Raw genomic sequence first — 111760 nt, 5'->3', positions numbered from 1 at the left:
CTGATCGCCGCCGGCGCCTACCTGCGCGAGGAAAGCCGCGGCGGACATTTCCGTGCCGATTTCCCCGAACAGCGCGCCACCTGGCGGCACCGCACCTACATGACGCTCGAAGACGCCGACCGTCTGGTCGCCGAACTCTCCGAGACGAAAGCGGCGTAAAGTGCGCAACGACGGGGTGTTTGGATCAGGGATTGTCAAAAATTGACAACGGTTCGCGCAAGCGTAGAATTGATGGCAAGGAGACAGAAGCCATGCCGACTCTGAATGTGAGCCTGACCCCGGAATTCTCGGATTTCATTGAGGAATCCGTCGCGAGCGGTTCCTATGTCTCCGCCAGCGAGGTCGTGCGCGAAGCCCTGCGGATCATGCGCGACGACCGCGACAGCGAGGCGGTGAAGATCGCCGTCCTGCGCAATGCCGTGGAGACGGGCTTGGCCCAGTCGCGCCGCGGCGAGCTTTCAGACCGCTCCGTTCGCGATATCTTTTCCGCCATCGCTGATGGTGAGTGATGGCGTGGCGGCTGACGAAGGAGGCAGAGCGGGACCTGGTGGAGATAGCCCGCTACACCATCACGGCCTTCGGACCAGATCAGGCGATGCGATATGCCGCCCTCATCGAGAAAGGGCTTGATATGCTTGCCGAGAACCCGTTGCGAGCAGCCTCGCGCCCGCGCGGCGAACTGGCCCCGGATGTCCGATCCTTCCATCTTGCGCAGGCCGCAGCGTCGCGGCATGCCGCCGCCCACATCGTCTATTATCACCTCGCCCGCGGCAGCCGGGATCTGGTCGTGCTCCGTATCCTCCATGAACGGATGGAACCGAAGACGCGGCTTTCCGATGCCAAGCGGCGAGACAAAACGCAGGAATGACCGTCATGACCAAGGCCCATCTTCCCGTCCTCTCGCCGCTTCTCGTCGAAGACCAGGTGCGGGCCGCGCTCAATGAGGATCTCGGGCGCGCCGGCGACATCACCAGCCAGGCGACGATAGCGCCCGAACTCTCTGCGACCGCGGAACTGAATGTCCGCGAGGACGGCGTGATCGCCGGGATGGCGCTCGCCGCCACCGCCTTCCGGCTGATGGATCCGGCGATCGTCTTCGAGGCCTTCGTTGCCGACGGCGACCGGGTCGTGCCCGGCACGGTGCTGGCGCGGGTGAGCGGACCGGCGCGGGCCATGCTGTCGGCCGAGCGCGTCGGTCTCAATTTCCTCATGCATCTGTCGGGGGTCGCGACCTACACCGCCACCTTCGCCGACGAGATCGCCCACACGGCGGCAAAGGTCTGCTGCACCCGCAAGACCATCCCCGGCCTGCGGGCGCTGGAGAAATATGCCGTGCGCATGGGCGGCGGTTCCTCGCACCGCTACGGCCTGGACGACGCGATCCTGATCAAGGACAACCATATCGCCGTCTCCGGCGGCGTCGCCGGCGCGGTGCACGCAGCACGCGCCTTTGCCGGCCACCTGGTCAGGGTCGAGGTCGAGGTGGCGACGCTGGAGGAACTGGAGGAGGCGCTGGAAGCGTCGCCCGACGTGATCCTGCTCGACAATATGGGACCGGAACTCCTGCGCCGCGCCGTCGAGATCAACCGCGACTGCGCCGGCCTGTCCGACGAGGCCTACCCGGCCGACCCGCGGCGGGTGAAGCTCGAGGCATCCGGCAATGTCAACATCAAGACGATCCGCGCGATCGCCGAGACGGGCGTCGACTATATCTCGACCTCGAAGATCACCATGGCCGCTCCCACACTCGACATCGGCCTCGACATCGCGGTCGGCTGAACGGCAATTTCTGCCCCGCCATGCGGAACACGCGGCGGACGGGTGAGTTGATATCCTGACACTATGTCCGAAGCACGTCGCGATCGTCCGGATCAGCGCCCGTGCCTTGGACGTTGTTTCTGCCCCGTCGTCGCAGGACCACGGTACGGTCTTGCGCGACATGCATTCGATGGAAGGACCGTCATGACCCGACTTGCCACCGCAACGTTCGCCGCCGCACTGTTTGCCGCCACCGCCGCCACCGCCCAGGACAGCAATACCGCTCAGGCGAACTTCCTCGGCCTCGGCGGGACGGAAAGCGGCCGCGCCACGCTGACCGAGAGCAATGGCGGCGTGCTGTTCGAGATCGAGCTGACCGGCCTGCCGCCGCGCAAGTGGGTGGCACTGCATATTCATGAGACCGGCGCCTGCGACCCGACCTCGTCGCACAAGTCCGCCGGCGGGCACTTCAATCCCGGTGAAAAGGAACACGGCTTCCTCGCCGCCGACGGCCCCCATGCCGGCGACATGCCGAACCAGTATGTCGGCGACGACGGCGTCATGCGCGCGCAGGTCTTCAACGGCATGGTGACGCTGAAGGAAGGCGACAACGGCATCCGCGGCCGCGCCATCGTCATCCATGCCGGCTTCGACGACTACCGCACCGCCCCCGCCGGCGGCGCCGGCGACCGCCTGGCCTGCGCGGTGATCCAGTAGGTTTTCAACGCGCCCTGAGACATCGCTGGAAATCGGCGCTGGCGGGTTCCTGCCCGTGCCATTTTGGGCGTGGCGATGCGCAGCGAATTTCTCGACTTTGAGCCTCGAAGGCTGCGCACAATCGGCAGGGCCGATGGTTGCTGTCTAGTTGAATTTGGCTGCTCTGTCCGCCGTTGACGGCGAACGCGGATAATCTCATAAAGGTTGCGTTGGCGGCGCAACGTGCAATTGCAGGGGGAATGGGGGCTATGGCGATCATGGGTACGAACGGCGCAGATTCACTGACGGGGACGAAGGGCAGCGACAGGATCGATGGTCGTCGCGGAAATGACGTGCTGAACGGCGGCGACGGCGCCGATAGCCTTCTTGGTGATGCCGGCGATGACATCTTGAACGGTGGGAATGGCGGCGATCGCCTTAATGGTGGTGCCGGCAATGACATCCTGAATGGCGGGAATGGCGACGATTACCTTGATGGTGGTGCCGGCATCGGTGACGATACGCTCAGGGGCGGGGCCGGTGACGACACTTACTCCTACTATACCGGCCGAGGCAAAGACAGAATCGTCGACACCGGCGGTATCGATACGCTCTTCATAAGCCTGGCGGAAAGCCTGACGGTCTTGTCTCCGTGGACCACGACCACGCTGGCAAACGGCACGTCCTTCAGGGGCATCGAGCATCTGGATGTGCAGGTGGATGGCACGGCCGATCGCGTAATCGTCATGAATTCCGGCGATGATTTCGTCCGTTTCGGCGCACGGCATCCAATGGGTGAAGACGCCTCCTACCGGGATGTCAATGAGTCCCAGTCGGTCGCATACAGCGTCGATCTCGGCGCGGGCGACGACAATTTCTTCAGTTCGTACAGTCATGCTGCCCATGTCATTGATGGGGGAGCGGGGCTCGATCATGCCGCGTTTGATTTTTTCCATGCCGAATCCGGTGTTGCCGTCTCGCTTGCAGCAACGGATTCTGGTGTCCCGTCATTGATACGATTGACGAATATCGAAAGCCTCGAGGTGGTCGGCGGTTCCGGCGATGACAGCTTCATCGGCGGTGCGTTGTCGGACAGTCTGTTCGGTGGTGGAGGCGACGACAGGCTGGAAGGCGGTGACGGGGAGGATCTGCTTGTCGGCCACGCGGGTGGCGACACGATCCTTGGCGGCGCCGGGGACGACGAAATCTATGGCGGCCGGAGACCAATCACCAACGATGAATCGGGCGATGGGCCCGACCTGCTGTATGGCGACAGCGGAAACGACTTCATATACACCACCAGTGGCGATAGTGCCGACGGGGGAGCGGACATCGATCGCTTGTATTTCGCCTCGAAAAGAGACACGACTTTCGTTTTCACGGATGGTGCCGGCTCCATAGATTCCGACACGACCGTTGCCAACTTCGAGGAACTCTCCTGGAGGGGCGGTGCGGAAAAGGACGTGGTGACGGGCGGCGCGCGCCGCGATTTCCTTGAAGGCAACGACGGCAACGATACGCTGAAGGGTGCTGGCGGCGACGACATGCTGGCAGACGGTCGCGGCGACGATCACCTCTTCGGCAATTCCGGAGACGACATCCTGGTTCGAGGAACGGAATTCCATTACCGGGACGGGAGTTGGACCGGCACCGATGTGTTCGATGGCGGCGCCGGCACCGACACGGTGCGTTTCGGCACCTTCGGTTTCTACTATCATTATTACGGGCATCCCATCGGACCGGTCGATCCAGACACGGACATCCTGGACTTTTATCTCTTCCGCGACGTTGCCGGTTCGGTCACCATCGATCTAGTCGACCAGAGCAAGAACGCCGGCCTCGCCGAAGGGCTTACGCTGAAGAGCGTCGAGGTCATCTATGGGGCGGCAGGCGAGGATGATCTTCGTGGAGCCGATGGCGCCGATGCGCTTCACGGCCATGGCAGTGACGACACGCTCTACGGGCGTGCTGGCAAGGACAGGCTTGACGGAGGCGGCGGAAGCGACAGGCTAGATGGAGGCAGTGGAAACGACCGGCTGGATGGCGGCAAGGGCAATGATAGGCTGACGGGCGGGCTCGGCGCCGACGATCTCCGCGGTGGCACGGGTGCAGACGTATTCGTCTTCAGGTCGATCGAGGAAACGACTCCTGGGAAATCCGGCCGGGACACGATCCTCGATTTCCGGGGCGCGGACAGAATCGACCTGTCGGCCATCGACGCCAGCACCAAGACAAAGGGCAACCAGGCGTTCACGTTCGTCGGAACGGATGCGTTCTCTAAGCAGGCCGGCGAACTGCGCTACGACAAGGGCAAGTCCGGCAGCTATATCCGTGCGGATGTGGACGGGGACGGCAAGTCGGATTTCGCGATCGAACTCGACGAGGTTCGTTCTCTTACGAAGGGCGACTTCATCCTCTGAGGGGTGGCGCTCACCGGGCCGCGCTACGCACCGGCGCCTGGTAATTAGCCCCTCTATCGCCCGCCGACCTTGAGCCCGGGCGCCGGGCGTTCTTCCAGGATCTGCTTGCGGAAGCGGAAGAGGGCGGCGGGGCGGCCGCCGGTGGCGGAACTCGTCGCGCCCGTCGGCTCCACCAGTTCGGCGCCCTCGACGAGGCGGCGGAAGTTCTGCTTGTGCAGGTGGCGGCCGGAGATCGCCTCCACGGTCGCCTGCAGGTCCGTCAGGGTGAACTCCGCCGGCATCAGTTCGAAGACGACCGGGCGGTACTTGATCTTGCCGCGCAGGCGCGCGACCGCGGTCGCAAGGATCCGGCGATGGTCGTGGCGCATGGCGACGCCGACGCCGGGCCTGCCGGGGGGCGCCCAGCCGTCCGTCACCGCTTCCGCCGCAAGGCCGCCCTCGTAGAGCAGTTCGTAGCGCTCCAGCACCCGTTCCTCGTCCCAGGGGAAGTCGTCGAGCCCGAAGGCGAGCCGCAGGCGCGCCTTGCGGCCGGGCAGCGCCTTGCTGTCATGGGCAGCGCTTTCCGCCGCCCAGGCGGTCAGCGCCGGGAGGATCGTCTGATCGAGGATCGCCGGCCGGCCGGAGCGCCAGTCCTCCCAGGGCAGGAAGGCATACCAGTCGCGCCAGCGGGCGCCTGCCGCCTCCAGCCGCTCCGTGGCTTCGGCGTCCATGCGCGTCAGCGCCAGGTAGCCGACGGAGACCATGTGCGTGCCGGCCTCGTCCGGCGCCTTCTGCCGGCCGCGGTCGCCGAAGGTGTAGAGTTGCTCGATATAGCCGAGCTTCAGCGCCGTCTGCGCCTCCACGCTGGCGCGAAGGCTGGTCTCGAAGGTGCGGTGGCGTGTCGGTTCGAATGGGCCGAAGGGCAGGGCGTCGCGCGCGCCCTGTTCGCCCGCGATCACAAGGATCGCCGGCGCGCGCGTGTCGATCGCCACCACCGCCGCGTTCAGGCCGATCTCGACGGGAGGCGAGGCCGGGATGCTCACGGGCCCGTTCCTTCACCAACAGGCGCGTCGGCGGCGGGCGGTTCGACCGGTAGGGAGAAGGGCTGGTCGCCCGCATAGTCCGCACCGCGGCCGATCTTCGCCACCGCGGCGACGAGCCGTCCCTGCCGCTGAAGCAGCGCGTCGCCGATCGCAACGATCCGGGCATTGGGCGTCGCCTGCCGGGAGACCGCACGCAGGCGCTGTGCCAGCGCTGCGTCGTCCTGGTCGGGCGCGACTGCGAGCGCTGCGATCAGGGCGGCCGCCGGCGAGCGCGAGACGCCCATCATGCAATGGATCAAAAGCGGCGCTGTCCGGTCCCAGCCGCGGGCGAAGGCGATCACCGCCTCGACATGGGCTTCCTGCGGGGCGACCAGCGCACCGGTGCCGGCAAAGGCGATGTCGTTCAGGGACAGGAGCAGGTGGCGGGCCGGGTCGATCACCGCCGGACGATGGAATTGCTGCTTCGGCGCCACCAGGCTGATCATCTCGCGGCAGCGGTTGCGGACTGCCATTTCGGCAACCTTCGGCAGCGGCGCGACAACGATACGGCTCGTGGCGCGATCGAGATTTGCACCGGCGCTCATGCCTGCCGTTCCCCGGTCGCGCCCGGGCGCTGCGCCTCCAGCGCCTCGAAGCGCTCGACGAAAAGCCGCTGCGCCTGCAGCGCCGGCAGCGGGGCCACCGGCAGCGTCTCGACCGCAATTCCGCGCGGTTCGCCGAAGAATTTCGCCGCCTCCGTGCGCGAGAAGCCGGCAAGCTCGGTCGCCTCGAAGAAGGCGGCGATGCGGTCGGCCTTCTTGATCTTGTCCTTCAGGGCGCGCGGTGTCTCGGCCGGCAGGCCGAAGCGCAGGTGCACGGCCGCCTCCAGCCGCTTCTCCACGGTCTTGTAGCCGCCGCCGACCACCGCCTTGAACGGCGAGATCATGTCGCCGATGACATATTCCGGCGCGTCGTGCAGCAGCGCCATCAGGCACTCGTCGGGTCCGCAGCGGTTCTGCTCGCGGAAGATCGCCTCGACCACAAGTGAATGCTGGGCGACCGAAAAGGCGTGGTCGCCGGCAGTCTGGCCGTTCCAGCGGGCGACGCGGGCAAGGCCGTGCGCGATGTCGGAAAGCTCCACGTCCAGCGGCGAAGGGTTCAGGAGATCGAGCCTGCGGCCGGACAGCATGCGCTGCCAGGCGCGCGGCTCGGTCCTCGTCCGTCCCGTTCCGCTCATTGCGCGGGCGCCCCGGCGCTCTCTTCGGGAAAGGAAAGCCCCGTCCATTCCGGCAGCCGCACGGTCACGTCCACCGCGCCGGCAAGGATCGGCGCCCCGGCCCGCTGCGCCTCGGCGACGCGGTCGATCCGGACGATTGCAAGCCCTCTTTCGCCGGCAACGGTGCCGAGCGTGCCGATCGTCTTGCCCTCCGCCACGATCTCGGTGCCGGAGGGCGGCAGTGCAGCCCGCGCCTCGACGATCACCGGCCGGCGGCGGGCGGTGCTGCGGTGCTGCATGCGCGAGACCACCTCCTGGCCGACATAGCAGCCCTTGCGGAAGGAGAGCCCCCCGGAAAGGTCGAGCAGCACGTCATGCGGAAACGCCTCCGACAGCGCATAGTCGGCGCCCGATTCGACGATGCCGCAATCGACCCGCAGCGCGTCGTAGGCCGAAGCCGCAGCGTTGCCGCCGCCGCCCGGCCGGCGCAGCACCTTTCGTCCGGCCCTGGCGAAGCGGTCGTCGGTGATTGCCTCGCCATCGTCGTCCCCTTCGCCATCCCAGGAGACGGTCGCCTCGGTTTCGCCGGTCGTCGCGATCGTCACCTGCGCGCGCAGCTTGTACATGGTCAGCCGCTTGACGAGCGCATCGCTCTGGGAGCCGGTGGTTTCCAGGCAAAGCCCGCCGCCGGGGAGGCGGAAGACGAGAAAGTCGAACAGGATCTTGCCCTGCGGGGTCAGAAGCGCCCCGGCCCGAGCCTCGCGCTGCGGCAGCGCGGCAAGGTCGGTGGTGATCAGCCCCTGCAGGAAGTCTTCGGCATCGGGGCCGGTGATCGTCACGAAGGCGCGTCCGGAAAGGGTAGTGGCGGGCATGGTTCAATCCAGTCCTGGCCAGTCCCGGCCAGCCTTGTCCAGTCTTGAGCGAACGCCGTGGCCAGCGCCCGAAATCAGGTTCGTGATCAGAGGTAGAATGCCGGTCGAGCCAGCGCAAGCCCTGCAAGCGCCCGGCGCAATCGGTCAATATCAGTGCAGGTTGGTATCAGTCGCCGGCGACGAAGAATTTCCACTGTCCGTCGGGGGAGATGCCGACGCGATAGAAGTTGTAGCCGCCGAATTCCTGCATGTCGGCGAAATCGCCGGCCGTGACGATTCGCAGCAGCTCCACCTTTTCGGGCGGAGACAGCGTATCGAGCGATTTGGCGGCGAAATAGGGCCAGACATAGGTCTCGTTCGGCGTGCCCGCGTCGACCTTGACGAAGCCGGTCGCCAGGACGTCGAGCAGAATCGCCAGGATTTCGATGCCGTCCGGGTCGCCGGACAGGCCCTTCAGCATCGTGACCGGATCGTCGGCGCCTTCGACGACGGAGACCTGCGTCTGCGTCGGTCCCTTGCCGAGCAGCGGGCGCAGCCGCTCGATGTCGCCGGACGCGGCCGCCTCGACAATCAGCTCGCGCATGCGACGGACCGGCTCGGGTGCCTTGGTGATGTCGTAGAGAACCTCGACCGGCGGTTCGGGCTCGGTGACCGCCGTGTCGTCCGCAGGCTCAGTCACGGCTTCGTCGCCGGCGCCTCTGCGAATCAGCGGATCGGGCAGGGGCAGCTGCAGCCCTTCGCCCGCATCGGGCTCGGCCTCTTCGGACGGCGGCGTCTGAGCGGTCGGCCCGCCGTCGCGTTCCGGCTGTTCCTGCGTCGTCTGTCCGGGAATCTGTTTCAGTTCGCTGAGGGCGAAGGCGGGAGTGCCGGTGCCGGGGCTTGCCGTGATCGCCAGCACGAACGAGACGGCGAACACGCTGCCGCGAAGCAGCCTGATGCGGTCGTACAAGCTCAGCATCCTTCTGGCCTTTTCGCCTATTGAAGCGTGCGTTCCGGAGAAAACTCGCCCGCGAGCATGCGCTCGCGCAGGGAAGTCAACATGGCCTCGGCGCCGTCTTCACCGAGCAGGCGGATCGTCTCGCGCATGGCAAGCGCAATCGCGGCGTCGGCGATGATTTCCGGCTCGATGCCGTCGGCCATCCCGTCCGCCCAAGCCTCGTTCTGGTGTTCCAGCGCGGCCTGCATCTTCTCGTGTACGATCATCTCGTCGATATCGTTCAGGCTTGGTTCCATCATGTGATCCATGCGAGGCATCTACTTCTTTACCAGACTGTTAATGAGCTTAGCAGCCTTTTATCAAAACGACACGGGTGCGGCGAAAAAGAGGTTAATTATCCGCTAATTTCCAAACCGGGCGGTAATTTCGGTGGCAAGTGTTGCACCTTCGTTACGGTAGCGTTGTTCTGCGACAACGGCCTGTTCGGTGCAAGAGGCATAGACGGAGGCGAACGAACGATATCCCCGGTTGAAGGCCGCGGTGAGCCGTTCCTTGCGCGCCTGCTCGCTGCCGGCCTCCATCGCGATCAGGTCTTCCATCGCCGTGCGCCAGGTGTCTTCCTTCGCCTTCAGGCAGAGATTGCGCAGGTAGTGGACGCCGCCCAGGATCTCCGAAAGCCGTTCCAGCCGCCCGTCATAGGGCGCGGGCTTGCTCTCGGCCGCCGGTGCGGTGGCGGGAGCCGGCTGCCCGGATGCGGCAGGGGCGGTTGCCTCCTGTGCCGCGGCGGCATGCGGGGCCACGGACAGGACGAGCGCCAGAACCGCTGCAAGCGCCGGAGACAAGAGGGCGGGGCGGGGGCTGTGCATCATCGCTTCACCGGAGGCCGCCTGGCTGCGGCGGGGCGGCATCGGTCCGGCCGCGATCGGCCTCCAGCCGCCGGATGCAGTCGCGCACGCTTTCCGGCGCCGGCAGGGAAGAGATCTCTTCGGCGGTGAACCAGCCGAGATCGGCCGCATCGTCGGCGGCAACGGCGACCGCGTCCGCATCGGCCTCGACGCGAAACACCGACAGGAAGAAGTGGCTGGCGGTCGACCGGCTGTTCAGGTCGTAGGTCGCATAGAGCCGGGGATCGCGGGCGGAAATGCCGGTCTCCTCCCGGAATTCGCGCAGCGCCGTCTCCGCCGGGCTCTCACCCGGCTCCGCCCGCCCGCCGGGAAAGGCATACATGTCCGCTGCCGGGGGATTGCGCCGCAGCACGAGCAGATAGCGCCCGTCGCGCTCGAGAATGGCAGAGGAGGCTGGTTTTGCGGTCATCGGCGGTTCCGACTCTTCATCTTCCCCCTTATAGGGGCCGCCGCCCGATTGTTCCAGACGTGCCGCGACCGCGGTCCGCAAACGTCGCATCGGCGTTGAAAACGGTCCGCACGCCGTCTATCTCGGGGATTGGTTGCAAAACAGGCGGGCGGTCATCATGTGCGGACGATTTGCTTTGACGGAACCGACCGCGAGATTGAAGGAGTTCCTCGACGTCGTCGACGTGGAAGAGTTTCCCGAGCGCTACAACATCGCGCCGACCCAGCCGATCCTGGTGGTGATCGCCGGCGACCGGCAGGAGCCCGGAAGCAATCTTCCCGATCGCAGGGCGCTGCTGGTGCGCTGGGGGTTCACGCCCTCCTGGGTGAAGGATCCGCGCGAGTTTCCCCTTCTCATCAATGCCCGGGCGGAGACGGCGATCGGCAAGGCGTCCTTCCGCGCCGCCATGCGCCATCGGCGCATCCTCGTTCCGGCGAGCGGCTTCTACGAGTGGCACCGTCCGCCCAAAGGGTCCAAGGAGAAGTCTCAGGCCTATTGGATCCGCCCGAGGAACGGCGGGATCGTCGCCTTCGCCGGGCTGATGGAAACGTGGTCTTCCGCCGACGGTTCCGAGGTGGATACGGGCGCGATCCTGACGACCGCCGCCAACAGGGCGATCGGCGGCATCCATGACCGGATGCCGGTCGTGATCGAGCCGCAGGACTTCGCCCGCTGGCTGGATTGCAAGACGCAGGAGCCGCGCGAGGTCGAGGACCTGCTGCGGCCGATCGACGATGCGTTCTTCGAGGCGGTCCCCGTCTCCGACAGGGTCAACAAGGTCGCCAATGTCGGCCCGGAGATCCAGGAGCCGGTTGCCCCGGCGCTCGCCGGGGCCGCAGCATCCCCTGCGGAAAGGCAGCAGGGTGCACGTCGGAAACCCGGCAAGGCCGGTTCCGGAAATGACGACGGCGGGCCGGACGATGGCGGCCAGCTGTCGTTGCTCTGAAGGCTGCGGCGCCGTCAAGGCGACAAGGCCGCGCCCGCCGGCGATCGGCGCCGGTCAGGCTTCCGCCGCGTCCTTCAGGCAGGCCGGCAGCTCTCCCTTGGCCGGCTTGTCGCCCTTCGGCTTGCGCTGGCTGGCTGCCGCCAGCACCGCCTTCAGCCGCAGCGGCTTGTATTGTTCCTCGAGCTTCTCCGACTTTCGCCCGCGCGGCGAAGTTGATCGCTTCGCACCTTCAGTAAACATTCTTTACTCCCATTAATAATTCCGGAACACCAAGATACGCTTATGTACTACCCGGTGCGCCATCGGAATATAGAGGCCGATTTTGGTGAAATTCTGCCGAAATGTCGAATTATGTTGGACCTGTCTGGCTTGATATTTGTTAACAATTATTAACATGCGCACAATATAAATGTGCGCTAGGCGTGCGCCGGAAGCCGCTTCCCGGCTGCCTGGTCAGGCGTTCGGAACGGATTTCTCCTGTCGCCGGGCGTTCAGGTGCAATGCCGCGGCGATGACCGCCCGCAGCCCTGCCGGTCGGACCCGTTTGCCTGTGCCGTTGGCCGGCGTCAGTCTGGCGGCAATCTTCGTGCTCATCGTCGTTGTCCTCCGTGGCTCTGGTGGATGGGCTGTGACGTCTTTTTGCCAGTGCCGGGATGCCTGCGGTGTTTCCGAAGGAACAGGGCGGATGCCAGTCCTCTTGCCGCTGGGCGGCGGAGCGCCTGGCGGGCGTCTCGCACTTCCACCGAAGCGGGCGACGATTTTGTCGATCGCGGGCGCGCGGCGGCCTTGACCGCCGCGGATTCCGGCGCGATAAAGCGAGCCATGAAAACGGAACTCTGCATTATTTGCCGGAGCATTATTCGCTAGCCTCACCGCTGGCTTGGCCGTTTTCGTCTCCTGAAATCCCCAGATGACAAACGGACCGGGCCGGCCGGACGCTTGCACTTGGGAGAATTTCGATGGCCGAGAAGCCGGTCCTGACCCTCTACAACACGCTGACGCGGTCGAAGGCGCCGTTTGCGCCGATCGATCCTGACAACGCGCGCCTGTATGTCTGCGGCCCGACCGTCTACGACTTCGCCCATATCGGCAATGCGCGGCCCGTCATCGTCTTCGACGTGCTCTTCCGGCTGCTGCGGCATGTCTATGGCGAGAGCCGCGTCACCTATGTCCGCAACATCACCGACGTCGACGACAAGATCAACGCCCGGGCGCTGCGCGATTTCGGCCGTGACATCGAGGCCGGCACCGTCAGCCTCAACGAGGCGATCCGCCGGGTGACGGAGAAGACCGCCGACCAGTTCCACGCCGATGTCGCGGCCCTCGGCACGCTGCCGCCGACGCACGAGCCGCGTGCCACCGAGTTCGTGCAGAAGCGCCAGGACGGCCGCGCCGACATGGTCACCCTGATCGAGCGGCTGATCGCGCGCGGTCATGCCTATGAGGCCGGTGGCGAGGTGTTGTTCGACACCTCCTGGGCGGAATATGGCGAACTGTCGAAGCGCAATCTCGACGAGCAGCAGGCCGGCGCCCGCGTCGCCGTCGACAGCCACAAGAAGAACCCCGGCGATTTCGTGCTGTGGAAGCAATCTTCGCCGGAAGAGCCCGGCTGGGACAGCCCCTGGGGCCGGGGGCGCCCGGGCTGGCATATCGAGTGCTCGGCGATGTCGGCCGCCTATCTCGGCGAGACCTTCGACATCCACGGCGGCGGGCTGGACCTGATCTTCCCCCACCACGAGAACGAGATCGCCCAGTCGCGCTGCGCCCACGGCACGAAGGTGATGGCCAACGTCTGGATGCACAACGGCTTCGTCCAGGTCGAGGGCCGCAAGATGTCGAAGTCGGAAGGCAACTTCGTCACCATCCACGACCTGCTCGAAACCGACACCTTCGGCGGCCGCACATGGCCGGGCGAGGTGCTGCGGCTTGCCATGCTGATGACGCACTACCGCGAGCCGATCGACTTCTCGGTCAAGCGGCTGGAGGAGGCCGAGCGCCTGCTTGCCAAGTGGCCGGTGGCCGAGGCGGGAGAGGGCAGCGTCGATCCGGCCATTCTCGCGGCATTGGCCGACGACCTGAACACGGTCGCCGCGGTGCAGGCGCTGCATGCGCTGGCCCACAGGGCCTCGACCGACCCGGCTGCGGCCGCCTCCTTCCAGGCCAGCGCGGCGCTGCTCGGGGTGAAGCCGAAAAAGGTCGAGATTTCAGAGGCCTTGGAGGCGGGCGTTGAATCGATCATTCAACTACGCCTCGAAATGCTGAAGGCGAAGAACTTCACGGAAGCCGACAGGATCCGCGACGATCTTCTCTCCAAGGGCATCCAGCTCAAGGACGGCAAGGACCCGGCCACCGGCGAGCGGGTGACGACATGGGAGGTCAGGCGGTGAGGTTTGCCACCGCATGGTGATTGGCATATGCTTTGGCATATGCCATTTCGGATGGAGGCTGCGATGAATGTCGTCCGCGTTGAGAAGGACACCGGCAGGGAGACCGGCGAAAGGGTCGTCAAGCTGTTCCGCAACGGCCGCAATCAGGCTGTGCGCATTCCCGTGGAATTCGAGCTGCCGGGTGACGAGGCGGTGATGCGCAAGGAAGGCGACCGGCTGATCATCGAGCCGAAAAAGAAGAAGAGCGATCTTCTGGAGTGGCTCGCGACGCTGGAGCCGATCGATGAGGACTTTCCCGATCTCGATGAGAGCCTGCTGCCAAACCGGGAAATCGATCTGTGACCGAGGCACGTTACATGCTTGATACCAACACGGTCGCACACCTTTTCAGACACCCCCAAGGAACTGTGGCCGCGCGCATTGGCGAGATTGGAAGGGATAGCATTTGCGTCAGCGTCATTGTCGCTGCGGAGATGCGCTATGGCAGCCGCAAGAAGAACTCGGCTCGCCTCTCGGCAGCGGTCGAGGAGTATCTGGCGCGTGTCGAGGTTGTCCCCTTTGATGCGCCGGCAGACGAAACCTATGCGGACATCCGCCTGTCGCTGGAGGGACGCGGCAAGCCGATCAGCCCCAACGACATGCTGATCGCCGCCCACGCACTTTCTCTCGGCATGACATTGGTGACAGACAACATGCGCGAGTTTACCCGCATCGAAGGATTGGCAATCGAGAATTGGATCCAACGCGACGAGACCGCCCCATGACCGCCCCCCTCTACACCGGTGGCTGCCAGTGCGGTGCGGTCCGGTTCCGGGTCCGCGGAGTGCTGGCCGACAGTTCGATCTGCCATTGCCGCATGTGCCAGAAGGCCTTCGGCGCCTATTATGCGCCGCTGGTCTCCACCCGCGGCGCCGAACTCGTCTGGACGCGGGGGGAGCCCAAGAAATTCCGCTCCTCGAATTTCGCCTCCCGCGGCTTCTGCGCCGATTGCGGCACGCCGCTGACCTACGAGGCCCCCGACGGGGTCGCGCTGGCGGCCGGCGCCTTCGACGATCCCTCGGCGCTGCCGCCGGTCGTGCAGTTCGGCACCGAGGCGAAGATCGGCTTCGTCGATGCGCTGCACATGCTGCCGGGGCATACGACCGAGGAGGATGCCGAAGAGGCGCCTTTCGTGCTCGATGTCGTTTCCTTCCAGCATCCTGACCACGACACGACCGTCTGGCCGCCAGAGGCAGGCGAAGCGCAGGGCCAAGATGACGGGGCGGGGGAAGGGGCATCCACCCCGCCGGAGGGGCGCCGATGAGCATTGCGCGGATCTATACCGGCGGCTGCCAGTGCGGCGCCGTGCGCTACCGCGCCGAGGGCGTGCTGGAAGATCCGCACCTGTGCCACTGCCGCATGTGCCAGAAGGCGGCCGGCAACTATTTCCTGCCGCTCGCCAATGTCGCGCGCGGCAGTTTCAGCGTGACGCGGGGCGAACCGGGCTGGTTCCGCTCGTCCGAGCACGTTCGCCGCGGCTTCTGCCGCGATTGCGGCACGCCGCTGTTCTACGACATGCCCGCCGAAGGCTTCATCAACGTCGTGCTCGGCTCGCTCGACGATCCCGAGGACGTCCGCCCGCATGCGCAGTCGGGCGTCGAATCGCGCATGTTCTGGTTTGCCCAGCTTGCCCGCCTGCCGGAGAAGGAAACGGACGCGGCCGGACCCGCCGGCCGTGAACACCACCTCGCCATCCTGGAATCGAACCGCCAGCACCCGGACTACGACACCGATCACTGGCCACCGGAGGACTGACATGACAGACACCCCCCGCACCGGAGGCTGCCAGTGCGGCGCCGTCCGCTTCCGCATCCACGGCACGCTCGGCCGCCCGTCGATCTGCCATTGCCGCATGTGCCAGAAGCAGTTCGGCGGCCTGTTTTCCGCTCTCGTCACCGCGCCGAAGGACGGCGTGGAGTGGACGCGCGAGGAGCCGAGCTACTTCCAGTCCTCGGTCAATATCGACCGCGGCTTCTGCGGCAATTGCGGCACGCCGATGACCTACCGGCATCCGGACGGGCTGGAGATCGCCATCGGCACCTTCGACGACCGCACCGACCTGGCGCCGCAGATCCAGGTCAACCGCGCCGCCCGCCTGCCCTGGGTCGAGACCATCTTCGACCAGCCGGGGCTGGACGACCCGGACTATTATTCGCGCCAGGAGAAGATCATCTCCTTCCAGCACCCCGACCACGAGACCGACAACTGGCCGGCGCACGGGCTGAAGATTTGAGAAGCGTTCGACCGGACGGCTGAGAATTGCCCCTCACCCTGACCCTCTCCCCGCAGGCGGGGAGAGGGGACGCGGACGGCGCGGCGAGTATCCTTCTCCCTGCTTGCGGGGAGAAGGTGGCCGGCAGGCCGGATGAGGGGCGGCAGGACTGAAGACGCATGACATCGTTCCCAGGGAGGGAACACGCAATGACCAAGGAACGCATCTATCTCTTCGACACGACGCTGCGCGACGGCCAGCAGACGCCGGGCGTCGATTTTTCGGTCGAGGACAAGATCGCGATCGCCGCGATGCTGGACGATCTCGGCATCGACTATGTCGAGGGCGGCTACCCGGGCGCCAACCCGACCGATACGGCGTTCTTCGAGAGCAGGCGCACGACCGCCGCCCGCTTCGTCGCCTTCGGCATGACCAAGCGCGCCGGCGTCTCGGCTTCCAACGACCCCGGCCTTGCCGCGCTGATCGAGGCGTCGGGCGATGCGGTCTGTCTCGTCGCCAAGAGCTGGGACTACCACGTCCGCGTGGCGCTCGGCTGCACGAACGAGGAGAACCTGGAGTCGATTTCGGCCTCGGTGAAGGCCGTCGTCGCCGCCGGCAAGGAGGCGATGGTCGATTGCGAGCACTTCTTCGACGGCTACAAGGCCAATCCCCAATATGCGCTCGCCTGCGCGAAGACCGCCTATGACGCCGGCGCGCGCTGGGTGGTGCTCTGCGACACCAATGGCGGCACGCAGCCGCCGGAGATCCGCGATATCGTCGCAGCCGTCATCGCCGCCGGCATTCCGGGGGCGAGCCTCGGCATCCACGCCCACAACGATACCGGACAGGCGGTCGCCAATTCGCTGGCCGCCGTCGAGGCCGGCGTGCGCCAGATCCAGGGCACGTTGAACGGCATCGGCGAGCGCTGCGGCAATGCCAACCTCGTCGCCATCATCCCGACGCTGGTGCTGAAGGAGGCCTATAACACCCGTTTCGAGGTTTCGATCGACCGCGAGCGGCTGGAGGGGCTGACGCAGCTGTCGCACCGCTTCGACGAACTGCTGAACCGTTCGCCCGACCACCAGATGCCCTATGTCGGCGCCTCCGCCTTCGCCACCAAGGCCGGCATCCATGCGTCTGCGCTCCTGAAGGACCCGCGCACCTACGAGCATGTGCCGCCGGAAAGCGTCGGCAACCTGCGCAAGGTCATGGTCTCCGACCAGGGTGGCAAGGCCAATTTCATCAACGCGCTGAAGCTGCGCGGCATCTCGGTCTCCAAGGACGATCCGAAGCTCGACCGGCTGATCGAGATCGTCAAGGAGCGCGAGGCGACCGGCTATGCCTATGAGGGGGCGGATGCGAGTTTTGCGCTTCTGGCTCATCGCACGCTCGGCGCGATCCCGGATTTCTTCCACGTCGACAGCTTCCGCGTCATGGTCGAGCGCCGCTACGATGCCAATGGCAACCTCAAGACAGTCTCCGAGGCGGTGGTCAAGGTGGTGGTCGACGGCGAGACGATGATGTCGGTCGCCGAGGGCCACGGTCCCGTCAACGCGCTCGACCTGGCACTGCGCAAGGACCTCGGCAAGTACCAGGCCGAGATCGCCGATCTCGAACTGGCCGACTACAAGGTCCGCATCCTCAACGGCGGCACCGAGGCGATCACCCGCGTGCTGATCGAATCGGCCGACGCGACGGGCGCCAGATGGTGGACGGTCGGGGTGTCGGACAATATCATCGACGCCTCCTTCCAGGCGCTGATGGACAGCATCGTCTACAAGCTCCTGAAGAACCGCGGCGAGGCCGGCCGGGTGGCGGCGGAATGACGGGCGGCGACAGGCAAGGACGAGGGATGACATCCATGCGCATCGTGATGAAACTCCTGCTGGTGCTGGCCGCGGTCGGGCTCGCGGCCCTGCTGTTCGTGGTCACCGCCAAGCTCTCGACCCCGGTCGAGGACATCCTCTACGGCAAGCCGCTGCGCCTCGACCCCGACGACGGGCTGGCGCTCCTGATGCTGGCGATCATCCTGGCGCCGGGCGCGCTGACGGCGTGGCTCGCCGAACTCGTCGCCGCCCGCAAGGCCGGCCGCGTCGCCCGTGCCGTCCTGGTGCTCGCCTGCAATGGTCTCGTGACCGGCTTCCTGTTCGGCCTCTTCGCCACGCTCGACGACTATTTCACGGCACCCGGGCTGGAGCCCGCCTATGCCGCGATCGGGGCCGTTGCCGGCGGGCTCTGCGGCCTGCTCCAGTGGTCGATCGCCGCGCGCCTCGAGGCGCGCGGGCATTGTGAGCGCCGCTGATCCTTCCTTCACCGAAATGAATTGGTACATTCTGCGCCGTTGCAGTAGGAACGCGGCCAGAGGTGCGGCGTGGGGTTGGCCCCGCCAGTCCACCGGTGAGCAACAGGAACCAGCGCCATGGCCGAAGTCAAGAACGCTCCCGCAGCGACGAACGGCGATTCCCTGCAAGGCTTTCTCTTCGCGCTGACGGCCTATCTGCTCTGGGGCTTCCTGCCGTTCTTCATGAAGGCGGTCGCCCACATCCCGGCATCCGAGGTGGTGGCGCACCGGATCCTCTGGTCGGTGCCGCTGGCGGGCCTCGTGCTCGTCATCCTCGGCCGCACCGCCGATATCCGCACAGCATTGCGTTCGCCGCGCATGCTCGCCATGGCGACGCTGACGGCGGTGCTGATCACCGTCAACTGGGGCATCTATGTCTGGGCGATCGGCGCGGGCAGGGCGATCGAGACGGCGCTCGGCTACTATATCAACCCGCTGTTTTCGATCTTCCTCGGCGCGGTGCTGCTGAAGGAAAAGCTGACGCGGGCGCAGATCGTCGCGATCGTGCTGGCCGCGGCCGCCGTCCTGGTGCTGGCGCTCGAGGCGGGCGGGTTGCCCTGGGTGTCGCTGGCGCTCTGCGTCTCCTGGGGCTTCTACGCCTTCTTCCGCAAGACGCTGCCGATCGGGCCGAACCAGGGCTTCTTCCTGGAGGTGCTGCTGCTCAGCGTTCCCGCGCTCGGCTACATCGTCTACCTGGAGACGACCGGCCGCGGCCATTTCGGCGATACCGGCACCGCCGACGTGCTGTGGCTGCTCGCCTGCGGCCTGGTCACCGCGGTGCCGCTGATGATCTATGCCAACGGCGCCAAGCTCCTGAAGCTCTCGACCATCGGCATCATGCAGTACATCGCGCCGACGATGATCTTCGTCATCGCCGTCTTCTTCTTCCACGAGCCCTTCGGCCACGCGCAGATGCTGGCCTTCGGGCTGATCTGGCTGGCGCTGTTCGTCTATTCGGGATCGATGCTGACCTCGGCCCGCGCCCAGCGCGCCGCAGCGGCGAGCCTCAAGCCGGCCGAATAGGGGCCGGCGGAGCAGGGCAGGTCGCAACAGGGCAAAGTGGTCTCAGAGCCGGGCGATGATGCCGGCCTCCCCCTCGCGGTCGATGGTGCCGGCCCAGTGTTCGATCAGCGCCGGCACGATCTGCTCCGGTTCGTCGATCACGAGCGGCTGCACCAGATGGGCGGCATGCACGAAGCCGGCATCGGCCATGTGACGGATCAGCTTCAGCATCGGGTCCCAGAAGCCGCCGATATTGGCGAAGACGATCGGCTTGCGATGCCGGCCGAGCTGCGCCCAGGTCATGATCTCGACGATCTCCTCCAGCGTGCCGATGCCGCCCGGCAGCGCCACGAAGGCGTCGGCCCGCTCGAACATCTTGTGCTTGCGCTCGTGCATGTCGGCGGTGACGATCAGTTCGGAGAGCTGGCCGAGCGAGTGGCGCGTGGCCTCCATGTCCATCAGGAATTGCGGTATAATGCCGGTAACGCGGCCGCCAGCGGCCAGGACCCCGCTCGCGACGGCACCCATGATGCCCTTCGTGCCGCCGCCATAGACCAGCCGCAGGTGATTCGTTGCGATCGATCGGCCGAGCGCGCGGCCGGCATTGATATATGAGGAATCGCGGCCCGGCTGGGAACCGCAATAGACACAGATGGACCGAATGGGCATGGATTCGTCGTTCATGGGACGATTGAGCCATCCGATGCGGCCCTTGGTCAAGAAAAATGACGAAAAAGGCCGGGCCAAACCTTGAGCAAGGGTTGCGCAAGCTTGTGGAAACCCTTGGAAATCGCTAGCAATTCAAGGGTAACGGCGGGTGCTGCTGGGAGAATTCGCGACATGAAATACAAGACCGGCCTGATCGCTTTGGGCGTGCTGGCAGCGGCAACGGCGCTGATGGTGTTCTTCGTCCTCCCGAACATCGACAAGGACAAGGCCGTCGAAGGCACGCAGCAGTCGGCGCAGAACGACGCGCCGGCCACGGCAGGGGCGCCCGCAGCAACCACGTCCGAGGCCGGTACGGCTGAGGCAGGTTCGGCCGGCGGCAAGACCGCACGTTCCGAAGCCCCGGCAGCGGAAGGCACGGCTGACGCCGGTACGGCCGCGCAGGGGACGCCGTCAGGCGATGCCAGCGCCTGGCAGGCTCCGTCCTTCGATGTCCTGCGCGTCGAGCCCGATGGTTCCACCGTCGTCGCCGGCAGGGCCGAGCCCAACAAGACCGTGCAGATCCTCAACGGCGAGACCGTGGTCGCGACGACCGGCGTCAACCCGTCCGGCGAATTCGCCGCCGTCTTCGACAAGCCGCTCGCCGCCGGCGACCACGAGCTCACCCTGCGCGTCCTCGGCGAGGGCGGCTCCGCCAGGACCTCCGAAGAGGTCGCGACCGTCTCCATCCCGAAGGACAAGGGCGGGGAACTGCTGGCCATGGTCTCCAAGCCCGGTGCCGCCAGCCGGATGATCACCGTGCCCGAAGCCGGGTCCGGGGCTGCCGCCCCGGCGGGCTCGGCGACCGGGCAGGACGCTCCTTCCTCCGCCGCGCAACCCTCGGCCACGGGTGCCGCCGAGACCGCAGCCGTCGCGCCGCAAACCGATGCCCAGGCTCAGGCCGGCGAAGCGGCGTCCGCGGGGACTGACGCGACCCCGGCACCGGCCGGCGATCTGCCGGCTGCAGAGGGCGCCGCCCCGAACGTGCGCATTTCGGCCGTCGAGCTGGAGGGCGACCATATGTTCGTCGCCGGCAGCACCAGGCCGGGCGCGCTGGTGCGCATCTATGCCAACGACAAGCTGCTCGGCGAGATGAAGGCCGATCCGGACGGGCGTTACGTGGTCGACGGCGTGATGCCGCTGGCCGTCGGCCGCCACGTGATCCGCGCCGACGTCATGAGCGCCGATGCGGCCACCGTCGAGCTCCGCGCCTCCGTCCCCTTCGACCGGCCCGAGGGCGAGCAGGTGGCGGTCGTCGCCCAGGAGCCCGCCGCTCCCAGCGACGCCCCGACGCTCGGCCTGATCGACAACGGCAGCTTCGACAAGCTGCGCGCCGAGGCCAACAAGGCCGTCGGCCTGCTCGGCGGCCTCTACGACGAGGGTCGCCAGCCGACCGCGGAAGAACTGGCCGCGGCGCGCTCGGCGACCGAAATCGCCTTGCAGTCGCTGGCCGAGTACAAGGCGCCGCCCGGCAGCGCCGGCGAGCCGATCGCGGCAAAGACCGCAGCCGTCGCCGCCGATGCGCTCGCCAAGCTGAAGGCGCTGCCGAAGGATGCCGCAAGCGTCGGCCAGTCCGTCGGCGAGATCTCGGCCGCCGTGAAGGATGCGCTGACGCCGGCGACCAATGGCGATCCCCCGCCGAAGGTGGCCGTTCCCGTCGTCGACATCACCGCCCTCGAAGCGCGCGCGCTGGAACTCGGCCGGCAGTTCACCGGCCTGTTCGACGCCGGCCGCAATGCGACGCCGGCAGACATCGCGACGGCCCGTGGAGGCCTGCAGCAGGCGCTCGACGGGATCGCGGCCTATGCCGCGCCGACCGGCACCGATGCGGCCCGCCTGGCGCTGGTCGACCGGCTGAAGCTCTGGGCGCGGACGGCCGCAGCGGCCCTTTCCGGCGTGCCCGCGGATGCGGCGAAGGAAGGCTATGCGGACGCGGTGGCGGCGCTGAAGGCGGCGCCGGAAGCGCTGCTGTCGCAGGCACAGGTTGCCGCAGCCGGCAACGAGCCGGCCCCGGCCCCTGGCACCGCCTCGGACGGCGGCGCACCGGTGGCGGGCGATGTCCGTCCGGCCGCAAGCGAGACGCAGGCCGCGGCCGGCCAGCCGCAGACCGTGGAGCAGGAGCCGCTGCAGCAGAGCAAGAACTCCGTGATCATCCGCCGCGGCGACACGCTGTGGCAGATCGCCCGCCGGGTCTACGGCCAGGGCGTGCGCTACACCACGATCTATCTCGCCAACGAGGGCCAGATCAACAATCCGGACCGGATCCTGCCCGGCCAGGTCTTCGGCGTTCCGGACGAGGCGATGCCGGAGGCCGAGGCCGAGCAGATCCACCGCAAGCACGTCAAGGGCGATTGAGGCGGCGAAAGGCTTTTCCCGCGCCGGCCCGTTGTTTCGGGCGGCAATCGGTCCTATCTCTCCCATGCGGCGTCCTCGGGGCGCCGCATTTTTTCTTGAACGCATGAGCCGGCGCCGGTCGGCACCCGGAGGCGCGCGTGGCGGCCACAACGAAGAAGACGGTTTCTGCCGACAGCAGCAATCCGTTCGGAACCATCGTCAATCTCTGGCCCTATATGTGGCCCTCCGACCGGCCGGACCTGAAGATGCGGGTGGTCTGGGCGACGCTGTTCCTGCTCGCCTCCAAGATCGTGCTGCTGCTCGTTCCCTATTTCTTCAAATGGGCGACCGACGCCTTGAACGGCCGGATGGACGCGGTCGACCTGCTGCCGGCCTTCCTGCTCGGTGCGGTCATGCTGGTGATCGCCTACAATTTCGCCCGCATCCTGCAGGCGGGGCTGAACCAACTGCGCGACGCGCTCTTTGCCAGTGTCGGCCAGTATGCGGTGCGCCAGCTCGCCTACCGCACCTTCGTCCACCTGCACCGCCTGTCGCTGCGCTTTCATCTGGAGCGGCGTACCGGCGGCCTGTCGCGGGTCATCGAGCGCGGCACCAAGGGCATCGAGACGATCGTCCGCTTCACCATCCTCAACTCGATCCCGACCATCATCGAATTCGTGCTGACGGCGATCGTCTTCTGGGCGGGCTACGGCTTCAGCTACCTCGCGGTGACCGCCGCCACCGTCGCGCTCTACATCTGGTTCACCGTGCGGGCCAGCGACTGGCGCATCGCCATCCGCCGCTCGATGAACGACAGCGACACGGAAGCCAATACCAAGGCGATCGACTCGCTCCTGAATTTCGAGACGGTGAAATACTTCGGCAATGAGGAGATGGAGGCGAAGCGCTTCGACCAGTCGATGGAGCGCTACGAGCGCGCGGCGACGCAGGTCTGGACCTCGCTCGGCTGGCTGAACTTCGGCCAGGCGCTGATCTTCGGCGTCGGCACCGCGATCATGATGGTCATGTCGGCCATGGCCGTCCAGCGCGGCGAGCAGACGATCGGCGATTTTGTCTTCGTCAACGCCATGCTGATCCAGCTGTCGATCCCGCTGAATTTCATCGGTTTCGTCTACCGCGAGATCCGCCAGGGGCTGACCGACATCGAGCAGATGTTCGATCTCCTGGAGGTCGAGGCCGAGGTCGAGGACCGGCCGGACGCGCGGCCGCTTGCGATCGGCAGCGGCGCGATCGCCTTCCGCGACGTCCACTTCGCCTATGATCCGGCGCGGCCGATCCTGAAGGGCGTCTCCTTCGAGGTCCCGGCCGGCAAGACGGTCGCCGTCGTCGGCCCGTCGGGGGCAGGAAAGTCGACGTTGTCGCGCCTGCTCTACCGCTTCTACGACATCCAGCAGGGTTCGATCACCATCGACGGCCAGGACGTGCGCGACGTTACCCAGAAGTCGCTGCGCGCGGAGATCGGCATGGTGCCGCAGGATACCGTGCTCTTCAACGACACGATCGCCTACAACATCCGCTACGGCCGCCCGTCTGCCACCGACGAGGAGGTAAAGGCGGCTGCAGACATCGCCCAGATCTCCGGCTTCATCGATCACCTGCCGGGCGGCTTCAAGGCGATGGTCGGCGAGCGCGGGCTGAAGCTTTCCGGTGGCGAGAAGCAGCGCGTGGCGATCGCCCGGACGATCCTGAAGAGCCCGCCGATCCTGATCCTCGACGAGGCCACCTCGGCGCTCGACACCCGCACCGAGCAGGAGATCCAGGCGGCCCTCGATCTCGTGTCGAAGAACCGCACGACGCTCGTGATTGCCCACCGTCTGTCGACGGTGGTGGATGCCGACGAGATCATCGTTTTGAAGGACGGCCTGATCGCCGAGCGGGGAACGCATGCCGGCCTGCTCCGGCAGGGCGGCCTCTACGCCTCGATGTGGAACCGCCAGCGCGAGGCCACCGAGGCCGAGGAACACCTGCAGCAGGTCCGCGCCGCCGACGAACTGGGCGTCGTCGTGCGCCAGCCGGCCGCCGGCGAGTGACGAACTTTATGCGTTACGGCCGCAGCGCAAAGGTGCGGTCGGCAAGCGTCGGCAGCATCCATCGGAAGGCGACGCTCCGGGCGCCCTGGAACGTCAGCAGCGCCAGCCACAGCCCGGTATTGCCGAACAGCGGCTGCAGCACCGCCCAGGTGGCGAAGTAGACAGCGAGCGAGGCGAGCATCAGGTTGCGCATCTGCCGCGACCAGGTCGCGCCGATATAGATGCCGTCCATCTGGAAGGCGACGAGGCCGACGAGCGGCAGCACCACCACATAGGGCAGGTAGTCGTGCGCAAGCGCCACGATCTCCGGCGAAGGCGCGATCATGTCGATCACCCAGCCGCCTGAGAGCAAAAAGGCCAGCGCGACGAGGCCGGCGAAGACGAACCCCCACAGCGTCGTCAGCGACAGCATCCGGTCGAAGGCCGGGCGGTAGCGCGCGCCGATCGCCCGTCCCGCCATCTGCTCGGCGGCGGTGGCGATGCCGTCGAGGAAGGCGACGCCGAAGAAATAGAACCGCAGCAGGATGGTGTTGGCGGCAAGGATGTCGATGCCGAGGACGCCGCTCTGCCGGGTGAAGAAGGACAGCCCGATCAGCAGCGACAGCGAGCGGATCATCATGTCGCCGTTGACGGAGAACATCCGCTTCAGCGCCGCCAAATCCGGTCGGTTCCAGGCGTGACGGTCGGTCCGGGCGAAGACGAGGGCGATGCCCGCGATCGCGGTCACCGCTTCAGCCACGAGCGAGGCGGCGGCGACGCCGGCCAGCCCCCAGCCGAGGTCCAGCACCCAGTAGAGGCTGAGGACGATGTTGAGGCCGTTCAGCAGCGTCTGCAGCAGCATCGCCGTCAGCGCCTCGCCGCGGCCGATGATCCAGCCGAAGATGACGAAATTGACGAGCACGAACGGTGCCGACCAGACGCGCCAGGAAAAATAGACCTGCGCCGCCTCGGCGACAGCGCCGTCGGCGCCGAGCAGCGCGAGGCCGAGCGTGCCGATCGGGCCCTGCAGGACGAGGATCGCAAGCCCCGAGACGATCGCCACGACGAGGCCGCCGAGCAGCATGCGCTGTTCGAAGAGGCGGTCGTCCGCTCCGATCGCCTGCGCGGTGAAGCCAGTCGTGGCCCCTCTGAGGAAATTGAAGGAGACGAAGATCACGTCGAAGATCACCGCCGCCAGCGCCACGCCGCCGACGAGGGCCTCGTCGCGCAACTGCCCGATGACGCCGGTGGCGACGAGGCTCACCAGCGGCGTCGAGAGATAGGCGATCATCATCGGAATGGCGATGCGCAGCACGTCGCCATGCGAAATCGTGAAGGGCCTGGCCGCGCCGGTGGCACTTTCGGAGGAAGCGGTCACTCAGTCTTTCCGATGCGGTTCGCCGAGCGTATGCATCAGCCGGTTGGCCCAGCCGAAGATGGCGACGGAGTGGATCAGGTCGAGGATCTCGAGATCGTCGAGCCCCTTCTCGCGCAGGTGGTAGAACTGGTAGACGCCGACATTGTCGGGATGGGCGGTCAGGTCCACGCCGAAGTTGAACAGCGCCTGGTCGTATTCCGGAAGGTCGGCATCGAGCCCGCTCCGGTAGATCTCGTCCACCACCTCCGGCCGCTTCTCCAGCTGGATGTAGCGGTTGGCGTGCACGGCCGCACAGTAGATACAGTGGTTGACGAAGGAGGCGGCGAGCGCGCCGAGTTCCCGTCCGCCGCGCGACAGTCCGCCCTCGCTGTACATGATGTCGTTGAACAGCGGCGTGCGCTCGGCGAGCGTCTCGGCCTCCTGGGCGAGCACCAGCACATAGGCCGAGACCTTCGTGTTGGACGGCGTGACCTTCAGCGCGTCGAGCTGTTCCGGCGTCGCTTCCGAAAGGTCCACCGGCTTCACGTAAGGATGCCAGTCGAGCGGTTCGAGGGTGAAATCATGTACGACGGTCATGTCAGTTGTCCCTCAGCATCTTGAGCCCGGCGACCACGAGGATCTGGTAGTTGACGAAGGCGATCAGCCCGGCGAGCGTGACGATGTCGCGCTCATCCAGGTCGGCGGCATGGAGAGCCTCGATATTGGCACGCGTCGCAGCCTTCGGGTTCAGCGTGACGAGATCGACGTGGCGCAGGATGGCGGCGAGGCGCGATTGTCCGTCCTCGGGCGTCCAGCCGCCGTCGGCGACGTTCAGAAGTTCCGGTGTCGAACCCTCCTGTTCGAGCAGCCCGCGATAGTGCGCAGCGAGTTCGCCGGCCTTCCAGAGGGCGGACATGCGGGCGGCGATCGCGGCGCGGAGGGGGTAGGGGAAATTGCGCGGCTCCTTCGGGCGCAGGGCCGCCAGATAGCTCGACTGGGTCAGCGCCTTCAGCTTCTCGCGCTTCTCGCGCAGCGCCTTGAGTTCGGAGCCCGCTTCGAGCCCGAGCACGCTGTCGATGACGTCGCCGGTGGTTTGCTCGCTCATTGCCTCATCCTTCCGCAAGCGCTTCGTCGAGGAAGCTCAACCGGTCCTGTCCCCAGTAGAGCACGTCCTTGTAGATCCAGGTCGGCGTGCCGAACACGCCCCGCCGTTTTGCTTCCTCGTGGCTGTCGTGCCAGGCCTTCACGGTCTCCGGATCCTCCTCCATCGCCTGCAGCCTGCGGCCGTCGAGGCCGAGCCGGTCGGCAACGGCGATCCGCACCTCGGGCACGGTCACGTCCTGCTCCTCGCTCCACAGCGCCCGCAGCAGCGCGTGGCTCAATTCCAGCGCCGGCAGTCCCAGCCGGTCGGCGGCGATCACCAGGCGGGCGGAGAACTCGTTGTTGGTGGGATAGTATTTCGGCTTCAGCACCAGCGGCATGTCCAGCCGCTTGCGCCAGCGGTCGAGCTCGACGGCATGGTAGTCCTGCCGCGGCTGCGGCCGCGAGCGCAGCGGCACCCCGCCATTGTCCGGAACGATCCGCGTCGGCCGGACCACGACGTCAAGATCGTGCTTCTCGATCAGCGCCTTGAACTGCGGCCAGCCGAGATAGGCCCAGGGCGAACTGAGCGCATGATAATAGTAGACGGTCTTTTTCATGGGCTGGCCTCAGGCTGTCTTCTGTTCCCGAACGGCATCGGCATCCGTCCACTCCGAGCCGTCCAGTTCCGGCTTCTCGTAGGCGAGCAGTTCCTGCCAGTGATGGTCGATGTCGCGGATGAACAGCGAGGCGGAGACGCCGCGGGCGAGCCATAGCGCACCCTCGCTGATCGCTGGAATGTCGCCGCTGACCTTGCCGAGGCTCATCGAGGAACCGTAGTTGAAGCAATGGATGTCCTTCAGCCACGGCGCGGTGCCGGGTTCCTTTTCGGTGAAGGAGAAGTCCTCCTCCAGCCAGGGGAAGCGGCCGAGCGGGGCGTTCTCCTCGCCTTCGGGCGGGGTGTAGCGGTCTTCCCAGCAGGCGATCCTGTCCTGGAACGGCGCAAGTTCGGGGCGCGCCAGCGGATCGACATTGAAGCCGGTGCCGAGGATGACGAAATCTGTGCGGAAGATCCGGCCCTTGTTCGTGGTGATGACGACCTCGCCGTCCTCCTCGCGCATCGACCGGATGCCGCAGTCGAAATGGAAATAGGCGTTCGGATGGCGGCTGACGCGCAGCGTCGAATTGTGCGGTGCCGGCGTCTGCTGCTTGGTGGCGTAGTCCATCAGCCGCCAGCGCCAGGCCGGCTCGATCTTGGGAAAGCCCGCCGTGACGCCGTAGGAGCCGATACCCATCAGCTTGTTGATGGTCGGCATCGATTTGCGCCGCGCCAGCAGGCGGACCTCGCCGGCGCCGGCCTCCAGCGCTTCGGCTGCGTTGTCCACCGCCGAGGCGCCGACGCCGATCACCACCACCCGCTTGCCCTTCAGCGCGGCGAAATCGATCATGTCGGCGGAATGGCCCCAGGTCTTCAGCCGGGTGAGGGGGGCGACGAAATCCGGGATGGTGGGCTCGCCGAGCCCGTCGCGGCCGGTCGCCATGATGAGCTTGCGGGTGAGGATCGAAGGGCGCTCGCCGCCGGCGATCTCAAGCTCCAGCAACCCGTCGTCGCGGGGGATGACGCGCGTGACGTCGATGCCGTTCTCGACCGGTACCGACAGGACGTCGCGATACCAGTTGAGATAGTCCATCCACATCGGGCGCGGGATCCGGAAGAGTTCCTCCCAGGCGGCGACCCCGAAGAGCGCCGTATACCAGGCGCGGAAGGTGAGCGAGGCCATGCCGAGCGCCGGGCCGAGCAGGTTCTTCGGCGAGCGCAGCGTCTCCATGCGGGCATAGGTTACCCAAGGTCCCTCCGCGCCCTTCTGCGCCCGGTCGACGATGCGCAGGTTGCGGATGCCGGCCCGCGTCAGCGCCAACCAGGCGACCAGCCCGCACATGCCGCCGCCGATGATGACGGCGTCGCAGACCGCCTGGCCCGCCTCCGTTCCGACCGGCTTGCTCCAGTTGGCCGGCGGGAAGTTCAGGTATTCGAGATCCTGCTTCACCCTTGCATTGAGCTCGGCGAGCCTCGGGTCCTGTGCGCTTGTCATCGTCTGTCCTGTCCTTGTCGAATGCGGGTCGGTCCGGCGGTTTACGGACGTCCGGCGTTGTTCTGTCTGCCTGCGGACGGCCCTCAGTCGCGCAGAAGCACGGCGTCCTGTTCGCGCCAGCCGATCCAGACGTCGTCCGAATGAAGCTGCGACAGCGCCACCGGGTCGATCTGCACCACGAGTTCCTTGCCGTTCGTGAGCTGCACGGTGAGCGCGCTGTGGGCGCCCTTGAAGACGCGGCGCACGATCCGGCCTTCGAGCGCCAGCCTGTCTCCGGGCTTGTCGGGGAGGCAGTAGAGCGATTCCGGCCGCAGCGCGACCGTCGTCCGGTCGCCCGCGGCGACCCGGTTGCCGTTCACGTCGGCATGGATGACGTGCCCGTCCCAGTCGAGCGTGGCGACATTGCCGTGCACGGCGGTGACGCCCGCCTCGAGGAAGTTGCTCTCGCCGATGAAATTGGCGACGAAACGGCTCTGCGGGCGCGAATAGAGTGTGTCGGGCGCGCCCATCTGCTCGATGCGACCCTTGTTCATGACGACGACCACGTCCGACATGGTCAGGGCTTCCTCCTGGTCGTGGGTCACGAAGATGAAGGTCTTGCCGGTGGTCTGCTGGATCGACTTGAGCTCGATCTGCATCTGCTGGCGCAGCTTCGCATCGAGCGCCGAGAGCGGTTCGTCGAGCAGGAGCACATGCGGATTGGGGGCGAGCGCCCGCATCAGCGCCACGCGCTGGCGCTGGCCGCCGGAGAGCTGGTCGGGCATGCGCTCGGCGAAATCCTCCAGCTTGACGAGCGACAAGAGCTCGCTGGTCCGCTTGTGGATCGCATCTGACGCCAGCCCCTTGAGCTCCAGCCCGAAGGCGATGTTGCGCCCGACCGAAAGGTGCGGGAACAGCGCATAGTCCTGGAACACGATGTTGACGTTGCGCTTGTTCGGCGGGAGCTTGGTGATCGGCTTGCCGTCGAGGAAGATCTCGCCGGAAGACGGCGTCTCGAAACCGCCCAGCATCCTGAGCGTGGTCGACTTGCCGCAGCCGGACGGGCCGAGCAGGGTGACGAACTGGCCGGGCTCGACGGACAGGTCGAGGTTTTCGACGGCGAGCGCAGCGCCATAGTACTTGTTGACGTTCTTGAAGTGCACGACAGGCTGCATCGTCATTTCCTTGCGCGGCGGGTGAGATATTCGGCGTAGAGGCCGATGAGGGCGGTGGCGATGAGGACGATCGTCGCCATGGCGTTGATCTGGGGCGACATGCCGCCCTGCACCTTGGCGAAGATCAGCATCGGCAGCGTCGGCTTGTAGCCGCCGAGGAAGAAGGTGCGCACGAAGTCGTCGATGCTGGTCAGCACGCAGAAGATCATGCCGCCGAGCAGCGCCGGCATCAGATAGGGGATGGTCACCCGGACGAAGGCGATGAAGGGGTCGGCGCCGAGATCGCGGGCGGCATCGGTCAGGTTCTTCGGCATCGAGCGCAGCCGGGTCAGCGCCATGATGACCACGAACGGCACGGCATGCACGGTGTGGGCGAGGATGATCGCCGCCGTGCCGGTCGGCAGGTCGATGACGCGGATGAAGATGCGCATCGAGATGGCGTTGATCAGGCCCGGCACGACCGCCGGCAGGCAGGCGAGCGCGAAGATCGCCGCCCGCCCGAAGATGCCTTCGGTGGCGACCACCAGCGCGATCCAGACGCCGATGACGGTAGCGCAGACGGTGGTGGCAAAGGCGATGAAGGCGGAATAGGCGATGGCGTCGAGGAACTGCCGGTCCTGCAGCACTTCTGCGTACCACCGCAGCGTCCAGTCCTGGATCGGGAAGGCGATGAAGTTGGCGTCCTTGAAGCTCATCGACATCATCAGCGTCAGCGGCAGCAGCAGGTAGGCGACGAACAGCCAGTAGCCCGCCGTCAGCGCGGTCTTGGGGAGATCGTTGAAATAATGGCGCATCGGCGCTGCCCTCACATCAGCCGGACGGAGCGGCCGCCGACGATCTTCATGAACAGTCCGACGGTCGAAAGCGAGACCACGAGCATGATGATCGAGAACGCGGCCCCTTCCGGCCACTTGTCGTTGGAACCGTGGAAGAGCGTCGCGATCACTTCCGGGAAGATGACGGTCTCCGGGCCGCCGAGCAGCAGGGGGGCCGCGAACACGCCGACGGTGGTGAGATAGACCAGGCTGCAGCCGGAGACGATTCCGTCCTTCGACAGCGGCAGGATCACCCGGCGGAAGCGCTGCCAGGGCCCGGCGCCGAGGTCGTCGGCGGCATCGACCAGTTGCGGCGGGATCTTCTCGATCGCCGAGTAGAGCGGCAGCAGCATGTAGAGCGCGATCAGGTACACGACGCCGAAGCCCAGCGAGAAATAGGTGTAGAGCATCGGGATCGGCCGATCGATCAGGCCGAGTTCGCGCAGGAGCACGTTCACCGCGCCGCGGTTGGCGAGCAGCATGATGACGGAGAAGGTCCGGATGAGCTCGCCGGCCCAGAACGGAAGCAGTAGCAGCAGCAGCGCCCGCATCCGGTTCCTGGGCTTGACCACCTTGGCGACGTAGTAGGCGACCGGATAGACGATCAGGAGCGTACAGAGCGTCACCAGCGCGGCGAAGATCAGCGTGCGGATGAAGGGGACGAAATAGAGCGGTTCCTGGAAGAACAGCCGGTAGTTCGAGAGCGTGTAGGCGTTCTGGCCGTCCACCGCTTCGGGGTAGTTCTCCAGCAGGCTGATGCGGAGCATCTGGTAGATCGGGCCGATATGCAGGGCCGCGATCCAGACGAGCGGCACCCCGAGCAGGATGGTCAGGCGCACGGCCCGGCTATTGGCGATGAGGCCGATCGTTCCCGCATAGATCGGGGAGGCGGCAAGGCGCCCGATCCATCCCGAATAGCGGAGCGCGGAGGCGGGCGGCGTCTTTCCGCTCGGTGTCATGATGCTTTCTGCCATTCTCTGTTCCCGGCTCTGGACAAGCTCTGGTTCGAACCGGCCCGAGCGGGCCGGTCCTTTTCGCGGTCGGTGTCGGGACGCGCCGGTCAGGCGGCCTTGATCTCGGCCGCAGCCTTGTCGATCATGTCGTTCTTCATGTCGCGGTTGACGGAAGAGAAGAACTTGATGCGCTCCATCTGCTCGGGGGGAAGCGCATTGGCCGCCCGCTCGCGCTCGTTCAGGACGTTCTCGACGCCGGCGAAGGCGGAGGAGAAGCCGGATTGGCGGGTCATCGCCGCACCGATTTCCGGCGAGGAGAGGATCGCGTCGAGGAAGGTGTAGGCGGCCTCGGCGTTCGGCGCGTTGTTGACGACGTTGAACGAGTAGAGGAAGCCGTAGGTGCCTTCCTTCGGCACGGTCAGTTCGACCGGGTGGCCGTCCATGATCAGCTTCGCTGCCGGGCCGGACCAGGCCTGGGCGACGTAGGCGTCCTCGTTGACCAGCATCTGCTGCACTTCGGAGCCGGCGTCGTAGTACTTGCGCACCTGGCCCTTCTTCTCGATCAGGAAGTCGCGTGCCTTGTCGGTGGCGGCCTGCGCCTCCTCCGGCTTGCCTTCGTAGATGACGTAGTCGCCGTCATTGCCCTGGTAGAGCATGGCGATGGAGAGGAAGTCGGAGATGATGTAGGTCGTCAGCCCCTTGTATTCCTCGTCGAACATGATCGACCAGCTGTCGGAGGCCTTGGTGTACTCGGTGTTGCGGACCAGCCCCTCGAAGCCGGCGAGCAGCGGCAGGCCATAGGTCGAGCCATCGATGGTCAGCTGCGGCGCGCCCTTGTAGGCCGACGCCAGGTTGCCCCAGTTCTTCAGCCGGGCGGTGTCGAGCGGGGCAAGCAGCTTGCCCTTGATGAACTGCGACAGGCGGTGGCCGGTCACGGTGACGATGTCGGTGGAGGGGGCGCTGCCTTCCGCCGACAGGAGGTTGTACTGCTTGCCCTGGTCGTCGGTCAGGCGGATGCGGACCTCGATGCCGGTGTCCTTCTGGAACTGGTCGATGAACTCCTGCGGGACGAACTTGTCGTAGGTGGTGATGTTGACCACCTTCTCCTGGGCGAAGGCCGGGCGGATGATCGAGGGCGCGGCCAGGATGCCGGTGCCGGCGGCCAAGAGCTTGAGGGTGGAGCGGCGGGTCTGCGTGAAGTCTGTCATGTCTCTCTCCTGTTGAAAATTTCCCGGTCGCCCTCTGTCCTGGGCATAACCCGCGGCCTGTTTGCTGCGCTAGTGCACCCCGGCAGGTTGGCCAGCCGGCCTGGCCCTGGCCATGCCTGTCGTGAGCGAAAGGTCGACGGCCGCATCCGCGTGCAGCAGCGTGGAATCGAACGTCGGGATGTCGAAGTCATCAGGGCCGACCAGCAGGCCGATCTCCGTGCATCCGAGGACGACGCTGTCGGCGCCGGCCGCCTTGCCCGCCTCGACGACCTGGAGGTAGCGTTCCTTGGAGTTCGGCCTGACGATCCCGCAGCAGAGTTCCGAGAAGATGATGTCGTGGACGTCCTGCCGGTCGGCCGCGTCCGGAACGAGGGCGTCGATGTCGAACGCCTGCTTCAGCCGCTGGCGGTAGAATTCCTGCTCCATGGTGTAGCGGGTGGCGAGCAGCAGCGGGCGCCTGCAGCCGGCGGCGACCACCGCCTCGCCGGTGACGTCGGCGATGTGGACCAGCGGGATGCCGACACTGGCCTGGACCTCGTCGGCGAGCAGATGCATCGTATTGGTGCAGATCAGGATCATGTCCGCGCCTGCGCCCTCCAGTTCCCTTGCGACCTGGCCGAGCGCGTCGGCTGCCTTGTCCCACGCCCCGGCCTTCTGGAGCGCCACGATACCCTCAAAATTTAGGGATCGCAAAACCACATCGGCGGAATTCAGTCCACCAAGCCTGTCGCGAACCTGCTCGTTGACGCGGCGATAGTAGACCGCGGTGCTCTCCCAGCTCATGCCGCCTATCAAGCCTATCCTTTTCATGCGCTTCTTCCGTCTCATTGTTACTGACTGGAGAAACGATAGGACAGGGCGGATGCGGTGAAATTGCGTTTTTTCAGATCTCCGCCGAAACCTCGGCAATGTCATCCTGTGGTTTTCCCGTTTCGGTAGGATGAAATTACCAGAAATTGGCGATGCGTAAATTTTCACTCTACTGCCTGCTTTTTTGACACTTTACAGCGCCGTCGTTTTTCCTGATCAATGAAGGAGACAGCCGACCCGGTGTTGCGTCGTTCGGCGGCGAATTTCGTCGAGGATCGGGCGCAAGGGAAGAACCAATTTGGCGCGAGAAGCGCCTGTTGGGGAAAACCTCTTCGCGGAACGAAGGTCGGGCGCAATGAACGGAGACGGCATGTTCGACCAGATCGACCGAAAGATCATCGATATTCTCCAGCAGGACGCCAACAGGTCCGTCGTCGACATTGCAAACGAGGTCGGCCTGTCGCATACGCCCTGCTGGCGCCGCATCAAGCGCATGGAAGACATGGGCCTGATCCGCAACCGCGTGGCGCTGGTCGACCGGCGCATGGCGAACGTCGGGATGACGATCTTCATCGCCATCAAGGTGCCGCGCCACAATTCCGTCTGGCTGGATGCTTTCCGCAAGGAGATCCGCGACATTCCGGAAATCATGGAGGCCTATCGGCTGACGGGCGAGACCGACTACCTGCTGCGGGTCGTCGTTCCCGACATCGAGGTCTACGACCAGGTGTACCAGAACCTCATCAACCGGCTGGAGTTCTCCGACCTTTCCTCCTCCATCGCCATGGAGGAGATGAAATTCACCACCGCGCTGCCGACCAAATACATGTAGCCCCGGCCGGCAGTTTCCACAGACCGAAAAGACAGGAAGAAACGTCATGCGCATCGCAATTCTCGGATCCGGATCGATCGCCTTCGGCATGGCCGCATATTTGGCCAAGGCGGGGCATGAGCCCGTCCTGTGGTCGCCTTCGGGCAAGCGGACGGAAAAGCTCGCCGCCGGCGCCCCGCTGGTCGCAACCGGCGCGGTCGAATTCGAGGGCAGGGTGGCGGTCGCGAAAGACTGCGCGGAAGCAGTATCGGGCGCGGACGCCGTCGTCATCGCGCTGCCGACCAACGGCCACCGCCTGGCCTTCGACCAGGCGCTGCCGCACCTGCGCCCGGGACAGCCGGTCATCGTCAGTTCGCACAGCTCGTTCGGCGCGCTCTATCTGTCGAAGCGCTGTGCCGAGCGCGGCCTGAAGCTGCCGATCATCGTGTGGGGAACGACGCTTCTGACCGGCCGTCAGCAGCCTGACCTCGTCAGCGTGGCCGTCAGCACGGTGCGCGAGAAGATCGACTTCGCCACCTTGCCGAAGAGCGAGGCGGCCCTCGGCAAGTCGCTCTGCACGACCCTGTTCGGCGACCGTTTCGTCGAGCGCGACGGCATGCTGGCGATCGCGCTTTCCAACCTGAACCCGCAGAACCATCTCGCGATCGCCCTGCTCAACCTGACCCGCATGGAGAAGGGCGAGAAATGGGGGCAGGGCGAGCATGTGACGCCGCGCGTCGGCGCGCTGATCGAGGCGCTGGACGCCGAGCGGCTGGCCATTGCCGAGAGCTTCGGCCTGTCGGTGCGCACGGTCAGGGAGCACTTCTCGCTGTCCTTCCATGTCCCCATGGCCTCGGTCGCCGAGATGAACCAGCAGATGCACCAGGAGGGGCGGGGCGGCTTCGGTCCGGCGACCGTCGACAGCCGCTACATCCACGAGGACGTGCCCTTCGGCCTCGTGCCGACGAGCCTGCTCGGCCAGATTTCCGGCCGTCCGACGCCGCTGCACGACGCCGGCATCGCGCTCTTCTCCGGCACGATGGAGCAGGACCTCGCCGCGCAGAACGATCTCCTGCCTGACCTGGGGCTCGACCGGCTGGCGCCCGCCGACCTGAAGGCCCTGTGCGAGAAAGGCTTCGGCTGAAGGCCGAAGCCTCGGGGGATCCAGGCTTCGTTCGCTGCACCAGTGCGCGATGCAGGGCATTTGCATGTGGAGCAGCCCTCTGGCCTGCCGCCCATTTCCCCCTTGTGAGGGCGGGCCGGAGAGGGCGCTCCATTTGCGATTGCCCGCCGTATCATGCCGCGCACATTGCCCCGGCCGCGGTTTCGCGCTAGTTGCAGGGCACTTGAAACGGAGAGATGGCATGAGTCTGGTCGATACGGTGCGCAACACGCTGGTTCCCGTCCATCGCGACGGCTGGAAATTCGTTGCCATCTTCTTCGTGGTGTCCGTCATCCTCGGCTTCCTGTGGGAGCCGCTGATGTGGCTGGGCTTCGTGCTGACCGCCTGGTGCGCCTATTTCTTCCGCGATCCCGAGCGCGTCACGCCGCAGGATCCCGATCTCGTCATCAGCCCGGCCGATGGGCGCGTCTCGGCCATCGCCATGGTGACGCCGCCGCTCGAACTCGAGCTCGGCTCCGAGCCGATGCTGCGCATCTCGGTGTTCATGAACGTCTTCAACTGCCACGTGAACCGGTCGCCGATGCGCGGCAGCGTGCGCCGCATCGCCTATCGCGCCGGCAGCTTCCTCAATGCCGAACTCGACAAGGCGAGCCAGGAGAACGAGCGCAACGGCCTCGTCATCGACACCGCCCATGGCGAGATCGGCGTGGTCCAGATCGCCGGCCTCGTCGCCCGCCGCATCGTCTGCTGGACCTCGACCTTCGACCATCTGGAGGCCGGCGAGCGCTTCGGCCTGATCCGCTTCGGCTCGCGCCTCGACGTCTTCCTGCCGGCGGGTGCGGAAGCGCGCGTCGCCGTCGGCCAGACGGCGATCGCCGGCGAGACGGTGCTGGCCGAATTCGGTTCCGCCAAGGGTCCGCTTCTGGGACGCCGGGGTTGACAGGCGGCACGGATCGCACGATTCCGGGGCCGGTGTTCCGCCAGAACGGGATTCCGCGCGCCCTGACCTGCGGGCGCCGGTCCTGCCAGCAAAGCGAGCCGAGATGAAAACGCCGTTTCACCCCTACGAGCCGAACGGCCCCAACGACGAGGCGCGCGGGCCGCGCCTGCGGCAGATACCGCTCCGGGTGATCATTCCGAACATGATCACGATCCTGGCGATCTGCGCGGGGCTGACCGGCATCCGCCTCGCCTTCGAGAACCGCTACGAGCTCGCCGTCGGCATGGTCCTGCTCGCCGCCTTCCTCGACGGCATCGACGGCCGGGTCGCAAGGCTCCTGAAGGCCACCTCGAAATTCGGCGTGCAGATGGATTCGCTGGCCGACATCGTCAATTTCGGCGTTGCACCCGCGCTGGTGCTCTATGTGTTCATCCTCGACCAGGCGCGCTCGGTCGGCTGGATCGCCGCCCTGATCTTCGCGATCGCCGCCGGCCTGCGGCTTGCCCGCTTCAACGTCATGTCGGAGCGTGAGACCAAGGCATCCTGGCAGTCGGAATATTTCGTCGGCGTGCCGGCGCCGGCAGGCGCCATGCTGGTGCTGCTGCCGGTCTATGTCGGCTTCCTCGGCCTCGCCCCCAGCCTGCCCTTCGCGCTCGTCTCGTCCGCCTATACCGTGCTGATCGCCTTCCTCCTCGTCAGCCGCGTGCCGGTCTGGTCGGGCAAGTCCGAGGGCAGCCGCATCCGCCGGGATTTCGTCCTGCCGGTGATGCTGGTCGTCGTCATCTACGTCGCCACCCTGATGAGCTTCACCTGGGAGACCATGGTGGTGACGGTTGCGATCTATCTCGTCTCGCTCCCCTTCGGCGCCCGCGCCTGGTACCGCAAGTACGGCGGCTGGCCTTCGGCCGATACCGCGGTGGAAAACCACTTCCCCGGCGAGGTGGAAGAGGATCCCGAGACCCGCGACGGCCGCTAGGGCCCACCTCGCTTCACGCCTTTCTGTACTGACCGCATCCGGTGCGCACGCCTGCGCGCCGGATCGCGTGCGGCATGCGCTCGTCGCGCCTCAGCCTTGCGTAAACGCAACTCTCGCCGGCTTGCGATCCTCGTTCATCGATGATATTTAACTCGCTAATTACTAGTGTGCTAATTATGGTTGGGCTAAGCAATGTCACCCTCGATCCCCCGGGATATCGTCCTTGAAGAACTCTCCCGTGCCGGCAGGAAGATGCGGGCGCTGTTCGATGCCCGCGTGCGGGCGAGGGGAGTGACGCTGTCGCGGGCGCGCACGCTTCTGATCCTGCGCCGGACGCCGGGCCTCAACCAGCGCGAACTGGCCGAGGAACTCGACATCGAGACGCCGACGCTGGTGCGCCTGCTCGACGGCATGGAGAAGCAGGGCTTCATCCAGCGCCGCAATGTCGAGGGTGACCGCCGCGCCAAGCAGATCGTGATGACGCCCGAGGGCGAAAGGGCCGCCGACGAGATGGTGGCGCTCGCCCAGGACCTGCGCCACGACCTGCTGGCCGATGTCAGCGAAAAGGATATCGCCACCGCCGTGCGCGTCCTGCAGCGGATCTCCAGTTCCGCCACGACCTCCTGCCGGGAGGGCGTGTAGCGATGCGCACCGCGATCCGGAACGACGGGGAGAGCCGCACCGTCGGCGCCCCGTCCGGCGCGACCCCGTCCGCCGGGCCCATCGTCGCTCCCGTCGCCGCGAATGACGACCCGCCGGCAGGGCTTGCCGCGCGCACGGAGGCCCCGGCCGCCGATGCCATCGCCGAGCCGCCGCCCGCGTCTGTCGCCAACCCGTCGCCGAACCTTCCGTCCTGGCCCTATTTCGTCGCGTCTGCGCTGCTGCTTCTGACGCAGGGCTTCGGCATGAACATGATCGCCGGCAACCTGCCGCAGTTGCAGGGCGCCTACAGCGCCACGCAGAACGAGGCCGCCTGGCTGATCGCCGCCTACCTGGCTCCGAACGTCAGCCTGTCGATCGCCCTCGTCAAGGTGCGCAACCAGTATGGCCTGCGCAGGTTCGCCGAATGCAGCATCCTCTTCTTCATGCTCGTCTGCATCCTGCACCTGTTCGTCACCGACCTTGCCGGTGCGATCGCCGTGCGCTTCTTCGCAGGTTTCGCCGCAGCGCCGCTTTCGAGCCTCGGCTTCCTCTACATGATCGAGAAGCTGGTCCCGGAGAAGAAGCTGCAATACGGCATCCCCGCGGCGCTGACGCTGATCGCGGTGATGCCCTCGCTCACCCGCATCACCTTCCCCACGCTTTTCGAGCTCGGCGGCGTTCACGGGCTCTATATCTTCGAGCTCGGCCTCGCTATGGCGAGCTTCGGCGCGATCTACCTGCTGCCGCTGACCTCGCCGCCGCGGATCCGCGCCATCGAGCGGCTGGATTTCCTCTGCTATCCACTGATTGCCGTGGGCCTCGGCTCCATGGCGATCGTGCTGTCGACCGGCCGCCTTTACTGGTGGTTCGAGGCCCCGTGGCTCGGCGCGTTGCTGGTCCTGTCCATCGTCTGCCTGACGCTTGCGATCGTGATCGACCTGAACCGCGAAAAGCCCTTCATCGACTACCGCTGGCTGATGAGCCCGTCGATGCTGCATTTCACCGCCGTGCTGCTGCTGTTCAGGCTGCTTCTGACGGAACAGACGGCCGCGGCCACCAACTTCTTCCTCGTGCTCGGCCTCCAGAGCGACCAGTTGACCGGGCTCTATGTCGTCATCGCGATCGCGGCCATCGTCGGCGGCGTCACCTGCGCGCTTTTGAGCCGGCCGGGACGCCAGCCCTACATCCACCTGGTCTGCCTGCTGCTGATCGCCGCCGGTGCCTACATGGATAGCCACGCCACCAACCTGACCCGCCCGCACGACATCTATGTCAGCCAGGCGCTGATGGCCCTTGCCAGCGCCATGTTCCTGCCGCCGGCGATGGCGAAGGGCATCGGCGAGGCGTTCAAGCGGGGACCGAACCACTTCCTCACCTTCATCCTCGTCTTTCTGGCGACGCAGAACCTCGGCGGGCAGCTCGGTTCGGCGGCGTTCGGAACGATGATCACGCTGCGCGAGAAGTTTCATTCCAACGTGCTCGCCCAGTCGATCACGCTCACCGACCCGGTCGTCGCCAACCGCGTCAGCCAGCTTTCGGCGACCTACGGCCACACGCTGACCGACAGGGCTCTGCTCAACGCCGAGGGCACCAGCCTGCTCGGCCAGCGGATCACGCGCGAGGCCAACGTGCTGGCCTATAACGACGTGTTCGTGCTGATCGCCGCACTCTCGCTGTTCGCCGCCATCTGCCTGGTGCTGCACTTGGCCTTCGACACCATCAGGATCCGCGCGCAGCGCGATCCCGCGACGGCCTGAGGCCGGTCGCGACCACGCACAAACTTCGAGTAACGACCATGAAGAACATCCTCACCAAACTTGCCTCCGCCGCCGCAGTCGCCATCGGCCTCGCCGGCGTCACCCTCGTGCTCTATGCCTGGGACCTGCCGCCGTTCCGGAGCGCGGTGCAGACGACCGACAACGCCTATGTCCGCGGCTCCGTCACCCTGATCAGCCCGCAGCTGTCCGGCTACATCGTCGAGGTTCCGGTCAAGGACTTCGAGCACGTCAGCGCCGGGCAGCTGCTTGCGAGACTCGACGACCGCATCTTCAATCAGAAGGTAGAGCAGGCGAAGGCGACGCAGGCCGCGCAGGAGGCGGCGCTGACCAATTCGATCCAGCAGGAGAAGTCGGCCAACGCCAAGATCGGCGCCAGCGAGGCGGCCGTCGACAGCGCCACCTACGCCCTGCGCCGCGCCAGGGAAAACTCCGATCGCGTGGAGAACCTCGCCGCCAAGGGCATCATGGCCGAGAGCGACCGCGAGCAGAGCCGCACCACGCTCGACCAGGCGCAGGCCGCCGTCGACCAGGCAAAGGCGCAGCTCGAGGTCTCGCGGCAGGACCTGCAGTCGATCATCGTCAATCGCGCTTCGCTGAAGGCGGCCGTCGACGGCGCGAAGGCGGCCGTCGAGCTCGCCGGGATCGATCTCGCCAACACCCGCATCATCGCCCCGCAGGACGGCACCGTCGGCGAGGTCGGCGTCAAGCTCGGCCAGTACGTCTCGGCCGGCACGCAACTGATGGCGGTCGTGCCGAGCGGCACCTGGATCATCGCCAATTTCAAGGAGACGCAGCTGAGCCGCATCCGGCCCGGCCAGGAGGTGACCTTCACCGTCGACGCGCTCGACCACCTGCAACTGCGCGGCCATGTCGAGCGCTTCTCGCCCGCCGCGGGCTCAGAGTTCAGCGTCATCAAGCCCGACAACGCCACCGGCAACTTTACCAAGGTCGCCCAGCGCGTCCCCGTCCGCATCTCGATCGACCCCGGCCAGGACCAGGTCTCCCGCCTGGCGCCAGGCCTGTCGGTGGTCGTGCGTACGGTGGTGGATGGCGACGGAGCTGCCACGGCTCAGGCCGCTGCGCCGACGAACGGCTGAAATCCATGGACGCCGGAGCCGGGCGCCGGCCATGTAATCCGATCCGCATGCCGGATGCTTTGACCGCCCGTCATGTCGGAGATGATCCGGCATTCGGCACGCGCAAGTCTTTGTGCGATAAAGCATTTTCTCACGCCGCGGCGTGGCTGGATGCCGGATCAAGTCCGGCATGACGGGGAATGGGTGGATGCGGGCCTATCTTCATGGCATGGATCTAACCGAAAGAGATGACGCGCGAAGCGATCACAGCCCGTGCAGGTAATATGCGATGTCCTACCAGTCGGGGTTCATGGCCTCTATTAGGTCGAGCTTCCATTTCCGCGGCCAGTTATTGATGGCTTTTTCACGAGCGATGGCATCGGTGACGAGGTCGTGCTCCTCAAACCAGACGAGCGTCTTGATGCCGTAGCGAGTTGTGAATCCGGGCGTGAGATCGTTTTGGTGCTCATAGAGCCGCCGTGGCAGGTTAGTCGTCACTCCCGTGTAGAGTGTGCCGTTGCGCTGTGAGGCGAGGATGTAGACGTATCCCTTCATGGCATCATGATGGGCGCGGTAATATCAAAATTCAAGCTTGGGTTGTATTTGGTGTCACTCACCCTCCGTCATGCCGGCCCCCGAGCCGGCATCCAGCCGCGCAAGTCCTTGCGCGATAAAGCATCATGTCGTCGCAGGCAGGGCGCTGCCGGATACCGGATCGAGTCCTGCATGGCGGGTGGGAGGGCGTTTCCGCTCCGTGTTGGCGGATGGGCGGACGTCTGTGGCGCCTCAAGGGAGAGGGCCCAAGGCCCCGTGCCTATTCCGGCAGCCGGTAGTCGACCAGCTTCTTCTCGCGGACGATGAAGAGCTTGCCGGTCTCGGTCATGTCGGGGCCGACGAGCGGCATCATCGTCTCGGCGACCTCGGAAGGATGCGGGACAGTCGTCGGATCTTCGCCCGGGATCGCCTGCGCGCGCATCGCCGTGCGCGTGCCGCCGGGATCGACCGAGACGATGCGCAGCGGCGTGCGCTGCGTCTCGCCGGCCCAGGTGCGCGCCAGGGCCTCGACGGCCGCCTTGGAGGCGGAGTAGGGGCCCCAGAAGGGCTTGCACTTGTGGGCGGCGGACGAGGACAGGATCAGCGCCCGGCCGGCGTCGGACTTTAAAAGCAGCGGCTCGACCGAGCGGATCAGCCGCCAGGTGGCGGTGACGTTGATGGTCATCACCTTTTCGAACACCTTCGCCTCGACATGGCCGATCGGCGAGATCGTGCCGAGCACGCCGGCATTGGCGACGAGGATGTCGAGCTTGCCCCAGCGCTCGAAGATCGAGCCGCCGAGCTTGTCGATCGCCGCCATGTCGGCGAGGTCGAAGGGCACCAGCGTCGCCGTGCCGCCGACCGCCTTGATCGCGTCGTCGAGTTCTTCCAGCCCGCCGACGGTGCGCGCGCAGGCGATCACGTGGGCGCCGCGCTTGGCCAGCGAAAGTGCGGTGAAATAACCGATGCCGCGCGAGGCGCCGGTAACCAGCGCGATCCTGCCCTTCAGGTCGATATCCATCATTCTCTTCCCATCTGTTGCCGCCAAAAAAGAAGGCCGCGTTTCCGCAGCCTTCTAGAGCGTTTGTCGGCGAATGAAAACCGCCCGGCCGGCTCAGCCGTTGCTGGCGAGCACGGAAACCTTGCGACCCATCGTCTCGCCGTCCTTGTCGAGCAGGCGGGTCGGGTAGTCGCCGGTGAAGTAGTGGTCGGTGAACTGCGGCCGGGCGTCGTTGCGGTCCTCGCCGCCGACGGCGCGGTAAAGGCCGTTGATCGACAGGAACTGCAGCGAATCGGCGCCGATATACTTCGCCATCGCCTCGACGTCGGCATACTGGTTGGCGAGCAGCTTGTCCTTGTCGGGCGTGTCGATGCCGTAGAAGTCCGGATAGAAGATCATCGGGCTGGCGACGCGGATGTGCACTTCCGTCGCCCCCGCATCGCGGATCATCTGCACGATCTTCAGCGAGGTGGTGCCGCGCACGATCGAATCGTCGACCAGCACCACGCGCTTGCCCTCGATCATCGCCCGGTTGGCCGAATGCTTCAGCTTGACGCCGAAGGCGCGGATCTGCTGGGTCGGCTCGATGAAGGTGCGGCCGACATAATGGTTGCGGATGATGCCGTACTCGAACGGAATGCCGCTCTCCTGCGCATATCCCAGCGCGGCCGGCGTGCCTCCATCAGGCACCGGCACGATCACGTCGGCCTCGATCGGGTGTTCCTTGGCGAGGTTGATGCCCATGTTCTTGCGCGCGACATAGACGCTGCGGCCGCCGACCACCGAATCGGGCCGGGCGAAATAGACGTATTCGAACAGGCAGAGCCGTTCCGGCAGGCCGTTGCCGGCCTTGCGGGCGTCGATCGAGATCGTTCCGTCCGGCTGGACCTCGCAGATGATGACCTCGCCGTTCTCTACGTCGCGGACGAACTTGGCGCCGATGATGTCGAGCGCGCAGGTCTCCGACGCGAAGATCGGCTTGCCGTCGAGCTCGCCCATGACCAGTGGGCGGATGCCGGTCGGGTCGCGCGCGGCGATCAGCTTGGTGCGGGTCACGGCCACCATCGAGTAGCCGCCCTCCATCTGCCTGATGGCATCGATGAAGCGGTCGGCGGTCGAGGTATAGCGGGAGCGGGCGAACAGGTGCAGCACCACTTCGGTGTCCGAGGTGGACTGACAGATGGCACCGCCGGCGATCAACTGCCGGCGCAGCGTCAGCCCGTTGGTGAAATTGCCGTTATGGGCGATCGCGATGCCGCCGACCTCGAGTTCAGCGAACAGCGGCTGGACGTTGCGCAGCGCCACTTCACCGGTCGTCGAATAGCGGACATGGCCGATCGCCATGCTGCCCGGCAGTTTCGCCAGCGTCGCCGGATCGGTGTAGTGGTCGCCGACCAGGCCCATGCGGCGCTCGGAATGGAAGCGCAGCCCGTCGAAGGAGACGATGCCGGCCGCCTCCTGCCCGCGGTGCTGCAGGGCATGCAGGCCGAGTGCGGTCAGCGTCGCCGCGTCCGGATGCCCGAGGATGCCGAAGACGCCGCATTCCTCATGCAGCGTATCGTCGTCGGCATCATGCTCGGAACGGTGGTCGGAAACGGAAAGTTCGGTCATGTGCTGCAAGCCTTTGGTCGGGACGGTGCGGGGTTGCGCGATCTTCGTTTCGTTGGCGGCAGGTGTGGGCCCTCGGGCCGGAACTGCCATGGCGCGGCCCTCTCACTTGCGCGACCGCGACGCCTATATATGGAAGCCTGAACGACTTTACCACCGAAGTCCGAGGGCTTCAGTGGTAGCGAAGTCACTCTACCAGATTTCCGTTGCGGCTGCCCTTTCGAAAATCGCGGGGCAGCCCTGCATTGTCATCCGGGCGTCGTCAGCCGTTCGTGGCCGGTGCGTCTTCCGCCGGCTCCTCGCCGGTCGCTCCGTCGGTGCCGTCTGCCGGGGTGTCGGTGCCTTCGGCTGGTGCGCTGCGGCCGAGCAGGCGGTCGCGAATGGCATTGTCGGCATTCTCCGGCAGGAGCGCGACCAGCTTGCTGCCGAGATTGTCGAGCAGCGGCTTGGACTTGGCGCTCTCGACCCAGGTCGGCCGCTGCTGCGGCGTGACCAGCCAGTTGAAGAACAGCATGGCGACGACGACGATCAAAAGCCCGCGGGCCGCACCGAACAGGAAGCCGAGCGTGCGGTCGAGCGCGCCGATGCGGCTGTCGATGATGAAGTCCGCGATCCGCATGGTGATGAAGGAGATGACGATCAGCGCCACGAGGAAAACCACGCCGGCCGAGCCGATGATCGCCACCGTGTCGCTCGTCGTGTATTCCTTGGCGTAGGGGACCAGCACGGGATAGAGGAAGTAGGCGGCCGCAGCGGCGCCGACCCAGCTTGCGACTGACAGGACCTCTCGCGAGAAGCCGCGCACCATCGCAAGCACCGCCGAGAACAGCGCGACGCCGATGACGATGCCGTCGAGAAGAGTGATGGGCATGTTTGTCTTACTCCAGACCAGGAATCTCTTGCGACCCGGACGCGATTTGTCGCGGCACTCTAGCCGATCGCGTTAGCGGCGTCTCAATTCGGTTCATCGGCAACGAACTGTTTCCACAAAGCTTTGCCAATTTCACGGCAGCCCGCCGGCCGGCGGCCTGTCGTGTCGTCGTCCCCTCGTTCCCGTCCCGTCAATCCCCGGTCTCGCCGCGCATCAGCGCGCCCTTCGAGCCGGCGATCCGGGCCACCAGGTCCGGCAGGCTGTCGATCTCCTGCCAGCGCCCGCCGTTGCCCTTCGGCAGTTCGGCCGAGCCCGTGGGCAGGACCGCTTGCGAAAAGCCCAGCTTTTCCGCCTCCTTGAGGCGCTGGGCGGTGTGCGAGACCGGCCGGACGGCGCCCGACAGGCTGACTTCGCCGAAATAGACGCAATCGGCAGGCAGGGCAAGGCCGGCCAGCGACGAAACGAGCGCGGCTGCGACGGCGAGATCGGCGGCGGGTTCGGAGATGCGGAAGCCGCCGGCGATGTTGAGATAGACGTCGTGCTGGCCGAGACGGACGCCGCAATGGGCCTCCAGCACTGCAAGGATCATCGACAGCCTGGCCGAATCCCAGCCGACGACGGCGCGGCGCGCGGTGCCGAGCGACGTCGGCGCCACCAGCGCCTGCACTTCCACCAGCACGGGGCGGGTGCCCTCCATGCCGGCGAAGACCGCAGCACCCGGCGACTTCTCGTTGCGCTCGCCGAGAAAGAGTTCGGACGGGTTGGCGACCTCGCGCAGGCCCTTGTCCGACATCTCGAACACGCCGATCTCGTCGGTCGGCCCGAAGCGGTTCTTGACGGTGCGCAGGATGCGATAGTGATGACCGCGGTCGCCCTCGAAATAGAGCACGGCGTCGACCATGTGCTCGACGACGCGGGGGCCGGCGATCTGGCCCTCCTTGGTGACGTGGCCGACGAGCACGACGGCAGCGCCCGTCTGCTTGGCAAAGCGGATCATCGCCTGCGCGCCGGTGCGCACCTGGGTGACGGTGCCGGGCGCGGATTCGACGATGTCGCTCCACAGCGTCTGGATCGAATCGATGATGGCAAGGTCCGGCCGCTTGCCGTCGGCGAGCGTGGCGAGGATGTCCTCGACGTTCGTTTCGGCGGCGAGCAGCACGTCGGTCTCGGCGGCACCCAGGCGCTGGGCGCGCAGCCTGATCTGTGCCACCGCCTCCTCGCCGGAGACGTAGATGACGCGCTGGCCCTTGCGCGAAAGGGCGGCGGCGGCCTGCATCAGCACGGTCGACTTGCCGATCCCCGGATCGCCGCCGACGAGCACCGCCGAGCCGCGCACGAAGCCGCCGCCGGTGACCCGGTCGAGTTCGCCGATGCCGGTCGAAACCCGCGGCGCTTCCTCGATCTCGCCCGAAAGCGTGGTCAGCGCCACCACGCGGCCCTTCTTCGGCGTCTTGCCCGGCCCGCCGCCGATGCCGCCCATCGGGTCTTCCTCGACGACGGTGTTCCACTCGCCGCAGGCGTCGCACTTGCCGACCCAGCGCGCATGGACGGTGCCGCAGCTCTGGCAGACGAATTGGGTCCGGGCCTTGGCCATCAGGTCTCGCTTTCGGTGAAATCGTCCGGCGACAGGTCCTGCCGGCCGTGGAGGATGCGGATGACGACGATTCGGGTGTCGTACACCCGCAGATAGATGCATCGGTCGCGGTAGGGAAGGGCTCTCAATCCGGGAGCCAGCCAGTCTCGGGCAACGCCGGTGTAGCCTGCTGCCGCGGCCGATTTGATCTTGGCCTCGATCGCGCGGACGAAGCGCAGGGCGGCGTCAGGATTATCCTGAGCGATGAAGTCGAATATGCCGATAAGATCCTCGATCGCCGCAGGCGACAGGCGGTAGTGCCGGGCCTCGATCACTTTGCGGACTTCGCGCGGGCGACGATATAGGCGGTCAGGTCGTCATCGGTCGAAAACTCGACATACTCGCCGTTCGCGATCTGCTGGTCACCCTCCTCGATCAGCCGCCGCAACTCGTTCAGTTGCAGTTCGTCCCGTTCCAGCAGGCGCAGGCCCGCGCGCACGACTTCGCTGGCGTTGTTGTAGCGCCCCGAACTGACCTGCTCGTCGATGAAGGCTTCGAAATGGTCGCCGACCACGATGGACTTCTTTGCGTTCGACATGCCGACCTCCGCGATTTGCGGCGATCCTATCACGCAGGGAGAACAATTCCTACCGCGTAGCCTCGATATAGTCCCGGCGGTAGCGCGGACCGAGGCTGGTCAGGAGCACGTAGTCGATCGTGCCGCCGGCGCGCGAGACGACCTCGATCGGCATGTGCGGGCCGAACAACTCGATGAAGTCGCCGGCGCGCACCGTTCCGGCCGGCAGGTCGGTCACGTCGAAATGGGTGAGGTCCATGGTGACGCGGCCGATCAGCGGCACATGGTGGCCGTGCAGATAGCCCTTCGCGCCGGAGACGACCGCCTGGCGCAGCGGCACGCCGGCGCCGGAGAGGCTGCGCAGGTAGCCGTCGGCATAGCCGATCGCCGCCACCGCGATCCGGCTGTCGCGGGAAAGGAGGGCCGAAGCCCCGTAGCCGACGCCCTCGCCGATCTTCGCCTCGCGTACCTGCAGGACCCGCGCCTCGGCCTTCACCACAGGCTTCATCGGGTTCGGCTCGCCGTTGACCGCCGCCCCGCCATAGACGGAGATGCCCGGGCGGGTCATGTCGAAGTGGAAATCCGCCCCGAGAAAGACGCCGGCGGAATTGGCAAGGCTCGCCTCAACCCCCTCGAAGGCGCTCGCCGCAGCGCGGAAGCGGTCGAGCTGCATGCGGTTCATCGGATGCAGGGGCTCGTCGCCGCAGGCGAGATGGCTCATGATCAGCACCGGCGAAAAGCTTGCCGGGCGTGCCGGATCATGGGCAAGGGCCGTGGCCTCGGCGACCGTCAGCCCGAGGCGGTTCATGCCGGTGTCGACCTGCAGGACGCACGGATGGTCGCCATGTTCCGAAATTGCCGCCATGAACACGGCAAGCTGTTCGCTCGATGCGATGACGGGCACGAGGTCATGGCTGAAGAACATCCGCTCCGAGCCGGCCCACATGCCGGAGAGGACGTAGATCCGGCCGTCGGGAACGGTGGGACGAAGGGCGGCACCTTCCTGCGGGGTCGCCACGAAGAAGTCGCGCGCGCCGGCCTGGTAGAGGGTGCGCGCCGCGGGCTCCAGCCCGGTTCCATAGGCATTGGCCTTGAGCACGGCGGCGGTGCGGGCCTTCCCTGATTTTCGCGCCATGAGACGCCAGTTGTCGGCGAGCGCTCCGAGGTCGACAGTGACACGGGCCGGTTCCTCGCCGGGAAGATCGTCCGACGAGACCGGGGTGGAGAAGGGAAAACCGTTGTTCGTCATATTTTCTGGAATACAGTCTCCGGCTTCCGGCAGCAACAGGATTGCGTCCGTGCGAAATTCCGCTAGAGCTTTGCGCGCAAGGACAATTCTGAGGCGATTTTGTCAGGCATGCCTCCGTTTTGCGTGCAATCCGGGTTCTGCGGTTGAGACATCGGGAGGTTGAACAGCAAGCATGCCAAGACGTATCGCCACCGCCTCGCTGGCGCTCGTTCTCGCCGCGGCGTCGCTCGTCCGGCCGGTCTGTGCACAGGAGACGCCGGACCCGCCGCTGGAACTGCGCGATGCCTACGCGACCCTGCTCGGCCTCGATCTCGACGGCGAGGCGCCTGTCCGCGACGGCCGCACCGACATCTATCGCTCGAACCTCGACAACCCAAACGCGCCGCGTCTCGTCACCCGGCTGGAGGTGAGCGGCAACGAATGCCGCGTGCGCACCACCTCCGCACTCCAGACGCCCGGCGAATGGGCGGTGCTGTCGCTGACGATGATGGACCTGAAGCGGGTCGACAGCGCCGTCGCCTATGGATCGATCGACGACCTGATTGCCGGGAAGAACCCGCTTCGCCCCGGCGACCCGCATGCGCGACAGCTCGTGCTCCGGGGCAGCCACCTGCAATGCACGAGCAGGCTCTCGCTCGCCGACGAGGCCGGCACCCCCCTGAGCACCTGCCACGACCGGCTCGACATCTCGATGATGGACGATGCCCAGGTGGCCCGGGTCCAGAGCGCCGTCGCGCTGCTGACCCGGACCTGTGACATCGACGCCCTGCGGCGATAGGGCGGTCCTGCGCGCACTCGGCACCTGAGCGCTACAGGATGAAATCCCCCTTCGACAGCGACAGGGCATCGTCGAGGTGAATGCCGAAATCCGCCTTCTTGTCGCCGTTCACGTCGGCATAGACATAGGTGTCGGATTTCGACTTGCTGACACGCAGTTCTCCCGGATCGCCCGAGAACTTCTTCGACCCCACGAATTCGAAGGCCTGATCGCCGGACTTCTTCGTATTGGCGTCGATTGCGCTCAGATCGAGCTTGTCCCGCTGTGACTTGCTGAAATCGAAGATCGTATCGCGACCGCTGGAACCCGGCTTGGAGTCGGAAATCGATTCGAACACGAAAACGTCACGGCCCTTGCCGCCATACAGGGCGTCTGCGCCTTTCATGCCGGTGATCGTGTCGTTGCCACCATTGCCCCGAAGGGTGTTGCTGGCCGAGTTGCCGGTCAGCACGTCGTTCTTGCTGCCGCCGGAGACATGCTCGAAATTGCGAACCAGGAAGATCCCGTTGCCGGTGTCGACGACATCGCTGATGCCGAGGTCGATGTCGAGCTTTCGCGTGAACGACGACATGACCAGGGTATCGGAGTTCCGGTCTGCTCCGGTCGATACGCCGGACCCGCCGTCGACGATCACGAACTGATCCGCCTCGGCGAGCTTGCGCAGTGTGACGGTGTCGGCATCGCGGCCGCCGAACACGGCGTCGGCGCCGCCGGAACCGAGCGAGATCGTGTCCTTGCCCCGGCCGCCGGAGATGGTTCCGATCCAGCCCGAGGAGGTCGTGATGCTGTCGTTTCCGCGACCGGCATCGATGCTGTCGATCTCTGCGCCGCTCCCGATCTTGATGATGTCGCGGTCCTCCCCGGCGCGCACGACGCCCGCGCCGCCGGAGCCGATTGTGACCTTGTTGGCGCCATGCCCGACGGAGATGTAGTCGACGTAGCCGGTGCCCGTCTTGACGCTGTCGTTGCCGCCGCCAAGCTCGATCTGCCCTGCGCCGGCCGCACCAAGCGTCAGGGTTTCGGCGTTTCCGCTGCCCTTCACGATGTCGACATAGGTTCTATTGAAGGTCGCGACGCTCGATCCGGCGCCGTTCAGGGCACCCAGGGCGAGAAAACCGACCGAACCGCCAGTACCGTCGGTGTTGTCCTTGATCACGGCCTTCACCTGACCGGTGAAACGAAACATATCGATGTTCCAGCCGGAGCCTTCGAGTGTATATGTTGCAGTGCGCACAGGAAGAGAGTCTTCGACCCACGTATCGACGTAGAGAAGCCAGTTCTTGCTCCAGTTATACGGATCGACGCCCACTTTGAACGGCGTAGATCCGTTCAGCGTCACACTAATATTCGAAGTCAGTGTCGTCATTTGATTTCCCCATTCCCCAGCAATCAAATTCCCCGGATAAAAATATCCAGGTGACTCGCATAATACGAGGGCGAGATTGCAGATCAACAACAAGTGGGAAAATTGTTCGAAGGGAAACTATGCTTGTCCCGACCGGACGCGATGCAGCGCGGCTCGGCTCGGTGCGCGTGTGGCGTACTGTTGGTGCGAAAGGCGGGACGTCGACACGCGTCATGCGCCAAGTCGCGAGGCCGGAATCGTCACGGTTTGGAATGAAGGCGGGCGTTCGACCGCAGGCGCTTGAAGGCCGAACCCCGGTCCGGCCTCATGGGCGGCGAGGCGCCGCTCAGTGTTCCTCGTATTGCGAGAACGACGGGTCGGCGAGGTCGGCGAAGCGGGTGAATTCGGACTGGAAGGCGAGCTTCACGGTGCCGGTCGGCCCGTGGCGCTGCTTGGCGATGATCACGTCGGCCGTGCCCTTCACCTTCTCGAACTGCATCTTCCATTCTTCGTATTTCGGGTCGAACTCGTCGCGCGGCTCGAGGTTTTTGACGTAGTATTCCTCGCGGAACACGAACAGCACCACGTCGGCGTCCTGCTCGATCGAGCCCGATTCGCGCAGGTCGGAGAGCTGCGGCCGCTTGTCCTCGCGGCTTTCCACCTGACGGGAAAGCTGGGAGAGCGCGATGATCGGCACGTTCAGCTCCTTGCCGAGCGCCTTCAGGCCGGTGGTGATCTGGGTGATTTCCTGCACGCGGTTGTCGCTCGACTTGCCCGAGCCCGTCATCAGCTGGATATAGTCCACCACCAGGCAATCGAGGCCGCGCTGGCGCTTGAGGCGGCGGGCGCGGGCGGAAAGCTGGGCGATCGAGATACCGCCGGTCTGGTCGATGAACAGCGGCACCTTCTGCATCATCTGCGAGCAGGCGACGAGCTTTTCGAAGTCGGCCTCGGAGATATCGCCGCGGCGGATCTTCGACGAGGAGACTTCCGTCTGCTCGGAGATGATACGGGTGGCGAGCTGCTCCGACGACATTTCCAGCGAGTAGAAGCCGACGACGCCACCGTTCTTGGCCTTGTACGACCCGTCGGCCTGCACCTCCTGCTCGTAGGCCGCGGCGATGTTGTAGGCGATGTTCGTTGCGAGCGACGTCTTGCCCATGCCCGGGCGGCCGGCGAGCACGATCAGGTCCGAACGCTGCAGGCCGCCCATGCGGGCGTCGAGCGAATGGATGCCGGTCGAGATGCCCGACAGCGAGCCGTCGCGCTCGAAGGCGGCTCCCGCCATGTCGATCGCAAGCGCAACCGCGTCGTTGAACGACTGGAAGCCGCCGTCGTAGCGGCCGGTCTCGGCCAGCTCGAACAGCCGTCGCTCCGCGTCCTCGATCTGGCTCTGCGGAGGCATGTCCAGCGGCGCGTCGTAGGCGATGTTGACCATGTCCTCGCCGATGGTGATCAGCGAACGCCGCAGCGCCAGGTCGTAGATGGCGCGGCCGTAGTCCTCGGCGTTGATGATGGTCACCGCCTCGGCCGCAAGCCGGGCGAGGTATTGCGGGATCGTCAGGTCGCCGACACGGCCGTCGGCCGGAAGGTGCGTCTTCAGCGTGATCGTCGTTGCGATCTTGCCCATGCGGATCGTGTCGCCGGCAAGCTCGAAGATCTTGCGGTGAAGCGGTTCCTGGAAATGGATCGGCTTGAGGAAATCGGAGACGCGATAATAGGCGTCGTTGTTGACCAGGATCGCGCCCAAGAGCGCCTGCTCGGCCTCGATGTTGCTCGGCGCCTCGCGGTGGTGCACCCCGAGATCGTCGCGGCCCGGATTGGCAAGCTTTCGCACGGCGTCGTTCATGTGGCCCGTTTCTCCCGAATCCCGTCTGCGATGAAGCCATTGCTTTCAACCGGGGCAGAGCGGGGGTCAAGCGCCGACTTTGCCGCAATGCGTTTCACCGGCCAGGCGAATCAGTCTTGGACACAGTCTTCGACCTTTCCACAACGGCGCCCGTGCGCAAAGTCCACAGTGCGGATTTAAACGGCCCGGATCGGGCCGAAACGGGGAAGGGCACTTGACGCCGCCGCGGAGCGATTCGGCCGGCGCGAGAACAGCCGGCTGGCTGCACCCGGCTGCGGTCGCCCGGTCCTTCGAAAGGAGCGCGCCGGCCGCACGCCGGGCCGCCGTCAGAGGGAGGCTTCCTGCGGGAAACGGCGTGCGCCGCCGCGCGCCTTGCCGTCACCCTCCCGGGCCTTCAGGCAGCCTTCGCCATGCTCGATGTAGTCGCGGGTGAGCGGCACGGCCTGCTGGTCGTGGGCGAGCTGCAACTGGAACACCACCAGGTTCTGCCAGCGGAACGCGCTCTCGGAGGCTGCCAGATAGAACTCCCAGATCCGGCAGAAGCATTCGTCGTAGAGGGCCTTCGCCTCGTCGCGCCGCGCCATGAAGCGAAGCCGCCAGTGCCGCAGCGTCTCGGCATAGTGCAGCCGCAGGATCTCGATGTCGGTGATCGCAAGCCCCGATTTCTCTACCGCCCGCATCACCTCCGACAGGGCCGGGATGTAGCCGCCGGGGAAGATGTACTTCTCGATGAACGGGTTGTTGGTCGTCGGTGCGTCCGTCCGGCCGATCGTGTGCAGCAGCATGACGCCGTCCCGCCGCAGAAGCGAGCCGGCCTTGCGGAAGAAGGTCAGGTAGTTCGGCCGCCCGACATGCTCGAACATGCCGACCGAGACGATGCGGTCGTAGGTATCGGGGACGTTGCGGTAGTCTTCCAGCAGGAACCGCACCTCGTCGTCGAGGCCGGTGGTCCTGGCGCGCTCGCGCGATACCGCGAACTGCTCGTCCGACAGGGTGACGCCGGTAACGCGCGCGCCGAGATTGCGCGCGAGGTAGAGCGCCATGCCGCCCCAGCCGCTGCCGATGTCGAGGACCGAAAGCCCCGGCCGTCGCATCGTCAGCTTGGCGGCGATGTGCCGCTTCTTGGCCAGTTGCGCATCGTCGAGGCTCTGTTCCGGCGTCTCGAAATAGGCGCAGGAATATTGCTTGTCCTCGTCCAGGAACAGGTCGTAGAGCGCGCCGGTGAGGTCGTAGTGATGCTGGACGTTGTCGCGCGAGCGCCGGATGGTGTTCTTCTCCCGAAGCCAGCGCAGGGGATAGCGCATCCGCTCCAGAAGCCGGTTCCAGCGGCCGTCGTAATATTTGAAGTCGGGATTGCCGGTGAACACCGTCTCCAGAAGGTCGTACATGTCGCCTTCGACGAGGTCGATATCGCCGGTGCCGTAATAGTGGCCGAGATAGTAGGCCGGGTCGAAGATGAGCCCCCGCACGGCGCGCTTGCTGTTGAGCCGCACGTGGACCGGCTTGCCGGTGCGGTCGCCGGCCTCCGTCGTCGTGCCGTCGGGAAATGTCAGTTTCAGATTGCCACGTTGTACCAGGCGCGAGATCGTCGCGGAAAGAACGTATTTCATCAGCGGACTCCATCGCAGGCTGCGGCGGAGCGGGTCTGGTCGGAAACCGGCCTGGGAGCGGCCCGACCGCCTTTCCAGTCTGATTACAATAACAAATAACAAAAAAACCCGGATTTCAACCCGGGTTTTTGTACGTTTGAGTTGTGTTCCGCGCGGTCGGAAATTCCGCCGCCGGCGCCGGCCTCAGGCCTGCTCTTCTTCCTCGCCGTCGGCTTCCGGATCGAAGAAGTCTTCCGGCTTCAGGGCGTCCTCGTCGACGCCGTAGATGGCGTCCGCCGAGGTCAGGGTCTCGCCCTTGGCCTGGCGCTCTGCTTCGTCGGCCGAACGGGCGACGTTGACCTGGACCGAGATCTCGACTTCGGCATGCAGGTGCAGGACGACCTTGTGCAGGCCGATCGCCTTGATCGGCGTGTTCAGCTCAACCTGGTTGCGGCCGACGTTGAAGCCTTCGGCAGCCAGCGCGTCGATGATGTCGCGGGCGGCGACCGAACCGTAGAGCTGGCCGGTTTCGCCGGCGGAGCGGACGATGACGAAGGACTTGCCGTCGAGCTTGTCGGCAACCGTCTGGGCTTCCGACTTGCGCTCGAGGTTGCGGGCTTCCAGCGTCGCGCGCTCGGCTTCGAAGCGCTTCTTGTTGGCTTCGTTGGCGCGCAGTGCCTTGCCGAGCGGCAGCAGGTAGTTACGGGCGAAGCCGTCGCGGACCTTAACCGTCTCGCCCATCTGGCCGAGCTTGGAGATACGTTCGAGGAGGATCACTTCCATGTTGGTTCCTTTCTTTGCATTCAGGGTTTGTTGGATTTCGTTTCAGGCTTGGGGCCTGCCGGGGTCAGCGCGATGGTGCGCCGCGTATCCGTCAGGCCGAGAACGAGGACGACGAGCACCGGCAGCGCGAACAGCAGCACCGATGCGTAGGCGAGCCAGAGGGCCGCCAGCCGCCAGGGCTTGCCGCGCGTGCGGTAGTGCAGGATGGCGAAGCCGGAGAGCACGAAGCCGGCGCCGAACGTGCCGCAGATCAGCGCGCCGATGATGGCCGGCAGCCCGCCGAGGAAGCACAGGATCAGTCCGCCGAGGAAGACGAAGACGGCGTTGCGGTGCATGCGCACGGCCATCGGCATGTCCTCGCGCGGCCGCAGTCCCTTGCCGGACAGGCGCACGATGGCAGACGCGATGTAGAAGGCGGCAAACAAAAGCAGCACCCACAGCGCGCCCTGCACCAGCGGCAGCGCCATGCCGAAGATCGCCTTCATCTGGGCGATCGTGGCGGCGTCGGGATTGTAGAGCGGCTCCTGCTCCTTGAGCGCCGCCAGCATCACCTCGACCATCTGGCTTGCGAGTTCGCCGCTGTAGCCGATGATCGTTCCGACCGCGATCATGCCGAGTGTCACCATGATCGCCAGGTGCGTCAGGATGTTCGACATCGGATACCAGGCGAGCGCATCCTTCGGGCCGCCGATCTCGGAGGCCGGGCGGGCGAGATTGGCAAGGTTGCTGAGCCAGCCGGCCGGGATCAGCGTGATGATGACGATCAGGAGCGCGAAATGCGAGGACGCGAGCGCGGCTGCGACGCAGCCGCCGGCGATGACGGCGATCAGCGCGCTGGCATTGCCCCAGCCGAGACCGGCAATGAGGATCGGCAGTGCGGAGCCCGCGAACAGGACGATCGAAAGAATCGACTGGACGTTCGCGCTCAGCGAAAGCAGAGCGGCGGTCACACCGGCGACAAGCCCGGTCGCGATCGAGGTCCAGTTCAGGTTCTGCACAGCGCTGTCCTGTCGTTTTCGACAGTTAGAGGAGTTTCCTGCCAAACGCCTTGAGGCCGGTTTGCTTCAGGAACGGCTCCCCAACATGGGATTTTGGCCGGGCGCGGCCTGTGGCTGCTCCCGCCGGTGATGTCCGATCCGCGCCCAACGCGGAAGGGAGGAGGGAAGGCGGCGTCCGCCTTCCCTCGAAGTGCTCTGCATGCCGGCCGGGGCCGGCACGCAGGGTCCGCCAGATTAGGCTACGATGTAGGGCAGCAGGCCCAGGAAGCGGGCGCGCTTGATCGCCTGGGCGAGTTCGCGCTGCTTCTTCTGGGAAACGGCCGTGATGCGGGACGGAACGATCTTGCCGCGCTCGGAAATGTAGCGCGAGAGCAGGCGCACGTCCTTGTAGTCGATCCGCGGTGCGTTGGCACCGGAGAAAGGGCAGGTCTTGCGGCGGCGGTGGAACGGGCGGCGTGCCGGAGCGGAAGAAATATCAGCCATTGTCGTTGTCTCCTTCGGCTTCGGTTACGCGCGGTCTTCGCGCGGGGGGCGGTCGCCACGGGGCGGACGGTCGCCGAAGTCGCGGCGCGGGCCGCGGTCGCCGAAGTCGCGGCGCGGGCCGCGGTCGTCGCCGTCACGGCGCGGGCGGTCGTCGCGGTCGCGCTTCTGCATCATCGCGGACGGGCCTTCTTCGTGGGCTTCGACGGCGATGGTCATGTAGCGCAGGACGTCTTCGTTGATGCGCATCTGGCGTTCCATCTCCTGGACGGCAGCAGCCGGCGCGTCGATGTCCATCAGCGCGTAGTGCGCCTTGCGGTTCTTCTTGATGCGGTAGGTGAGGGACTTCAGGCCCCAGTTCTCGACCCGGCCGACCTTGCCGCCGTTTGCTTCGATCACGCCCTTGTACTGTTCGACGAGAGCGTCGACCTGCTGGGCGGACACGTCCTGGCGGGCCAGGAATACATGTTCGTAGAGAGCCATGTGGCTTTGCCTTTCTTGCGTTTGATCCACACCCGGAAACCGGCGCCAAGCCTCAACGACTGATCTTTGGCCGGAAGGCCGTGCAAGAAAAGCGTTTCATCTATACGGTCGAGAGCGGAGACACGGGAGGCCGGAACGCTTCCGTTCCTGTCGTCGCCCTTTCGGGAAACGGCCCTCCGTCCAGCCACCAGCCGAGAAGACCGGGTGTATTGAACAGCGCGCTTATACGGATTTTTCCGCAGAAGGCAAGGGGCAGAGGCGGCCGGAAACCGGAGGGCCGTCGGCGGATGCGGAATCCGGGCGGGAACAACATGCCGGAAGCTGCGTTGTTCTCCCCGACGCAACCAAAAAGGAGCGCGGAAACATGCAAGATCCTGTTGAGAACCGACCCGTTCACGAGACCCGCCCGCCGGAGGACCGCACCACCGTGGTCAATACGAGCACGGGCGGAAGCGGAGCCGGCGGCTGGGCCGTAGCGGCGATCGTGGCCGTACTGGTCGCTGTCGGCGCCTTCTACTTCATGGGCAGCGGCACCGGCGACAGCGTGGATCCGAACGCCAATACCTCGTCGATCGGCACGCAGGAGCCGGCTCCGGCAACCCCGCCGGCAGCAGCCCCGACCGATGGCGCCGCTGACCCGGCCCCGCAGCCCGTCGATCCGGCTGCCCCGGCAACCGGCCAGTAAGGTCGTTGCACACGGCGGGGGCCTCTCCTGCCGTCGCGGACCACGTTCAGCGTAAAACAGTCCGCAATGCGCAAAGCCCGCCCTCGTGGCGGGCTTTGTCGTATCCGTATGACGCTGCCGCCAATTCCCGGTCATCGATGGAAGGACGTTCCGCCCGGTGTTCCGGAGCCGGCCCTCCACCGCCTAACCCTCCTAAGCCTTTTGCCTGATGTGACGGTCGATTGCCAACCGGCCGTCACAGGCACATCATGGTTGTGAAAATAACAAATACACTAATAAATAGAATGGCTGTCCCGATCTTCAGAACCAGGAGGCTTCGACATGGACCATGGCAGCAAGAATTTTGAAGTCAACGCACCCCGCTCGCGATCCTATCAGGGCGGTTTCGGCCGGCTCTTTCCAGATCTCGCCCCCTGGTACCCGATCGGCGTGCCGGAACACAGGCTCGAGGAGCATTTCCTGAAGTTCGCCTCGGAGAGCATGGTGGAGTTTCCCGGCCAGTCGCCCTCCGTCCTCGCCGCCGAAGCCGACCCGAACGTGGTCGAGCCCTTCGATTCCGACATCCCCTCCGGCTATGTCTATTTCGGCCAGTTCGTCGATCACGACATGACGCTGGACGCGACACCGCTCAGTTCCGCCGAGGTCGATCCCAACCGGCTGCACAATTTCCGCACGCCCCGCCTCGATCTGGACTGTCTCTACGGCCAGGGACCGGCCGCCCAGCCGCACCTCTACGCGCACGATGCCAAAGGCGCGTTCACGGGAAAATTCCTCGTTGCCCTGTTCGATCCTGGCACCTTCGCCGCCGCACCGAACGGCTTTGCCAACGTCCCGCGCACCTTGTCCGACCTTCCGCGGAATGCGGAGAACCGGGCGCTGATCGGCGATCCCCGCAACGACGAGAACGTCATCGTCGCCCAGTTTCACCTGGCCTTCATGCTGGCCCACAACCGGCTTTTCGACCGGGCCACCCGCGCCATGCCGGGCGCCACCGTTGCCGAGCGTTTCGAGGCGGCGCGAAAGACGCTCCGCTGGCTCTACCAGTGGATCGTCTGGAAAGACTTCGTCCGTCGCATCGCCGATCCCCTCGTCCATGCGACGGCGCTGGAGGAGAGGATCCAGCCCGACGGCCGCGTGCTCTGGGAGATGGGCTACAAGGACGACGTCTACGACTGGAAGCAGGATCCGTTCATGCCGGTCGAGTTCTCCGTCGCGGCCTATCGCTTCGGCCACTCGATGGTCCGCAACGCCTATCAGACCAACAGCAACACGCATGTGGCGGGTTTCCGCGTCTTCTTTCCGATCTTCGACGATCACGGCAGGTCGAGTCTCAGGGGCGGTATGCCGTTCGATCTCGTCCGGGTGCTGCAGTGGGACTGGTTCCTGAACTTCACGACCTCCGGCGGTCCGTTCCCGCAGCGCGCCCGGAAGATCGACACGAAGCTCGCCAATGCCCTGCTGCACCTGCACGAGGACCCGGACGCCCCCGGCAACCCGAAGAAGCTCCTGAATGTGCTGGCGGCGAGAAATCTGGTCCGCGGCGTGCGGATGAAGCTGCCGGCCGGCGACGATGTCGCCCGGCTGTTCGGGCTTCCCCCCGTAGCACTTGCGCAAGATGAGCCGAAGACGTTGTGGTACTACGTGCTGAAGGAAGCGGAGGCGCAAGGGGGCGGCAGGCTCGGCCCGGTCGGCTCGATCGTCGTCGCGGCCACCTTTGCCGGAATCCTGAAGGGCGATCCGCTGTCCTGGCTGAACCAGCAGCCGACATGGCGGCCGCATCGCGATCCCCTGCTGACGGGAAGAAAGGAGGACGGCACGGCGATCGATTTCGGCGAGGATCCGGCAGAGCCCGCGATCGACGCCGACAACGAGATGGACGGCAACAGCGAATGGGGCCTGCCTGCGATCGTCAGGCTGTCGCGGCTTCCGATCGACGGCACGCCCTTCGGCGACATCACCGTGGTTCCGGCGGCACTGGCGGCCGCCGGTTAGCGCAAATCGGTCACGGGCAGGAGAGGGCTCAGATCGGAGCCGGATACTGCCTGTGGATCCGGGCGATGCCGTCCAGCACGTCTGCGGAGAGCGCGACGTCCGCCGCTGCGATATCGATCTTCAACTGCTCCATCGTCGTCGCGCCGATGATGACGGAGGCCATGAACGGGCGGGTCAGGCAGAAGGCGAGCGCAAGCTGCGACAGGTCGAGGCCGTGTTCGCGCGCAAGCGCCGCATAGGCTGCGACCGCCGGCTCCTGGTGGGGCTGGTAGCGGCCGCCGAGGTCTCCGTTGATGGTCAGCCGTGATCCGTCCGGACGCGCGCCGCCGAGATACTTGCCCGTCAGCAGGCCGGCGGCCAGCGGCGAATAGGCCAGGAGCCCGACATCCTCGTGATGGGCCAGCTCGGCGAGGTCGAGGTCGAAGCTGCGGTAGAGCAGGTTGTACTCGTTCTGGATCGAAGCCATGCGCGGCAGGCCGAGCGTGTCGGAGAGCTTGAGGAACTGCATCGTTCCCCAGGCGGTCTCGTTGGAGAGCCCGACGGCGCGGATCTTGCCCGCCTTGTGCAGTTCGCCGAGCGTCTCCAGGATTTCCGCCAGTTCCGCGCCGGTCCGGGCGGGGTCCTGGTTCGACGGGTCGTAGGCCCAGGAATGGCGGAAATGGTAATGGCCGCGGTTCGGCCAGTGCAACTGGTAGAGGTCGAGGTAGTCCGTGCGCAGCCGCTCCAGGCTGCCCTCGACCGCCTCGAGGATCGCCGCCCGCGTCATCGGGCCGCCGCCGCGAATATAGGAACGCCCGGGACCGGCGACCTTGGAGGCGAGCACCACCTTGTCGCGGTTTCCGCGCGCGGCGAGCCAGGACCCGATGAAGCGCTCCGTCGCGCCATAGGTCTCGGGCGAGACCGGCGTGGTTGGATAGAGTTCGGCGGTGTCGATGAAGTTGACGCCGGCGTCGAGGGCAAAGTCGAGCTGCAGATGCGCCTCGGCCTCGCTGTTCTGCGAGCCCCAGGTCATCGTGCCGAGGCAGATTTCGGAGACCTTGATGCCGGTCCGGCCGAGAAGATTGTATTTCATGAGCGGAATTTCTGTGCGTGGGCGGCGCGCCCTTGGGCTTGCGCGGCGGAATTGGAAGGACGGCGCAGGCCTGCGCCGCGCCAGAAGGTAAACGCTGGGCGTGCAATTTCAAGTCGGAGGCGGGATGATCGCCGATCGGGCGCAGATGATGCGCCGCATTGTCCCTGAATACCGGCAGGTCGTTCCCCGTCCGGCACGCGCGCAAATCTTGACTCGCTGCCGCATTCCGTGAATGGAGGGGAAAACAACGACGGGAGAAGCCCAATGACCATCGCTTTCACCTTCCCTGGCCAGGGCAGCCAGGCTGTCGGCATGGGCAAGGAACTGGCGGACACCTATGCGGAAGCGGCTGCCGTCTTCGCCGAGGTGGACGACGCCCTCGGGGAGAAGCTGTCTGCGACCATGTTCGAGGGCCCCGAGGCCGAACTCACGCTGACGGCAAACGCCCAGCCGGCGCTGATGGCCGTCTCCATGGCGATCGTCCGGGTGCTTGAGGCCCGCGGCCTGATCCTGCGCGACACGGTCTCCTACGTCGCCGGCCATTCGCTCGGCGAGTATTCCGCCCTCTGTGCCGCCGGCGCCTTCACCATCGCCGACACGGCCCGGCTGCTGCGCATCCGCGGCAACGCCATGCAGGCGGCCGTCCCCGTCGGCGAAGGCGCCATGGCCGCCATCATCGGCCTCGAGCATGACGAGGTGCAGGCGATCTGCGACGCTTCGCTGGTGCACGGCTCCTGCCAGATCGCCAACGACAACGGCGGCGGCCAGCTGGTGATCTCCGGCGCCAAGCCCGCAGTCGAGCTTGCGGCGCGGACCGCCACCGAGAAGGGCGCCAAGCGTGCGCTGATGCTGCCGGTCTCCGCGCCCTTCCATTCCGCGCTGATGGCGCCGGCCGCCGAAGCGATGCGCGAGGCGCTGGCAGCCGTGGCGATCCGCGAGCCGGTCGTCCCCGTCGTCGCCAATGTCTCCGTCCAGCCCGTCACCGATCCCAAGGAGATCGCCCGGCTGCTCGTCGAGCAGGTCACCGGCCAGGTGCGCTGGCGCGAGACGGTGGAATGGTTCGCCGGCAACGACGTGACCTCGCTTTACGAGGTCGGCTCTGGCAAGGTGCTGACGGGGCTTGCGCGTCGCATCGACAAATCCGTCACCGGCTACGCCGTCAACACGGCGACCGACATCGAGAACCTGCTGCAGACCCTCTGCGGCTGACACCCGGGACAGCGGGCCCAAGGGTCCCGCGCATCCCAAGGAAAACGGACGACAACCATGTTTGATCTTTCTGGCCGCAAGGCACTGGTAACCGGCGCATCCGGCGGTATAGGCGAGGAAATCGCCCGCTCGCTGCATGCGCAGGGCGCGATCGTCGGCCTGCACGGCACGCGCGTCGAGAAGCTTGAAGCACTGGCGAATGAGCTCGGCGAGCGCGTGCACGTCTTCCCCGCCAACCTCGCCGACCGCGCCGAGGTCAAGGCGCTGGGCGAGAAGGCCGAGGCCGAACTCGGCGGCGTCGATATCCTCGTCAACAATGCCGGCATCACCAGGGACGGCCTGTTCGTGCGCATGAGCGACGAGGACTGGGACGCGGTTCTGGAAGTGAACCTGACCTCCGTCTTCCGCCTGACGCGCGAACTGACCCATCCGATGATGCGTCGCCGCTACGGCCGCATCATCAACATCACCTCCGTCGTCGGCGTCACCGGCAATCCGGGCCAGGCGAACTACTGCGCCTCCAAGGCCGGCATGATCGGCTTCTCCAAGTCGCTCGCCCAGGAGATCGCCACCCGCAACGTCACCGTCAACTGCGTCGCGCCCGGTTTCATCGAGAGCGCCATGACCGGCAAGCTCAACGACAAGCAGAAGGAAGCGATCATGGGGGCGATCCCGATGAAGCGCATGGGCACCGGTGCGGAGGTCTCCTCGGCCGTGGTCTATCTCGCCTCCTCGGAAGCGGGTTACATGACCGGCCAGACCCTGCACGTCAACGGCGGCATGGCGATGATCTGACCCGGTCGCGAAAAGACCGCGTTGTCGCATGAAAATAGCATGTTGACCGCGGCTTGCGCGGCGATTTTCGGACTTTGCGGCAGACTTAAACCGTGTTAATCGGGCCATGACTGTCAGCAGTCGACCGGGGTATGCAGGCTTTTTGCGGCGCTCTTTGGCGGCGCCCGAGGGCATCTACGGTTGAAAAAGAATTGCCCGGGATCACTTTCATTCCGGGCTTGGTTGAGTGCCCCGGCGCCGTGAACGGCGCCGAAGAAAACAAAGGTCGAGGATTTCCGACATGAGCGATATCGCAGAACGCGTAAAGAAAATTGTGATCGATCATCTGGGCGTTGACGCCGACAAGGTCAGCGAAGGCGCGAGCTTCATCGATGATCTCGGCGCGGACTCGCTCGACACCGTCGAACTGGTCATGGCCTTCGAGGAAGAATTCGGCGTCGAGATTCCCGACGATGCGGCAGACTCGATCCTGACGGTCGGCGACGCCGTCAAGTTCATCGAGAAGGCACAGGCCTGATCATGTTTTTCCGGCGGGCCGTGTAAACGGCCGGCCGCGACCCCGCTTGCGGCCAGCACCTGTGTGCGTCGCCTCGGTCCAAGAAAAGACATAGGGTGGATCACCGACGATGAGACGTGTCGTTATCACAGGTACCGGCATGGTATCTCCTTTGGGCTGTGGTACCGAAGTGACCTGGTCCCGCCTTCTCGCCGGCGAGAGCGGCGCCCGTCAGGTGAGCGGCTTCGAGTTCGAGGATCTTCCCGCACGGATCGCGTGCTACATTCCGACCGGCGACGGCACGGACGGCACCTACAGCGCCGACCAGTGGTTGGAGCCGAAGGAGCAGCGCAAGGTCGATCCCTTCATCGTCTATGCGGTCGCTGCCGCCGACATGGCGCTCGAGGATGCCGGCTGGCATCCGAAGACCGACGAGGAGCAGATCGCCACCGGCGTCCTGATCGGTTCGGGCATCGGTGGCCTCGAGGGCATCGTCGAGGCGGGCTACATCCTGCGCGACAAGGGCCCCCGCCGCGTCTCTCCCTTCTTCATTCCCGGCCGCCTGATCAACCTCGCCTCCGGCCAGGTTTCGATCCGCCACAAGCTGCGCGGCCCCAATCATTCCGTCGTCACGGCCTGTTCGACCGGCGCGCATGCGATCGGCGACGCTTCGCGCCTGATCGCGCTCGGCGATGCCGACGTCATGGTCGCCGGCGGCACCGAATCGCCGATATCGCGCATGGCGCTGGCCGGCTTCTCCGCCTGCAAGGCGCTGTCGACGCAGTACAACGACGAGCCGACCAGGGCCTCGCGCCCCTATGACCGCGACCGCGACGGTTTCGTCATGGGCGAGGGTGCGGGCATCGTCGTCCTCGAGGAACTCGAGCACGCCAAGGCCCGCGGCGCCAAGATCTATGCCGAGGTGGTCGGCTACGGCCTCTCCGGCGACGCCTACCACATCACCGCTCCTTCCGAGGACGGCGACGGCGCCTATCGCTGCATGCAGATGGCGCTGAAGCGCGCCGGCCTGACCCCCGCCGACCTCGACTATGTCAATGCCCACGGCACCTCGACGATGGCCGACACGATCGAGCTCGGCGCGGTCGAGCGGCTGGTCGGAAACCATGCTGCCAGGCTGTCGATGTCGTCGACGAAGTCGGCGATCGGCCACCTTCTCGGCGCGGCCGGCGCGGTGGAGGCGATCTTCTCGGCGCTCGCGATCCGCGACAACGTCGCGCCGCCGACGCTCAACCTCGACAATCCGGAGGTCGAGACGGCCATCGACCTCGTGCCGCACAAGGCGCGCAAGCGCGAGATCAACGTGGCACTCTCCAATTCCTTCGGCTTCGGCGGCACCAACGCTTCGCTGGTCCTGCGCCGCTATGCCTGATCCCTCTCCGCGCCGCGGCGAATAGGCCGCGGCGTTGGGCCGTTCGGTCAGGGGATGCCGGGCGAATTCCGGTGACGGCGACGCGCTCGCCGCGCCCTAGGCAACACCGACGACGACTGCGGATCCCGCCCGGGGCGGGTTCCGTTCCTGTTTTTGCCGTATTGGTCTGCCCTAGTGGATCACGCGTTCGTGTGGGGTCATCGGGGCGCAGCTACAATAAACATCTGCGCATGATTCTTCTCCGCCCGACTGTCGCGGGGTGCGCGCGGGCAGGGAGGAGCGGACCAACATGGCCAGATCTTTCGAGGAGTGTCCGTGAGCGACAATAACGATTCCAGCGACATGACCTTCGGTCGCGGCGACAATGCCAGCAAGGGGCCGATCATCCCGAAATCGGCAAACGAGGTGCTGCGTCCCGAGCAGGTCCCGCACCCGCCGCGCCGCTCGCGCAAGGCGCGCAGTCAGCTGGTCATCTTCCTGAATTTCGTCATGACCGTCATCGTGCTGGTCACGGTGGCCGCGGCCGGAATCTTCTATTACGCGCTCGACACCTACGAGAGGCCCGGTCCGCTGGAGACCAACACCAACTTCATCGTCCGCAACGGCGCCGGCCTCAACGAGATCGCCGCCAGCCTCGAGCGCAACAACGTCATCACCGACAGCCGCGTCTTCCGCGGCATGAGCCGCATCTACCTGCAGGACGAGGTGCTGAAGGCCGGCGAATACGAGATCCGCGCCAACGCCTCGATGCACGACGTGCTGGAACTGCTGAAGTCGGGCAAGTCCATCCTCTACAGCGTCTCGGTTCCCGAAGGCCTGACGGTCAAGCAGGTGTTCCAGCGTCTGTCGGACGATCCGGTTCTGGAGGGCGATCTTCCCGCCGAGCTTCCGGCCGAGGGCTCGCTGATGCCCGACACCTACAAGTTCTCCCGCGGCACCAAGCGCGCCGACATCCTCCAGCAGATGCTGGGCGCCCAGAAGGCGCTGGTGGCGCAGATCTGGGATCGGCGCGACGACGGCCTGCCGATCGCGACCGAGGCCGAACTGGTGACGCTCGCCTCGATCGTCGAGAAGGAGACGGGCAGGGCGGACGAGCGCCCGCGCGTCGCCTCGGTGTTCATCAACCGCCTCGAAAAGAACATGCGCCTGCAGTCCGACCCGACGATCATCTACGGGATCTTCGGCGGCGACGGCAAACCGGCCGACCGGCCGATCCTGCAGTCCGACATCGAAAAGCAGACGCCCTACAATACCTACGTGATCAGGGGCCTTCCGCCGACGCCGATCGCAAATCCGGGGCGCGCCGCACTCGAGGCGGTGGCCAATCCATCCAGGACCGACGACCTCTACTTCGTCGCCGACGGCACCGGCGGCCACGCCTTCGCCGAAACGCTCGACGACCACAACGCCAATGTCCGACGGTGGCGCAAGCTGGAGGCCGAGAAGGCCGCCGAGGCCGCCAAGGAGGCGCAGGACGCCGGACAGGCGACCAGCCAGTGACGATGCCGGGGGCGGCGCGTCCGTCCCCGCCCGCCGCATCGGCTGTGTGTTATCGACGGACCCCACGCTTTTCCTCCCGGAAAGAGCTATAAGAATAGGGAGCGCGCTGCGGCTGATTCCGCAGGCGCCGCATCCAGCTCGAGCGGAGATCGCCATGCCTTTGCAATCCATGACCGGGTTCGCGCGAAGCGAGGGGACGAGCGGCCGTTGCCGCTGGGCCTGGGAGTTGCGCTCGGTCAACGGCAAGGGGCTCGACCTGCGCATCCGCCTGCCGCAGGGTTTCGAGCACTCCGAGCCGGCCGTGCGGCAGAAGGCGGCGGCCGTCTTCACCCGCGGCAACATGCAGATCGGCCTTTCCGTCTCGATCGCCGAGCCGCAGGTGCAGCCGGTGGTCAACCAGGGGGCGCTCTCGGCGATCCTGTCGCTGCGCGAGCAGCTTGCCGGCATCGTCGACCCCGCGCCGCTGCGGCTGGACACGCTGCTTTCGGTGCGCGGCGTGGTCGATTTCCGCGAGGCCGAGGAGAGTGAGGACGAGCGTGCGCGCCGCGATGCCGACATCGCCGCGGGCCTCGATGCCGCCGTCGAGCGCCTGCTCGCCATGCGGCAGGGCGAGGGCGGAGCACTGCAGCAGGTGCTTTCCGCGCAGGTCGGCCGGATCGCCGAGCTGGCTGCCCTCATCGAGGCCGACGACAGCCGCGGCGTCGAGGCGATCGCCGGGCGGCTTGCCCAGCAGGTCCAGATGCTGATGCAGGGCAATGGCGGCCTCGACCGCGACCGGCTCTACCAGGAGGCCGTGCTGCTCGCCACCAAGGCAGACCTGCGCGAGGAGATCGACCGGCTGGGCGCCCATGTCCGCGCCGCGGGCGAGCTGCTGGCGGCCGACCACCCGGTCGGAAGAAAGCTGGACTTCCTTGCACAGGAATTTAACCGGGAAGCGAATACCATCTGCTCCAAGTCCAACGCCGCCGCCGTCACGGCCGCTGGCATCGAACTCAAGGTCGTGATCGACCAGTTCCGCGAACAGATACAGAATTTGGAGTAGGCCATGACCGCGCCGCAGAAGTCCCAACCGATCCAGATTGCCCGGCGCGGGCTGATGCTGGTGATTTCCTCGCCCTCGGGCGCCGGCAAGTCGACGATCGCCCGCAACCTTCTGGAACGCGACGCGGGGATCAGCCTGTCGGTCAGCGTCACCACCCGGCAGCGCCGCCCGAGCGAGATCGCCGGCCATCACTATCATTTCATCGACCGGGGCGAATTCGACATGCTGCGCGATTCCGACGCGCTTCTGGAATGGGCCGAGGTGCACGGCAATTTCTACGGCACCCCGCGCAAGCCGGTCGAGGAGGCGATGGCCGCCGGTCGCGACATGCTGTTCGACATCGACTGGCAGGGCGCGCAGCAGTTGCAGGAGAAGATGGCGGCCGACGTCGTCTCGATCTTCATCCTGCCGCCGTCGATGACCGAGCTGCAGTCCCGCCTGCACCGCCGCGCCGAGGACACCGAAGAGGTGATCGCGACGCGGCTCGCCAATTCCCGCGCCGAGATCGAACACTGGCACGAATACGACTACGTCATTCTCAACGACGACCTGACGGCCGCCTTCGACGCCGTGCAGAGCATCGTCAAGGCCGAGCGCCTGCGCCGCGACCGCCGCCACGGCATGTTCGACTTCGTCTCGAAACTCTTGACCGAGAAGCCGGCGCTTTGAGGATGAGATCGGTAGCGAAACGACACTTTAGAGTTTGTCAGGGAAAAGTGGAATCCGGTTTTCCCGAAAAGACAAACGATAACAAAGAAAGCGAGAGCCTGACTGCTTCAGTATGAAGCTGACAGACTCGAGGGGCGATTGCCGGCCGCATTGCCTGATTTTCAAACGATCCTGAGTGCCGCGAGGTCGCCCTCTTCAAGGATGGCCAGGTTCGCTTCGATTTTATCGAGGGGCCAATGCCACCAGGCAATATCGAGAAGCGCGCTGATGGTCTCGGCGGGGTGGCGCATCCGAATGACCGTAGCCGGATTCCCTCCGACCACTGCGTAAGGTGGAACGTCGCGGGCGACGACTGACCCGGCAGCGACGATCGCGCCTGAACCGATCTGCACGCCCGGCATGATCGCTGCGTTATGGCCAATCCAGACGTCGTGCCCGACCACCGTATCTTTGACCGGCAGGTCCTTGTAGCCGAAGGTCTCGGGCTTGAAGATGCGGAATGGATAGGTGGTAAAGCCCGTCATCGGATGATTGGCGGAACTTGTGATGAAATAGCTTCCCCTGGCGATCTGGACAAACTTGCCGATGATCAACCGCTCGCGGACGCTGTGACCGAGATAGGGCGCGAGTATTTCGGCAGTGTCTTCCGGCTTGCCTGAGTGGGTGAAATAGCTGTACTCACCGATCTCCATGCGCGGGTGGCTGATAACGTTCTTGAGATAGACAGTGTCGCGATAGAGCGTTCCGTCCGGCAGGGTGATCGGGTGCGTTGCATTCGCATCGAGAAGAGGCATCAAAATCACCGTTCAGAACAAGGCCGGCACAGTCGGAAGACCGAGGCTAGCCCCTCGGGAGCAAGAGAATCCATCCCGCGACCCGAATGCGCCGATGAATAATTCGAATGGTGTTGCGCTTGACGCTTTGGCGATCGGATCGTCGGCTGCTCAGAGGCTGTTCGCCAGCGTCACGAATTCTTCGACCGACAGCGTTTCCGCCCGCCGTTGCGGATCGATCGCTGCTTTTGCCAGCAGCGCCTCGCCGCCGAGCGCCTTCAGGCTCTGGCGCAGCATCTTGCGGCGCTGGCCGAAGGCGGCCTGGGTGACGCGCTCGAGTGCAGCGGCCGCGCAGGGCAGGGGTTCTGCGACCGGCTCGAGATGGACGACCGAGGAGGTGACCTTCGGCGGCGGCACGAAGGCCTGCGGCGGCACGTCGAAGGCGAGCCGCGCCTGCGTCCGCCAACCGGCCAGCACCCCGAGGCGGCCATAGTGGTCGTCGTCCTCCCGCGCCACAATGCGCAGGCCCACCTCGCGCTGGAACATCAGCGTCAGCGACCGGTAGAACGGCGGCCACGCCTTCGGCAGCAGCCAGTTCACCAGCAATTGCGTGCCGACATTGTAGGGTAGGTTGGCGATGATGCGGACCGGCTCGCCCGCAGGCACCAGCGCCTCGAAATCGACCTTCAGCGCGTCGCCCTCGATCACGCTCAGCCGGCCCGGATAGTGGTCGGAGATCTCCTGCAGCGCCGGCATCGCGCGGGCGTCGCGTTCGATGGCGATCACATGCTTCGCCCCGAGCGACAGGATCGCGCGCGTCAGCCCGCCCGGACCGGGGCCGACCTCGATGACGGTGCAGTCCTCCAGCGGCCCGGCGGTGCGGGCGATCTTCTGGGTCAGGTTGAGGTCGAGCAGGAAGTTCTGGCCGAGCGCCTTCTTCGCGTCCAGCCCGTGGCGCTGGATCACCTCGCGCAGCGGCGGCAGTCCGTCGATTGCCGCCATCAGCCTTCGCCCCGCAGCGCCGCCGCACCTTCGTGCAGCGCAAGTTCCCGGGCGAGCCGCAGCGCCGCCAGCAGGCTGTCCGGCTTCGTCTTGCCCGTGCCGGCCAGCGCAAACGCGGTGCCGTGGTCGGGCGAGGTGCGGATGAAGGGCAGGCCGAGGGTGGCGTTCACCGAATCGTCGAAGCCGAGCGCCTTGGCCGGGATCAGCGCCTGGTCGTGATACATGCAGATCGCCACGTCATAGGTGGCGCGCGCAGCCTCGTGGAACATGGTGTCGGCCGGCAGCGGCCCGGAGGCGTCGATGCCCGCAGCCTTCAGCCGCGCGATCGCCGGCGCCACCACGGCGTCGTCCTCCAGCCCCAGCGCCCCGCCTTCGCCGGCATGCGGGTTCAGGCCGGCGACGGCCAGCCGCGGCGCGGCGATGCCGAAACGCTGGCGCAGGTCGTTCGCCGTCACAAGCGCCGTCTCGAAGACGAGCTCTTCGGTCAGCGCCGCCGGAACGTCCTTCAGCGGAATGTGGATCGTCACCGGAACGCTGCGCAGCTTCGGCCCGGCGAGCAGCATCACCGGCAGGCCCGGCCGGCCGGTCGCGCGCGCGGCGAGGTCGGCGAGATATTCGGTATGGCCGGGGAAGGGGAAGCCGGCGTCGTAGAGCACCGCCTTGGCGATCGGGTTCGTCACCACCGCCGCGCATCGTCCCGCCATGGTCAGCGTCACCGCCGTCTCGATCGCGCCGATGATCGCACCGGCATTGCGCGACGACGGTGCGCCGGCAACGGCGGGTTCGGCCAGGCGGACCGGCAGGACGGGAATGGCGTCGTCGAATGTGGATACGGCGGTCTCGGGGGTCGCCTCTGCGATCGCCGCCTCGGTGCCCAGCGCCTTCGCACGGTCCGCAAGCGCCTCCGGGTCGCCGATGAAGAGAAAGGCGGGCAGGCCGAGGGTCCGGCGCGCGGCCCAGAGCGCAAGCGTGATGTCGAGACCGATCCCGGACGGATCGCCCATCGTAAGGGCCAGCGGGGGAGCGGTCACAGCGGTCATGGATGCGGTTTCTGTCAAGGAGGCACCGGCGCGACAGGGGCGCACCGGCGCTCTAAAGGGATCAGCGGTTGACGATCTGCGCCTTGCTGCGCAGTTCATCGAGATATTTCTGGCTGTTGCTGTCTTCCTTCTCGCCGCCGCCCTTGCCGAGTTCCTCGGCGCGGAAGACCATCTCGGCCGCCATGTCGTCATTGACCTCGCGCTTCTTGCAGATGCCGAGATACTCGACGCCGCGCGGCGTCACGCGCGTGCCGGTCGTGTTGCCCTGGGCCTTCTCGATCAGCGGCTTCCAGTCTTCCGGCAGTTGCGGGGCGAGCACGCGGCCGAGTTCCTTGATCGATACGTCGTGCATGGTCGCCGCAAAGATCTTGGCGTCGTCGCAGCCCGGATATTTCGAGCGCGAGGCTTCCGCCTCGGCCTGGCGCTTGCCGAGAATGGCGCTGCGGCGCTTCTCCGGAACGACGAAGATCACCTGCTGCAGGAAATATTCGGTGGTGGACGGCTTCTGCCCGCCGCTTTCCTGCATGCGCTCCACCAGTGACTTGCCGCCGGGGCCGTTGCCGTAGCGGGCATTGACCACGCGCGGCCAGCTCATCTGCACGGCAATGTACTGCTTGAAGTGATCCGAGCCGACACCGGCCTGGTCGAGGATCTTGTTGAGCTGGTCCGTCGACAGCTTGTTGCCGGAGGCGAAACGGGCATAGGACGCGTCGACGTCCGCCGTGCTGACCGACATCCTCAGGCGCGCGATCTCGCTGCGCTTGAGCGTCTCGTCGATCAGTTGCTGGCGCGCGATCTCGCGCGTGCTCTTGGTCCGCTGGAGTTTCAGGAAGGCCGCCCGGCGGCTGACATCGCCCGAGGTGATGGCCGAACCGTTCACGACGGCCTCGACCCCGGTTGCCGCGACGGCCGGGCCTGCGAAAGGCGGCGCGACGGTTGCCGTGGCCGCCAGGATGACCGTGCCGAGAGCCATCGCCCGCATCATTGACATCATGTTCCTCATGCCCATCCCTTTCCGTGGCTCGGCGTGCCGTCGGCATGCCCGCGTGCCGGTCCGGAGAGCGTTGCAGTGTGCCGCTGCGCGCGCTCCCGCCGTTTCCTCTACGCGAGATTGCGCAAATCAACTTTCCCGCGCGTCGCGTCCTTCTCGCGGCCATTTGCATAATACATGCGGCCAAACGATGACAAGTGCGGTCCGAGCGGGCTTGCCTGCTCAGTAATCGTCAAACCCGTCGAGGGTCGTATCGCCGACGTTGATGTCTCCCAGCGTGCGGAAGCTCAGACGGGCGCCGATCGACCAGTCGTTCGCAATCGTGGAGCCGGTGTCGCGCGTGTTCTCGTAGACGATCGAGAAAATCGTGTCGCGGTCGTCATAGGTCAGGCCGACACCGCTGCGCGCCAGGTTGCTGTTGTTGATGTCGTAGGTCAGCGAGCCGAACACCGACCAGTAGTCGCGAAACTTGAGCGCGCCGATGGTCTGCACTTCGTCGTTGTCTTCCGGGAAGCCGTAGTCCGGTTGGGCTGCGATGCGGGTGTAGGTCAGCGCGGCCTGCAGGCGGTAGTTCTCGAAACCGACGCGCGTGTCGGTGCGGCGCACCGACAGGTCCTTGCGGTCCATGCGGGCGCTGTAGGAGAGGGCCCAGCCGAGCGGCGTGTCGAGGCCGGCCATGCCGACATAGTCGGAACTGTCGGTCTCGAGGCCGGAATTGGCGCCGGCATTGACGAGGTCGTCGGTCGCAAACGAGTTCTGCCCGGAAAGCTGGTAGGACTGGCCGAAGAGGCTGCGCATCGTGTAGCCGTTGTCGAAGCTTCCCGTGTAGCGGAAGCCGACATTGGCGCGGGTGCCGCCCTCGATCCGGTCGTAGCCGGAGAACTTGTCGCGTTCGAACAGGTTGGTCGCGTCGAAGACGAAGCTCTGCGCGTCCTCGTTCGGCAGTCCGCCGGCATGCTGCTCGTCGGGACGGACATAGACCTGCGCGATCGGCTCGAAGACGTGGCTGCTGCCCGCCGTCGTCAGCAGGATCGGATAGCGCGCTTCGAGGCCGGCCGTCACCATGCCGCGCGTGGCGCTGTCGTCGGTGTCGAAATTGCCGTCGTAGCGGGAGCCGGGATCGGTCATGTCGAGGCGAAGCGCGTCGCCGCGCGCGGCGAGAAGCGGGGTCACGACGAGGCCGCCGGGCACCACGTACTGGCGCTTCCACTCCATCTCCGTCGTCAGCCGCGAGGTGCCGCCCTCGAGGCCGGGGAAGCGCCAGGACGAGCCCGCATGGTAGCGGTCGAGCCGGTCGCGCTCGACATTGGTCAGGTTCACGGTCGCGCTGAGCTGGCCGCCGAAGACCGGATTGGGCGCGATGTATTCGTAGTCGAACGACTGCGGGACCGCCTGCTGCCGCTCGGCCACGTCGTCCGGATCCGCGTCCTGGACGTCGAAGTAGAAGGCGCGCAGGTCGAGGAAGTTCCGCTTGCCGAGTCCCGTGAGGTAGACCTGGTTGCGGATGATGCGGTCGTCGTAGCCCGTCAGGTCGTAGGTACGGGCAAAGTTGTTGTCGGTCTGGGACATCACGTCCCAGCCGAACGCCCAGCGCGGGTTGATCTGGAACACGCCTTCGGACGCGATCATCGCGCGACCGTCGACCTCGCGGTCGCTCGTCCCGGCGGTAAAGCGCTCGGGCTGCATCTGGCTGATGCCGGCCGCACGCAGCGTCACGAGCCCGCTATGGAACTGCTTGCGGAATTCGCCCTCGAGCAGGAAGCCCTGGCTCGTATAGACGTTGGGCGTGATCGTCGCGTCCATGTCTGGGGCGATGGCGATGTAATAGGGAACGCCGACGCCGAGCCCCAGCTTCTGCGTGAAGCTGAACTTCGGGAAGAGCACGCCGGTCTTGCGCTTGACGGTGTGGTCCGGAACCTCGAGCCAGGGGAAATAGGCGATCGGCTTGCCGAACATCTCGAATCGCGCATGCTCGAGCCGGACGGTGTGCGTGCGCCCGTTCTGCACGACGCGCTCGGCCTTGATCTGCCAGAGCGAGCGGTGCGTCGGGTCGGTCGCGCACGGCGTACAGGCGGTGTAGACGCCGTGGTTGAGGATCATTTCCTCGCCGTTGACGCGTTCGCCGCTCGTCGCCGCGATCTTCGTCAGGTCGGTCGTCTCGATCCGCAGTGAATTGGCGAAGCCGTTGGCGAAATCGTCGGAAAGGGTCAGTTCCTGCGCATAGACCTTGTTGCCGGTCGGCTCGATGAACTCGATGTCGCCCACGGCGCGCAACTGGCCGGTCGTCTGGTCGTAGATCACCTGCTTGGCGACGAGCTGGTAGCCGCCATAGTTGATCTGCACGGCGCCGCGCGCGGTCACCGTGTCGGCGTCCCTGTTATAGACGAGTTCGTTGGCCGCCAGGATGAGCTTGGCATCGGGCGAAATGTTCGGTGCGAGCTGATCGACATTGGACGACTGGGCGCGCGCCGGCAGCGCGGCCATGGGCGCAAGCGCGCACAGGGCGACACCGGCAAGCAGCGCGGTCGCGATCCAAGTCTTACGTTCGCGGTTGCCTGCCGCCACTAGCCGTCCTCCTGGTGCAGCAGGATCGTTGCACCCAGCGACATTGCTACGACAACTGGGAGCCAGGCCGCAACAAACGGTGGGACTATTCCACTGCTTCCGAATGCTTTCACAAGCACGGTGACGACATAAAGCATGAAGCCGGAGAGGATGCCACCCAGAATCACCGCACGTGATTGATTAAACCTGCTAAATTTTAACGATACGCTAGCCGCGATCAGGGTCATTGCAACCAGGAGAAGTGGCAGCGAAAGCATCGAATGGAGCTGCGTTTCGAGCGGCTCGGTGGCGAACCCGAACGACTTCGCCGCTTCGATCTTCCTCGGCAGGCTGAAAAACGAAACGGAATCAGGTTTTTCGAGGCTTTCCTGCACGAACTCCTGTCTCAAATTGGTTTCGAGTTGTGCCGAAGGGGAACGCCTGGGCAACTCGCCGTTGCGTGTCTCCAGCACGTTGTTAAGCTCCCAGTAACCATCTTTCAGGATTGCCGAATCGGCGTCCTGTCGAAAGCTGATGCGGCCGTCCTTGTCGAAATGGATGATTGAGACGTTCAGGAGCCGCGTTCCGTTGTCCTCGACGGCCTTGGCGCCGATGATCGCGTCGTCGTCGCCGTGGCGCTGGCGGATCCACGGGATGCCGGATCCTGCCGACTTCCGGTTCGAGCCCCACTCCGCCTCCAGCACCTGCGCCTGGCGCGTGCCCCAGGCGGCGATCGGGTTCAGGACGGTCACCGCCAGCACGCCGAACAGGAAGGCGCCGATGGCGAAGGGGCGCAGGAACTGCCAGACCGAGACGCCGGCGGCGCGCGTCACCACCAGTTCATAGCGCCGGTTCAGCGAGATCAGCGCCGCCATGCCGGCAAAGAGCGCGACGAAGGGGATGGTCTGCATCAGGATCATCGGAATGCGCAGGACCGTCATCACCAGCCCGCTGAAGGCGGTGTATTTCGGCAGGCCTCCCATGCGGCTGGCGGTCTCGCTGAAATCGATGATGAAGACGAGCGCGAAGATCCCGATCAAAAACCAGATCGTCGTCACGATGTAGCGGCGGAAGAAATAGAGGGCGAGGGTAGGGATCATGGCTGCGGTCCGTTGCTCGTGGACGCCGCGCCGGACCGGCCGGGCAGGCGCGCCGCAAGCCTGTCGCGCAGTTCGACCAGCCGCGTCCGCAAGGAGGCGGGCAATTCGAGGCTCTTGTGGCGCGACAGCTGGCGGATGGCCAGCGCTGCCACGGCGATCGGGATCAGGTACATGAAGGGGATCGCCAGCCGCGACGATTCGGCCGCGCTTCCAGCATAGAAGATCGCCCAGCGGATGGCGAGCGCGACGAGCAGCGCCGAGATCATCGGATGGACGCGCGCCTCGCGGTGGGAGCGGGCGTCGACGCTCGCGACGAGCGCCACCAGGCCGAACAGGATCGGCAGCGTCCACTCGGTGAAGCGGCGGTGCAGCTCGGCCGTGAACGCGCCGGGATTGCGCTTGACCTGCTCGTCTTCCGGATCGGGGTTCAGCAGGAACGGCAGATCGCGGTCCTTGGCGCGGATGGTCGCCTCGCCGGCGCGCTGGGTCAGGTCGGCGAGGTCGAAGGCGTAGGAATCGAACTTGATGATGGAAACATCGCCGTTCGGCAGCTTCCGCTGCACCTCGCCGTCGTTCATCACCAGCGCCGATGTCTTCTCGTCGATGGCGCCTTCGCGGGCATAATAGACGTATTCCACCTTCGGATCGCGGGTATCGGCCACGAACAGGCCCTCGAGCACGCCACCGCCCTTGCGGCGGCTGACCTGGACATAGAGCCCGTCCGTCACCTTGCGGAAGGCGTTCTCCTGGATCACCGAGGAGAGCATGTCGGCATGCGCCGTCGCCACCATCTGGCGCACGGCCATGCGCGAATAGGGCTCGACGAAATTGTCGACCGCAAAGGAGATGATGCTGAGCGCGATGCCGAGATACATGACCGGGCGGATGATCATCATCCGCGAGCTGCCCGCCGCGTTCAGCACGGTCAGCTCCGAATCGGCATTCATCGCCGTCAGCGTCTGCGCCACGCCGATGACATAGGCGAATGGCAGGATGATCGGAATGACCGAGGGCAGGATCAGCGTGGCGAGCTTCAGGAACGCCAGCATCGACTGGCCGCTGTCGGTGACGAGATTGACGTTCGTCAGCGCCTGCGTCGTCCAGACGATGCCGAGCAGCGGCAGGAGGGTGCCGAGGAACATCAGCGACGTGCGACGCAGAATGTAGCGTTCAATCAGCTTCATATGTGTTCCGAACCGGGGTCCCGTTCCTGTTGTCTGTTGGTCGTCCGGTCACCCGGTGGAAGCCGATCGGTCCCGCCGGTCGACGGAAACGCTCGAGCCCATATAGGCTGTCATTCGGCCGGCACCAGACCGGCGCGGCCCCTATGCCATGGAAATTTGCCGCGAACAAACCCGCGTGTCCGGTTTTAAACCGGGCGCTGCATCTTGCCAAGCGCCGCAAAAGCGACAAGGAATTGCCGACAGTCATCTTCGCAACCCGGAATTCCGGGTCGCCAGCGACCGGATTCCTCGATCGCATACCCTTGGAGCAGACCATGTCCCAGAAGTTCGATGTCAATTTTGTGAAGGCGGCGAAGCCCGCGGGCGGGACGGCGATCGTCCTGCAGGCGCAGGATTCCATCGGCGCACCGGCCGACGCCGACCCCGCAGGCGTCGTCGCCCGGGCGGCGGACGTCGGGCGCTTCAGGGCCAAGGCGCTGAAGAGCCTCGATATCGTCGCGCCGCATGGCTCGCCGTTCGACCGAATCATCCTGGTCGGCCTCGGCGAGCCGGCCAAGATCGTCGCGCACGACTGGCTGAAGGCCGGCGGCGTCGCGGCCGCAAAGGCCCGCGACGCCGAATCGGTGTCGATCTATCTCGACGCGGCCGGCGTCGAGGTCGGCGGTCAGGCCGCTGCCGATTTCGCCCTCGGCCTGCTGCTCGGCGCCTACCGATTCGACACCTACAAGACCAAGAAGGACGAGGACGAGCAGAAGGCCAACGGCAAGAAGCCCGTCAAGGTCACGATCGTCACGGCTGCCGCCGCTGCCGCGAAGAAGGCCTTCGACGAGAGCGAGGCGATCGCCGGCGGCGTCCTGCTTGCGCGAGATCTCGTCAACGAGCCGGCCAACGTGCTCGGCCCCGTCGAGTTCGCCGCCAAGGCCAAGGCGCTGGAAAAGCTCGGCGTCGAGGTCGAGATCCTGACGGAGCGCGAGATGAAGCGGCTCGGCATGGCGGCATTGCTGGGCGTGGCCCAGGGCTCCGCCCGCCCGCCGCGGCTTGCGGTCATGCAGTGGAACGGCGGCAAGCCCAAGGACAAGCCGATAGCCTTCGTCGGCAAGGGGGTGGTCTTCGACACCGGCGGCATCTCGATCAAGCCGGCCGCCGGCATGGAGGACATGAAGGGCGACATGGGCGGCGCCGCCGCCGTCATCGGCCTGATGCACACGCTCGCCGCCCGCAAGGCCAAGGTCAACGCCGTCGGCATTCTCGGCCTGGTGGAGAACATGCCTGATGGTAACGCCCAGCGCCCCGGCGACATCGTCACCTCCATGTCCGGCCAGACGATCGAGGTCATCAACACCGATGCCGAGGGCCGGCTCGTGCTCTGCGACGCGCTCTGGTATTGCAACGAACGCTTCAAGCCGCAGTTCATGATCGACCTCGCAACGCTGACCGGCGCGGTCATGGTCGCGCTCGGCAGCCACCATGCGGGCCTGTTCTCCAACGACGACACGCTTTCCGCCCGGCTGACGGCGGCCGGCCTTGCCACCAACGAGCGGGTCTGGCGGCTGCCGCTCGGCCGGGAATACGACAAGATGATCGACAGCAAGTTCGCCGACATGAAGAACACCGGCGGCCGCTCTGCCGGCTCGATCACCGCCGCCCAGTTCCTGCACCGCTTCGTCAAGGACACGCCTTGGGCGCACATCGACATCGCCGGCACCGCCATGGGCTCGCCGGCCGACGAGATCAACCAGTCCTGGGGCTCGGGCTTCGGCGTGCGGCTGCTCGACGAACTGGTGCGGGCGCAATACGAGAGCTGACCCGCATTGAGCGAGATCCTGTTCTACCACCTGACCGAATCGAAACTGGAAGACGCCCTGCCGCCGCTGCTCGACAAGAGCCTCGAACGCGGCTGGCGGGTCGTCGTCCAGACCGGCACGGCCGAGCGGCGCGACGCGCTCGACACGCATCTCTGGACCTGGCGCGAGGACAGCTTCCTGCCGCACGGCACCGACGAGCAGCCGAACCCCGCCGACCAGCCGGTGCTGTTGACGACGAGCCCCGACAACGCCAACGCCGCGACCGTCCGCTTCCTCGTCGACAACGCCGAACCGCCGCCGCTCGACGCCTACGACCGCGTCATCTTCATGTTCGACGGCCACGACCAGCCCGAGCTCGACGCTGCCCGCAGCCAGTGGAAACGGCTGAGAGGCGAGGGGCACCAGCTGACCTACTGGCAGCAGAACAACGACGGCCGCTGGGTGAAGAACGCCTGAGGGGCAGCGCCCGGTCGGAACCGACGCCGGTAGTCAGTCAGAAGATCGGGCGGAGAAGCATCTCCGCGCCGAGCGCCAGGAGGCAGATCAGGAACCAACGGCGAAACGCGGCCGGCTCTATTCGCGCGCGGATGGACTGCCCGGCCCACATGCCGGCCAGCGCCGGGACCACGGCGAGCGCCGAGGTGCCGAGATTGCCGGCATCGAGGGCGCCGTGCCATGCGAGCCCCGCCGCCAGCGCCACCGTCGAGACGGTAAACGACAGCCCGAGCGCCTGCACGAGGTCGTCGCGATCGAGGGCGAGCGATTGCAGATAGGGAACGGCGGGGATGACGAAGATGCCGGTGGCACCGGTGACGATCCCGGTCACAAGGCCCGCGAGCGGCGACAGCCACCGCTCCATCGCCCGTGGCACCGGAGGCGCCCGCAGCAGCAGGGTGGTCAGCGCGTAAAGGGCCAGTATCCCGCCGAGGGCGGAGGTGGCGGCGGAACCCGGAAGACGGCTCCCGGCGATCAGCGACGACCCGCCGATCGTGCCGAGCGCAATGGCTGCCATCATCGGCCAGAGCCGTAGGACGACGGGGCTCAGGCTGAGGCCTGCGAACAATTGCCAGACATTGGTGACGAAGGACGGCACGATCAGCAGCGCGGCCGCGGCGACCGGCGAGAGCAGCGTGCCGAGCAGCCCCATCGCCACCGTCGGCAGCCCCATCCCCGTCACGCCCTTCACGGTTCCCGCCAGGAAGAAGATCGTGCCCGCGATCAGGGCAAGCTGTAGCGATGCGTCCATGCCTGCCTGATAGCAAATCAGCCGCCGGCGACAATGCGGAATATCCGTGGCCAGGCTTCGGCTGGAACGAAGGCTGAATTCGCGGTAGCATCGTCGCATGCGATTTGACCTGATCGATCTCCGCCTCTTCCTCGCCGTGGCCGACACCGGCAGCATTACCCATGGCGCGGCGAAGATCGGCCTGTCGCTGGCTGCCGCGAGCGAACGGCTGCGCGCGATGGAGGAAGCAGGGCGGGTCAGCCTGCTGGAACGCCGTCGCCACGGCGTGGCGCTGACAGCGGCCGGCGAGGCGCTGGTCCATCATGCCCGCCTGATCGGGCAGCAGATGGTGCAGATGCGCGGCGCGCTGAGCGAGCATGCCATCGGCGTGCGGGCGACCGTGCGCGTGCTGGCCAACACCGCCGCCATGACCGAGGTCCTGCCGGCCCGGATCGGGCCGTGGCTGGCTGCCAATCCGTCCGTCGACGTCGATCTGGAAGAACGTCAGAGCGTCGACATCGCCCGGACGGTTGCCGGCGGCCTTGCCGATCTCGGCATCCTCTCGGAGGCGGTGGACACGGGAAATCTGCGGCTGCACCGGTTCGCCACCGATACGCTGGTGGTTATCGCCGCACCGCAGCGCCGGCTGGCGGCGCCGGTTCGGTTCGCGGATCTCATCGGCGAGGATTTCGTCGGTCTGGTCGACGGGGCCCTGCAGGGCCATGTCGAAGGGCAGGCCGAGCGCCTTGGCAAAAGGTTGAACGTACGCATCCGGGTGCGGACGTTCGAGGGCATCGGCCAGCTGGTGGCAAACGGGGTCGGCATCGGCATCGTCCCGCAGACGGCTGCCCGGCGCCTGCGCCGATCGCTGCACCTGTCGGTCGCTGCCCTCGGCGAACCCTGGGCGATCCGCCGGCTCGCCATCTGCCACCGTGCGGACGAATTGACGAACCCGGCCCGCCGGCTGCTCGAACATCTGGCTGCGACGGCTGCATAGGCCGGCGCCAGAGGTCCCTGGCGCCGTCCCATGAGGATCAGGCGCCTCAGTCGTAGAACGCATCCACGAACTTGCGCCGGCCCAGCATGAAGGCGTCGGCGACGTGGCGCAGCGGCGCGAGGTCGACGTCCGACCTGCCGGCGTGCACGATCTCGGCGAAGCGCTTGTAGAGCATCGGATATTCCTGCTCGGGCTCTTCGTGCTTCAGCACGCCGTCGATCGAGAGCTTCGCGCCCCCCTCGGAGAGCACCATCTCGCCGTCGTCGGTCGCAGCGACGATGTCCCAGCTCTGCTTGCCGGTCTGGCGCCAGTCGAACTCGGCGGAAAGGTCGAGACCGTGGGCATCGGTGAAGGTGATGGCGGCCGCGATCGGTGCGTCGCGGTTCTCCGGAAATTCCAGCGTCGCCTTGGTGATGAACACCGGCCGCGGCAGGATGTGGGTAACGATCGACAGCGCGTTGATGCCGGGATCGAAGACACCGAGGCCGCCCGCCTGCCAGATCCACTCCTGGTTCGGATGCCAGTGGCGGACATCCTCCTTCCAGACGACCTTCATCGAGCGGATGACGGTGGAATTGAGAAACGCCTTCGCCGCCTCGACGGCCGGCGCATAGCGCGAATGCCAGCTGGCGAACAGCGACAGCCCCTTGGCGTCGGCGAGCGCCTGCAGGTCGGCGACCTCGCTGAGCGTCGCCCCCGGCGGCTTCTCCATGAACACGTGCTTGCCGGCCGAAAGCGCCGCATGGGCCGCCTCGTAGCGGTTCTGCGGCGGCATGCAGAGCGAGACGGCCTGGATGGCGGGGACCTTGTCCAGCATCTCGTCGATCGACTTGAAATTGTCGATGCCGTCGACGATGCCGTGCCGGCTGGCGGCGGCCACGAGCTTGAAATCGGGGTTCTTTGCGATCGAGGGCAGGTGCTGGTCGCGGGCGATCTTGCCGACGCCGACGATGGCGAGATGGATCGGGGACATGGTGTTTCGCTCGATTTGTATGATGATTGCAGCGTGTTTTAGCAGAATGGGCGGTAGCGGCAAGAGCGTCTTTTCCAATGGCTGCCTAAGCATTGTGCAACGGCGCCACCGAGCTATTCGCCTTTCGTCTAATCCGGCCGCTCATGCCGGGAAAACAGGCCTTTGCGCTTGAAACCGGACTTGAAATCAGCACTCTGGCTGTGCATGCCGAAGGACAGAAGCAACAAAGCCATGCGGGGAGGAATGCAATGGGAGCGCTGCTCGGCCTCAGCCGAATTATTGATATTGTTACGGAAAGGATCGGCAAGGCGGTGTCCTGGCTGATTCTCGTCGCCGTCCTCGTCAGCGCCGGAAACGCTGTCGTGCGCAAGGTCTTCAACGTCTCGTCGAACGCCTGGCTCGAGGCCCAATGGTATCTCTTCGGCGGCGCCTTCATGCTTGCGGCCGCCTATACGCTGAGCCAGAACGAGCACATCCGCATCGACGTGGTCTACGGGAAGTTCTCGCGGCGGACGCAGCACTGGATCGATCTCTTCGGCCATTGCTTCTTCCTGATGCCCTTCGTCCTGCTGATGGTCTACTACCTCGTTCCCTACGTGACGATGTCCTTCCGCTCCGGCGAGGGGTCGTCCAGCGCCGGCGGCCTGATCGTCTGGCCGGCCAAGGCCATCCTGCTCGCAGGCTTCGTGCTGCTCGCGGCCCAGGGCGTGTCCGAGATCATCAAGAAGATCGCGATCATGCGCGGCGATATGGATGACCCGACGCCCTTCGTGCCCACGCATGCCCCGCTCGATATCGACGTTCCCGCCCAGGAGACCCGTCCATGATCGAGTTCATCGCGGAGAACCTCGCGCCGATCATGTTCGTGTCGCTGGTCGTCTTCCTGCTGCTGGGGTACCCGGTCGCCTTCGCGCTTGCGGCAAACGGTCTGCTCTTCTTCGTCATCGGCGTGGAACTCGCGCCGCTGTCCGATAGCATCAACCTGTCCTGGCCTCTCCTGAATGCCATGCCGGAGCGATTGTGGGGGGTGATGTCGAACGACACGCTGCTCGCCATCCCCTTCTTCACCTTCATGGGGATCGTGCTCGAACGCTCGGGAATGGCCGAGGACCTGCTCGATACGATCGGCCAGCTGTTCGGCCCGATCCGCGGCGGCCTCGCCTATGCGGTCATCTTCGTCGGCGCGCTGCTCGCGGCAACGACCGGCGTGGTGGCGGCATCCGTCATCGCCATGGGCCTGATCTCGCTGCCGATCATGCTGCGCTACGGCTACGACCGCTCCATCGCCTCGGGCGTCATCGCCGCCTCCGGCACGCTCGCGCAGATCATTCCGCCATCGCTCGTCCTCATCGTCCTGGCCGACCAGCTCGGCCGCTCGGTCGGCGACATGTATGCCGGCGCGCTGATCCCGGGCCTGGTGCTGACCGGCCTCTACATGGGCTATATCCTGCTGATGACCTTCATCCGGCGGGATTCGATGCCGGCGCTGCCGCCCGAAGCCCGCTCGCTGGGCGCGGGGGTGACCTCGCTTCTGATCGCGCTCGCCGTCGCCGCCGCGTTCGCCTACGCCGCCCATGTCTATCTCTACCCGACGCAGGGCGAGAACGCCGATATCCTCGGCGCCACCGTCGGTGTCGCCTTCATCTATGTCGTGGCGCTCATCGACAAGAACTTGAACATCAACATGATGTCCCGGCTGGCGCAGCAGGTCATCATCGTGCTGATCCCGCCGCTGGCGCTGATCTTCCTCGTCCTCGGCACCATCTTCCTCGGCATTGCGACGCCGACGGAAGGCGGCGCCATGGGAGCCGTCGGCGCGCTCGTCATGGCGGCGGCGAAGGGGCGGCTCAATCTGGACGTCGTCCGGTCGGCGCTGGCGTCCACCACCCGGCTGTCGGCCTTTGTGCTGTTCATCCTTATCGGCGCCCGCGTGTTCTCGCTCACCTTCTACGGCGTGAACGGCCACCTGTGGGTGGAACACCTGCTCGTCTCCATGCCGGGCGGCGAGGTGGGCTTCTTGATCGCGGTGAACCTGCTGGTCTTCTTCCTGGCGTTCTTCCTCGACTTCTTCGAGCTCGCCTTCATCATCGTGCCGCTGCTCGCGCCTGCCGCCGACAAGCTCGGCATCGACCTGATCTGGTTCGGCGTGCTGCTCGGCATCAACATGCAGACGAGCTTCATGCATCCGCCCTTCGGCTTCGCGCTCTTCTATCTCCGCTCGGTCGCCGCCCGCGTGCCCTATCTCGACAAGGTGACGGGCAAGATGACCGCACCCGTGACGACGGGACAGATCTACTGGGGCGCGGTGCCCTTCGTCGGCATCCAGATCATCATGGTGGCGCTGACGATCATGTTCCCGCAGATGGTCATGCACTACAAGGGCGACGCCGCTGTGGTCGATCCCTCGACGATCAAGATCGAGGTGCCGGGCTTCGGCGGGCAGGGCGGAGGCCTTGGCTTGCCCGACAACGGCGGCGGCCTCGGCCTTCCCGGCGGACTGCAGCTTCCGGGCGGCAATCCCCTCGAACAGCCGCCGGCAGCGCCCGATGGCGGCCAGCCGCAGGGCCAGCCGCAGACCCCGCCGGCAAACGACCTCAGCCAGCCGCCGTCCTTCAACTGACGGCAGCGGATGGACATGGCAGGACGGGCCGGCGGAAGCCGGCCCGTTCCCGTTTGGTCAACGGACGACGAACGCGGCCGTCCGGCCGGCTCGGGCCGATGCCGGCCACCAGTTGCCAATCGCAGACGAATATCCGAAGCTCGTTGCGTGGGAGGGCCAATCGGCCAGTCAGCCGGGAAGTTTGCGGGACATGACGACAGCCAATCTCATCGGGCCTGCCCGCCATGGCAACGCCGGCATCTGCCGGGGGTGCTGGGACCAGATGCACGTGCCGATCCCGATTCGCGGCGTGCTTGCGCTTCCGTTCCGCGCATTCGGCATTACCCGCAGCAAGATGAACCCGAACATCTGCACGATTTGCGAGCGCTCCTTCCGGACCGTCAAGAAACAGCGCCATGTAACCGTCGACGCAACCATCCTGTTCGCCGACATAAGAGGCTTCACGGCCCTGTCGGAGCGGATCGACCCCGTGAGCCTGAGCGAGATCGTCAGCGTGTTCCAGGATCGGTGCGCGCAGGCGATCTGGGCGCATGACGGCATCGTCAACAAGCAGATGGGCGACGGCCTGATGGCGATCTTCAACTTTCCGATCGTCTCGAAGGATCACGCAGCGGCAGCGGTCGAGGCCGCGTTCGATCTGCAGCGCCTGTGCAAGGCAGCGCTCGATGACTTGCGTTCGATGACCGGCGGACCGCAGGGACAGGCACCGGGCGTCGGCGTCGGCATTCACACCGGAGACGTCGAAATCGGCGAATTCTCCAGTTTCCGCAGCGATTTCACGGCGATCGGCGGTGCTGTCAATCTGGCTGCGAGACTCGAAGCCCGGGCCGCCGCCGGCGAGATACTGGTGTCGGCCGAGACGGCCGCCAGGGCGCCGCACCTTATGGACGGGGCCGGGGAACGCCGGCTTGCCCTCAAGGGCTTCGAGCAGCCGGTCCAGGCCCGCGTGCTCGCAGGAAGATCCTGATCGTCAACGAAAAACCCCGGGGCGACGGAGCGCCCCGGGGTTCCCCTGATCGTCAACGAAAAACCCCGGGGCGACGGAGCGCCCCGGGGTTCCCTCGTGCCGCATCTGATCCAGTTTCAGAGCTTTCCGCCGCGCTGCTGGATCATCATGAAGGTGTCGTAATTGTATTCGGCGATCTGGGCGTTGAGGTAATACTCGCCGCGGAAGGCCTTGATCGAGTCCCAGATCTTCTTGAAGGTCGGGTTGGTGTCCTCGATCTCCGCATAGACTTCGTTGGCCTTGTCGAAGCAGGCCGCGAGGATCTCGGGCGAGAACGGGGCCAGCTTGGCGCCGGCAGCGACGAGACGCTTGATCGCCGGCGGGTTCAGCCAGTCGTATTTCTGCAGCATGTTGGCGTCTGCCGCCTGGCAGGCGGTCCGCAGCAGCGACTGGTAGTTCTTCGGCAGGCCCTCGAAGGCCGCCTTGTTGAACAGGGCGTGGACGGTCGGGCCGCCTTCCCACCAGCCGGGATAGTAGTAGTAGGGGGCGACCTTGTAGAAGCCGAGCTTCTCGTCGTCATAGGGCGTCGTCCACTCGGCGGCGTCGATCGTGCCCTTTTCCAGCGACGGATAGATGTCGCCGCCGGCGATCTGCTGCGGCACGACGCCGAGCCGCTCTACGACCTTGCCGGCGAAGCCGCCGATGCGCATCTTCAGGCCCTGCAGGTCGGCGACGGTCTTGATCTCCTTGCGGAACCAGCCGCCCATCTGCACGCCGGTGTTGCCGCCGGGATAGCCGATCAGGCCCTGCGTCGCCAGGAACTCGTTGAACAGGTCGATGCCGCCGCCATGGTACTGCCAGGCGTTCATGCCGCGCGCGTTGAGCGCGAAGGGCACGGCAGCACCCAGCGCCCAGACCGGGTCCTTGCCCCAGTAGTAGTAGGAGACGGTGTGGGCAGCTTCCACCGTGCCGGCGGAAGCTGCGTCCGCCGCCTGCAGGCCGGGAACGATCTCGCCGGCGGCGAAGACCTGGATCTGGAAATTGCCGTCGGTCGCTTCGGAGACGTATTTCGAGATGACTTCGGCGCCGCCATAGATCGTGTCGAGCGACTTGGGGAACGACGAGGCGAGGCGCCAGTTGATCTTGGGGTCTGCCTGCGCCAGCGCGGGTGCGGCCAGCGCGGTTGCCGCGGCAGCGCCCACACCGGCAGCGCCGGCCTTTCTCATGAATGAGCGACGATCCATTCTCTTCCTCCCGATTGCCGGGGCCTCCCGAGCCCCTTTATGTTCGCCGGGAACCTAATCATGGTGGATCACGGGTTTCAAGCGCACGGCGCGATTTACCCCGATGCCGGGCCGTACGACTTTGGTCTAATCGGCGCGGACGTGGGCATCTGCCTGCATTTTCAGCATTTCCGGCGCCGGAGACTGGCGCGATACAGCGGCTCCGTCGGCGAGGAGCGGGCGGCAAAGCCTATCCGGCCATCGCCTCCTCATACTCTGACGAGAGCTCCAGCCAGTGTTCCTCTGCCGCCGCGAGCCTGTCGGCCGCGTCGGAGCGCTCCTTGGCCTTCTGCGCCGCCCTGGCGGGGTTCTTCTCGTAGAGCTGCGGGTCGGCCAGTTCCGTGTCCAGCGCCTGAATCTGTTTCTCAAGCTTTCCGGTCAAGGCTTCGACTTCGTTGATCTTCTTCTTCAGCGGTGCCAGCGAGGCGCGGCGGTCGGCATTGGCCTTGCGCTGGTCGGCCTTGGACAGGCCGTCGTCGCTCAGGACGGGGCGCGCCTTGTCTTCCTTCGGCTTCGGCCCGCCGACGATCAGCGTGCGGTATTCATCAAGGTCGCCGTCGAAATTCGTGACCGTGCCGTCCTTGACCAGCCACAGCCGGTCGACGGTCGCCTCGATCAGGTGGCGGTCGTGCGAGATCAGGATGACGGCGCCTTGATAGTCGTTCAGCGCCTCGATCAGCGCCCGGCGGCTGTCGATGTCGAGGTGGTTGGTCGGCTCGTCGAGGATCAAAAGGTTCGGAGCGTCGAAGGCGGCAAGGCCCATCAGCAACCGCGCCTTCTCGCCGCCGGAAAGGTCCTTCGCCGGCGTGTCCATCTTTTCGGTCGCAAGCCCCATCTGCGCGACGCGGGAGCGCACCTTGGCTTCCGGCGCGTCCGCCATCAGCCGGCGCACGTGCTCGATCGCACTCTGGGTCGGCACAAGGTCGTCCAACTGGTGCTGGGCGAAGAAGCCGATCTTCAGCCCCGGCGCCGTCTTCACCTCGCCGCTGTCGGCCTTGAGCTTGCCGGAGATGAATTTGGCGAAGGTCGACTTGCCGTTGCCGTTGGAGCCGAGCAGCGCGATGCGGTCGTCATTGTCGATGCGCAGGTTCATCCGCTTCAGGATCGGCTGCCCCGGCGCGTAGCCGACGGCCCCGCCGCTGATGGCGACGATCGGCGATGCCGGCTGCTTCTCGGGCTCGGGGAAGGTGAAGCCCTGCACGTGGTCCTCGATCACGGCCGCCACCGTTCCCATCCGCTCCAGCGCCTTGACGCGGCTCTGCGCTTGCCGCGCCTTGGTCGCCTTGGCCTTGAAGCGGTCGATGAAGCTCTGCAGGTGCTTGCGCGCGGCCTCGTTCTTGGCCTTCGCCTTCATCTGCAGTTCGTCGGCTTCCGCCTTCTGCCGCTCGAACTGGTCGTAGCCGCCGCGATAGAAGGTCAGCTTCTTCTGGTCGAGATGGACGATCGCGTTGACGGCGGTGTTGAGCAGGTCGCGGTCGTGGCTGATGATGAGCACGGTGTGCGGATAGCGCCGCACATAGTCCTCCAGCCACAGCGTGCCCTCGAGGTCGAGATAGTTGGTCGGCTCGTCCAGCAGCAGCAGGTCCGGCTCGGAGAACAGCACGGCGGCGAGCGCCACGCGCATCCGCCAGCCGCCGGAGAAGCTCTTGGCGGGCCGCTTCTGCGCCTCGTGGTCGAAGCCGAGGCCGGCAAGGATGCTGGCGGCGCGCGCTTCGGCTGAATGGGCGCCGATATCGGCAAGCCGCGTCTGGATTTCCGCAATCCGGTGCGGGTCGGTGGCGGTCTCCGCCTCCTGCAGAAGGGCCGCACGCTCCTTGTCGGCGGCCAGCACGATCTCGATCAGCGGCTCGTCCGTCCCTGGCGCCTCCTGCGCCACCTGGCCGATGCGGGCGTTCTTCGGCAGCGAGACCGAGCCGGCCTCTGAGACGAGATCGCCGGTGATGATGCGAAACAGCGTCGACTTGCCGGCGCCGTTGCGGCCGACGAGGCCCGCCTTCGTGCCCGAGGGCAGCGAGACGGAGGCGTTGTCGAGGAGCAGGCGCCCGGCGATGCGGGCGGAGAGGCCGGAAATGGTGATCATGACCGGCGTCTATAGGGTGGCGAGCCGCACCTGCGCAAGAGGCACCGGCCCGGTTCGGGCCTGACGTCCGCGTGACCTCAGGCGCTCTCTCTGCGGTAGTTGCGCCCGGCGAGCTCGGTCAGTTCCACCGAGTAGATGCAGGTTCCGCTCTCGTTGGCGGCCTCGAGCGCCAGCATCGCCTGCCGGAAGAGTTCGTTGCCGTTCTGCGCATCGTCGGTGAACGCGGCGCCGACGGTGAGCGAGAGCGTGCCGGGCAGGTAGTCCCGGCCCGAGATGCGGAACACTTCCGTCTCGAGGCGGTGGCGGATGCGCTCGGCGATCAGGACCGCGCTGTCGTGGTCGACCTTGTCGAACAGGAAGGCGAACCCGTCGCCGCCGACGCGGGCGACATAGTCGAGCTTCTTGATCGACTTGCGGAAGATGGTGGCGATCTGCTTCAGCGGCTCTTCGCTGGCGCCGGTCGCATGGCTGTCGGACAGGCTCTTCAGCCGCTCGACCCGCATCAGCAGCAGGGCGCTGCCGGAACTGTCCTCGGCGTCATAGGTCGCCACCAGCCGGTTCATCAGCGCGGTGCGGTTGGCAAGTCCGGTGATCGGGTCGTGCAGCAGCGCGGTCTCGCTGGCCACAGCTCCCGCCGCCACGTTCTCCAGCCGGGCGACCAGGGCGTCGAGCCGCTGGCAGTGGGCGCTCTCGCTGCCGATCAGCGCCTCGACGGCGGTGACGAGCAGGCCGGCCTGGCTGGCGAAATCCGTCATGGCCATCACCGGATCGGCCCTGAGGCGTCCGAGAAGCTGGTTGATCTGCGTCACCGCATTGGCGCGCTTCTGGCGCTCGCCCTCCGCCTCGCTTGCAAGCGCCGCGATGGTGCGCATCAGGTCGGTCGCGCTGTGGCCGAGCACGAGCGCATTGTGGTCCGGCAGGCCGTTGCGCAGGCCGATGGCGTCCAGCGCCTCCTGCGTCGGCGCCTTGCCGAGGGCGGTGATCTCGCGGCCGAGCGCGGTGTTGCTTCCCGTCAGTGCCTCGTGCAGCAACGAATAGTTGCGCGGGATGGCCGGGATCTCCAGCCGCGTCATCAGTTGCGCGATCTTCGCCAGCACGGCGGCCGATCGGGCAAGCGTATCCGGTGCATTCGCCTTTGCGGTCATGGCTCACCAGTGGTTGGACAGCGTGCGGGGCGCGCCGGTCCTTAACCGGTGCCGGCGTCTACAATCACTAGCTGATAAGCCTTAAGAACCCGTTGCTTGCAGGCCGGTCCGCGGGAAGGCGGCGCGCGATACGGGCTGCTCACGGGCGACGACGAAGGCGCCCGCGCAGTCGGCAGGAAACACAGGCACCGGTCGCCTGCCGCACCGGTGCCGCGGATGGGTCAGGCGAACAGCCGCACACTCGGCAGGGCGCGGATCACGCGGATCATCTGCCGCAAGGTGCCTTCCTTGGCGCGCGTCCGCGCCTGCTGCGTGTCGCGGATCGCCGAGGCATAGCCTTCCGCGCGCGCCTCTTCCATCGCCACCGCAAACAGTTTCTCGATCACGTCGAAGCACTCGTCCGGCAGGTAGGCGTCGGGGCTGTCCGTGCCCCGCACGAGCGCCATCTTCGACAACGTGCTGCCCAGCAGCGCGCTCCACTCATCGCTTTTTCTCGCCATGTTACGTCCTCGTCGCCGGGGTGGGGGGAATCGCCTTTCGGCTTTCCGGCGAAACGACTATGGCACTGCAACCGGAGCAACACTGTCACTTGGGTAACAGGGAGGGAACCGACCCGCGCGAGGGATGTCAGATCCGCGGCAGGTTCGCGCCCTCGTTGCGCATGAAGAAGATGAGATCCAGCGAAAGGCTCGGCCGGCCCATCGAGGTCAGGATCGTGTGGCACTGGCCGCGATGATGGGTCTGGTGGTTGAAGAAATGCGCAAGACCCATGCTGAGCGGATGTTTCACCGGGGTCGGATGCGTGATCGGGCTGTAGGTGACCTCCTGGCCGAGCCTGTCCTCATCGAGCGAACCGAGCCAGTCGATGATCCGCTGGTCCTCGGCCACGCGCGCCTGGCGCAGGCTGTCGATATCCTCGTGCAGGATCGCATCGAGCCGGGTCGGCGCATCGCCGGAGCCGGTGAAACGGCTCATCCAGATGCGGTCGGCGACCAGCAGGTGGTTCAGCGTTCCGTGCAGCGAGCCGAAATAGGCGCCGCGATTCTCGCGGTAGGCCTGCGGCGAGAGCGAGGCGGCCTCGGCATAGACGACGCGGTTCGCCCAGGCATTGTAGGCGGCCAGGTTCCTGTAGTGATCGAGCATGTCGGTTTCCGGATGCTGTTGCAAAGGGGGAAGTCTAGCACTCCCTTAGCGGAGGCGCGGTGATGGGTCGCATGAAATTTTCTGATTTGATCCCGCAGGCCACCTCGTCTGGAATGGCCGCCCCGGACGTCCCGACTCGCAAGGAACAAGCCATGCCCCTGAAGCTCTACGCGCTCTGCGGTGCCGACCGCACCCGTCCCTTTTCCCCGCATGTGTGGAAGACCATGCTGTCGCTCGCCCACAAGGGGCTTGCGTACGAGGTCGAGACGGTCGGCTTCACGCAGATCCCGCAGCTGGAGGATGGCTTTTCGCCCACGGTGCCGGTCCTGCGGGACGGTGACAGGCTCGTGCGTGACAGCTTCGACATCGCGCTCTATCTGGATGACGCCTATCCCGATCGGCCGGCGCTGTTTTCCGGCGAGGGCGGCAGGGCGATGGCGCGTTTCGTCGAGGGCTGGTCGATGACGACACTGCACCCGGCGGTGATGCGCATTGCGCTGGTCGACATTCACGACATGCTCGGTCCCGAGGACCGGGCCTATTTCCGCCAGAGCCGCGAACGGCGTCTCGGCCGCCCGCTGGAGGAAGTCGTGGCCGCCCGCGCCGACGAGGTCGCAGCCTTTGCCGGCAAGCTCGAACCGCTGCGCGCCATGCTGAAAGTCCAGCCCTTCATCGGCGGGCAGGGCCCCCTCTTTGCCGATTACATCGTCTTCGGCGCGCTGCAGTGGCTGCGCGTCACCTCGCCGGCGAAGGTGCTGCAGGACGACGACCCCGTCGCCGCATGGTTCGAGCGTTGCCTCGATCTGTACGAGGGGCTGGGTCGCGGCGTGCGCGCCGCCTGAACGCTCGCCGGCATCGATCGCCTCGAGCCGGGGCCCCCTTGTTTTGCGGCGCGTTGGCGGGTAAGGAACCGCCACACCGTACACCAAGGGAAACGAGACTATGGCGATTGAACGCACCTTTTCGATGATCAAGCCGGATGCGACGAAGCGCAACCTGACCGGCGCTATCACCAAGATGCTCGAGGATGCCGGCCTGCGCGTCGTCGCCTCCAAGCGCGTCTGGATGAGCCGCCGCGAAGCCGAAGGCTTCTACGCCGTCCACAAGGAGCGTCCGTTCTTCGGCGAACTCGTCGAAGGCATGACCTCCGGCCCGACCATCGTCCAGGTGCTGGAAGGCGAGAACGCCATCCTGAAGAACCGCGAGATCATGGGCGCGACCAACCCGGCCAACGCCGACGAAGGCACGATCCGCAAGACCCATGCGCTTTCGATCGGCGAAAACTCCGTCCACGGCTCCGACGCCCCGGAAACCGCCGCCCAGGAAATCCGCTACTGGTTCTCCGACACCGAAATCGTCGGCTGATTCAGCCTCTGAGGATCCGCAGCCAAGTCCCTGACGGGATTCGGTAAAGCGGAACCGCAAACGATGCTGGAATGAAAAATCGCCCGGGGCTTGCGTCCCGGGCTTTTCTTTTTCGGCGAGAGCTTCGGCGGGCGGTCAGGCCTCCTCGAAGGCCCGCTGGGCGTCGGCGAGGCTCTTGTCCAGCGGCTGGCCGGGCGCAAAGCGGAGGAGTTCCGCAGGCGGCTCCACTCCCTCCACCAGCCGCGGACAGGGCTCGGCGGCGCCGAGAACGGTCGTGACCGGGACGACGCCGGCCCAGATCGGTAGCCCGTAGTCCGCCTCGTCGTCGGCGACGCCCTTGGCCCGCACCTTGGCCGAGGCCTGCTCGATCTCCATGCCGATCACGGTGGTGGCCTTGATCTCCTGCGCCGTGATCGGCCGCAAGCCTGCGGAGCGGCCGGGATAGAGGCGGTCGACGACGGCGAGAAGGGCGGCCGCCTTCTCTTCCGGATCGTCGGCGATCCGCGCGGTGCCGAAGCACATGGCCGAGCGGTAATTGGCCGAATGGTTGAAGCCGGCGCGGGCCAGCACCAGCCCGTCGAGATGGGCGACGGTCAGGCAGGCCGGCGTCCCCGCCTGCAGGTGCCGGAGCATGCGGCTTGCCGAGGAACCGTGCCAATAGAGCCGGGTGCCTTCCCGCCAGAACAGCGTCGGCGTGCAATAGGGCTGGCCCTCGATGACATAGCTGACGTGACAGAGCATGGCCGCGTCGAGGATCGCATGCACCGAGGCATGGTCGTAGCGTCCCCGGTCGTGCCGGCGTTTCAGCCTGTTGCGGTCCGACACCGGATAGCTGGGGGCGGGGTCTGGTTGCTGCGGATGAACGGTCACGGTCTTGCCTTTCGTCTGGTCCGGCGCTTACATGCGCCATGTCATTGGTTCGAAACAGCTCCAATCCAGAGGTAAAAAAGAAGGCCAATCTGCCCGACTGGTCGGCCCTCGTCCCGGTCCTGCCGGGCGAGGGCCCGCGCACGCAGGCGCTCTACGCGGCAATCCGCCGGCTGATCGAGACCGGGGCGGTGCCGCCGGGCGCCAAGCTGCCGCCGACGCGCGACCTGGCGACACGGCTGCGCATGTCGCGCATCGCCGTGGTCGCAGCCTTCGAACGCCTCGCATCGGACGGCTTCACCGTGGCCCGCGTCGGCGCCGGCACCTTCGTCAGCGACGCGGTGCCGCTGATCGGCGCCCGCCCGGTCCGCGAAGGTCGCGGCCGGAAACCGGAGATGCCGCTGCCGGGTACGCTCGGGGTCGCGACCGCCGACGACCGCTCGCTGAAGATCTTCCGCGCGCTCTTGTCCCGGCATCTCGCTCGCCCGGGGCCGGAGCATTTCCACTATGGCGAGCCGCGCGGCGGCGAGGGGTTGCGCACGGCGATCGCCGCCTACCTGCGCACCGCCCGCGGCGTGCGCTGCGATGCGGAGCAGATCATCGTCACCGCCGGCACCCAGCAGGGCCTCGATCTCTTCGTCCGGGCCATGCTGAACCCCGGCGACGGCGCCTGGATCGAGGATCCCTGCTATCCGAGCGCCCGCGCCGCCTTCGACGGCAACGGCATCCGCCTCAAGGGCGTGCCGGTGGATGCCGAAGGGCTGGATGTGGAACGCGGCGCAACGCTGATGCCCGATGCCCGCGCCGTCTACGTCACGCCGTCGCACCAGTTCCCGCTCGGCGTGGCGATGAGCATGCGCCGGCGGCTGGCGCTGATCGACTGGGCGCGCCGCAACGATGCCTGGATCGTCGAGGACGACTACGACAGCGAGTTCCGCTATGCCGGCCCGCCGCTGACGGCCATGCAGGGCCTCGATGCCGCCGGCCGCGTCGTCTATCTCGGCACCTTCTCCAAGGTCCTGCTGCCGGGCCTGCGCATCGGCTATGCGGTGCTGCCGGAGGCGGTGATGGAGAAGGTGGTCGCGCTGCGCGCCCGCACCGATCGCTTTCCCGCCACGCTGGCGGAGGCGGCCCTGGCCGAGTTCATCCGCGAGGGCCATCTCGCCGCCCACCTGCGCCGCGCCCGCCGCAGGCTGGCGGCTGCCCGCGATGCGCTGGCCGCCGGCCTCGAGGGCGGACGGGGACTTTGCGTCGATGTTCCCGAGCAGGGCCTGCATCTGCTGGCCGGACTGGCGCCGGGGATGCGCGACACCGAACTGGTCGAGCCTGCAGCCTCGGCCGGCCTCGGCGTGCGCGCGCTGTCCTCGATGGCCGTGTCCGAACCGCCGCGGCAGGGTCTGGTGATCGGCTTCTCCGGTTTTGCACCGGAGGTGCTCTACAATGCGGCGAGCGCATTCCGCGCATCGCTGGAGCGCCTTGCCCGGGGTCGGATCACACCGGGCACTTCGCCGTCTCGAAATGCACAGGCGCCTTGCCGTCCTTGAACATTTGTGGGTTCTTGTCGTAGGCCGGGCCGACCACCAGCGCGTGTGCCGGAAGCACGCTCTGGTCGAGGTCGGAGACGACGGTCGTCTCCAGCGCCTGCAACTGCGCGCCGTCCGGCCCGTTGACCCGGATCGCCACGCGATAGGGCCTCGCCTTCTTCACGCAGACGATCTCCGGGCTTTCTAGCACCACCTTTTCCAGCTTCGGAAACAGCCTGCGCGTCGTCACCAGCGGCGCCCCGCCGGCCGGATTCTCGAATTCGGCGGTCACCGTCGCCCCGTCCGGCAGCGGCTCCGTCCGGTTCAGCGTGATGACATAGGTGGCGTAGGCGAGGCGGTAGTTGAACACGAACATCTTGCCGGTCAGTTGCAGCGGATCGGCGCCGCTCTCGCGCTGGCATCCGGCAAGCGCCAGCGCCAGCGCAATTGCCATGGCGAGCGGTCGAAAAGGCCCCATCGTCAGCCCTCCCTGCGGCGGCGGTAGTGCCGGCGCGCCTTGGCGCGGTTGCCGCAGACGGCCATGTCGCACCAGGCACGCGAGCGGTTGCGGCTCCGGTCCAGGAACAGCCAGCCGCAATTGGGGCAGATCTTGAGCCGGTCGGGCTCGGCATGGGCCGCAAGCCGCAGCGCCGAATGGGCCGTCGCCGTGTCGAGGGCGCCTGGCTCCCGTCCGGACCGGCGCAGCGTGCCGGCAATCGCGTCGAGCAGTTGCGCCAGCAGCACCGGCGAACCGCGCCCCGACGCTTCCGCCCGGAAGTGGCCGTCGATCGCCTCGCGCAGTCCGATGAAGGCGTCGCGCCGCACGGGCGGGACGGGCGCGAGCGGGTCGGCGCTGTCACGCTCGGTGCAATGCAGGCTCGCGGCGGCCGCAAAGGCGTCCATCGTCGCCGGGTCGGCATAGCGGTCGATCCGGCGCGCCGGATCCGCCCGGAGCACGACGGAATTGGCGACGTCCAGCGCGAGCGCGCCGCCGGAAAAGCGATGGGACGTCCAGGAGAAGGTCATGCTCTCATCCTAACTGGTAAAAGCCATTTTACCAGTTATACTGGCTTTGTCACCCGCGAGTAGCCCGATGGCCTATTTCCTGCAGCAAATCGCCAATGCCGTCCCGGTCGCGGCCCTCTATGCCGTGCTCGCCTTCGGCTATGCGATCGCGTTCTCGGTGACCCGGCGGGCCGATATCAGCTATGGCGCGCTCTTCGCCTTTGCCGGGCAGATGTTCATCCTGTTTTCCGATATCGGCTGGAACCGGCTCTGGCTCGTCCTGCCGGCCGCCCTCGGCTTCGGCGCGGCCATGGCGCTGGTCTACGGCATGGGCGTGGGCCTGGTCGTCGGCCGCCATGTCATGCGCCCGCTCGCCTTTTCCTCCGACAATACCGTGGTCGTCGCCGCCCTTGGCGTCGTGCTGGTGCTGATGGAGACGGCGCGGCTCGCCTCGGATACCCGCAGCCTCTGGCTGCCGCCGCTGCTCAGCCGGCCGGTCGAACTCTGGGGGGATCCGTCGTTCCCGGTGACGCTGACCGTCCTGCAGATGGTCAATTCCGCCCTGATGGTCGCAATCGTCGCCGTGGGCCATGTCTACCTGGCCCGCTCGCCATGGGGGCGACGCTGGCGGGCGGTCTGCGACGACAGGCAGGCGGCCGAACTCTGCGGCATCGACGGCGCCCGCGTCTTCCTGACGGCCTTTGCGCTCGCAGCCTTCATCGCTTGCGTCGCCGGCATCCTGGCTTCCGGCTATTACGGCAACATGGATTTCGGCGCCGGCCTCAGCTTCGGCGTGAAGGTGCTCTTCATCGCCGCGATCGGTGGCTATGCCAGCCCGCTGCTCTCCGCGCTCGGCGGTGCTGCCCTCGGCGTGGCGGAGACGCTCTGGAACGCATATGGCGATTTCCTCTGGCGCGACCTCGTCATCTATTCGGCGCTGGTGCTGCTGCTCGTCGTCTTCCGCCGGGAGCGGGGAATTCCCTGAAAACGAGGGGCCGGTCTACGGCTTCCACTTCGCGCGCGCCCGGTCGTCGGCATCCTTCGCCGCGACCCAGCCGCCGTCTGTCCCGTCGGCCAGGTGCTCCTTCTTCCAGAAGGGGGCGGAGGTCTTCAGGTAGTCCATCACGAAGGAGGCGCCGTCGAAGGCGGCGTGGCGATGCGGGGCGGCGGCGATGACGAGCACGATGTTCTCGCCCGGCGCCATCCGGCCGAACCGGTGGATCGCCGCAATCCCCTGCAGCGAGAACCGGGTGACGGCGTCGTCGCAGATCCGCCGGATCTCGGCCTCCGCCATGCCGGGATAGTGCTCGAGCTCCAGCGCCGAAAGAGCGCCCCCCTCGTCGCGGCAAAGCCCGGTGAAGGTGACGATCGCACCAATGGACATGCGCCCGGCGACGAGCGCCGCAGTCTCCGCCGCCACGTCGAAATCGTCGCGCTGGATGCGCACGACGACAGGAGCAGGGGGAGAGGCGGCGGCCATGGCGATGGCTCAGCCTCCGGTCATCGGCGGGAACAGCGCGATCTCGCGCGCACCCGCGATCGGCTCGTCGTGTTCCACATGCTCCTGGTTGACGGCGACGCGGATGACGTTCTCGTGCTCGAGCGCGATCTCGTATTCCTCGCCGAGCGTCTTCAGATGCCGCAAAAGGTCGCCCGCGGTCCTGACGTGGCCGGGAAGCTCGATCTCCTCCTCGTCCCGTCCGATCCGCTCGCGCACCCACGCGAAGTAGACAAGCTTGGTCGTCATCATTCGTCCACGATATGCTTCAGTCCGGCCCGGAAGTAGTCATACCCGGTATACATGGTGATCGCGGCGGCGATCCACAAAAGGCCGATGCCGAATTCTGTGGTGTAGGGCAGCACCTTGTCGCCGGCCGGACCGGCGAGCAGGAAGGCGATCGCGAACATCTGGATCGTCGTCTTCCACTTGGCGATGCGCGTCACCGGCACGCTGACCTTCAGTTCGGCGAGATATTCGCGCAGGCCCGAGACCAGGATCTCGCGGCACAGGATGATGATCGCAGCCCAGATGGTCCAGCCGGCGATCGTGCCGTCGGCCGCCATCAGAAGCAGCACCGAGGCGACCAGCAACTTGTCGGCGATCGGGTCGAGCATGCGACCGATATTGGAGGTCTGCTTCCAGATGCGGGCGAGATAGCCGTCCAGGAAATCGGTGATCGAGGCGACGACGAACAGGCCGAGCGCGGTCCAGCGGGCGAAATCCGAAGACTGCAACCGGCCTTCGACGAAGAAGCAGAGGACGATGACCGGTACGGCGAGGATGCGGCCATAGGTGAGGAGGTTCGGGATGCTGTAAGCGCGGCGGGCCATGGATTGCAGTCTCTACTGTATTTGCGGGTAGTTGCGGTCTTTGTGACAGTTCCGTCAACCATTTGCGAGAGCTTTTCTACGCGAACAAGGCAATATTCGGATCGCCCTCGTTAAAAGACGGTTGCGTGCACTACCGCGCAGTGCGGTATCAGGCCTGTAACCCGGCCGACACAGGCTGAACAAATATTTTCAGTCTTGGCGAATAGAATTCGTTTTTTGTTCGTATTGAAACAGAAATCGCGTACCGCCAGCCGCGTTACGGCGACCTGCAGTTGCAGGCCGCCTTTGCTGCGTGTGCAAAATTCAAATCTGTAGTTGGGAAAGGTGGGTCCTCCGGATGGGGATCATCGGTGGAGATTTGTTGCCGTTGAACGGCGACCGGGCGAAGGGGCCGGTTCATTCGGACATCGTGACGCTGGCGGACGGCGGCTTCGTGCTCGTCTGGAGCGGCGGGGCGGCCGACGGCACGACCGACGTCACCATGCGGGTGTTCAATGCGGACGGCAGCCTCCGCACGACGGTCGAAATCCCGGTGGCCGCCAATGCCGGCGGTGACCAGGCGACGCCGCAGGTGACCGCGCTTGCCGATGGCGGCTTTGCGGTCGTCTGGAGCGGCGCGACCGCCGCCGACGACCGGGGGATCGCCTTCCGGCTGTTCGACGCGGACGGCACGGCGCGCGACGCCTTCGACCTGCCGGCCAATGCGGAAACCGCCGGTATCCAGTCCGCCGCCATGATCGCGACGCTGGCCGATGGTGGCCTCGTCGTCGCCTGGCGTGTCGGCGACGGCGACAGGACCGCATTGTCGCTGCGGGTCTTCGAAAAGGACGGAACCGTCCGTTCCGGCCCCGCCGATATCCGCATCGACGTCTCGACCGGTCACTTCGAGATCGCAGCACTCGCCGGCGGTGGCTTTGTCGTCGTCCATGACGGCGTCGCCGAAGGCGAGGGGGCGGAGGGACCCGTGCGCATGCGCATCTACGACGCCGGGGGATCGCTCGAAAGGGAGGCGATCGTCTCGCTGGCAGCGGACAAGGACGACGTCCAGCACCACCCGGCGGTCACCGCGCTCGCCGACGGCGGCTTCGTCGCAGCCTGGGTCGGGGAGCGGCAGGGCGACAAGGCCGATGTCGCGATGCAGGTCTATGACGCCGACGGCAAGGCCCGCGCCGGCACCGATTTCGCCGTCAACCTCCACACCGGCGGCGAGCAGCGCGCCCCGATCGTGACGGCGCTGAAGGACGGCGGCTTCGTCGTCCTGTGGAGCGGCAGCGCCTGGCATGACGACGCCGGTCTCGCCATGCAGGTCTATAATCCGGACGGCAAGAGCCGCATCCCCGGCGATATCCCGGTCAACCTCGCGATCGACGGCATCCAGGGCGATCCGCATGTGGCCGCCCTTGCCGGCGGCGGTTTCGCGGTCGCCTGGACAACGAAGAGTTCGGCCGGTTACGCCATCGCGCTCCGCCTCTTCAATGCCGACGGCACGCCCCGCATGGCGGCCGAGGAATACGTCACCGGCCTCACCGCCCTGCCGCAGGGCGCGCCGAAGATCGCCGCACTCGAAAACGGCGGGCTTGCGCTGACCTGGCAGGTCGAAGAGGAGGACGGCGTCCACCTCTATGAAAAGGTCTTCCGCACGGTCAACGACGCGCCGACCGGCCAGAGCACCACGCGCTACCTGCAGGAAGACGGCAGCTACGCCTTCAAGGTGGACGACTTCGGCTTCTCCGACGTCAACGGTGACCAGATGCAGGCGATCCGCGTCAGTGCGGTCCCGGTAAACGGCACGCTCACCCTCCGCGGCGTGCCGGTGGTGCCCGGCCAGGAGATCAAGGCGTCGCAGATCGCCGACGGCAAGCTCGTCTGGAAGGCTGCCGCCAACCTGAACGGCACGGCGGTCGCCGCCCTGTCCTTCAACGTCATCGATGACGGCGGCACCGACTTCGGCGGCAAGAACACCGACCCGATCACCCGCAAGATCACGTTGAACGTCGACGCCGTCAACGACCGGCCCGATGTCAGGGAAATTCGCGGCACGACCTATGAGAACGCGATCTACCGGATCGAGCTGAAGGACGCCGCCATCGACGTCGACGACGACAAGCTGGCGATGATCAACGCCAAGATCGTCTCCGGCTTCGGCTCGGTCATGATCGATGCGAAGAAGATGCTGATCTACAACCCGATGGGCGGCCCGAACCCGAACATCGCCGATGGCGAAAGCCGCACCGTCGTGATCAGCTACACCGTGTCCGACGGCAGGGGCGGCACGACGACGGCGACGATCACCCTGACCGTCAAGGGCGTGTCGGCCGACGTCTTCTCGGGGACCAACGGCAACGATCGCCTCTCCGGCAGCGCTCATGGCGACCTGATGTACGGCCGGGGCGGCAACGATATGCTGGCCGGCAGCGGCGGCGACGACCTGCTCGACGGCGGCACCGGCACCGACACGATGAAGGGCGAGGGCGGAAACGACACCTATGTGGTCGACTGCACCAGCGACAAGGTGGTCGAAGCCGCCAACGGCGGGACGGATATCGTGCAGGCCGGCTGCAGCTATACCCTGACGGCCAATGTCGAAAATCTGACCCTCTTGGGCTCGGCCGGCTACCGCGGCACCGGCAATGAACTCGCCAACATCATCACCGGCAACGCCGGCGCCAATTCGCTGAAGGGCATGGCCGGCAGCGACAGGCTCTATGGCGGCGCGGGCAACGATTCACTGTCCGGCGGCAACGGCAATGACAGGCTGGAGGGCGGTACCGGAAACGACAGGCTCCATGGCGGCACCGGCAACGACACGCTGGATGGCGGCATCGGCAACGACACGCTTTCCGGCGGCGCCGGCAACGACCGGCTGGAAGGCGGGACCGGTAACGATACGCTGACCGGCGGCGCCGGCAATGACCGGCTGGAGGGCGGGACCGGCAACGACAGGCTCTATGGCGGCGCCGGCAATGACACGCTGGATGGCGGCACCGGAACCAACCGGCTCTACGGCGGCGCCGGCAACGACGTCTATATGGTCGGCAGCAGGTCGGACAGGGTGATCGAATATGCCGGCGGCGGCACCGACACCGTCTATTCCGCCCACAGCCACACCCTGTCCAACCATGTCGAGCGGCTGATCCTGACCGGTTCGGCGAACGCCTGGGGTACGGGAAACGCGTCCGCGAACCGCCTGACCGGCAACGCCGGCAACAACACGCTGCGCGGCAACGAGGGCAACGACGCCCTCGAGGGCGGGAGGGGCAACGACACCCTTGTCGGCGGCCGGGGCAACGATGTGCTGGACGGCGGTGCGGGGGCGGACAGGCTCAAGGGCGGCTCCGGCCGCGACGTCTTCGTCTTCCGCGACCTCTCGGACAGCACAGTCTCGAGCGCCGGCCGCGACACCGTCCTCGACTTCTCCCGCGTCGCAGGCGATGTGATCGACCTGCGCGGCATCGACGCGCGCGAGGCGAGCAGCGCCGACAACGCCTTCACCTTCATCGGCAAGGCGGGCTTCGGCAAGCAGGCCGGCGAACTGCGCTACACGAAGTCCGGCTCCAACACGCTGCTCTCCGGCGACACCGACGGCGACGGCAAGGCGGACTTCGCCATCCTGTTTTCCGGCCACATCGCCTTTGCGAAGGGAGACTTCCTGCTCTGAGCGATAGGAAGGCGTCCGCCTTCCTATCGCGCGTCCTCGTGGAAGTGGTTGTAGACGAGCCGGGCGACGCTTTCCGAAATGCCCTCCACCGCCATCAGGTCGGAGATGCCGGCGCGGGAGACCGCCTTGGCGGTGCCGAAGTGCTGCAGCAGCGCGCGCTTGCGCGTCGGCCCGATGCCGGCGATCTCGTCGAGCGGATTCTTCACCATCTCCTTCTTGCGCCGGGCCCGGTGCGAGCCGATGGCAAACCGGTGCGCCTCGTCGCGCAGGCGCTGGATGAAGTAGAGCACCGGATCGCGCGGCGGCAGCGAGAAATCCGGGGTGCCTGACGTAAAGAAGCGCTCGCGCCCGGCCTCGCGGTCCGCACCCTTGGCGACGCCGATGGCGACCACGTGGTCGGTGATGCCGAGCTCTGCCAGGATCGCCCGCACCGCCGTCATCTGCCCCTGGCCGCCGTCGATCAGGATCACGTCCGGCCAGGCGGGGAAGGGCAGGTCGGCCGCATCGGCGCTTCTGGCCGCGTCGGCCTCGGCGCTGCGGTCGGGCAGTCCTTCCTCCTTGATCAGCCGCGAGAACCGGCGCGTCATCACCTCCCGCATCATGCCGAAGTCGTCGCCCGGGGTGATCTCGGTCGACTTGATGTTGAACTTCCGGTACTGCCCCTTCACGAAGCCTTCCGGCCCCGCCACCACCATGCCGCCCACCGCATTGGTGCCCATGATGTGCGAATTGTCGTAGATCTCGATGCGGCGCGGCACGGTGGCGAGCTTGAAGGTCTCGGCGAAGCCTTCCAGCAGCCGCGACTGCGACGCCGTCTCGGCGAGCTTGCGCCCGTGCGCCTCGCGGGCGTTCTGCAGCACCTGGTCGGTGAGGTCCTTCTTCTCGCCCCGCTGCGGCACGAGGATCGCCACCCGGTGCCCCGATTTCTCGCTCAGCGCTTCCGACAGGAGCTCCAGTTCCTCGATCTTCTCCGACAGCAGGATCTGCCGGGGACAGGGCTTGTCGTCGTAGAACTGGGCGAGGAAGGCGTTCAGCACCTCGGCTCCCGAAAGCTGCGGATCGGCCTTGGGGAAATAGGCGCGGTTGCCCCAGTTCTGCCCGGTGCGGAAGAAGAACACCTGGATGCAGGAGATGCCGCCCTCGTGGTGGACCGCAAAGACGTCCGCCTCCTCCACGCCGGCCGGGTTGATGCCCTGATGGCTCTGGACGTGGGAGAGTGCGGCCAGCCGGTCGCGGTAGACGGCGGCGCGCTCGAAGTCGAGGTCCTCGGCCGCCTCGTTCATCGCCGCGGCGATCTGGCCCTTCACGTTCTGGCTCTTGCCGGAAAGGAAGTCCTTCGCCTCGGCCACCAGTTCGCCGTAGCCCTCGTCGCTGATCTCGTGCGTGCAGGGCGCCGAACAGCGCTTGATCTGGTAGAGCAGGCACGGCCGCGTGCGGCTCTCGAACACGCTGTCGGTGCAGGTGCGCAGCAGGAAGGCGCGCTGCAGCGAATTGATCGTCCGCCCGACGGCGCCAGCCGAGGCGAAGGGACCGAAATAGGCGCCCTTGCGGCTGCGCGCGCCGCGATGCTTGAAGATCGCCGGCGCGCGGGTATCGGCGGTCACCAGGATATAGGGAAACGACTTGTCGTCGCGAAGCTGGACGTTGAAGCGCGGGCGCAACCGCTTGATCAGGTTGGCTTCCAGCAGCAGCGCCTCGGTCTCGGTGCGGGTCGTGACGAACTCCATGTTCGCCGTCTCGCGGATCATCCGGCCGATGCGGTTGGAATGGCCGCGCCCGAGCGCATAATTGTTGACGCGCTTCTTCAGGCTGCGGGCCTTGCCGACATAGAGCACGTCGCCGGCCTCGTTGAACATGCGGTAGACGCCGGGGCTGTTCGGCAGCCGCTTGACGAAGGCCTGGATCAGTTCGGTGCCGCGCAGGCCCTCGCTCCGCTCGATCGTCTCCGACCATTCGATCGCAGGCAGGGAGGCGGGGGCGGGGGAAGCCTCGGCAACCTCGTCCTCGTCGTCCCGTTCGGTTTCGTCATACAGGATGCCGCCATCCTGCACCGGCCGGCCGGTGGTCATTCGGTGATCTCCGCGACATCGGGCGTTTCCCAGGCGAGATGCTGGCCGCCGTCAAGCGCGATCATCTGCCCCGTAATCGAGGGCGTGTCGACCAGAAAACGGATCGTCCGCCCGAATTCGTCGAGCCCCGGCCCGGACTGCAGCAGCAGCGCCTCGGTCTGGGCGCGGAAATCCTCTTCGCTCTGCCGCTCGTTCGGCAGCGTCGGCCCGGGGCCGATGGCGTTGACGCGGATGCGCGGCGCCAAGGCCTGCGCCATGGTGCGCGTCGCCATCCACAGCGCCGATTTCGACAGCGTGTAGGAATAATAGCGCGGCGTCGGGTTCCAGACGCGCTGGTCGATGATGTTGACGATCAGCCCGCCCGAGCCCGCCGGCAACTGTCGGTCGAAGTCGCGCGCCAGGATCGATGGTGCCCGGACATGGACGTCGAAATGCCGGTCCCAGAGCGCGCTGTCGAAGTGCCGCAGGTTGTCCGGCTTGAACAGCGAGGCGTTGTTGACGAGCACGCCGAGCGGGCCGAGGGCCTCGACCGCGCGCCCGACGAGCCGCTCGGTCGCCGCCGCGTCGGCAAGGTCGCAGTCCAGCGCCGTCGCCTTGCCGCCGTTCCCGGTGATCGCGGCTGCGATCTGCCGGGCGGCCTCGATCGACGAATTGGCATGGATGGCGACGGAAAAACCATGCGCAGCCAGATCCTCCGCGATCGCGCGGCCGATCCTCTGGGCGGCCCCCGTCACCAGCGCTGTCCGATGAAGAATTCTCAATGATATGCCCGCGTCGCGTTGCCTTTGCTTAACCTCCCACAGATATAGAGATTAACGCCGGGCCTTAAACTGGGTCCCGTAAAAGTTTTCGAAACAGTTAACAGATCCGTGCCGCCCGCGAGATTTCCGGGTGAAATCAAAGTATATTTGCATTACTTGAAGATATGGTTAACAAATACCGTGTTGTGCAAAAGCAACATCTTAATCTAGTCACGCATGGGCCACAAAGATTTCACATTTCGGCTCTTCCAAATCCTCAATCTTTATTCAATTTCAACGCAACCGGGCGACCAGATCCGTAATTTAGTGATGCCGTGTTGGTGCGTGCATTTGCCGGCGGCATGAAGTGCAAAGGAGAATTCATATGCGTACTCTGATCCTCACCCTGATGGCCTCCGCCATGTCGATCGCAGCCTTCCAGTCCGCCCATGCGGCCGACGCCGTCGATCAGATCCCCCAGGCCCCGGCAGCCGACTATGCCGAGCCGGTCGCAAGCGGCAACTGGGCCGGCGGCTATGCCGGTGGTACCGTGACCTGGCAGCACGGCAACTTCGAAAAGCAGAGCGGCAACGGCGCCAACGGCTTCGGCGGCGGCGTCTACGGCGGCTACAACATGCAGAGCGGCCAGCTCGTCTACGGTGGTGAAGCCGACGTCAACTACTCGGGCATCGATTCGGAGAACCGCTTCCGCGAAGCCAAGCAGGGCGTCAACGGTTCGCTGCGCGCCCGCGTCGGTGTCGACCTGAACCCGGTTCTGCTCTACGGCACCGGCGGTGTCGCCGCTTCGCGCGCCAAGATGGAAGACAACAGCTCGTCCGACAAGAAGACGATGCTCGGCTGGACCGCCGGCGTCGGTGCCGAAACCTTCGTCACCAACAACGTCACCGCCCGCGTCGAGTACCGCTACACCGACTACGGCAGCAAGGACTTCAACCTCGACAGCGGCAAGGTCTCTGCCGGCCAGGATGAACAGAGCGTCCGCGTCGGCATGGGCGTGAAGTTCTGATCCTCCCGATCAGCAGCACGAACAAAAGGCCGGGTGCGAAAGCGCCCGGCCTTTTGCATTGCATGGTCGTGAATTCAGCATTCACTACTCACCGCGCCGACGGGCGGTGACTGGATGCCGGATCAAGTCCGGCATGACGGAGGAAGGGAGGACGTTCGTCGCCAGTTGGCCATGCAGGAACAGCGACCGCCTTATCCAGGGGGCGCGACTAGATGCCGTGTAGATAGTGGGCAATGTCTGCCCAGTCCGGATTCACTGCCTCAATCAATTCGAGTTTCCACTTTCGCGGCCAGTTCTTGATCACCTTCTCTCGCGAAATGGCGTCGGTCACGAGATCGTATTCCTCAAACCACACCAGTGTCTTCACATTGTACCGGCTGGTGAAGCCTGGCGTCAGGTTGTTCTGGTGTTCGAACAGACGTCGCGGCAGATCACTGGTCACGCCGGTGTAGAGCGTTCCATTGCGTTTTGAAGCAAGAATATAGACGTAGCCCCTCACTCTGTAAGTATGGCTTTGCAATCGGGAATTGCAAGAGGTGGGAGCCGCTGTCGCCAAGCTACCCGTCATGCCGGACTTGATCCGGCATCCAGCCACCGCGCGTCCGCGCGGTGAAGGAAAGCCATTCCTGTCGCGTTTCTCAGTCCTTGAACTGCGCGTAGTCCGGGAACACCGCTTCGAAGCGCGAGAGGTAGCGCTTCAGCTTCGGGCGGCCCTTCTGCCATTTGCCGGCAAAGCGCAGTTCGATGTAGCGCAGCATGGCGGCAAGCGCGAAGTGGCCGCCGTGCGGCTTCTTGCCGAGGCGGGGCAGGGTCTTCTCCAGATGGTCGAGGCTGCGCTCGACCTTCGACCACTGGCGGTCGATCCAGGCCTGGTGAACCTTCTCCTCCGGCCGGAAGCGGCGCTCGTAGACGATGGCGAGCAGGCAGTCGCAGACGCCGTCGGCCGTCGCCTCCAGCACGTCCGCCTCGGTGCGCTTTGCGGCGTTGCGCGGATAGAGCTTGCGGCCGGTCTCGCGGTCGATGAAATGCATGATGGCGCGGCTGTCATAGACCGCGAGACCCGCATCTGTCAGCAGCGTCGGGATCTTGCCGAGCGGATTGGCGCCGATCAGTTCGGCCGGGTCGGCATTGGTGTCGGTCACGACGTGCTCGGCGTCGAGCCCGGCATAATGCGCGGCCATGCGCACCTTGGTGGAATAGGGCGAGGCCGAGGAATAGAAGATCTTCACGCATGTTCTCCTGTCTGGCGCCGTCCGGTTCATCGGACCGGCGGCTGGGTGATGGTCCTCGCCCGGCAGGCGGCGCGGTCCACCTCCGGGCAATCGCGAAAGTCGAGCCCGGGCGTCAGGCAAATGCGGATCTCGTCGAGCCGTCCGTCGTCGCAGGTCACCGCGATGCCGCGCTTGCCCAGGCCCGGATTGGCCGCAACCAGCGAAGCCTCGATGTCGGCCGGGTCGAGGCGTCTGCTGCCGCCGTCTTCGATCGCCTCCGGCAGGTCGATGCGCTCGAAGGCTGCGCGCGCGACGGCGAGATAGTCGGCCTGCGACAGCCCGGAGCAACTGCCGTGCTTGCGCCACTGGTGGCCGATCAGGCCCATGGAGGGGATGATATCGAGATAGGCGCGGCCGAGCGAGGACGGCACCCGGTCGGGCTCGCGCGTGCGGCAGAATTCCGGATGGCCGCGCTCGTTCTGCGGCCAGAGGCCGTGCACGATGAAGCCGGCGTCCCTCCCGGTTCGGCATTGCTCGCTGCGGCCGGAGGTGTCGTTGTCCATGCACCAGGTCGGCGACCAGGAGAGCGAGAGGACGTAGAAATCGAAGCCGCGCCCGATCGGCACCGCCGCCGCCGGTCCATCTGCGCGCCCCATGCCGTCGGTCGCGGCCTTGCCGGTCGCGGTGTCGGCAGCCGTCCTCGGTTGCCCGGCTTTTCCGCCGCCCGCGCCCGCCTGCTCCTCGCCGCAGCCGGACACAGCAAGCGGCAGGCAGGCGGCAAGGGCGAGCGCGGTAAGGCGGACGGCGCGGCGCCGGACAGGGGCGGTTCGGGGGGCGATCACGTCAGGTCCGGACCCTAGCGCAGCGAGGCGCAGGCAGCCCCGTAGACATGCCAGGGATCGAGACCCGGTATGCAGAACTCGATGCTGCGGCCGACGCCGGCAAAGCCGAAGGGCGTCTCGATGAGGTAGACGAGCGAGCGGCGGCTGCCGTCGGTGAGCGTCGCGTCGGCGAGGCAGTATTCCCGCTGGACGGAGGACATGTATTCGTTGAAGGGCTCGTAGCGGCTGAGCTGCATCCGGCCGATCTCGTAGATCGACAGGTCGCGGCGGATATAGTTGGCGGCCTTGTATTCGAAGCGGTTGGTGATGAAGCGCAGCACGCCCGGATCGGCGCAGGCCCCGGCGGGCACGCCCCCCGCATGGGCCGGCTCTCGTGCGGCGTAGCCCTCGTAGTCGGCGGCCGGCGCCGGCGTGGCGCACAGCGCGGCGGCGAGAAGGCAGAAAGCCGCGCTTGCGGCCCTCCTGGCCCACTGTGTGACGCTGGTGACACTGGCGACGGTCATGATCCCCTCCGGCGGCGGACCCGGTCCGACAGGCGACCGGGCGCATCCCATCCGGTCGCGAATCCGCAAGGTCTGCGGGTCGCGCCGTAGGGCCGAGATTGCGTCCCGCAGGGGCCCGCGGTCAAGAGGCGAGTTGTGTCTCGCCGGCGATCCAGAAGCAGCGCGAGGAGGCGAAGCGGTCCTGCCGCAGCCTTTCCTTCAGGAAGGGCAGCAGCCGGCCAAGCTCCTCCTTGAGCGTATAAGGCGGATTGACGACGATCAGGCCGGAGCCCGAGAGCCCCGTCGTCTCGCGGTCGCTTTTCACGGCAAGCTCCGCGCAGAGCATCTTGGGAATGCCGAGATCCTTCAGCGCCTTGTGGAACTCGGCGATCGGCGCCCCCTTCTTCAGCGGATACCACAGGCAGTAGACGCCGCCGGGGAACCGCCGCCAGGCTCTCGCGAGCCCGTCCGCAAGCCGTTCGTACTCGCCCTCGATCTCGAAAGGCGGATCGACCAGCACGATCCCGCGCTTCTCCTTCGGCGGCAGGTGCGCGCCGAGCGAAAGCCAGCCGTCGAGATGGGTGACGCGGCTCTGGAAGTCGCCGTCGAACAGCCGGTGCAGGCTCTCGTAGTCGTCCGGATGCAGCTCCATCGCCGAAAGCCGGTCCTGCGGGCGGAACAGCATGCGCGCGAGCTTCGGCGAGCCGGGATAGAGACGGATGCCGCCATCCGGGTTCAGCGCCTTCACGGCCTCGAGATAGGGCGCCAGCAATTCGGCCATGTCCGCCGGCATCTCGCCGTCCAGCAGCCGGCCGATGCCGTCGCGCCATTCGCCTGTCTTCTGCGCCTCCTCGCTGGAAAGGTCGTAGAGGCCGAGGCCGGCATGGGTATCGAGCACCCGGAAGGCCTTGTCCTTGGCCTGCATGTAGGTGACGAGCCGCGCCAGCACCGCATGCTTGAGCACGTCGGCGAAATTGCCTGCATGGTAGATATGGCGGTAGTTCATCCCGACACCGAGCCCGAGTTTCCGTGATGCGCCCATCAATTGTTGCGATGGGAGAATATTATCCCTTCTTGGCGCTTTCGCCCTGCAATATACAAGTGCCATGAACGTTGCGACCCCCCATCTCGGAAAATCCCGGATCGGCCATTCGGTCTGTCCGCACGACTGTCCCTCCGCCTGCGCGCTCGACATCGAGATCGGCGCCGACGGGCGCATCGGCAAGGTGCGCGGCAGCGCCGACAACAGCTATACGGCCGGCGTCGTCTGCGCCAAGGTCGCCCGCTATGCCGACCGGCTCTACCATCCCGACCGGCTGCTGAAGCCGCTTCGCCGCAAGGGCGGGAAGGGCGGCGGCGAATGGCAGGACATTTCCTGGGAGGATGCGCTCGACGCGATCGCCGAGGCCTTCGTCAAGGCCGAGCAGGCGCACGGCACAGAAGCCGTCTGGCCCTACTACTACGCCGGCACGATGGGGCAGGTGCAGCGCGACAGCATCGACCGGCTGCGCCATGCCAAACGCTATTCCGGCTTCTTCGATAGCATCTGCACCAACACCGCCTGGACCGGCTACGTCATGGGCACCGGCAGCCTGACGGGTCCCGACCCGCGCGAGATGGCGAAAGCCGACTGCGTCGTCATCTGGGGCACCAACGCCGTGGCCACCCAGGTCAACGTGATGACCCACGCGATCCGGGCCCGCAAGGAGCGCGGCGCGAAGCTCGTCGTCATCGACATCTACGACAACCCGACGATGAAGCAGGCCGACATGGCGCTGAAGCTGCGCCCCGGCACGGATGCGGCCCTTGCCTGCGCCGTCATGCACATCGCCTTCCGCGACGGCCATGCCGACCGCGCCTATATGGAGAAGTTCGCCGACGACCCGGCGGGCCTCGAAGCCCATCTTGCGACCCGCGGGCCGGAATGGGCGGCCGCCATCACCGGGCTTTCGACAGACGAGATCGAGGCCTTCGCCCGCCTCGTCGGCGAGACGAAGCGCACCTTCTTCCGCCTCGGCTACGGCTTCACCCGCAGCCGCAACGGCTCCGTTTCCATGCACGCCGCCTGCTCGGTGGCGACCGTGCTCGGTTCCTGGCAGCACGAGGGCGGCGGCGCCTTTCATAACAACGGCGGCATCTACCGGCTCGACAAGCGCGAGCTGATGGGCCTCGACCTCGCAGACCCCGAGATCCGCGCACTCGACCAGTCGCAGATCGGCCGGGTGCTGACCGGCGATCCGGTGGCGCTGCGCCATCGCGGGCCGGTGACGGCGATGCTGATCCAGAACACCAATCCGGCCAACATTGCCCCCGAGCAGCGGCTGGTGAAGCAGGGTTTTCTGCGCGACGACCTGTTCGTCGCCGTGCACGAGCAGTTCATGACCGATACGGCCAAGCTCGCCGACATCGTCCTGCCGGCCACCATGTTCGTCGAGCATGACGACCTCTACCGCGGCGGCGGCCACCAGCACATCCTGCTCGGCCCGAAACTCGTCGAGCCGCCTGCCACCGTGCGCACCAATCTCTTCGTCATCGACGAACTCGCCCGGCGCCTCGGCGTATCCGACATGCCGGGCTTCGGGCTTTCGGAGCGCGAGCACATCACCCGCATGCTACCGCATTACGGGATCGACTATGACGGGCTTGCCGAGGCGAAGTGGATCGACTGCCAGCCGGATTTCGACACCGCCCACTATTCCAAAGGCTTCGGCCATCCGGACGGCCGCTTCCGTTTCCGCCCCGGCTGGACGACGACGCCCGCGCCGAACCGCCCGCCGGCCTCGATCGGCGTGCTCGGCCCGCATGCGGCCTTGCCGGAGTTCCCCGACCATGTCGCCGTGATCGAGGCGGCCGATGCCGACCATCCCTTCCGCCTCGCCACCCCGCCGGCGCGCACCTACCTGAATTCGAGCTTCACCGAGATGAAGTGGTCGCGCGAGCGCGAGGGCCGGCCGGAGGTGATGATCCATCCGGACGACGCGGCCGCAGGCGGCGTTGCGGACGGCGACATCGTCAGGCTCGGCAATATCAGAGGCGAGATCCGCCTGCACGCAAAGGTGACGGGCGAGGGCAGGCCGGGCGTGCTGATCGCCGAGGGCATCTGGCCGAACGGCGCCCATCTCGACGGCGAGGGCATCAACGTCCTGACCGGCGCCGATCCGGTCGCGCCCTATGGCGGTGCTGCCGTGCACGACAACCGCGTCTGGCTCAGGAAAGAGACGGCATGACGAAGTTCCGCGACGCGAAGATCGAGGTCGTCTCCGACGAGACGCTCTCCGACAACTGGTACCATCTGCGCAAGGTCACCTTCGACTATACCGGCTCCGACGGCCACACCGTCCGCCTCGACCGCGAGGTCTACGATCGCGGCAACGGTGCCACGATCTTGCTGCACGACCCGAAGCGCGACACGATCATCCTCGTCCGCCAGTTCCGCATGCCGGCCTACCAGAACGGCCATTCCGGCTGGTTGCTCGAGACGCCGGCCGGCCTGCTCGACGGCGACCATCCGGCCGACGCCATCCGCCGCGAGGTGATGGAGGAGACCGGCTACCGGATCGGCGAGGTCAAGTCGCTGTTCCGCGCCTTCATGAGCCCCGGCGCCGTCACCGAACTCGTGCATTTCTTCGCCGCCGAGATCGACGCCTCCGTCCGCGAAGGCAAGGGCGGCGGCGCCGATCACGAACACGAGGACATCGAGGTCGTCGAACTCGCCCTCGACGAGGCCGCCCGGATGATCGAGACCGGCGAGATCTGCGACGGCAAGACGATCATGCTGGTGCAATGGGCGCTGGCGCGGCGGGGGTAGCCGGGGGCAACACCTCACTCCACCACTTCGATCTCGCCCGGTCGCCAGGACTTGTCGAAGAAGGGCTCCCGCGGGCTGTAGAGGCGAAGGATCGTAAACCAGCCCTTTCGCGGATCGGTTTGAATCCAGTTGCCGCGGGCTACGCCATCGGGTTGCTTCGGACTGAACCAGATCGTTGTGGAGCCGTCGGCGGCCGCTTCGGCTGCAGGCGAAGGATAGCTTTGGCTTCCGGCTCGCGGATAGCGCTGTGGCGTATCAAGCATCGATCGAGACATGTTATGGGATGGACGCCTCCCTCCGAACCTTCAGAATGAAGGGCCAGCTAAAGGAGGAAGTCATGACATTCGAA

General features: G+C 66.1%; 112 protein-coding genes and 2 pseudogenes (1 of these 114 cut by a window edge). 49 read left to right on the top strand and 65 right to left on the bottom strand.

What is annotated here, in order from left to right; all coding sequences use genetic code 11:
- From OCK02_RS20065 to OCK02_RS20040, 6 genes are all read left to right on the top strand, one after another.
- Positions 1–159, top strand: partial view of an L-aspartate oxidase gene (locus OCK02_RS20065; RefSeq protein WP_263814566.1) — the final stretch only. It extends 1440 nt beyond the left edge of the window; the window shows 159 of its 1599 coding nt (coding positions 1441–1599); the start codon falls outside the window, past its left edge; the stop codon is at positions 157–159.
- A gap of 92 nt (positions 160–251) precedes the next feature.
- On the top strand, positions 252–509 hold the full coding sequence (locus OCK02_RS20060; protein WP_263814565.1) for a type II toxin-antitoxin system ParD family antitoxin: 258 nt from the start codon (positions 252–254) through the stop codon (positions 507–509).
- Positions 509–868 carry a type II toxin-antitoxin system RelE/ParE family toxin gene (locus OCK02_RS20055; protein ID WP_263814564.1) on the top strand — a complete coding sequence of 120 codons (360 nt, stop codon included), beginning with the start codon at positions 509–511 and terminating at the stop codon, positions 866–868. The genes OCK02_RS20060 and OCK02_RS20055 overlap by 1 nt, the downstream gene beginning before the upstream one ends.
- A 5-nt stretch (positions 869–873) precedes the next feature.
- The gene (nadC, locus tag OCK02_RS20050; protein WP_263814563.1) at positions 874–1779 is read left to right on the top strand and encodes a carboxylating nicotinate-nucleotide diphosphorylase; all 906 of its coding nucleotides are present in this window, start codon (positions 874–876) and stop codon (positions 1777–1779) included.
- Positions 1780–1962: 183 nt separating this feature from the next.
- On the top strand, positions 1963–2475 hold the full coding sequence (locus OCK02_RS20045) for a superoxide dismutase family protein (protein ID WP_263814562.1): 513 nt from the start codon (positions 1963–1965) through the stop codon (positions 2473–2475).
- Positions 2476–2723: 248 nt separating this feature from the next.
- Positions 2724–4874, top strand: coding sequence for a calcium-binding protein (locus OCK02_RS20040; RefSeq protein WP_263814561.1), 2151 nt, complete (start codon positions 2724–2726; stop codon positions 4872–4874).
- Between the two features lie 53 nt (positions 4875–4927).
- Here OCK02_RS20040 and OCK02_RS20035 read toward each other — a convergent pair whose 3' ends face one another.
- The 8 genes from OCK02_RS20035 to OCK02_RS20000 all read right to left on the bottom strand — a co-directional run bounded on the left by OCK02_RS20035 (position 4928) and on the right by OCK02_RS20000 (position 10214).
- Positions 4928–5890, bottom strand: coding sequence for an NUDIX hydrolase (locus OCK02_RS20035; RefSeq protein ID WP_263814633.1), 963 nt, complete (start codon positions 5888–5890; stop codon positions 4928–4930).
- Positions 5891–5892: 2 nt separating this feature from the next.
- Complete coding sequence (locus OCK02_RS20030; protein ID WP_263814560.1) at positions 5893–6480, bottom strand: tyrosine phosphatase family protein; 588 nt, start codon at positions 6478–6480, stop codon at positions 5893–5895.
- Positions 6477–7112, bottom strand: coding sequence for a YfbR-like 5'-deoxynucleotidase (locus OCK02_RS20025; protein WP_230803414.1), 636 nt, complete (start codon positions 7110–7112; stop codon positions 6477–6479). Before OCK02_RS20025 ends, OCK02_RS20030 begins: the two co-directional genes overlap by 4 nt.
- Complete coding sequence (locus OCK02_RS20020; protein WP_263814559.1) at positions 7109–7963, bottom strand: YgfZ/GcvT domain-containing protein; 855 nt, start codon at positions 7961–7963, stop codon at positions 7109–7111. Before OCK02_RS20020 ends, OCK02_RS20025 begins: the two co-directional genes overlap by 4 nt.
- A gap of 166 nt (positions 7964–8129) precedes the next feature.
- Entirely contained in the window at positions 8130–8921 is a 792-nt protein-coding gene (locus OCK02_RS20015; RefSeq protein ID WP_263814558.1) for a hypothetical protein, read from the bottom strand.
- A gap of 17 nt (positions 8922–8938) precedes the next feature.
- The gene (locus tag OCK02_RS20010) at positions 8939–9208 is read right to left on the bottom strand and encodes a hypothetical protein (protein ID WP_183806986.1); all 270 of its coding nucleotides are present in this window, start codon (positions 9206–9208) and stop codon (positions 8939–8941) included.
- Positions 9209–9301: 93 nt separating this feature from the next.
- Positions 9302–9769, bottom strand: a complete 468-nt coding sequence (locus tag OCK02_RS20005) for a TIGR02301 family protein (protein ID WP_263814557.1) — start codon at positions 9767–9769, stop codon at positions 9302–9304.
- A gap of 4 nt (positions 9770–9773) precedes the next feature.
- Entirely contained in the window at positions 9774–10214 is a 441-nt protein-coding gene (locus tag OCK02_RS20000; RefSeq protein WP_263814556.1) for an NUDIX hydrolase, read from the bottom strand.
- 157 nt (positions 10215–10371) lie between these two features.
- Here OCK02_RS20000 and OCK02_RS19995 point away from each other — a divergent pair, with 157 nt between their 5' ends.
- The gene (locus OCK02_RS19995; protein ID WP_263814555.1) at positions 10372–11199 is read left to right on the top strand and encodes an SOS response-associated peptidase; all 828 of its coding nucleotides are present in this window, start codon (positions 10372–10374) and stop codon (positions 11197–11199) included.
- 54 nt (positions 11200–11253) lie between these two features.
- Here the strand turns inward: OCK02_RS19995 and OCK02_RS19990 are convergent, their stop codons facing one another.
- Both OCK02_RS19990 and OCK02_RS19985 read right to left on the bottom strand, forming a co-directional pair.
- Positions 11254–11439 (bottom strand): hypothetical protein, encoded by a 186-nt coding sequence (locus tag OCK02_RS19990; RefSeq protein WP_230803425.1) that lies wholly within the window; start codon positions 11437–11439, stop codon positions 11254–11256.
- A gap of 213 nt (positions 11440–11652) precedes the next feature.
- Positions 11653–11793 (bottom strand): hypothetical protein, encoded by a 141-nt coding sequence (locus OCK02_RS19985; protein ID WP_230803427.1) that lies wholly within the window; start codon positions 11791–11793, stop codon positions 11653–11655.
- Positions 11794–12158: 365 nt separating this feature from the next.
- Here OCK02_RS19985 and cysS point away from each other — a divergent pair, with 365 nt between their 5' ends.
- From cysS to rarD, 9 genes are all read left to right on the top strand, one after another.
- Positions 12159–13586 carry a cysteine--tRNA ligase gene (cysS, locus tag OCK02_RS19980; protein WP_263814554.1) on the top strand — a complete coding sequence of 476 codons (1428 nt, stop codon included), beginning with the start codon at positions 12159–12161 and terminating at the stop codon, positions 13584–13586.
- Between the two features lie 63 nt (positions 13587–13649).
- Positions 13650–13928, top strand: a complete 279-nt coding sequence (locus tag OCK02_RS19975; RefSeq protein ID WP_263814553.1) for an antitoxin — start codon at positions 13650–13652, stop codon at positions 13926–13928.
- Positions 13929–13942: 14 nt separating this feature from the next.
- The gene (locus tag OCK02_RS19970; RefSeq protein WP_263814552.1) at positions 13943–14350 is read left to right on the top strand and encodes a type II toxin-antitoxin system VapC family toxin; all 408 of its coding nucleotides are present in this window, start codon (positions 13943–13945) and stop codon (positions 14348–14350) included.
- Positions 14347–14889: a GFA family protein gene (locus OCK02_RS19965; RefSeq protein ID WP_263814551.1), complete on the top strand. Its 543-nt coding sequence runs from the start codon at positions 14347–14349 to the stop codon at positions 14887–14889. The genes OCK02_RS19970 and OCK02_RS19965 overlap by 4 nt, the downstream gene beginning before the upstream one ends.
- Positions 14886–15380, top strand: a complete 495-nt coding sequence (locus tag OCK02_RS19960; protein WP_263814550.1) for a GFA family protein — start codon at positions 14886–14888, stop codon at positions 15378–15380. Before OCK02_RS19965 ends, OCK02_RS19960 begins: the two co-directional genes overlap by 4 nt.
- 1 nt (position 15381) lies before the next feature.
- Positions 15382–15858: a GFA family protein gene (locus tag OCK02_RS19955; protein ID WP_230803437.1), complete on the top strand. Its 477-nt coding sequence runs from the start codon at positions 15382–15384 to the stop codon at positions 15856–15858.
- Positions 15859–16046: 188 nt separating this feature from the next.
- Complete coding sequence (gene cimA, locus OCK02_RS19950) at positions 16047–17663, top strand: citramalate synthase (RefSeq protein ID WP_263814549.1); 1617 nt, start codon at positions 16047–16049, stop codon at positions 17661–17663.
- A gap of 35 nt (positions 17664–17698) precedes the next feature.
- Positions 17699–18139, top strand: coding sequence for a hypothetical protein (locus OCK02_RS19945; protein ID WP_263814548.1), 441 nt, complete (start codon positions 17699–17701; stop codon positions 18137–18139).
- A 117-nt stretch (positions 18140–18256) separates the two neighbouring features.
- Positions 18257–19201 carry an EamA family transporter RarD gene (gene rarD / locus OCK02_RS19940; protein ID WP_263814547.1) on the top strand — a complete coding sequence of 315 codons (945 nt, stop codon included), beginning with the start codon at positions 18257–18259 and terminating at the stop codon, positions 19199–19201.
- A 42-nt stretch (positions 19202–19243) separates the two neighbouring features.
- On the opposite strand, the gene OCK02_RS19935 is transcribed toward rarD, so the two are convergent.
- Complete coding sequence (locus OCK02_RS19935) at positions 19244–19864, bottom strand: TIGR00730 family Rossman fold protein (protein WP_230803449.1); 621 nt, start codon at positions 19862–19864, stop codon at positions 19244–19246.
- Positions 19865–20020: 156 nt separating this feature from the next.
- On the opposite strand from OCK02_RS19935, the gene OCK02_RS19930 reads away from it, so the two are divergent.
- Entirely contained in the window at positions 20021–22240 is a 2220-nt protein-coding gene (locus tag OCK02_RS19930) for a LysM peptidoglycan-binding domain-containing protein (protein ID WP_263814546.1), read from the top strand.
- A 137-nt stretch (positions 22241–22377) separates the two neighbouring features.
- Positions 22378–24270: an ABCB family ABC transporter ATP-binding protein/permease gene (locus tag OCK02_RS19925; protein WP_263814545.1), complete on the top strand. Its 1893-nt coding sequence runs from the start codon at positions 22378–22380 to the stop codon at positions 24268–24270.
- 13 nt (positions 24271–24283) lie between these two features.
- Here OCK02_RS19925 and OCK02_RS19920 read toward each other — a convergent pair whose 3' ends face one another.
- From OCK02_RS19920 to OCK02_RS19875, 10 genes are all read right to left on the bottom strand, one after another.
- Complete coding sequence (locus OCK02_RS19920; RefSeq protein ID WP_263814544.1) at positions 24284–25627, bottom strand: MATE family efflux transporter; 1344 nt, start codon at positions 25625–25627, stop codon at positions 24284–24286.
- Positions 25628–26203, bottom strand: coding sequence for a peroxidase-related enzyme (locus OCK02_RS19915; RefSeq protein WP_263814543.1), 576 nt, complete (start codon positions 26201–26203; stop codon positions 25628–25630). It lies immediately after the preceding gene.
- A 1-nt stretch (position 26204) separates the two neighbouring features.
- Complete coding sequence (locus tag OCK02_RS19910; protein ID WP_263814542.1) at positions 26205–26711, bottom strand: CMD domain protein; 507 nt, start codon at positions 26709–26711, stop codon at positions 26205–26207.
- 4 nt (positions 26712–26715) lie between these two features.
- On the bottom strand, positions 26716–27306 hold the full coding sequence (locus OCK02_RS19905) for a 2-hydroxychromene-2-carboxylate isomerase (RefSeq protein WP_263814541.1): 591 nt from the start codon (positions 27304–27306) through the stop codon (positions 26716–26718).
- Between the two features lie 9 nt (positions 27307–27315).
- Entirely contained in the window at positions 27316–28779 is a 1464-nt protein-coding gene (locus tag OCK02_RS19900) for an NAD(P)-binding domain-containing protein (protein ID WP_263814540.1), read from the bottom strand.
- Between the two features lie 83 nt (positions 28780–28862).
- Complete coding sequence (locus OCK02_RS19895; RefSeq protein ID WP_263814539.1) at positions 28863–29933, bottom strand: ABC transporter ATP-binding protein; 1071 nt, start codon at positions 29931–29933, stop codon at positions 28863–28865.
- A 2-nt stretch (positions 29934–29935) separates the two neighbouring features.
- Entirely contained in the window at positions 29936–30727 is a 792-nt protein-coding gene (locus tag OCK02_RS19890; protein WP_230803472.1) for an ABC transporter permease, read from the bottom strand.
- A gap of 11 nt (positions 30728–30738) precedes the next feature.
- Entirely contained in the window at positions 30739–31722 is a 984-nt protein-coding gene (locus tag OCK02_RS19885) for an ABC transporter permease (RefSeq protein ID WP_263814538.1), read from the bottom strand.
- A gap of 86 nt (positions 31723–31808) precedes the next feature.
- On the bottom strand, positions 31809–32909 hold the full coding sequence (locus OCK02_RS19880) for an extracellular solute-binding protein (RefSeq protein WP_263814537.1): 1101 nt from the start codon (positions 32907–32909) through the stop codon (positions 31809–31811).
- Positions 32910–32978: 69 nt separating this feature from the next.
- A complete protein-coding gene (locus tag OCK02_RS19875) occupies positions 32979–33719 on the bottom strand; it encodes an aspartate/glutamate racemase family protein (RefSeq protein WP_263814536.1) in 741 nt (246 codons plus the stop codon).
- A 370-nt stretch (positions 33720–34089) separates the two neighbouring features.
- Between OCK02_RS19875 and OCK02_RS19870 the strand changes: the two genes are divergently transcribed.
- From OCK02_RS19870 to OCK02_RS19840, 7 genes are all read left to right on the top strand, one after another.
- Positions 34090–34551, top strand: coding sequence for an Lrp/AsnC family transcriptional regulator (locus OCK02_RS19870; protein ID WP_263814535.1), 462 nt, complete (start codon positions 34090–34092; stop codon positions 34549–34551).
- A 46-nt stretch (positions 34552–34597) separates the two neighbouring features.
- A complete protein-coding gene (locus OCK02_RS19865; protein WP_263814534.1) occupies positions 34598–35674 on the top strand; it encodes an NAD/NADP-dependent octopine/nopaline dehydrogenase family protein in 1077 nt (358 codons plus the stop codon).
- A 220-nt stretch (positions 35675–35894) separates the two neighbouring features.
- The gene (locus OCK02_RS19860) at positions 35895–36593 is read left to right on the top strand and encodes a phosphatidylserine decarboxylase (RefSeq protein ID WP_230803486.1); all 699 of its coding nucleotides are present in this window, start codon (positions 35895–35897) and stop codon (positions 36591–36593) included.
- A gap of 103 nt (positions 36594–36696) precedes the next feature.
- A complete protein-coding gene (pssA, locus tag OCK02_RS19855; RefSeq protein ID WP_263814533.1) occupies positions 36697–37569 on the top strand; it encodes a CDP-diacylglycerol--serine O-phosphatidyltransferase in 873 nt (290 codons plus the stop codon).
- Positions 37570–37761: 192 nt separating this feature from the next.
- Positions 37762–38211, top strand: coding sequence for a MarR family winged helix-turn-helix transcriptional regulator (locus OCK02_RS19850; RefSeq protein ID WP_230803490.1), 450 nt, complete (start codon positions 37762–37764; stop codon positions 38209–38211).
- Between the two features lie 263 nt (positions 38212–38474).
- Entirely contained in the window at positions 38475–39968 is a 1494-nt protein-coding gene (locus OCK02_RS19845) for an MFS transporter (protein ID WP_412178873.1), read from the top strand.
- Between the two features lie 38 nt (positions 39969–40006).
- Positions 40007–41086 (top strand): HlyD family secretion protein, encoded by a 1080-nt coding sequence (locus OCK02_RS19840; protein ID WP_263814531.1) that lies wholly within the window; start codon positions 40007–40009, stop codon positions 41084–41086.
- A gap of 273 nt (positions 41087–41359) precedes the next feature.
- On the opposite strand, the gene OCK02_RS19835 is transcribed toward OCK02_RS19840, so the two are convergent.
- From OCK02_RS19835 to alr, 8 genes are all read right to left on the bottom strand, one after another.
- Positions 41360–41620, bottom strand: a complete 261-nt coding sequence (locus OCK02_RS19835; RefSeq protein ID WP_263814530.1) for a GIY-YIG nuclease family protein — start codon at positions 41618–41620, stop codon at positions 41360–41362.
- A 259-nt stretch (positions 41621–41879) separates the two neighbouring features.
- Positions 41880–42620, bottom strand: coding sequence for an SDR family NAD(P)-dependent oxidoreductase (locus OCK02_RS19830; protein WP_230803496.1), 741 nt, complete (start codon positions 42618–42620; stop codon positions 41880–41882).
- Between the two features lie 93 nt (positions 42621–42713).
- Positions 42714–44210 carry an amidophosphoribosyltransferase gene (purF, locus tag OCK02_RS19825; RefSeq protein WP_230803497.1) on the bottom strand — a complete coding sequence of 499 codons (1497 nt, stop codon included), beginning with the start codon at positions 44208–44210 and terminating at the stop codon, positions 42714–42716.
- 259 nt (positions 44211–44469) lie between these two features.
- Positions 44470–45078 carry a CvpA family protein gene (locus OCK02_RS19820; RefSeq protein ID WP_263814529.1) on the bottom strand — a complete coding sequence of 203 codons (609 nt, stop codon included), beginning with the start codon at positions 45076–45078 and terminating at the stop codon, positions 44470–44472.
- Positions 45079–45268: 190 nt separating this feature from the next.
- On the bottom strand, positions 45269–46672 hold the full coding sequence (gene radA / locus OCK02_RS19815) for a DNA repair protein RadA (RefSeq protein WP_263814528.1): 1404 nt from the start codon (positions 46670–46672) through the stop codon (positions 45269–45271).
- On the bottom strand, positions 46672–46986 hold the full coding sequence (locus OCK02_RS19810) for a type II toxin-antitoxin system RelE/ParE family toxin (RefSeq protein WP_230803500.1): 315 nt from the start codon (positions 46984–46986) through the stop codon (positions 46672–46674). The genes radA and OCK02_RS19810 overlap by 1 nt, the downstream gene beginning before the upstream one ends.
- Positions 46983–47249 (bottom strand): type II toxin-antitoxin system ParD family antitoxin, encoded by a 267-nt coding sequence (locus tag OCK02_RS19805; protein ID WP_230803501.1) that lies wholly within the window; start codon positions 47247–47249, stop codon positions 46983–46985. Before OCK02_RS19805 ends, OCK02_RS19810 begins: the two co-directional genes overlap by 4 nt.
- 49 nt (positions 47250–47298) lie before the next feature.
- The gene (gene alr, locus OCK02_RS19800) at positions 47299–48477 is read right to left on the bottom strand and encodes an alanine racemase (RefSeq protein WP_263814527.1); all 1179 of its coding nucleotides are present in this window, start codon (positions 48475–48477) and stop codon (positions 47299–47301) included.
- Between the two features lie 172 nt (positions 48478–48649).
- Between alr and OCK02_RS19795 the strand changes: the two genes are divergently transcribed.
- Entirely contained in the window at positions 48650–49255 is a 606-nt protein-coding gene (locus tag OCK02_RS19795) for a hypothetical protein (RefSeq protein WP_263814526.1), read from the top strand.
- Positions 49256–49286: 31 nt separating this feature from the next.
- Here OCK02_RS19795 and OCK02_RS19790 read toward each other — a convergent pair whose 3' ends face one another.
- The 7 genes from OCK02_RS19790 to rpsF all read right to left on the bottom strand — a co-directional run bounded on the left by OCK02_RS19790 (position 49287) and on the right by rpsF (position 56782).
- Positions 49287–50708: a calcium-binding protein gene (locus tag OCK02_RS19790; RefSeq protein WP_263814525.1), complete on the bottom strand. Its 1422-nt coding sequence runs from the start codon at positions 50706–50708 to the stop codon at positions 49287–49289.
- A gap of 238 nt (positions 50709–50946) precedes the next feature.
- The gene (locus OCK02_RS19785; RefSeq protein WP_263814524.1) at positions 50947–52449 is read right to left on the bottom strand and encodes a replicative DNA helicase; all 1503 of its coding nucleotides are present in this window, start codon (positions 52447–52449) and stop codon (positions 50947–50949) included.
- Positions 52450–52775: 326 nt separating this feature from the next.
- Positions 52776–54059, bottom strand: coding sequence for an SAM-dependent methyltransferase (locus tag OCK02_RS19780; protein WP_263814523.1), 1284 nt, complete (start codon positions 54057–54059; stop codon positions 52776–52778).
- Between the two features lie 183 nt (positions 54060–54242).
- A complete protein-coding gene (gene rplI / locus OCK02_RS19775; protein WP_230803511.1) occupies positions 54243–54821 on the bottom strand; it encodes a 50S ribosomal protein L9 in 579 nt (192 codons plus the stop codon).
- 20 nt (positions 54822–54841) lie between these two features.
- Entirely contained in the window at positions 54842–55819 is a 978-nt protein-coding gene (locus OCK02_RS19770) for a DUF2232 domain-containing protein (protein ID WP_230803513.1), read from the bottom strand.
- Between the two features lie 234 nt (positions 55820–56053).
- The gene (rpsR, locus tag OCK02_RS19765; RefSeq protein WP_230803514.1) at positions 56054–56302 is read right to left on the bottom strand and encodes a 30S ribosomal protein S18; all 249 of its coding nucleotides are present in this window, start codon (positions 56300–56302) and stop codon (positions 56054–56056) included.
- 24 nt (positions 56303–56326) lie between these two features.
- Positions 56327–56782, bottom strand: coding sequence for a 30S ribosomal protein S6 (gene rpsF / locus OCK02_RS19760; RefSeq protein ID WP_230803516.1), 456 nt, complete (start codon positions 56780–56782; stop codon positions 56327–56329).
- 364 nt (positions 56783–57146) lie between these two features.
- Between rpsF and OCK02_RS19755 the strand changes: the two genes are divergently transcribed.
- Together OCK02_RS19755 and OCK02_RS19750 are read left to right on the top strand one after the other, a co-directional pair.
- Entirely contained in the window at positions 57147–57467 is a 321-nt protein-coding gene (locus tag OCK02_RS19755) for a hypothetical protein (protein WP_263814522.1), read from the top strand.
- A 321-nt stretch (positions 57468–57788) separates the two neighbouring features.
- Complete coding sequence (locus OCK02_RS19750; RefSeq protein WP_263814521.1) at positions 57789–59459, top strand: peroxidase family protein; 1671 nt, start codon at positions 57789–57791, stop codon at positions 59457–59459.
- Positions 59460–59487: 28 nt separating this feature from the next.
- Here OCK02_RS19750 and OCK02_RS19745 read toward each other — a convergent pair whose 3' ends face one another.
- Positions 59488–60531 (bottom strand): aldo/keto reductase, encoded by a 1044-nt coding sequence (locus OCK02_RS19745; protein WP_263814520.1) that lies wholly within the window; start codon positions 60529–60531, stop codon positions 59488–59490.
- A gap of 264 nt (positions 60532–60795) precedes the next feature.
- On the opposite strand from OCK02_RS19745, the gene fabD reads away from it, so the two are divergent.
- The 7 genes from fabD (at position 60796) to gmk (ending at position 67632) form a co-directional block, all read left to right on the top strand.
- Positions 60796–61740 (top strand): ACP S-malonyltransferase, encoded by a 945-nt coding sequence (fabD, locus tag OCK02_RS19740; RefSeq protein WP_263814519.1) that lies wholly within the window; start codon positions 60796–60798, stop codon positions 61738–61740.
- A 57-nt stretch (positions 61741–61797) separates the two neighbouring features.
- Positions 61798–62535, top strand: a complete 738-nt coding sequence (fabG, locus tag OCK02_RS19735) for a 3-oxoacyl-[acyl-carrier-protein] reductase (protein ID WP_230803524.1) — start codon at positions 61798–61800, stop codon at positions 62533–62535.
- Between the two features lie 280 nt (positions 62536–62815).
- On the top strand, positions 62816–63052 hold the full coding sequence (locus OCK02_RS19730; RefSeq protein WP_097139127.1) for an acyl carrier protein: 237 nt from the start codon (positions 62816–62818) through the stop codon (positions 63050–63052).
- Between the two features lie 109 nt (positions 63053–63161).
- Entirely contained in the window at positions 63162–64421 is a 1260-nt protein-coding gene (fabF, locus tag OCK02_RS19725; protein ID WP_263814518.1) for a beta-ketoacyl-ACP synthase II, read from the top strand.
- A gap of 315 nt (positions 64422–64736) precedes the next feature.
- Entirely contained in the window at positions 64737–65921 is a 1185-nt protein-coding gene (gene mltG / locus OCK02_RS19720; protein WP_230803526.1) for an endolytic transglycosylase MltG, read from the top strand.
- A 154-nt stretch (positions 65922–66075) separates the two neighbouring features.
- A complete protein-coding gene (locus tag OCK02_RS19715) occupies positions 66076–66963 on the top strand; it encodes a YicC/YloC family endoribonuclease (protein WP_263814517.1) in 888 nt (295 codons plus the stop codon).
- Between the two features lie 3 nt (positions 66964–66966).
- Entirely contained in the window at positions 66967–67632 is a 666-nt protein-coding gene (gmk, locus tag OCK02_RS19710; RefSeq protein WP_230803528.1) for a guanylate kinase, read from the top strand.
- A gap of 161 nt (positions 67633–67793) precedes the next feature.
- On the opposite strand, the gene OCK02_RS19705 is transcribed toward gmk, so the two are convergent.
- The 7 genes from OCK02_RS19705 to lptF form a co-directional block, all read right to left on the bottom strand.
- Positions 67794–68426, bottom strand: coding sequence for a CatB-related O-acetyltransferase (locus OCK02_RS19705; protein WP_263814516.1), 633 nt, complete (start codon positions 68424–68426; stop codon positions 67794–67796).
- 150 nt (positions 68427–68576) lie between these two features.
- Positions 68577–69407 (bottom strand): 16S rRNA (adenine(1518)-N(6)/adenine(1519)-N(6))-dimethyltransferase RsmA, encoded by an 831-nt coding sequence (rsmA, locus tag OCK02_RS19700; protein ID WP_263814515.1) that lies wholly within the window; start codon positions 69405–69407, stop codon positions 68577–68579.
- Positions 69407–70447 carry a 4-hydroxythreonine-4-phosphate dehydrogenase PdxA gene (pdxA, locus tag OCK02_RS19695; RefSeq protein WP_263814514.1) on the bottom strand — a complete coding sequence of 347 codons (1041 nt, stop codon included), beginning with the start codon at positions 70445–70447 and terminating at the stop codon, positions 69407–69409. The genes rsmA and pdxA overlap by 1 nt, the downstream gene beginning before the upstream one ends.
- Before the next feature lie 61 nt (positions 70448–70508).
- The gene (locus tag OCK02_RS19690; RefSeq protein ID WP_412178866.1) at positions 70509–71450 is read right to left on the bottom strand and encodes a SurA N-terminal domain-containing protein; all 942 of its coding nucleotides are present in this window, start codon (positions 71448–71450) and stop codon (positions 70509–70511) included.
- A gap of 210 nt (positions 71451–71660) precedes the next feature.
- Positions 71661–74003: an LPS-assembly protein LptD gene (locus OCK02_RS19685; RefSeq protein ID WP_230803532.1), complete on the bottom strand. Its 2343-nt coding sequence runs from the start codon at positions 74001–74003 to the stop codon at positions 71661–71663.
- Positions 74003–75082, bottom strand: coding sequence for an LPS export ABC transporter permease LptG (gene lptG / locus OCK02_RS19680; RefSeq protein WP_230803533.1), 1080 nt, complete (start codon positions 75080–75082; stop codon positions 74003–74005). Before lptG ends, OCK02_RS19685 begins: the two co-directional genes overlap by 1 nt.
- On the bottom strand, positions 75079–76266 hold the full coding sequence (gene lptF / locus OCK02_RS19675; RefSeq protein ID WP_263814513.1) for an LPS export ABC transporter permease LptF: 1188 nt from the start codon (positions 76264–76266) through the stop codon (positions 75079–75081). Before lptF ends, lptG begins: the two co-directional genes overlap by 4 nt.
- 314 nt (positions 76267–76580) lie before the next feature.
- Here lptF and OCK02_RS19670 point away from each other — a divergent pair, with 314 nt between their 5' ends.
- Complete coding sequence (locus tag OCK02_RS19670) at positions 76581–78071, top strand: leucyl aminopeptidase (RefSeq protein WP_263814512.1); 1491 nt, start codon at positions 76581–76583, stop codon at positions 78069–78071.
- A 6-nt stretch (positions 78072–78077) separates the two neighbouring features.
- A complete protein-coding gene (locus OCK02_RS19665) occupies positions 78078–78527 on the top strand; it encodes a DNA polymerase III subunit chi (RefSeq protein ID WP_263814511.1) in 450 nt (149 codons plus the stop codon).
- 37 nt (positions 78528–78564) lie between these two features.
- On the opposite strand, the gene OCK02_RS19660 is transcribed toward OCK02_RS19665, so the two are convergent.
- Positions 78565–79317 (bottom strand): sulfite exporter TauE/SafE family protein, encoded by a 753-nt coding sequence (locus tag OCK02_RS19660; protein WP_263814510.1) that lies wholly within the window; start codon positions 79315–79317, stop codon positions 78565–78567.
- A gap of 97 nt (positions 79318–79414) precedes the next feature.
- Between OCK02_RS19660 and OCK02_RS19655 the strand changes: the two genes are divergently transcribed.
- Entirely contained in the window at positions 79415–80293 is an 879-nt protein-coding gene (locus OCK02_RS19655) for a LysR family transcriptional regulator (RefSeq protein ID WP_263814509.1), read from the top strand.
- A gap of 46 nt (positions 80294–80339) precedes the next feature.
- Here OCK02_RS19655 and OCK02_RS19650 read toward each other — a convergent pair whose 3' ends face one another.
- Complete coding sequence (locus OCK02_RS19650) at positions 80340–81266, bottom strand: Gfo/Idh/MocA family protein (protein ID WP_263814508.1); 927 nt, start codon at positions 81264–81266, stop codon at positions 80340–80342.
- A 248-nt stretch (positions 81267–81514) separates the two neighbouring features.
- Here OCK02_RS19650 and OCK02_RS19645 point away from each other — a divergent pair, with 248 nt between their 5' ends.
- The 3 genes from OCK02_RS19645 (at position 81515) to OCK02_RS19635 (ending at position 84853) form a co-directional block, all read left to right on the top strand.
- The gene (locus OCK02_RS19645) at positions 81515–82093 is read left to right on the top strand and encodes a TRAP transporter small permease subunit (RefSeq protein WP_230803544.1); all 579 of its coding nucleotides are present in this window, start codon (positions 81515–81517) and stop codon (positions 82091–82093) included.
- Positions 82090–83886, top strand: a complete 1797-nt coding sequence (locus OCK02_RS19640; protein WP_263814507.1) for a TRAP transporter large permease — start codon at positions 82090–82092, stop codon at positions 83884–83886. The genes OCK02_RS19645 and OCK02_RS19640 overlap by 4 nt, the downstream gene beginning before the upstream one ends.
- Before the next feature lie 190 nt (positions 83887–84076).
- Complete coding sequence (locus OCK02_RS19635; protein ID WP_263814632.1) at positions 84077–84853, top strand: adenylate/guanylate cyclase domain-containing protein; 777 nt, start codon at positions 84077–84079, stop codon at positions 84851–84853.
- Between the two features lie 116 nt (positions 84854–84969).
- Here OCK02_RS19635 and OCK02_RS19630 read toward each other — a convergent pair whose 3' ends face one another.
- From OCK02_RS19630 to OCK02_RS19610, 5 genes are all read right to left on the bottom strand, one after another.
- Positions 84970–86076, bottom strand: a complete 1107-nt coding sequence (locus OCK02_RS19630) for a TRAP transporter substrate-binding protein (protein WP_263814506.1) — start codon at positions 86074–86076, stop codon at positions 84970–84972.
- Between the two features lie 229 nt (positions 86077–86305).
- The gene (locus tag OCK02_RS19625; RefSeq protein ID WP_263814505.1) at positions 86306–88195 is read right to left on the bottom strand and encodes an ABC-F family ATP-binding cassette domain-containing protein; all 1890 of its coding nucleotides are present in this window, start codon (positions 88193–88195) and stop codon (positions 86306–86308) included.
- Positions 88196–88272: 77 nt separating this feature from the next.
- A complete protein-coding gene (locus tag OCK02_RS19620; RefSeq protein ID WP_263814504.1) occupies positions 88273–89340 on the bottom strand; it encodes a sensor domain-containing diguanylate cyclase in 1068 nt (355 codons plus the stop codon).
- A gap of 221 nt (positions 89341–89561) precedes the next feature.
- Positions 89562–89840 carry a hypothetical protein gene (locus OCK02_RS19615; RefSeq protein WP_263814503.1) on the bottom strand — a complete coding sequence of 93 codons (279 nt, stop codon included), beginning with the start codon at positions 89838–89840 and terminating at the stop codon, positions 89562–89564.
- Positions 89841–89967: 127 nt separating this feature from the next.
- On the bottom strand, positions 89968–90483 hold the full coding sequence (locus tag OCK02_RS19610; protein ID WP_230803555.1) for a DinB family protein: 516 nt from the start codon (positions 90481–90483) through the stop codon (positions 89968–89970).
- Positions 90484–90635: 152 nt separating this feature from the next.
- Between OCK02_RS19610 and OCK02_RS19605 the strand changes: the two genes are divergently transcribed.
- Both OCK02_RS19605 and ndk read left to right on the top strand, forming a co-directional pair.
- Positions 90636–91325 carry a glutathione S-transferase family protein gene (locus OCK02_RS19605; RefSeq protein ID WP_263814502.1) on the top strand — a complete coding sequence of 230 codons (690 nt, stop codon included), beginning with the start codon at positions 90636–90638 and terminating at the stop codon, positions 91323–91325.
- A gap of 100 nt (positions 91326–91425) precedes the next feature.
- Positions 91426–91848: a nucleoside-diphosphate kinase gene (gene ndk, locus OCK02_RS19600; RefSeq protein ID WP_230803559.1), complete on the top strand. Its 423-nt coding sequence runs from the start codon at positions 91426–91428 to the stop codon at positions 91846–91848.
- A 135-nt stretch (positions 91849–91983) separates the two neighbouring features.
- On the opposite strand, the gene OCK02_RS19595 is transcribed toward ndk, so the two are convergent.
- A complete protein-coding gene (locus OCK02_RS19595) occupies positions 91984–92718 on the bottom strand; it encodes a pyridoxamine 5'-phosphate oxidase family protein (RefSeq protein ID WP_263814501.1) in 735 nt (244 codons plus the stop codon).
- Positions 92719–92756: 38 nt separating this feature from the next.
- Here OCK02_RS19595 and OCK02_RS19590 point away from each other — a divergent pair, with 38 nt between their 5' ends.
- On the top strand, positions 92757–94259 hold the full coding sequence (locus OCK02_RS19590; RefSeq protein ID WP_263814500.1) for a PLP-dependent aminotransferase family protein: 1503 nt from the start codon (positions 92757–92759) through the stop codon (positions 94257–94259).
- Here the strand turns inward: OCK02_RS19590 and OCK02_RS19585 are convergent.
- Together OCK02_RS19585 and OCK02_RS19580 are read right to left on the bottom strand one after the other, a co-directional pair.
- A complete protein-coding gene (locus OCK02_RS19585; protein WP_263814499.1) occupies positions 94207–94716 on the bottom strand; it encodes a hypothetical protein in 510 nt (169 codons plus the stop codon). The genes OCK02_RS19590 and OCK02_RS19585 overlap by 53 nt on opposite strands.
- 2 nt (positions 94717–94718) lie before the next feature.
- On the bottom strand, positions 94719–95264 hold the full coding sequence (locus OCK02_RS19580) for a CGNR zinc finger domain-containing protein (RefSeq protein ID WP_263814498.1): 546 nt from the start codon (positions 95262–95264) through the stop codon (positions 94719–94721).
- A 67-nt stretch (positions 95265–95331) separates the two neighbouring features.
- On the opposite strand from OCK02_RS19580, the gene OCK02_RS19575 reads away from it, so the two are divergent.
- Complete coding sequence (locus OCK02_RS19575; RefSeq protein WP_263814497.1) at positions 95332–96228, top strand: branched-chain amino acid ABC transporter permease; 897 nt, start codon at positions 95332–95334, stop codon at positions 96226–96228.
- Positions 96229–96243: 15 nt separating this feature from the next.
- Here the strand turns inward: OCK02_RS19575 and OCK02_RS19570 are convergent, their stop codons facing one another.
- Genes OCK02_RS19570 through pgsA form a run of 3 tightly spaced genes read right to left on the bottom strand, consistent with a single transcriptional unit; the run spans position 96244 to position 97574 of the window.
- The gene (locus OCK02_RS19570; protein WP_263814496.1) at positions 96244–96723 is read right to left on the bottom strand and encodes a molybdenum cofactor biosynthesis protein MoaE; all 480 of its coding nucleotides are present in this window, start codon (positions 96721–96723) and stop codon (positions 96244–96246) included.
- A 9-nt stretch (positions 96724–96732) separates the two neighbouring features.
- A complete protein-coding gene (gene moaD / locus OCK02_RS19565; RefSeq protein WP_230803573.1) occupies positions 96733–96993 on the bottom strand; it encodes a molybdopterin converting factor subunit 1 in 261 nt (86 codons plus the stop codon).
- The gene (gene pgsA / locus OCK02_RS19560) at positions 96990–97574 is read right to left on the bottom strand and encodes a CDP-diacylglycerol--glycerol-3-phosphate 3-phosphatidyltransferase (protein WP_230803575.1); all 585 of its coding nucleotides are present in this window, start codon (positions 97572–97574) and stop codon (positions 96990–96992) included. Before pgsA ends, moaD begins: the two co-directional genes overlap by 4 nt.
- A 361-nt stretch (positions 97575–97935) precedes the next feature.
- Between pgsA and OCK02_RS19555 the strand changes: the two genes are divergently transcribed.
- Positions 97936–101232: a cadherin-like domain-containing protein gene (locus OCK02_RS19555; RefSeq protein WP_263814495.1), complete on the top strand. Its 3297-nt coding sequence runs from the start codon at positions 97936–97938 to the stop codon at positions 101230–101232.
- A 23-nt stretch (positions 101233–101255) separates the two neighbouring features.
- Here OCK02_RS19555 and uvrC read toward each other — a convergent pair.
- Positions 101256–103157, bottom strand: a pseudogene (gene uvrC, locus OCK02_RS19550) (excinuclease ABC subunit UvrC); the annotation flags it as partial.
- A 140-nt stretch (positions 103158–103297) separates the two neighbouring features.
- Positions 103298–104062, bottom strand: a complete 765-nt coding sequence (locus tag OCK02_RS19545) for an SDR family oxidoreductase (RefSeq protein WP_263814493.1) — start codon at positions 104060–104062, stop codon at positions 103298–103300.
- A 364-nt stretch (positions 104063–104426) separates the two neighbouring features.
- On the opposite strand from OCK02_RS19545, the gene OCK02_RS19540 reads away from it, so the two are divergent.
- Complete coding sequence (locus tag OCK02_RS19540) at positions 104427–105068, top strand: outer membrane protein (RefSeq protein WP_230803581.1); 642 nt, start codon at positions 104427–104429, stop codon at positions 105066–105068.
- 208 nt (positions 105069–105276) lie between these two features.
- Here the strand turns inward: OCK02_RS19540 and OCK02_RS19535 are convergent, their stop codons facing one another.
- From OCK02_RS19535 to OCK02_RS19515, 5 genes are all read right to left on the bottom strand, one after another.
- On the bottom strand, positions 105277–105567 hold the full coding sequence (locus tag OCK02_RS19535) for a GIY-YIG nuclease family protein (RefSeq protein ID WP_263814631.1): 291 nt from the start codon (positions 105565–105567) through the stop codon (positions 105277–105279).
- 139 nt (positions 105568–105706) lie between these two features.
- Entirely contained in the window at positions 105707–106297 is a 591-nt protein-coding gene (locus OCK02_RS19530) for a glutathione S-transferase (protein ID WP_412178865.1), read from the bottom strand.
- A 29-nt stretch (positions 106298–106326) separates the two neighbouring features.
- Positions 106327–107118: a ribonuclease T2 family protein gene (locus OCK02_RS19525; RefSeq protein WP_412178871.1), complete on the bottom strand. Its 792-nt coding sequence runs from the start codon at positions 107116–107118 to the stop codon at positions 106327–106329.
- 17 nt (positions 107119–107135) lie between these two features.
- On the bottom strand, positions 107136–107624 hold the full coding sequence (locus OCK02_RS19520; protein WP_263814490.1) for a hypothetical protein: 489 nt from the start codon (positions 107622–107624) through the stop codon (positions 107136–107138).
- A 121-nt stretch (positions 107625–107745) separates the two neighbouring features.
- The gene (locus OCK02_RS19515; protein ID WP_263814630.1) at positions 107746–108609 is read right to left on the bottom strand and encodes a 23S rRNA (adenine(2030)-N(6))-methyltransferase RlmJ; all 864 of its coding nucleotides are present in this window, start codon (positions 108607–108609) and stop codon (positions 107746–107748) included.
- Between the two features lie 82 nt (positions 108610–108691).
- On the opposite strand from OCK02_RS19515, the gene OCK02_RS19510 reads away from it, so the two are divergent.
- Positions 108692–110830: a molybdopterin-dependent oxidoreductase gene (locus tag OCK02_RS19510; RefSeq protein ID WP_412178870.1), complete on the top strand. Its 2139-nt coding sequence runs from the start codon at positions 108692–108694 to the stop codon at positions 110828–110830.
- On the top strand, positions 110827–111411 hold the full coding sequence (locus OCK02_RS19505; RefSeq protein WP_263814488.1) for an NUDIX domain-containing protein: 585 nt from the start codon (positions 110827–110829) through the stop codon (positions 111409–111411). Before OCK02_RS19510 ends, OCK02_RS19505 begins: the two co-directional genes overlap by 4 nt.
- Positions 111412–111425: 14 nt before the next feature.
- Here OCK02_RS19505 and OCK02_RS19500 read toward each other — a convergent pair.
- Positions 111426–111689: pseudogene (locus tag OCK02_RS19500) on the bottom strand (DUF1214 domain-containing protein); the annotation flags it as partial.
- Positions 111690–111760 lie beyond the last annotated feature (71 nt).

Origin of the sequence: Rhizobium sp. TRM96647 (assembly GCF_025780115.1) — a bacterium.
In the GTDB taxonomy this organism is placed as follows: domain Bacteria; phylum Pseudomonadota; class Alphaproteobacteria; order Rhizobiales; family Rhizobiaceae; genus Mycoplana.
This window is presented reverse-complemented; position numbering and strand designations above follow the sequence as displayed.

Bases quoted from the DNA above. Each gene is read 5' to 3' on its own strand.
- OCK02_RS20000 (WP_263814556.1), bottom strand. From the start codon at position 10,214: ATGACCGCAAAACCAGCCTCCTCTGCCATTCTCGAGCGCGACGGGCGC.
- lptG (WP_230803533.1), bottom strand. From the start codon at position 75,082: ATGATCCCTACCCTCGCCCTCTATTTCTTCCGCCGCTACATCGTGACG.
- OCK02_RS19900 (WP_263814540.1), bottom strand. From the start codon at position 28,779: ATGACAAGCGCACAGGACCCGAGGCTCGCCGAGCTCAATGCAAGGGTG.
- moaD (WP_230803573.1), bottom strand. From the start codon at position 96,993: ATGATGACGACCAAGCTTGTCTACTTCGCGTGGGTGCGCGAGCGGATC.
- OCK02_RS19935 (WP_230803449.1), bottom strand. From the start codon at position 19,864: ATGAACGACGAATCCATGCCCATTCGGTCCATCTGTGTCTATTGCGGT.
- OCK02_RS19845 (WP_412178873.1), top strand. From the start codon at position 38,475: ATGAACATGATCGCCGGCAACCTGCCGCAGTTGCAGGGCGCCTACAGC.
- OCK02_RS19945 (WP_263814548.1), top strand. From the start codon at position 17,699: ATGCGCATCGTGATGAAACTCCTGCTGGTGCTGGCCGCGGTCGGGCTC.
- OCK02_RS19630 (WP_263814506.1), bottom strand. From the start codon at position 86,076: ATGGATCGTCGCTCATTCATGAGAAAGGCCGGCGCTGCCGGTGTGGGC.
- OCK02_RS19655 (WP_263814509.1), top strand. From the start codon at position 79,415: ATGCGATTTGACCTGATCGATCTCCGCCTCTTCCTCGCCGTGGCCGAC.
- OCK02_RS19590 (WP_263814500.1), top strand. From the start codon at position 92,757: ATGTCATTGGTTCGAAACAGCTCCAATCCAGAGGTAAAAAAGAAGGCC.
- purF (WP_230803497.1), bottom strand. From the start codon at position 44,210: ATGACCGAACTTTCCGTTTCCGACCACCGTTCCGAGCATGATGCCGAC.
- rpsR (WP_230803514.1), bottom strand. From the start codon at position 56,302: ATGGCTGATATTTCTTCCGCTCCGGCACGCCGCCCGTTCCACCGCCGC.
- OCK02_RS19580 (WP_263814498.1), bottom strand. From the start codon at position 95,264: ATGACCTTCTCCTGGACGTCCCATCGCTTTTCCGGCGGCGCGCTCGCG.
- OCK02_RS20025 (WP_230803414.1), bottom strand. From the start codon at position 7,112: ATGAGCGGAACGGGACGGACGAGGACCGAGCCGCGCGCCTGGCAGCGC.
- pgsA (WP_230803575.1), bottom strand. From the start codon at position 97,574: ATGGCCCGCCGCGCTTACAGCATCCCGAACCTCCTCACCTATGGCCGC.
- OCK02_RS19610 (WP_230803555.1), bottom strand. From the start codon at position 90,483: ATGCTCGATCACTACAGGAACCTGGCCGCCTACAATGCCTGGGCGAAC.
- OCK02_RS19645 (WP_230803544.1), top strand. From the start codon at position 81,515: ATGGGAGCGCTGCTCGGCCTCAGCCGAATTATTGATATTGTTACGGAA.
- OCK02_RS19670 (WP_263814512.1), top strand. From the start codon at position 76,581: ATGTCCCAGAAGTTCGATGTCAATTTTGTGAAGGCGGCGAAGCCCGCG.
- OCK02_RS20030 (WP_263814560.1), bottom strand. From the start codon at position 6,480: ATGAGCGCCGGTGCAAATCTCGATCGCGCCACGAGCCGTATCGTTGTC.
- lptF (WP_263814513.1), bottom strand. From the start codon at position 76,266: ATGAAGCTGATTGAACGCTACATTCTGCGTCGCACGTCGCTGATGTTC.
- OCK02_RS19850 (WP_230803490.1), top strand. From the start codon at position 37,762: ATGTCACCCTCGATCCCCCGGGATATCGTCCTTGAAGAACTCTCCCGT.
- OCK02_RS19715 (WP_263814517.1), top strand. From the start codon at position 66,076: ATGCCTTTGCAATCCATGACCGGGTTCGCGCGAAGCGAGGGGACGAGC.
- OCK02_RS19955 (WP_230803437.1), top strand. From the start codon at position 15,382: ATGACAGACACCCCCCGCACCGGAGGCTGCCAGTGCGGCGCCGTCCGC.
- OCK02_RS19575 (WP_263814497.1), top strand. From the start codon at position 95,332: ATGGCCTATTTCCTGCAGCAAATCGCCAATGCCGTCCCGGTCGCGGCC.
- OCK02_RS19540 (WP_230803581.1), top strand. From the start codon at position 104,427: ATGCGTACTCTGATCCTCACCCTGATGGCCTCCGCCATGTCGATCGCA.
- OCK02_RS19995 (WP_263814555.1), top strand. From the start codon at position 10,372: ATGTGCGGACGATTTGCTTTGACGGAACCGACCGCGAGATTGAAGGAG.
- OCK02_RS19805 (WP_230803501.1), bottom strand. From the start codon at position 47,249: ATGTCGAACGCAAAGAAGTCCATCGTGGTCGGCGACCATTTCGAAGCC.
- ndk (WP_230803559.1), top strand. From the start codon at position 91,426: ATGGCGATTGAACGCACCTTTTCGATGATCAAGCCGGATGCGACGAAG.
- OCK02_RS19585 (WP_263814499.1), bottom strand. From the start codon at position 94,716: ATGGGGCCTTTTCGACCGCTCGCCATGGCAATTGCGCTGGCGCTGGCG.
- OCK02_RS19785 (WP_263814524.1), bottom strand. From the start codon at position 52,449: ATGAACGACGCCGTGCGAAAGCTTGCCAATCCGGGCCGCGACGATCTC.
- OCK02_RS19640 (WP_263814507.1), top strand. From the start codon at position 82,090: ATGATCGAGTTCATCGCGGAGAACCTCGCGCCGATCATGTTCGTGTCG.
- OCK02_RS19750 (WP_263814521.1), top strand. From the start codon at position 57,789: ATGGACCATGGCAGCAAGAATTTTGAAGTCAACGCACCCCGCTCGCGA.
- nadC (WP_263814563.1), top strand. From the start codon at position 874: ATGACCAAGGCCCATCTTCCCGTCCTCTCGCCGCTTCTCGTCGAAGAC.
- OCK02_RS19705 (WP_263814516.1), bottom strand. From the start codon at position 68,426: ATGCCTCTTCTCGATGCGAATGCAACGCACCCGATCACCCTGCCGGAC.
- OCK02_RS20055 (WP_263814564.1), top strand. From the start codon at position 509: ATGGCGTGGCGGCTGACGAAGGAGGCAGAGCGGGACCTGGTGGAGATA.
- OCK02_RS19890 (WP_230803472.1), bottom strand. From the start codon at position 30,727: ATGCGCCATTATTTCAACGATCTCCCCAAGACCGCGCTGACGGCGGGC.
- OCK02_RS19970 (WP_263814552.1), top strand. From the start codon at position 13,943: ATGCTTGATACCAACACGGTCGCACACCTTTTCAGACACCCCCAAGGA.
- fabF (WP_263814518.1), top strand. From the start codon at position 63,162: ATGAGACGTGTCGTTATCACAGGTACCGGCATGGTATCTCCTTTGGGC.
- OCK02_RS19860 (WP_230803486.1), top strand. From the start codon at position 35,895: ATGAGTCTGGTCGATACGGTGCGCAACACGCTGGTTCCCGTCCATCGC.
- OCK02_RS19625 (WP_263814505.1), bottom strand. From the start codon at position 88,195: ATGATCACCATTTCCGGCCTCTCCGCCCGCATCGCCGGGCGCCTGCTC.
- fabD (WP_263814519.1), top strand. From the start codon at position 60,796: ATGACCATCGCTTTCACCTTCCCTGGCCAGGGCAGCCAGGCTGTCGGC.
- OCK02_RS19835 (WP_263814530.1), bottom strand. From the start codon at position 41,620: ATGAAGGGATACGTCTACATCCTCGCCTCACAGCGCAACGGCACACTC.
- alr (WP_263814527.1), bottom strand. From the start codon at position 48,477: ATGACGAACAACGGTTTTCCCTTCTCCACCCCGGTCTCGTCGGACGAT.
- fabG (WP_230803524.1), top strand. From the start codon at position 61,798: ATGTTTGATCTTTCTGGCCGCAAGGCACTGGTAACCGGCGCATCCGGC.
- gmk (WP_230803528.1), top strand. From the start codon at position 66,967: ATGACCGCGCCGCAGAAGTCCCAACCGATCCAGATTGCCCGGCGCGGG.
- rpsF (WP_230803516.1), bottom strand. From the start codon at position 56,782: ATGGCTCTCTACGAACATGTATTCCTGGCCCGCCAGGACGTGTCCGCC.
- rplI (WP_230803511.1), bottom strand. From the start codon at position 54,821: ATGGAAGTGATCCTCCTCGAACGTATCTCCAAGCTCGGCCAGATGGGC.
- OCK02_RS19730 (WP_097139127.1), top strand. From the start codon at position 62,816: ATGAGCGATATCGCAGAACGCGTAAAGAAAATTGTGATCGATCATCTG.
- pdxA (WP_263814514.1), bottom strand. From the start codon at position 70,447: ATGACCGCTGTGACCGCTCCCCCGCTGGCCCTTACGATGGGCGATCCG.
- rsmA (WP_263814515.1), bottom strand. From the start codon at position 69,407: ATGGCGGCAATCGACGGACTGCCGCCGCTGCGCGAGGTGATCCAGCGC.
- OCK02_RS19985 (WP_230803427.1), bottom strand. From the start codon at position 11,793: ATGAGCACGAAGATTGCCGCCAGACTGACGCCGGCCAACGGCACAGGC.
- OCK02_RS20020 (WP_263814559.1), bottom strand. From the start codon at position 7,963: ATGCCCGCCACTACCCTTTCCGGACGCGCCTTCGTGACGATCACCGGC.
- OCK02_RS19875 (WP_263814536.1), bottom strand. From the start codon at position 33,719: ATGAAAAGGATAGGCTTGATAGGCGGCATGAGCTGGGAGAGCACCGCG.
- cimA (WP_263814549.1), top strand. From the start codon at position 16,047: ATGACCAAGGAACGCATCTATCTCTTCGACACGACGCTGCGCGACGGC.
- OCK02_RS19605 (WP_263814502.1), top strand. From the start codon at position 90,636: ATGCCCCTGAAGCTCTACGCGCTCTGCGGTGCCGACCGCACCCGTCCC.
- OCK02_RS19820 (WP_263814529.1), bottom strand. From the start codon at position 45,078: ATGCCCATCACTCTTCTCGACGGCATCGTCATCGGCGTCGCGCTGTTC.
- radA (WP_263814528.1), bottom strand. From the start codon at position 46,672: ATGGCCAAGGCCCGGACCCAATTCGTCTGCCAGAGCTGCGGCACCGTC.
- OCK02_RS19780 (WP_263814523.1), bottom strand. From the start codon at position 54,059: ATGAAATACGTTCTTTCCGCGACGATCTCGCGCCTGGTACAACGTGGC.
- OCK02_RS19620 (WP_263814504.1), bottom strand. From the start codon at position 89,340: ATGACCGCAAAGGCGAATGCACCGGATACGCTTGCCCGATCGGCCGCC.
- OCK02_RS19635 (WP_263814632.1), top strand. From the start codon at position 84,077: ATGACGACAGCCAATCTCATCGGGCCTGCCCGCCATGGCAACGCCGGC.
- rarD (WP_263814547.1), top strand. From the start codon at position 18,257: ATGGCCGAAGTCAAGAACGCTCCCGCAGCGACGAACGGCGATTCCCTG.
- OCK02_RS19755 (WP_263814522.1), top strand. From the start codon at position 57,147: ATGCAAGATCCTGTTGAGAACCGACCCGTTCACGAGACCCGCCCGCCG.
- OCK02_RS19840 (WP_263814531.1), top strand. From the start codon at position 40,007: ATGAAGAACATCCTCACCAAACTTGCCTCCGCCGCCGCAGTCGCCATC.
- OCK02_RS19870 (WP_263814535.1), top strand. From the start codon at position 34,090: ATGTTCGACCAGATCGACCGAAAGATCATCGATATTCTCCAGCAGGAC.
- OCK02_RS19960 (WP_263814550.1), top strand. From the start codon at position 14,886: ATGAGCATTGCGCGGATCTATACCGGCGGCTGCCAGTGCGGCGCCGTG.
- OCK02_RS19795 (WP_263814526.1), top strand. From the start codon at position 48,650: ATGCCAAGACGTATCGCCACCGCCTCGCTGGCGCTCGTTCTCGCCGCG.
- OCK02_RS20045 (WP_263814562.1), top strand. From the start codon at position 1,963: ATGACCCGACTTGCCACCGCAACGTTCGCCGCCGCACTGTTTGCCGCC.
- OCK02_RS19660 (WP_263814510.1), bottom strand. From the start codon at position 79,317: ATGGACGCATCGCTACAGCTTGCCCTGATCGCGGGCACGATCTTCTTC.
- pssA (WP_263814533.1), top strand. From the start codon at position 36,697: ATGAAAACGCCGTTTCACCCCTACGAGCCGAACGGCCCCAACGACGAG.
- cysS (WP_263814554.1), top strand. From the start codon at position 12,159: ATGGCCGAGAAGCCGGTCCTGACCCTCTACAACACGCTGACGCGGTCG.
- OCK02_RS20010 (WP_183806986.1), bottom strand. From the start codon at position 9,208: ATGGATCACATGATGGAACCAAGCCTGAACGATATCGACGAGATGATC.
- OCK02_RS19650 (WP_263814508.1), bottom strand. From the start codon at position 81,266: ATGTCCCCGATCCATCTCGCCATCGTCGGCGTCGGCAAGATCGCCCGC.
- OCK02_RS19520 (WP_263814490.1), bottom strand. From the start codon at position 107,624: ATGACCGTCGCCAGTGTCACCAGCGTCACACAGTGGGCCAGGAGGGCC.
- OCK02_RS20040 (WP_263814561.1), top strand. From the start codon at position 2,724: ATGGCGATCATGGGTACGAACGGCGCAGATTCACTGACGGGGACGAAG.
- OCK02_RS19910 (WP_263814542.1), bottom strand. From the start codon at position 26,711: ATGAGCGAGCAAACCACCGGCGACGTCATCGACAGCGTGCTCGGGCTC.
- OCK02_RS19745 (WP_263814520.1), bottom strand. From the start codon at position 60,531: ATGAAATACAATCTTCTCGGCCGGACCGGCATCAAGGTCTCCGAAATC.
- OCK02_RS19690 (WP_412178866.1), bottom strand. From the start codon at position 71,450: ATGAGGAACATGATGTCAATGATGCGGGCGATGGCTCTCGGCACGGTC.
- OCK02_RS19895 (WP_263814539.1), bottom strand. From the start codon at position 29,933: ATGCAGCCTGTCGTGCACTTCAAGAACGTCAACAAGTACTATGGCGCT.
- OCK02_RS19990 (WP_230803425.1), bottom strand. From the start codon at position 11,439: ATGTTTACTGAAGGTGCGAAGCGATCAACTTCGCCGCGCGGGCGAAAG.
- OCK02_RS19615 (WP_263814503.1), bottom strand. From the start codon at position 89,840: ATGGCGAGAAAAAGCGATGAGTGGAGCGCGCTGCTGGGCAGCACGTTG.
- OCK02_RS19915 (WP_263814543.1), bottom strand. From the start codon at position 26,203: ATGACCGTCGTACATGATTTCACCCTCGAACCGCTCGACTGGCATCCT.
- OCK02_RS19880 (WP_263814537.1), bottom strand. From the start codon at position 32,909: ATGACAGACTTCACGCAGACCCGCCGCTCCACCCTCAAGCTCTTGGCC.
- OCK02_RS19515 (WP_263814630.1), bottom strand. From the start codon at position 108,609: ATGAACTACCGCCATATCTACCATGCAGGCAATTTCGCCGACGTGCTC.
- OCK02_RS19905 (WP_263814541.1), bottom strand. From the start codon at position 27,306: ATGAAAAAGACCGTCTACTATTATCATGCGCTCAGTTCGCCCTGGGCC.
- OCK02_RS20005 (WP_263814557.1), bottom strand. From the start codon at position 9,769: ATGATGCACAGCCCCCGCCCCGCCCTCTTGTCTCCGGCGCTTGCAGCG.
- OCK02_RS19930 (WP_263814546.1), top strand. From the start codon at position 20,021: ATGAAATACAAGACCGGCCTGATCGCTTTGGGCGTGCTGGCAGCGGCA.
- OCK02_RS19570 (WP_263814496.1), bottom strand. From the start codon at position 96,723: ATGGCCGCCGCCTCTCCCCCTGCTCCTGTCGTCGTGCGCATCCAGCGC.
- OCK02_RS19505 (WP_263814488.1), top strand. From the start codon at position 110,827: ATGACGAAGTTCCGCGACGCGAAGATCGAGGTCGTCTCCGACGAGACG.
- OCK02_RS19885 (WP_263814538.1), bottom strand. From the start codon at position 31,722: ATGGCAGAAAGCATCATGACACCGAGCGGAAAGACGCCGCCCGCCTCC.
- OCK02_RS20060 (WP_263814565.1), top strand. From the start codon at position 252: ATGCCGACTCTGAATGTGAGCCTGACCCCGGAATTCTCGGATTTCATT.
- OCK02_RS19830 (WP_230803496.1), bottom strand. From the start codon at position 42,620: ATGGATATCGACCTGAAGGGCAGGATCGCGCTGGTTACCGGCGCCTCG.
- OCK02_RS19975 (WP_263814553.1), top strand. From the start codon at position 13,650: ATGAATGTCGTCCGCGTTGAGAAGGACACCGGCAGGGAGACCGGCGAA.
- OCK02_RS19865 (WP_263814534.1), top strand. From the start codon at position 34,598: ATGCGCATCGCAATTCTCGGATCCGGATCGATCGCCTTCGGCATGGCC.
- OCK02_RS19965 (WP_263814551.1), top strand. From the start codon at position 14,347: ATGACCGCCCCCCTCTACACCGGTGGCTGCCAGTGCGGTGCGGTCCGG.
- OCK02_RS20015 (WP_263814558.1), bottom strand. From the start codon at position 8,921: ATGCTGAGCTTGTACGACCGCATCAGGCTGCTTCGCGGCAGCGTGTTC.